Consider the following 115,343-nt stretch of genomic DNA (forward strand, 5'->3'; position numbering starts at 1 on the left):
CAGAATTTAATGAATCAGCAACTTTTGATAAATTTGTTGAAAATGGTTTTGTTGATATTAAAGAAAAAAGGCAAGAAACGGATTACATTTCTTTTGTTAAATTAGTCTATACAGTTGATGGGGGAAATTATCTACATGATATAAAATTACCAATGAACATGAAAAGCGTGGAAATACTTTTCGATTTTCATAAAAAAACCACACTCATTTATGATCCTAAAAACCCTGAAAATTGTATTATAGATTTAGGATTTGCAACCTAACCTTTTAAAGCCAAAATCTCATCTCTCAATTTCGCAGCTGTAATAAAATCTAAATTTTTAGCCGCAGCTTCCATTGCTTTTTGTTTTTCAGCAATCATCTTTTCAATATCAACACTTCCATAAGCTGCTTTTTCTTCGGCAACTTGTCTTACAATTTCTTTTTGAGTATAAGCAGAATCTGGGAAATCTTTGGCTCTGCCCACCAAATTTTCAGAAATTTTCTTATTAAGCGGAGTAGGAACTTTGTTATGTTCCTCGTTATATTTCATTTGTTTTTCTCGTCGATAATTGGTCTCATCAATGGTTTTTTGCATCGAATTGGTCATTTTATCAGCATACAAAATTGCTTTTCCGTTCACATTTCTTGCAGCTCTTCCTACGGTTTGCACCAAAGATCTGCGAGACCTTAGCATCCCTTCTTTATCTGCATCAAGAATCGCTACCAAAGAAACTTCTGGCAAATCTAAACCTTCTCTCAAAAGATTTACACCTACCAAAACATCAAACAATCCCGTTCTTAAGTCTTGCATAATTTGTATTCGCTCCAAAGTTTCTACATCAGAGTGAATATATCGCGTTCTAATTCCAAATTTTGTGAAATATTTTGTGAGTTCTTCCGCCATTTTTTTGGTTAAAGTCGTTACCAAAACACGCTCGTCCTCTTCTACTCTTTTTTGAATTTCCTCAATTAAATCATCAATTTGATTCATCGTTGGTCTCACTTCAATAATTGGGTCTAGAAGTCCAGTAGGACGAATAATTTGTTCGGTATAAATTCCGCCAGATTTCTCCAATTCGTAATCTGCCGGTGTTGCGGAAACATAAATTACCTGATTTTGCATTTCCTCGAATTCTGGAAATTTCAACGGACGGTTATCCATTGCTGCAGGAAGTCTAAAACCATATTCTACCAAAGCTTCTTTTCTGCTTCTATCGCCACCGTACATTGCGTGAACTTGCGGAAGCGTAGCGTGAGACTCATCAATCACCATCAAATAATCTTTCGGAAAATAATCTAGCAAACAGAAAGGTCTAGAACCAGGCTCTCTTCCATCCATATAACGAGAATAATTTTCGATGCCAGAACAATATCCGAGCTCTTTTATCATTTCTAAATCTAATTCGGTACGTTCTTGCAAACGTTTGGCTTCCAAAGGCTTTTCAATAGAATTAAAAAAATCAACTTGCTTTACCATATCATCCTGAATTTCTCTAATTGCTTCATTCATCGTTTCTTTTGAAGTAACAAATAAATTAGCAGGATAGATATTAATTTGGTCAAAATTTGAAATTACATTACCTGAAATCACATCAAAACTTTGAATTTTTTCAATTTCGTCTCCAAAAAACTGAACTCTAATTCCGTTATCAGCGTAAGCAGGATAAACGTCTATAACGTCTCCTTTCACCCGAAAAGTACCTCTTACAAATTCATTTATACTTCTAGAATATAGCGCATTAACCAATTTATGAAGAAAAGCTGTTCTAGAAACTTTAGAGTTTACTTCTATTTCTATTAAAGATTTATTGAATTCCGTAGGATTTCCAATACCATAAATACAAGAAACTGAAGCAACTATCAAAACATCTCTTCTCCCAGAAAGCAAACTTGCAGTAGCAGAAAGTCTGAGTTTTTCTACTTCTTCATTAATAGACAAATCTTTTTCTATGTAAGTTCCTGTGGTAGCAATGTAAGCTTCTGGCTGATAGTAATCGTAATAAGAAACGAAATATTCTACGGCATTTTCTGGAAAAAATTCTTTGAATTCCATAAAAAGTTGAGCCGCCAAAGTTTTATTATGCGCAAGAACTAGAGTTGGTTTTTGCACTTTTTCTACCACATTTGCAATGGTGAATGTTTTACCAGAACCTGTAACACCAAGTAACGTTTGATATTTCTCTCCGCTTTCTATTCCTTCGGAAAGTTTTTCTATCGCATGAGGTTGGTCGCCAGTTGGCGCAAATTCTGAATTGAGTTTGAAATTCATATTCCAAAAATACAAAAGAAAAACAAATAAAAAAAGAGCAGAAATTTCTGCTCTTTTAAGAATTTATTCAAAACTCATGGTCATTGGCATTTTAAAAGAAGAAGCTACAGGCTTACCGTTAAGCGTTGCTGGTTTCCAAACAACACCTTCTAAACTTTTTTCAATTGAATTCTTGGCCGCTTTTTTAAATGATTCATTATCAAAATCATAACTATCATTGTATCGTTTGCCATCATCAGAAATAATTAAAACTATTGTTCCTTTAATGATTCCTTTAGTATTTTCTAATTTACTTGGGTCAAAATTTTCAGAAAATTTATTTCTTAAAGCAGTTAAACCTCCCGGGAATTCTGCTTCTGTATGTGATTCTATTTTATCTACAGGCGGAGGTGGTAAAATTGGCTCAGCAGACTTAGACTGACTTGCTTTAGCTACTTCATTTTTAATTTCTGTTTTAATTGCAGCTTCTGTTTTCTTAACTTTTGGTTTAATGGTGTCATTTTCGGATTTCGTTAAGATTTTACTTTCTAAATTTTGAGGTAATGGAATTTTTTCCTTGAAAATTTTCTCAGAATTTGAGAAGTTATTTTCTACAATTTCAGAAGGTTTCTTGTTTGCAAATGCCACAAAGAAAATGGCAAATAATGGTAAAATTAGAAACTTCTTAAGGTTAGCTAATTTGGATTTGGATTTTGTCATCATGATAAATCGTTTTTTGGTGTTATTAAAATTGAATTGGTGTGTTAATTGGTAATTTTGATGATAAATAATCTCGTCTAAAATCAAATGCTGATAAGATTTTATTCCATAATTGTTGTTCACTACATTTTCGTCTGCCAAAAATTCGTGATTGTTGATCATGGCTTTTTTGTAAAAATGCAACACAGGATTAAACCAAGAGATAATTTTTAAAATTTCGAGCAATAGAATATCCAAACTATGTTTCTGGAGTACATGAAGCTTTTCGTGTAAGAAAATTCTTTGGTCTATATTGTTGTCAATCCAGTAATTTTTACCAAAATAAATTTTATTTAAAAAACTAAACGGAGCAATTTCCTTTTCTAGAATTTTAATTTTTTGATGCTGATACATCAAATTTTGTCCTTTTAAATTCAAAATTTTGTAAACAGAAATAATGGCTTTAATCAAAAAAAACAAAGCAACTGAAGCGTAAATTATTGGAATTAAAATCATCCAATTCACATTATTTTGCTCAACACTTGAAACAAAAACAGCTTGTTGTTGAACCACGTTTCCTATTATTAAATTTGGTTTTGATTTTTCAAAATTTGGAATCGTAAGAGAAATAAAAGGAATTGTGTAAGCAAAAACCAGCGAAAACAAAAGATAAAACCTATTGAATTTCAATACTTTTTCTTTTTCAAAAAAAATATAGTAAACTGCCAATAATAGAGCAGAAACTAAAATTATTTTTAAAACGATGGCAAACATTAGTCTTTAATTTTTTGGTCTATTAAGTCTCTTAGTTCTTTTAATTCGGTTTGAGACAATTTTGTATTTGAAGTGAAAAATGAAGCAAATTGCGAAGCAGAACTGTTGAAAAATTTGTCAATCATAGAAGTCATTTCTTCTTTAAAATAAACTTCTTTACTCACTTTCGGGAAATATTCTCTAGAATTTCCATACGTTTTGTATCCTATCAAATCTTTATTTTGCATTCTTTTCAAAAGCGTTGCAATAGTAGTAGTTGCTGGCTTTGGTTCGGGAAATTCTTCCATAATATCCTTCATAAAAGCCGCTTTTTTTTGCCAGATAATTTCCATTAAATCTTTTTCAGCATCGGTAAGTTTTTGATCTTTCATTCTACAAAATTAAAATTAACTCTACAAATGTAGAATAAAAATTTGAATACGCAAACATTTTCTTTAAAAAATAAAAAAACCGAGAAAAATCTCGGTTGATATTAAATTTCTTCTAACTGAACGGTAAAATGTCTAAGAATTTCGCTTTCCCAAGTAATGTGATAGCCTTTCTTAATTTCTGCTCGCCTATCGAAAACATTTTTTAGCGCCACCGCAATATAATTAATGTGATTATCGGTGTAAGTTCTCCTCGGAATTGCAAGTCTCAACAATTCTAGCTTGGGATAGCGGTTTTCTCTGGTTTCTGGGTCTCTATCTGCTAAAATAGTTCCAATTTCCACCCCTCTAATTCCTGCTTCTTTGTATAATTCAATTGCTAAAGTCTGCGCAGGGAATTCTTCTCGTTTTATATTGGGTAAAAACTTCAAAGCATCTACAAAAATTGCGTGCCCGCCAATTGGTTTTTGAATAGGAATCCCGAATTCTATTAATTGATTTCCGAGTAATTCTATTTGAGTAATTCTACTTTTCAAATAATCGAATTCCGTAGCTTCGTCTAAACCTTGAGCCAAAGCCGCCATATCTCTACCAGCCATTCCGCCATACGTAATGAAACCTTCATAAATAATGGTAAAATTAGAAGCAGCTCTGTAAATTTCTTCGTCATTTAAAGCGATAAAACCACCGATATTTACCAAACCGTCTTTCTTAGAACTCATCGTCATTCCCATTCCGTAGGAAAACATTTCTCGGCAAATTTCTTTGATGCTTCTTTCAGATTGCCCTTCTTCTCTTGTTTTGATGAAATAAGCATTTTCTGCAAATCTTGCAGAATCAAAAATTACAGGAATTCCGTATTGGTCTGACAGTTTTTTTACTGCTTTTATATTTTCTAAAGAAACTGGCTGTCCGCCAGAAGTATTACACGTAATTGTAATTAAACAAAACGGAATATTTTCTTTAGAATGAGAAAGATACACGCTTTCTAATTTGTGCAAATCTATATTTCCTTTGAAAGCGTGAAGATTGTCTATATCAAAAGCTTCATCAATAGTACAATCTACAGCATGCGCTTTTCTGAATTCTATATGACCTTTTGTAGTATCAAAATGCGAATTACCTGGAACAACATCTCCTTCTTTTACCATTGCAGAAAACAGTACATTTTCTGCAGCTCTACCTTGATGCGTTGGCAAAAGATATTGAAAACCAGTAACTTCAGTAACTCTGTTTTGTAATTTTTCGAAAGAACGAGAGCCAGCGTAGCTTTCGTCTCCCGTCATTATTTCTGCCCATTGTTTGTCGCTCATTGCTCCGGTTCCAGAGTCAGTAAGCAAATCGATAAAAACTTGAGAAAATTTTAAGTTAAATAAATTATAGTGCGCTTCTTTAAGCCACTCTTTGCGTTGTTCGCGAGTTGATGGATATATTTCTTCAACCATTTTTATTCTAAATGGTTCTGCGTAAGGAAGTTTCATGAAATGAATAATTTAAAATTAAATAATTAAATTTTTAAAAACTTGAAAAAATTAAAGCAATACTTAATTCTTTCATTTTTCAATTATTTAATTTGAATCATTCCGGAGCTTTAAAAACGTTTTTATCACTGTGGAAACCGGCAACTCCGCCACTTACGGCAAATTTCATGGCTTCGGCAGCGCTCATGCCTTCAACTGCTTTAATATTTTCTTTTGAAGTGATAATTACCCAACCCGAAATGGCGTAAGAATGTGGCAAATAAACTGCAACTTGATTGGGCATTCCTACATCTGTCATATTATTTTGAGTAAGAAAACCTATTCTCCAGATTTCCGGATTTTCGTTGGTTTTTACCCAAACAGGAACGTTAAATTTCTTTTTATCTCCCACAAAAGAGCTCATTACGTCTTTAGTTGGAGAATAAATATGTTTTACGCCTGGCGTTTTTTCTAAAAAATGGTCTAAACTTTCGAAAATAAATTTCCCAAAAACAAATTTATTAAAGAAGTATCCTACGGTTGTGATAAAAGCAATCAAAGTAATGAAACCAAGACCTGTTCTATTCCACTCATCAGGAAGAAAAAACCCGAAAGGAACAATATTATCTAAAGTGTCAAAAACCACGAAAATAATGTATAATGTTGCAGCTATTGGCCCAACAATAATTAATCCTTTCAAAAAAGATTTGAGAAAAAGATTTATATAACCTTCTGTTTTCGGTCTTTTCACTTTTTATTTTTACAAATCAAAGGTAAAACTTTATTCTAAAAAATTCATAAGTTAAAATTCAAAAAAAATATTAACCGTGAATTGTTTCTTTATTTCCGTAAGATTTTATGATTTCGCCTTCATATTGTAACCATTCTTCCCAACGTTTGTTAACTTTTTCCGGGTCTCCCAATTGTCTTGCAAAGCCGATAAAAGTAGTGTAATGATTGGCTTCAGAAATCATGAGTTCTTTGTAAAATTCTCTCAGTTCATCATCTTTAATATTTTCGGTAAGCACTTTGAAACGTTCGCAACTTCTGGCTTCAATCATTGCTGCGAAAAGCATTTTGTCTATAATTAAATCTTCTCTACTGCCTTGAATAATAAATTTAAAAAGTTGATTTACATAATCATCTTTTCTTGTTCTACCTAAAATATATCCTCTTTTTTTGATGATTTCATGAACTTGGTTGAAATGGTCTAATTCTTCTTGAGCAATTGCCAATAATTCTGTCACAATCTCTGTATGCTCCGGAATCATTGTAATTAAACCCACTGCATTAGTTGCTGCTTTTTGCTCGCACCAAGCGTGGTCTGTAAGGATTTCTTCTAAATTTCCTTCTGCTATATTTGCCCAACGTGGGTCTGTTGGTAATTTTAATTTGAACATTTTCTAAAATTTTCACAAATTTACATTAATTTTCGGCTGTTTTCTTTCTCAAAAATTCTAAAATTTTCCAGCCATAAGAGTCTATTTTCTTCAAAATTTCGGCAAAAACGATTGCCAAACCTACATTCAAAGCATAAATCAAAACCATTAAGACCCAAGTATTAACATTTTCTTTAAGAGCCGCTACCACAAAATAAACCACAGAAGAACTCATTCCTTGTGCAAAATAATAGAAAATAGCGTTTTTGCCAATATAATTTATGAAATTGTCTTTGGTGATTTTCAAGCGGTTATATAAAACAAAAATTGTTACTAATGAAAGCAAACTCCAAACAATATAAGGAATTTTGGGCGGAAATTTTTGTTTGTTGAATTTATAGAAAACTTCATCTCCAAAATACCAGAAAACCAAAATCAAACTCAAAGCTACAAAACCATACAAAACAGGCACAAAAACGTTTTTAATTTTCTTTCCTTTCAATTGAATTGCAAATAAGAAAATTGCTAAATAAAAAGCAACATAACCAACCTGTCCACTTGGATAATAAGGCGCATAATTTCTCATCACATCATTATCAATATTAAAATAAATGGTAAGTGCCAAACAAACACCAATTAACCATTTAATATGCTTTGGAAAGAATTTTAAAATCAAAACTCCAAAAACCGTAACAATATAATAGACTTTAAGATACCAAAAACTTCCCATTACTACAGGAAAACTATCACAATTGCTATAACTATGCAGAAACCAATTCCCAAGAATATCCCAATTAAAAGCAGAATCTACATTAGGAACGCCATATTTAGTCCCAAAAACGGTATAGTACGATTGCATCCCTTCTGTTCCGAAAATTCCAAAAATTCCCCATTTCATTATTCCATCCAAGAAAAATAGAAAAGTTACAAAAATCATATAAGTAACTTGCAGTTTCAGCAATCTGTACAAGGTTTTTTCTACATTATTGCCAGAAGTTAATCCACTCAGCGCAAAAAAAACAGGTACATCTATTAATAAACTTAAAGTTCTTACTTCCGACGGGAGATAAAGTTGTCCGCTCCAGAAAGCAGTATGAATAAAAACGATAGAAAGTGTAGCCAAGCCTTTGGCAAAATCGATGTAAAGATCTCGTTTCATAGAATTTATAAAGTGTTTTCAAATGTACAATTTTCGTTTTTAACTAAAAAATTTTAGCATTAATGTGGATAACTCATTTTTTTTTCTTACTTTTGCACCTCGAATTAACTAAAAATATATAAACAATGTTTGCAATCGTAGAGATAGCAGGGCTTCAATACAAAGTTGAGCAAAACCAAAAGTTGTTTGTAAACCGTTTAAAAGGTGAAAAAGGAGACAAAGTATCTTTCGAAAAAGTTCTTCTTACTGTAAACGGAACAGTAACTGTAGGTGCCCCGGCTGTAAGTGGTATCGCTGTAGAAGCGGAAATTCTTGATCATGTTCAAGCTGATAAAGTAATCGTTTTCAAAAAGAAAAGAAGAAAAGGTTACAAAGTAAAAAATGGACACAGACAACAATTAACACAAATCCAGATTGTTTCTATCGCAGGTGCTGAAGCTCCAAAAGCTAAAAAAGCTGCTAAAAAAGAAACAACTGAAGAAGGAGCAGAACCAGCTAAAAAACCAGCTGCTAAAAAAACTGCTAAAAAAGAAACTGAAGAATAGTATTAATTTACGATAAAAATTTTTAAACAAAATGGCACACAAGAAAGGAGTTGGTAGTTCCAAAAACGGTAGAGAATCTCACTCTAAAAGATTAGGTGTAAAGATTTTCGGTGGTCAAGAAGCTATTGCTGGTAATATTATCGTAAGACAAAGAGGTACACAACACCACCCAGGTGATAACGTGGGAATTGGTAAAGACCATACTTTGTTTGCATTAGTAGACGGTAAAGTAGTTTTCAGAAAGAAAGCAAATAACAGATCTTTCGTATCTGTAGAACCAAACGCATAATTAAGCGTTATATACAACACAAGAACCTCGGCATTTGCTGAGGTTTTTTTATTTTTTAGGAGGTTATCTTCGGTTTTTTTATTTATTTTTGATGAAATTTGAAAAAATGAAAGTGAATTTTCCTACTATTATTTTAGCAAGCATCACTCTTGCTTCTTGTTCATCTCAAAACATGAAAAGTACTTATCAATATCCCGAAACTAAAAAAATTGCTCACTCAGACGAATATTTTGGCGCTAAAGTAGAAGACCCTTATCGTTGGTTAGAAGACGATAGAGCAACCGAAACCAAAGATTGGGTAAAACGTGAAGTAACATTCACCCAAGATTATTTATCAAAAATTCCTTTTCGCGAAGAAATCCGTTCTCAATTAAAAGACATTTGGAACTACGAAAAAATCTCTGCCCCATTTGAAGAAGGAGATTATACCTACTTCTACAAAAATGACGGTTTGCAAGCACAATCTGTCTTATACAGAACCGACAAAACAGGGAAAACAAAAGTCTTTTTAGACCCCAACAAATTTTCAGAAAAAGGAACGACCTCTCTTTCCGGACTTTCTTTCAACAAAAAAGGAAATTTAGTTTCATATTCTATCTCTGAAGGAGGTAGCGATTGGAACAAAATCATCATTATGAATGTGGCTACTAAGAAAATTCTAGACGAACCAATTGTATGTAAGTTTAGCAGCACTTCTTGGTACAAAGACGAAGGTTTTTACTATTCTAAATACGACCAACCAAAAGAAGGAAGCATTCTTTCTGGTATGACGGACACTCATAAAGTATATTTTCACAAGTTGGGAACCAAACAATCTGAAGACCAATTGATTATTGGAGGAGATAACTTCAAAAGAAGATATTTATCTGCTTATGTTTCGGAAGACGAAAGATTTCTTATTCTTTCCGCAGCTGTAAACACAAGTGGAAACGAACTGTATATTAAAGACTTAACCAAAAATTTAGATTTTACTCCAATTCAAAAAGGATACGATTACAATACAAATATCATCGACACTAAAGGAGACGAAATTTATATTTTCACAGATAAAAATGCTCCGAATATGAAATTGCAAAAATTTAACATCAATAATCCTGATGTTTGGACAGATGTAATTCCAGAAACTGATAATGTTTTGAGCGTTTCTACTGGAGGAGGAAATATTTTCGCAAAATATATGAAAGACGCCGTTTCTTTTGTAAAACAATTCGACTATAACGGAAATTTAATTCGAGAAATTGCTCTTCCCGGAAAAGGAACGGCAAACGGTTTTGGCGGCAAAGAAAATGACAAAGAAATCTATTATTCTTTTACAAATTACATTACACCAGGAACTACCTATAAACTGAATATTGAAAATGGAAAATCTGAAATATATGAAAAACCAAAAGTAAAATTCAATCCAGAAAATTACGTTTCAGAACAAGTTTTTTATACTTCTAAAGATGGAACTAAAGTTCCAATGATGATTTCTTATAAGAAAGGATTAAAATTAGATGGTAAAAATCCTACAATTCTCTACAGTTATGGCGGTTTTAATATTTCTTTAACTCCAAGTTTTTCTGTTGTTAATGCCATTTGGATGGAAAATGGTGGAATTTACGCCGTTCCTAACATTAGAGGCGGTGGCGAATATGGAAAAAAATGGCACGATGCGGGCACAAAAATGCAAAAGAAAAACGTTTTTGAAGATTTTATCGCTGCAGGCGAATATTTACAAAAAAATGGTTATACTTCTCCAGAATTCATGGCACTTTCGGGCCGTTCAAACGGCGGTTTATTAGTAGGAGCTACCATGACAATGAGACCAGATTTAGCAAAAGTAGCTTTCCCTGGAGTTGGCGTTTTGGATATGTTGAGATATAATAAATTTACAGCTGGCGCAGGTTGGGCTTACGATTATGGAACAGCAGAAGACAACAAAGAAATGTTTGAATATTTAAAATCTTACTCTCCAGTTCATAATGTTAAAAAAGGAACTTGCTATCCTTCTACCATGGTAATTACCAGTGACCATGACGACAGAGTTGTACCAGCACATTCGTTTAAATTTGGTGCAGAATTACAAGAAAAACAATCTTGTAACCAACCTATTTTAATAAGAATTGAAACCAATGCAGGACATGGCGCAGGAAGAAGCACAGACCAAGTAATTGGCGAAAACACAGATATTCTGAGCTTTGCCCTTTACGAAATGGGACTTGAAAATTTGAAAAAATAAATAAACAAAACCGCAGAAATTTCTGCGGTTTTACTTTTTAAATCTATCATTCATTTTCTTTTTGAAGGAAGCCTTGTCCTCATCTACTTTCTTTTTAATTTCTTTAACTTTCTCTACCGTTTTTTTAATTTTTTCTTCTTTTTGTTCTATTTTTTTAGAAATAAGAGTTTTCTTTAGACCTCCTTCAATTCCTCGCCAAAAAAGATTAAAAAAAGATTTTGTTTTGTCTCGTTCTGCATCTACTTCAACGCTTTCTGGGAATTTCTTAGAATTAGATTTTACAAACAAATTCACCAAAGCACTTAAAAACTTTTTCTTTTGTTTCGTTTCTTTATCTAAAATACTAACTTTTAAATCTTTATGCGTCATATTCATATCGCCAAAAATATGAGTATTATTTCCGTTATAATTAAAATTTAATTGTCTTATTTCGCCTTGAACCGTAATATTGAGATAAGGCTGAACAAAAAGATTAATATTTTCTGCCGGAAGATTTGAAATATTACCAGAAATTTTAAAAAAATCGTCTTTTCTAGCGGTATCAAAACTCCAATTTACGTTCATTGGAGAAGTTTTCATAAACTTACATTGAATTGAAATAGGAACTAAAGTTTTCTGGAAACCTTTATTAGAATTGAGATTTTGCGCTTTCAAATTAAAGTCGGAGAAAATCAATTTTCCTGCCGGATTTTCATTTGTATTGTCTTCTTCGTACTGCAAATAAGAATTCTTAACACTCAGATGATGAACCAACAAAGAAAATTTTATACTTCGAAGTAACTCTGAATACATTTTTTTTCTGCTCAAATCATCTTTTGGAAATTTACTCCTAAAAATAATCGCTTCAACTCCATTAAAATCAATTTTATTAACATTTATATTGGGTTGATTATTTGTAAAATTGAAATCAATTCCTGAAATTTTTGTTTTGGCAATTTTTATATTGTACCAATCTTTTTCTGTTTTAATTTTTCTACTAAATTCTTGCCTAGAAAGCAAAGGCAACATTGAAAAATTATTAAACTGCCAACCTTTATTATTAGCCAATAACTCATTCATTTTCAATTGATAGAACTCATTTGCTTTAAATAAAATTCTTCCTGTTTTAACACTGTAATTTTTGCAAGAAAAAGGAATTTTACCTTTTATAGTTTCTTCATTTACCAAAAAATTATTTACCGAAGCGTTGATATTTTTAACAGACAATTTTTCTTTTCCATCAAAATCTTTTAAATCAAACTGAGCATTTTGGAAGATTAAATTTTTCAAATCCAATTCATAAGGAAGAGTTTTTTCATATCTCTTTCTCTTCATTTTACTTTCAAAAAGTGTAATTTTTGGATGAGAAAAAAGAATTTCATTAAAACTTACTTTATTGTTTATCAATTCAATATCACTAAAATTTAATTCAGAAGCTTCAAAATGAACAAGATTTTTGTTTGGAAATTTTTGTTGAAAATTTTTTAACTTCACCTGAGGCAAAATCTTAAAATATTTTACAGAAAGTTTTCCATTTTCAGTATCAATATTTTTAGCAGTAACTTTATAAACTTCATCGGGAAACACTTCAAAATCATTGCCTTTAAGTGAATAATCATCAAAAACGAAAGGCAATTTACGCAACTCATCTTCTTCTGTAAAATCAAGATTATCAACACTCAAACTCAATTCTTTAACCTTCAAAAGAGGAAATCCGTTTCGTCTGTTTATAACAAAATTCCCATTTCTAATCATCATATTTTTGAAGACGACAGAATTCTTCTTTTTCTTTATTTTTGGAGTAGAAGGCTTTGCTAAAGTAATTTTCAAATTGGGTTTACTTAATTTTATTTCATCTGAATTAATGGTTTTATTTACCAAAGCATCATACATCCCAAGATTGCTGATGTAAATAGTATCAATATTTCCATCTAAGCCAATAATTTCCTGATTTTCAGGATTTTTATTTGAAACTTTAATATTCGAAGCAGTAATATCGCCCTGTAAAAATCTGATTTTTAAATCTTTGTAAGTGATATTGTATGGCGTTTTCTCTTGAATATATTGAGGAAGATTATTTTTTAACCAATATCTAAATCCTAAAATCGTTGCTACAGATAATGCAGCAACACTGAATATGAAAAACAAAAAAAATTTTAGAAATCTCTTCATACGGTAAATTTAGAGATTGATTAGCCGTAATTTTTATAGAATTTTGAGCGATTATTATAAATCATCCATTCTAAGAAATATCCAATTCAATTACATAACCTTCGTGGCTTCTTACATTGATGAAATCTCCGTCGTTAAAACACAAATATTGTCCTTTAATTCCTTTTAAGACACCTTCAAACTCTGGCTTAGAATCTAGTGTAAAAGAAGTAATTTTTGAAGGGGCTTCATAAGGAAAATCTAGTTTCCAAACCTCATTTTCATCAATTACAAATTGCTTACTTTCTTTCGGAAAGAAATCTTCAATTTTATTACGAAAATCTATTAAATCTACATCGCTTTCTCTTTCATCTTGAAGCATTTTTCTCCAATTAGTTTTATCGGCAAGATGTTTTTTCATTTCAACTTCTATCACTCCAGCTTCGTATCTATTGGTAGTTCTTGCAATTGGAATGGCAAAAGTAGCGCCTTGGTCTATCCAACGAGTTGGCACTTGAGATTCTCTGGTTACGCCCACTTTTACATCGCCAGTATAAGCCAAATACACGATATGAGGTTGCAACTGAATTTCTTTTTCTACTTCCAAATCTCGTTCTTCTATGCCAAGATGCGCCGTAGAAAGTTCTGGTCTCAAAATCGTTTCGCTAGCATAAGGACTTTCGAAAAAACATTCTTTACAAAATCCCATTCTGTATATTTTTTTGTCTTTACCACAATTTACACACTGATATCCAACGTGTTTTAGGTGTAATTTTTTACCAAAAAGTTGATTCATCGAGATTAGATCTCCTGAAAGATTAAGGTAATAATTGATGGGATTTCCGAAAACGGAAGACATTTTGAGAATTTGTCCTTTAAAGTGCATTATGAATAAAATTTTACGTAAAAATAGCAAAACATTTTATTACATTTGTCTTTAGTAAGAAAAACATTGTTTAGCAATACAAATGAATTATTTAGTAACAGGCGGTTCGGGATTTATTGGCTCTCACTTAGTTGAAAGATTACTAAAAGAAGGACATTTTGTCATAAACATTGACAATTTCGATGATTTTTATGATTATAAAATAAAAATTAAAAATACTTTAGAAAGTGTAAGTTTATCAACAGATTTTAATTTCTCTGAAAAAGAATCTGACATTCTGAAACTTATAGAAAAAACATCATCAGAAAACTACAAATTATATTACACAGACATTAGAGATAAAGAATCTTTGGCTCAAATTTTCAAAAATCATAAAATTGATTGTCTCATCCATCTTGCTGCGTTAGCTGGCGTAAGACCTTCTATTGAAAGACCTCTAGATTACGAAGAAGTAAACATAAAAGGAACGATGAATCTTTGGGAATTATGCCGAGAATTCAATGTAAAAAACAATGTAATTGCATCTTCATCAAGCGTTTACGGCAACAACGAAAAAATTCCTTTCTCGGAAACTGATAATGTAGACAAGCCCATTTCGCCATACGCTGCCACTAAAAAATGTACAGAAATTCTCGGTCATGTTTACCATCATTTATACGAAATGAACATGATATTTTTGAGATTTTTTACCGTTTTCGGACCGAGACAAAGACCAGATTTGGCAATTCATAAATTCACAAAACTTATTTCGGAAAACAAAGAAATTCCGTTTTATGGAGATGGCTCTACCGCTAGAGATTACACCTTTATTGATGATATTGTAGATGGCATTATAAAATCTATAGAATATGTAGAAAAGAACAGCAATGTGTACGAAACCATCAATCTTGGTGAAAGCCAAGTAATTACACTTAACGAAATGCTTAGTGGCATTGAAAAAGAATTAGAAAAAGTTGCCAACAAAAAAAATCTGCCAATACAACCGGGAGATGTGCAAAAAACGAACGCAGATATAGAAAAAGCCAAAAACCTCATCAATTATCTGCCAAAAACCAACTACCAAAATGGCATAAAAATCTTTGTGGAATGGTTTTTGAGAAATAACAACTAAATTAATTGAAAATCAACGATAAAAAAGTTTAATTTTTTTTATAATTTTTTACTTTTGCAAAAAATTTAGAATTATATGTACTGGACATTAGAATTAGCTTCATATTTAAGCGACGCACCTTGGCCGATGACTAAAGCAGAATTAATCGACTACGCTATTAGAACAGGTGCTCCAATGGAAGTAGTAGAAAATCTTCAAGCTATTGAAGACGAAGGAGAAATATACGAAAGTATAGAAGAAGTATGGAGTGACTATCCTACTGACGAAGATTTCCTTTGGAACGAAGACGAATACTAAAAAACAACTAGCTTCCGGCTCTCAGCTGTCAGCTTTTTATTTAAATTATATAAATCCCAAATTTTTGGGAGGAAACATTATTCACTTTATTTGCCGCAAACCATCTAGGTAAACGCCAAATGTAAAATTACTATTTATGGGATTTTTAGATACAGTTCTCAAAAGTTTTCTTGGTGACAAAAACGCCAAAGACTTAAAAGAAATTAAAAAAGTAGTTGACAAAGTAAAAAAAGCAGAACCTGCTATTGAACAACTTTCTGATGATGAATTAAGAGGGAAAACTCAAGAATTCAAAGAAAAAATTGCAGCAGCTACTGAAGACATCACCAAAGAAATAGCTGAAGTTAAAGAACAGATTAAAACAACTACAAATGTAGATGAAAAAGAACAGCTTTTTGTAAAAATTGAAGAACTTAAAAAAGATTCTTATCAAATAGAAGAAAAAGTTTTGGCAGAAATTCTTCCCGAAGCCTTCGCTGTGGTAAAAGAAACAGCAAAAAGATTGGCAAAAAACGGAGGACTTACCGTAAAAGCGAATGCTCATGATATGGTAATGGCAACTACGAAAGATTTTGTAGAAATTAAAGATGGTAATGCTTTCTGGAAAAACAAATGGGATGCTGCGGGTAAAGAAGTTGTTTGGGACATGGTTCACTACGACACTCAATTTATTGGAGGGGTAGCTCTTCACAGTGGTAAAATTGCTGAAATGGCAACTGGTGAGGGTAAGACTTTAGTAGGAACATTACCAATCTATCTTAACGCACTTCCTGGTCGTGGTGTACACGTAGTTACCGTTAACGATTATTTGGCAAAAAGAGACTCCGCTTGGATGGGACCAATCTATCAATTCCACGGGTTAACAATAGATTGTATCGATTTACATCAGCCAAACTCAGATGCCAGAAGACAAGCATATCAAGCAGACATCACTTACGGTACCAACAACGAATTTGGTTTTGACTACCTAAGAGACAACATGGTAACTTCTCCTAATGAATTGGTACAAGGCGAATTAAATTTTGCTATTGTGGATGAAGTTGACTCTGTTTTAATTGATGATGCTAGAACACCGTTAATTATTTCTGGTCCAGTTCCTCAAGGTGATAGACACGAATTTGACGTTCTAAAACCATCTGTAGATAGAATTGTTGCAGTTCAAAAACAAATAATTTCTAATATTCTTGCTGAAGCTAAAAAACTAATTGCTGCTGGCAATAAAACAGATGGAGGTTTCAAACTTTTACAAGCTTACAGAGGTTTACCCAAAAATAGACACTTAATAAAATTTCTTTCTGAAGAAGGTATAAAAGTACTTTTACAAAAAACAGAAGGCGAATATATGCAAGACAATAACCGAAAAATGCATATTGTTGATGAAGACCTTTACTTTGTAATCGATGAAAAAAACAATCAAATTGATTTAACAGACAAAGGTGTAGAATACATGTCTCAAGGGAATCAAGATTCTAATTTCTTTGTATTAGAAGATCTTGGAACAATGATTGCCGAACTAGAAAATCAAAATCTTCCAAAAGAAGAAGAATTTGCAAAAAAAGAAGAACTTTTCAGAGATTATGCCGTAAAATCTGAGAGAATTCACACTTTAAGTCAATTATTAAAAGCATATACACTTTTCGAAAAAGATGATGAATATGTAGTAATAGACGGCGAAGTAAAAATTGTAGATGAGCAAACAGGTCGTATTATGGAAGGAAGACGTTATTCTGACGGTCTTCACCAAGCCATTGAAGCCAAAGAAAATGTAAAAATTGAAGCAGCTACTCAAACTTTTGCTACTATTACCTTACAAAATTACTTCAGAATGTACAACAAATTGGCTGGTATGACGGGTACCGCTGAGACTGAAGCTGGAGAATTTTGGCAAATTTATAAATTGGATGTAGTGGTAATCCCTACCAACAGACCAATTCAAAGAGACGACAAACAAGACTTAGTTTATAAAACAAACAGAGAAAAATTCAATGCTGTAATAGAAGAAATAGAAAAACTTACTGCAGCAGGAAGACCTATATTGGTAGGAACAACTTCGGTAGAAATTTCTCAATTATTATCAAAAGCTTTACAATTAAGAAAAATTCAGCACAATGTATTGAATGCTAAACTTCACAAAAAAGAAGCAGACATTGTAGCAGAAGCTGGTAGAGCTGGCGTAGTAACCATTGCTACTAACATGGCAGGTAGAGGTACCGATATTAAACTACAAGGAGATGTAAAAGCAAACGGCGGTCTTGCCATTATTGGCACAGAAAGACACGACTCTAGACGTGTTGACAGACAGCTAAGAGGTAGAGCTGGAAGACAAGGAGACCCTGGTAGCTCACAATTCTACGTTTCTCTAGAAGACAATTTGATGAGACTTTTCGGTTCTGAAAGAATTGCCAGAATGATGGACAAAATGGGACACAAAGAAGGAGAAGTAATTCAGCATTCTATGATTACCAAATCTATCGAAAGAGCTCAGAAAAAAGTAGAAGAAAACAACTTCGGCATCAGAAAAAGATTGCTTGAATACGACGACGTAATGAACAAACAACGTGACGTAATCTACAAACGTAGAAAAAACGCATTGTTTGGAGACCACTTAAGATACGACATTACCAACTCTATTTATGATGTAGCAGCAAGCATCGTTTCGGCAACTAAAGCAGGAAATCAGTTTAAAGAATTTGAATACGAAGTCATTAAATTCTTCACGATGGAATCTCCTGTTACCGAAGAAGATTTCAAAGTTAAATCTGTAAAAGAATTAACAGACATTTTATTCAATAAAGCGGAAGAAGATTACAAAAACAGACTCAATTTGTTAAAAGACAATTCTTTCCCAATTATAGAAAATGTGTACAAACAACAAGGGCATATGTTCAAAAATGTACAAGTTCCTTTCTCTGATGGCAACAAAACGATAACAATTGTTACAGATTTGAAAGAAGCTTTCGATACTCATTGCGAATCTATGGTTAATGATTTTGAGAAAAACATCTGTCTTTCTATTATTGATGAAAACTGGAAAAATCACCTTAAAGAAATGGACGATTTAAGAAAATCTTCTCAAGGTGCAGTTTACGAACAAAAAGACCCTTTAATTATCTATAAACAAGAATCTTTCCACCTATTCAGCGAAATGATGGATAAAGTGAACAAAGAAATTATCTCTTTCTTATTCAAAGGTGAAATTCCTACAGGATAAAAGATTCTCACTATATTTAAAATAAAAATTAAAACTTCTTCGTTATACAAATTATGAAGAAGTTTTTTTTATTTTTGATGAGTTTTTTACTGCTTTCTTGCAACGGACAAGAAACAAAAACTCTACCTATTAAATCTAAGAAAATGGAAAATAAAAATCTAGAATATGCTACATTTGGTGGCGGATGTTTTTGGTGCGTAGAAGCATGTTTTGATATGCTAAAAGGAGTAGAATCTGTAACTTCTGGATATTCTGGTGGACATAAAGAAAACCCAACCTACGAGGAAGTTTGCACCGGAGAAACTGGGCATGCAGAAGTGGTTCAAATCGCTTTTGACCCAAAAGTAATTTCTTTTTCTCAACTTCTAGAAACATTTTGGTTTCTACACGACCCTACTACACTCAACAGACAAGGAAATGACATTGGCACACAATATCGTTCTGTAATTTTTTATCATTCGGAAAAGCAAAAAGAAGAAGCTCAAATTTCTTTAGAAAATTCAGAAAAATCTGGAAAATGGAACGGAAAATACGTTACTCAAATTGTTCCTTTTGAAAAATTCTGGAGTGCAGAAACGTATCATCAAAATTATTATGACATTAATCCCAACCAGCCATATTGCAGCGCTGTAGTAGGTCCAAAAGTAGCCAAATTTAAAAAACACTTCGGCGAACTTGGTTTGTTGAAATAAAACGGAAACCTCAGCGAAAGTTGAGGTTATTTTTTTGCATATTTCTCAAGAATTGTTTCCGATACATCCTTTAATGCCTTTCCGTTTTCTGGATGAATTCCGTAATGTGTGAAAAACTCAACTTTATTGTTAGATTTATCATACCAAACCTTACCTAATGCATTCTCTACAGTTAAAGTATCTGGTCTTGTAATTTTTTTTAATAATTTTTTTTCTTCATTAAGTGCGATAATTTCCTTGCCTTCAATTAATTCATCACAAAAAATTTCAACATAAAATTCTCCATTCCAATACATACATTGTTTTTTTTCTTCAGTAGAAATATTATTTTTAGAAATTTCTTTAATTTCTTGAGGAATATAAACTATTTGCTGAGGTATAACTATTGGCGAATTTTCATTTTTTTTGACCAAAAAACCAGTATCTGATTGATCAGAAACATTTGCCTTTTCATTGCCTTTAAAAAAATTAAATTTATTTAGAATCAAACCCAAAACAAATACCAGTCCTACAATACCAAAACCACTTTTCTTCAAAGAAAAATTATGAACAACCAAAGAAATACTATCTTTAATTATAACTAAATTATGAAGAATCTCTTCTAAAACGGTAGTACCATTTACTGAAATTAAAGTTTGTTTAAATTCTTTCTCGTAAAAATCATCAAAATTTTTATATCCAATTAATTTACTCAAAAAGTCCCAAGCAAGATTGTCTTTAAATTTATAATTTATTTTTTTTCCCAAATGTAGATTATCATAACATCTTACTAAAGTTTTTGCGCTAACTTCATAATTGTAATTTACATCAAGCTCTAATTCAAAATGCTCAGCAATATTATTTTTAGCCTCAGTATTTAGTGTATTTTTTCCTTTTTCAAAAACTTTCTCTATCAAAAGTCTTCTGGCTTGGTAAATCTTTGACATTTTAATAATTAATTATTACAAATTAGACAATTTTCAGACAGAAAAAATTACGGAAAACCATAAAACCTGAATTTTCAGTGTCTTTTTGTGTCTTTTATCTGTCTAACAACTACACCTGTTACCACTGTATCTTTGACTTGTAAATCAGTGACAGACAAAACATTAAAAAACAAAGTTACAAAACTGATTTCAAAAAAACTAGATAAAAACGGAGGACTAATCTCTGGACTTGGGAAGCAGTTATTCTCTTCCGTTTTTTGATGGTTCACTTCCCAAAAATTTAAGAAGCGCTTCTTTTTCAAAATGTGTAACACTACTCGCAATCTGTTTTGCGGAGAAGAACACCAATGCAAATTTTAAATTTTTACAATCATGTTAGAAATAATTCTTATGCTTTTGGGATTAGCATTTCCTAATAGTGAATCAAATAATACAGAAAATAGCACTCAAAGTCAGATTACAATAGAAAATGTACAATCTACTGATGACACTGCAAATGATGATTCTGGCCCTGGTAACGGAGGGACAAGTGGTAATGGAGGGCAAATTCCTCCAAACGCACCATAATTTTTTAAGAGCAGACAATAATAGTCTGCTCTTTTTTTGTAACTTAGAGCTAAAATTTTTTCTTTTGAAAAAACTAACTCCATTCTTACTAACTTTTGTTCTGCTTTATTGTAGTAAAAATACAATTGATAGCTCTAAATCAGCTGAAAATAAAATTTATTTAAAAGCCATTGATTTTAGAAATTCAGAAAAAAAAGACTCTGCTTATATATATTTTGCAAGAGCAAAAGAAGATTATCTTAAATCTAACGACTCTCTCTTTGTTGCAAAATCTCTTGTAAACATGGCTATTATACAAACAGATAAAGGAGATCATTTTGGCGGCATAGAAACTTCTTTAGAAGCAGAAAATTATCTCAAACGTAAAGACAGCACCATTTTAAAAATAAAATCTTCTAATTATAACAATCTTGCTTTAGCAAATGCAAAACTTAAGAATTATGAAAATGCTGAAAAATATTATTTTTTGGCACTTACATCGACAAATAATTATAATTCTAAATTAATCATCTATAATAATATTGGTAATAATTTTTTAGATCTAAAAAATTATCAAAAAGCTAAAGAATATTACCTAAAGGCTCTTAAAACAAAAGATAGTGTTTCTTATGCTCGAGCACTTAATAATTTGGGAAGGTGTTTGTTCGAGGAAAACAGAAGAACAAATGTCTTGCCCTACTTTTTTAAAGCTTTAAATATAAGAACCAAAACTAATGATTTTTTTGGACTCAATTCTAGCTATGGCACATTGGCCGACTATTATGTAAAAATATCACTAAAAAAATCAAAATACTATGCAGAGAAAATGTATAACGCTGCAAAAGAAATAAAAAATCCTGATGACCAATTAGAAGCATTACAAAAACTAATCGCATTAGAACCTTCTGAAAAATCTAAATTCTATTTTTCTAAATATCAAAAAATTAATGATAGCCTACAAACTGCAAGATCAAAAGCAAAAAATCAATTCGCTTTAATTAGATATGAAACTGAAAAAGAAAAAACTGAAAATGCTCAAAATAAAATTAAAATTTTAAATAGAAATATTGCTCTCTTATTATTATTTTCAACAATAATTATAAGCATTTTTTGGTATAGAAAAAGAAAAAAACAAACAGAACGAGAAAAAGAACTTCTAAAACAAGAAAAAGAAATTGAAGTAAAAAATACGCAGTTAAAATATTCTAAAAAAGTACATGATGTAGTTGCTAATGACTTATATCAAATAATGGTAGAGATAGAAAATAATCCCGAGCTCAAAAAGGATAAAATATTAAATGATATTGAAAAACTCTATGATGAATCTCGAGACATTACTCAAGACGATTCAGAGAAAAATTTCAATAAAGATTTTACAACTAAATTATCTCAGATGATTTCTTCATATAATTCCGATAGTCAAAAAATTTACTTAGTAGGAAACGAAAAATTAATTTGGGAAAATATTTCGTCCAAAATTCAATCAGAAATCTATTACGTGATAAGAGAATTTTTAGTGAACATGAAAAAACACAGTCATGCAAAATTAATTTCCATAAAATTTGAAAAAAATCAAAAAAAAATAAATATAAAATATGTTGATAATGGTGTAGGTTTTAATCATTTACAAATAAAAAGAGGTTCTGGATTGAAAAATACGGAAAACCGTATTGCCACAATTATGGGAGAAATTAATTTTGAAAAAAATCCAAAGGGAGGATTAATTATTAATATTTCAATACCAATTTAAAAAATGTTTAAAAAAATAATTATCGCCGAAGACCACGAAGTAAGAAATCTTGGTGTTATTAATACTCTAAAAGAATTAAAAATTCCTACATTCGAATTTGTAAATTACTGTGATGACGCTGTACATAAAATAAAAAACTCCATCTCAGATAATAATCCTTATGATCTATTGATTACTGATTTATCTTTTGATGAAGATTATAAAAATCAAGAAATAAAAAATGGACAAGAGCTAATAAAAGAAGTAAGAAAAATGCTCCCAAATCTAAAAATAATTGTTTTTTCAATAGAAAAAAAACCTAAAATAATTGATGACCTTTTCAAAATATATCAAATTGACGGTTTTGTAAGCAAAGGGCGAAATGATGGAAAAGAACTAAAAAACACCTTGAAGAAGGTTTTTGCCAATAAAAAAGTGCTTCCTCAGGAAATTATCAATTCTATTCGGAATCATGCTACAGAATTCAATTCATATGATGTTTTACTATTAGAATCCTTAGCAAAAGGCTTAAGGCAACAAGAAATAGAAGAATATTTCAAAGAAAAAAATATAAAACCCAATAGTCAAAGCTCAATAGAAAAACGTTTAAACGAATTAAGAGAATCTTTAAATGCTAAAACAAATGTAGAAATGGTTGTTTTATGCAAAGATTTAGGAATTATCTAGTTCCTTTGCTCTCAAATTTTAAGCCCCATTTGAAATAAATTTCAAATGGGGCTTAATTTTTTACATATTTTTTTCATTTTACGGTTTTCCGTAAGGAAACCTCTGATTGTCAATTTACTTTTGACATGTTTAATCAATTAAAAATTTTTATTATGAAAAAATATGGAAATACAAATGGGGATTCTGGTGTTTCAGGATACCAAATTGGAAGTAATTATATCTGGGTTGAATTTTCAACTGGTAGTGTTTATGAATATACATATTCAAGTGCAGGAGTGAGCAATGTAGAAACTATGAAGCAGTTAGCAGAATCTGGAAGTGGATTAAATGGATTTATTAATAGTCATGTGAAATTTAAATACTCAAGAAAAATTAGATAAATATCATGGGAAAATTTATCATCAGAAAACAAAAAAACGACGAGTATATGTTCAACCTGAAAGCAGGAAACGGAGAAATAATACTCACAAGTGAAGGTTACAAAGCGAAAGACAGTTGCAAAAAAGGAATTGAATCTGTAAGAATAAATTCTCAAATAGACTCTCGATACGAAAGAAAAGAAACAGTAAGCAATAAATATTATTTCGTTTTAAAGGCCGGTAACGGAGAACCAATCGGAAAAAGTCAGTTTTATCTTACAAAACAATCTATGGAAATAGGCATCGCTTCTGTAAAGGGAAATGCTCCCGATGCAGAAATTGTAGATGAAACCATTTAAGCCAAAATCTTATGGAACTCAAAATAAAACTAGAGCAACTCAACCAACGTGTAAATGGTTTAAAAGAACAAATACAAACTGAAGAAGCTACAAAAAATGCTTTTGTAATGCCATTTATTCAGATTTTGGGATATGATGTTTTTAATCCTACTGAAGTAATTCCGGAATATATTGCCGACATCGGAACTAAAAAAGGAGAAAAGGTAGATTACCTCATCAAAAAAGATGAAGAACCAATCTTAATTATAGAATGTAAAAACTGGAAAGAAAAAGCAGACGCTCACAATTCTCAACTTCATCGTTATTATCATGTTACCAAAGCTAGATTTGGCGTATTAACCAACGGAATTATCTATAATTTCTATGCAGATTTAGCACAACCTAATATTATGGACGACAAACCATTTCTTACCATTAATTTGGAAGATTTGAAGGATAGTTCTATAAAGGTTTTGCAGAATTTCACAAAGTCCGAATACAATTTAGCAAATATTTTAGATTCTGCCGAAGCAATGAAATATATCAAAGCCATCCGAAACGAATTTGAAAAAGAGATAGAAAATCCTTCTGACGAAATGGTAAGGTTGCTGGTAAACAAATTTTTTGAAAAACCACTCACTGCAAACCGAATGGTTGCTTTCAAAGAATATACAAAAAGAGCTTTGAGCATTTCTATTTCAGAATCTATAAGTTCTAGATTGAAATCTGCTTTAGTAATTAATGAAAATATTGAAACTGGGAAAACTAATACCTTGGGAATTAACGAGAACATCGAAATCCCAAAATTTATAACAACAGACGAAGAGCTAGAAGCTTTTCAAATTGTAAAAGCGATTCTTCGCGAAATTATTCATTCTGAAAGAATTGCTTACAGAGATACACAATCATATTTCGGAATTCTTTTAGACGACAACAACAGGAAACCAATTTGCAGATTTCATTTCGGGACAGCAAAAAAGCAAATAGAATTTTTCCACAACGGAAAAGATTCTGGCGAAAAAGTAACGCTTAGTTCTTTAGACGAAATCTACAACTACCGAAGCGAACTTCATAAAACCATTGAAAATTATAACTAAATTTTGGAAATATGGAAACTCCAACACAAAACGAAACAACATTTTATCAAGATGCAACTGTAACAGTTACACAATCAAGATTTGTAACACACTCAAAAACATATGCAATGAGAAATATCTCTTCTGTACATATTTTTGAAATTGTGAAAAGTAAAGTAATACCTATTATTCTGATAATTTTAGGTTTACCAATGCTCTTAAGTAAAGAAGCCATTTTTTATGGAATTGTAACAATATTAATTGGAGTTCTTTGGCTAATATTTAATAAAAATGAATATGCAGTAAGAATAAGCACTAATGCGGGTGAAGCAAACAGTATCGTTTCTAAAAATAAAGCCTATATCCAAAAAATTGTAAATGCTCTTAATGAAGCTATAATTCACAGAGGATAATTATGAAAACCTTTCTATCCATATTAATCATAGGTTTCGGAATGTTATTTTCCGATTCCTTTTCCTACTCCAAATCAAAAAACCTTCATGGAGGAAGATGTACCGGTTCTGCTAATTGTACCGCTTGCTCTAGTTGTTCTAGATGTGGACATTGTAATTCTGGAGGAACTTGCGAAGTTTGCAGCGGAGCATATAGTGAAAAAAGTTATTATTCTACCCAAGAAAAAAACGCAAAACAACACGGCTTTCAAGTTCCACGAGTTTATATTCATCAACTAAGAAGATGAAAACAGATTTAGCACCTTCTCCAACAGTAAAATATTATGATGCAAATAACGAAACTATTGTTAAGACTATAAAAGAAGATACAAATATTAGAGAATTACCATCAACAAAATCCAAAATCATAGAAAAAGTAGAAAAAAACGCTTCTCTAATTCTTTTACAAAATTCTGGAAAATGGCTGAAAGTAAGAGTAAAAAAGAGTGGGAAAACAGGTTATGTGTATTATAAAAATTTATACTAGATGAAACTCCTCTTCATTTTCTGTGCACTTAGTTGCTTTCTCGGGATTTTAAAATTACCGATTGAGTACTACACTTTCTTGCGGATTGTTGTTTCATTAGGAGCAATTTTGGCAATATATAATTTCATTAAAATTAGAAATTATTTTTGGCTGGGAATTTTTGCAGGAATTTTATTGCTCTTCAATCCTATTTTTCCGATTTATTTATACCAAAAATCAATTTGGCTTCCTATTGATGTTGTAGTCGGAATATTGTTTTTACTCCTCACTTTTTTTCAGAAAAAAGACGAGAAAAATGAAACCGTTTCCGATGTTTCTACTCCCCCAAAAATTAAGCCTTTAGAAAAAATCATTACCCCTAAAAACAAAAATTAAACTATGGAAATCACCATTTCAACCCAATTAAAAAGTCATTTTTTAAGACTATATCAAATTGCTTGTTCCGACGAAAATTTTGATGTTTTAGAGATGAGGCAACTTTACAAATTTGCCGAAGAAAGAGGCATTGATTCTGCACAACTTAACGATATTTTAACAAATCCTGTTCAAAGACTGGGAATTCCAGATTCATTAGAAGAAAGGATAGAATATTTGTACGATTTAGCGATGATGATTTGGGCAGACCAACATATTAGCGATGATGAAATTAACACACTAAAAAAATATTGCAAAAAGTTTGAGTTCGTGGAAGAAAACGTTACAGAAATCTGCAATTTTTTGATAGAATGTGCAAAAAAGGAAACCCCTAAAGATGAAGTTCTTAACCTAATAAAAAATTAAACTATGGTAAATCTCAATCAACTTTTTACTCTAAAAAAGATAATTCCACTCCCAAACTCTGAAGACTCAAATTCTGAAGAAAAAGAAACTCAAGTAAGGGTTACCTATTATCAAAGTGGTTTTGGAGCAGCCCAGAAAGCCATGGGCAATCCTATTAATTTTAAAGCTTGCCTACAAAACGTTTATACAAGTTTCGAAGAACAGTGCAGAAAACAAAAAGAAGAACAGGAAAACTTGAAAAAGCCTTATGAAGAAGAAAAGGTAAGAAATCAAAGTGAGCTTAAAAATTTAGAAACAGCAATTTCTATTTTCGAAGAGAAAAAAATAGAAACTGTAAATAAAATTAACGAGGCAAAAAAAGATATAGAAGAAGTGAAAAATAAGCCTGAAAAATTTGGATTAGACATTTCTAAAAAACCGAAAGCACAATTTTACATCGGACTTTTTCTTCTGCTTCCAATTACTATCTACTTATTTGTTTTCTACATTTCGGCTACATATTCAGCATTTTTTAAAGAATTTTCTAATGACAGTCTCACTGCAGCAATTTTTGATGCGCAAGCATTTAATAATGCAATGAAAGCAGGATGGCTAGAAGGAATTCTGGTTATAACTATTCCTTCGGTTTTCTTAGGATTAGGTTTTATCATTCACATGATACAAAAAGGAAAAGGAATCAAAAATACAATTAGGCTTGTTGTACTATTCATCACTACTTTTTTGTTTGACGGGCTCTTAGCTTATCAGATTGAAAAAAAGATTTATGAATTTAATAAAACAACAGAATCTGCTCCTTACAACTTAAAAATTGCATTAAGCGAAGCAGAATTTTGGATGATTATTTTTGCGGGATTTGTAGTATATATTATTTGGGGATTAGTATTTGATATTACAATGAAAGAATATGAAAATATTGATAAAATAAATGGATTTATTACTTCTAAACAAGAAGAACTAAAAAATTTAGAACACGAAAAAACAGAAATCACCGAGAAAATAAACGATTACCTCCAGAAAACATCAGAGATAAAAGGAAAAATAATTGAAATTCAAAATAAGATAGATGGTTTTATATTGCCTGTAAAAAAATATCTCCATTATCACAATCAGTATAAAGAAGGTTGGTTTCAAGCAATTGTCTCAGAAATTGCATTACCACATGAAAGACAAAAAGAGATTTTAGAAAACTGTGAAAACATTTCCATTGAACATTTAAAATCTTTAGACTTATTAGACCCAAGCTTTCAACATCTTATTTACTCTAAAATTTCTTAACATGAAAACAAAATATTTTAAAATAATTTTTGTGTTCTTACTATCTATTTTGGTGATAAACTGCTCTGATGATAAAAAAGAAACAGAAAATAAAGATGGCAGAAAAACAACAGAAACAAAAAACTCTAAAAAAGAAAATCTCAACATTAGTATTCTATTAGACTTATCAGACAGAATTAATCCAAAAAAATATCCGAATCCCACAATGGAATATTATCAGCGAGATTTGGGCTATATAGAAACCATCAGCAAAAATTTTGAGAATCATCTGAAAGGAAAACCAATCCGTCAAACAGATGATCAAATTCAAGTTTTCTTTGAACCAGAACCGTTGAATCTGGCAATCAATTCTTTATCAAAAAATTTAAAATTGTCTTTTGACAAAAATAACACAAGCAAAGAAAACATTTCAAAAATATCTTCAGTCTACAGGACGAACTCTACAAAAATATACAAACTTGCAATTGCAGATAAAAATTTTGATGGAGCAAATATTTGGAAATTTTTTAAAAATAAAGTGAAGGATTATTGCATAAAAAACAATCACAGAAATATTCTCATTATTCTTACAGACGGATACATATATCACAAAGACAGTAAATTTACTGAAGGGAACAAAAGTTCATTCATAACTCCAGAATTCATTCGCGAAAAAAAACTGAATACTTCTAATTATAAAGAAATTTTTGTTAAAAATAATTTAGGGTTTATTCCTGCCACTCAAAATTTAGACAATTTGGAAGTTATAGTTATAGGTATTAATCCATCCAAAAAAAATCCTTACGAAGAAGAAGTGATTAATCTATATTGGGAAAACTGGTTTAAAAATATGGGAATCAAAAAAACATATATAAAAGAAGCCGATTTACCTACAAATATAGGAGATGTATTAGAAAATATTATTCTAAACAAATAATGATTACGGTTTTCCGTAAGGTCAGAATTTTCATTGATTTTATCTTTGAAGAAGTAATTTAACTTCATATAGTCTTTTTTACTTAGCCATTGTATTTCTAAATAGAGCAGGATAATTTTTAGATACAAACAGCTAAAGTAAGTTTTCAAAAAAGGTGAGGAATTTACTTTCTCACCTTTGTTTTTAAAATTGATATTGATTTTAAACTAAAACCAACTATTATATATCTTCTGTTCTTTTATAATGACGCTAAGTAGAAGAACTAAAGTGGTGAGATTTTATTTTCTCACCATTTCTGTATGTGGCATATCGTCTTCCAGATATTTTTTTCCTGTATCTTCAAAACTAAAACTTTTATAAAATTCTAGCAAATAATCTTGTGCCGAAATTCTACATTCAGATGTTTTAAAATGAGTTCCTATTGCTTGTAAAGCGATATTGATTAAGGTTTTCCCTAATTTCAAATTTCTATATTTTGTATTGGTAAGAACTCTACCGATAGAAGTTTCTGGATATTTTATTCCTTGAGAAAAAATTCTGCAATAAGCAGCTATTTCTCCATTTGTCTCCGCCCAAATATGCAAAGCTTTATCGTCATATCCGTCTGCATCTAGATAATAACAAGTTTGTTCTACTATAAAAACCTCTTGCCTTACCTTTAGAATTTTGTACAATTCTTTGATAGATAAATCCTCAAAATTTTTAATTTTCCAAGTAACGTTATTCATTTCACAAATTTAAATTTACTGAAACTTCACCCTGTTTTTCACTAAATAATCGTTGGTTTTTTCTACAAATTTCAGAATTTCATCACCACCAATTTTCTTTTCTGCAGAAGTAATATAAACATCTGGCAGTTCTTCCCAAGTTTCTAGAAGTTTTGTTTTGTAAATATCTACATTTCTCTCTGCCGCTCCTGGTTTTAATTTATCTAACTTGGTAAAAACAATAGAAAAAGGCACTCCATTTTCTCCGCACCACTCCATAAATTCTAAATCTATTTTTTGCGGCGTATGTCTTACATCTATTAATACAAAAAGATTAACTAAATTTTTTCTATTGATAATATAATTGGTGATAAGTTTTTCAAAATCTTTTCTCAAACTTTTAGAAACTTTTGCATATCCATAACCTGGCAAATCTGTAAGATACCAATTTTCATTTACCAAAAAATGATTAATTAACTGCGTTTTGCCCGGTGTTTGAGAGGTTTTTGCTAAATCTTTATGATTCATCATTGCATTGATAAGCGAAGATTTACCAACATTACTTCTTCCAATAAAAGCATATTCTGGAAGCGTAGCTTCTGGACATTCTTGCCACTTGCCACTACTTTTTACAAAAATTACATTCTTTATTTGCATACTATTATTTATAAAAAATCTCGCAGATTTAACAAAAAAAGCCGACTAAGAGAATCTGCCAAATTGCCAAATCTGCGAGAAAATATAATACTTTATCCTATATTTTTTCTTTTAACCAGTTATATAGAATTTCGTTAAATTCATCTGGCTTTTCCATCATTGCAGCATGCCCGCATTCGTCTATCCAAAACAAGTCTGAATTAGGAATCTGTCTGTCCATTTCTTCTGCTACATCTGGCGGAGTTACATTATCTTGTTTACCCCAAATAATACAAGTGGGTTGTTTTATTTTCGGCAAATCTTGTAACATATTATGTTTTATGGCACTTTTTGCTAGTAAAACAGTTTTTATACCTTTCATTCTGTCATTCACCACACCAAAAACCTCATCTACCAATTCTTCTGTAGCAACATCTGCATTATAAAAAACTTCTTCTGTTTTTTTCTTTATATAATTTCTATCTCCTCTTCTAGGAAAAGTTTCTCCAAAACTTCTTTCATAAAGACCAGAGCTCCCTGTAAGAACAAGAGAGTGAACCAATTCTGGGTGAGCCAACGTTAAAATAAGCCCAATATGACCTCCCATAGAATTTCCTACCAATGTAACTTTTTGCCCAACTTTATCATTAATAAATTTTGCTACATATTTTGCAATACTTGCAAGATTGGTATTAAGAACTGGCAAATCATATATAGGAAGCTGAGGAACATAAACTTTAAATCCCTTTTCCGAGAAATAAGTAACCATTTTATCAAAATTACTTAATCCTCCCATCAAACCGTGTAGTAAAACCAAAGGATGGCCTTCTCCACTTTCAACGTACGTGTATTTTTTCTCCTTTTTAGTACTAAATATCATAAAATGACGTGTATCTCGCAAAAATACGAAATTTAACATTAATTGAATGTTTATTTAATGCTAAACTTTTCTTTTTTTCTTCATCCATTTTATTTTTTGAAAATCAGACATTTAAAGAATCCTCTCAGTCATTAAGCATTTATCATTCAATTAATTACAGAAACTCTATAGTCAAAATTGAAAAGTTATCAACATTAACTATAAAAGTGGGAAAAAGTGGGAAATTTTAGAAAATAATATATAAATTTGCTCCAAATGATTAATTTTTACGAAACATACGAATGTAAAATTGATGACAAAGGCAGATTAAAACTCCCTTCGTCATTAATAAAATTACTGCAAGATTCTGATGATAAGAACTTTGTAGTAAAGCGTTCTGTGTTTCAAAATTGTCTAGAAGCCTACCCAATGAAACCATGGGAAAAACTCATGAAAAAGATAAACGGACTGAATAGATTTGTGAAAAAAAATGCAGATTTTATCAGGATGTTTACTGCCGGCGTTAAAAACATTGAGTTAGATGCTTCCGAAAGAATATTAATCCCAAAAGACCTAAAACAGTTTGCCAATCTAAGCAAAGAAGTTGTGATTTCTGGTGCTGGCGAACTTTTTGAAATTTGGGACAAAGACACTTACGAAAAAGTTATTGCAACCAATGAAGCAGATTTCGGAGCACTTACTGAAGAAGTAATGGGAGGCATTGATTTCAATCTCGAGACCTAATCTTGAGTTTTGAACATTGAATTTTTAAATTTTAGAATTTTTTGAAATGTACCATAATCCTGTTTTATTACACGAAAGCATTGATGCTCTTATCACCAATCCTGACGGAATTTACGTAGATGTAACTTTCGGAGGAGGCGGGCACTCTAGAGAAATCTTGAAAAGACTTTCTGAAAAAGGAAAATTATACAGTTTCGACCAAGATTTGGACGCACTCAATAATAATATAGAAGACGAAAGATTTACATTAATCAATCAGAATTTCAGATTTTTAGAAAACTCTCTTCTAATGTACGGAGTCTCAAAAGTAGATGGAGTTTTAGGAGATTTAGGCGTTTCGTCTCATCAATTTGACGCTGCAGAACGTGGCTTCTCTACAAGAAGTGACGCACCTCTTGACATGAGAATGAACACCATGCAAGGTTTAGACGCCAAAAAAGTAATTAACGATTACGAAGAAGAACAATTGGCAGACCTTTTCTACTATTATGGAGAACTAAGAGATGCGAGAAAATTGGCAAGAGAAATTGTTCATCACAGAAAAGCAAAAAAAATAAATACAACCGAAGACCTTAAAAAAATCTTCAGTTATATTCCTCCTCATAAACAAAATAAATTTTTCGCTCAGGTTTTTCAAGCGATTAGAATTGAGGTAAATCAGGAATTAGATGTTTTGAAGGAAATGCTACAACAATCTTTCAATGTTTTGAAAAAAGACGGCAGATTAGTGGTTATTTCTTATCATTCATTGGAAGACAGATTGGTGAAAAGATTTTTAAAAAACGGAATGTTCGAAGGAGAGCCAGAAAGAGACATCTATGGAAATTACACCAAAGCTTTCGAACTTTTGAAGAGCAAAGCAATTATTCCAACCGTGGAAGAAATAGAACAAAACTCCAGAGCGAGAAGTGCAAAAATGAGAGTAGGAATTAAAGTATAAGTGATAAATGATGATTGATTCATAATTAATTTTTAAGTACAATGATTTAATCAAACATCAATTATCTATCATCAAACATAAAAAGTCTGTGGCAAAAAGAGTAACATATAACAAACCAAAAAAGAAACTTACTTTTCTAGATATTGTAAAAGGAAATTTCTTAAACCGTGATGAAGTAAAAGTTCATTACAAATATTTCTTACTCATTTTCGCCTTAATGATGATTATGATTTACAGTAATCACTTGGTAAGTAAAAAAATAGAAAGAGTTAATCAATTAAAAGAACAAGCAGAAGAGTTCAAATCTAGAAATGCTTATGCACAAAGCAGACTCATTAAAGTAAAAATGGAATCTGAACTAAGCAAAGAAATGGAAGGAGATTCTTTGGTTTCGCTAGACAATCATCCGCACAAACTTTTAATAAAATTAGACAGCATAGAAGATGGCAACGAAAATAAATGAGTACGACACCAAACGCTCTAAAGCGCTAAAATGGGGCTACCTTTTTGCAGGGGTGGCTTTCATCGTATTTGTTGTTTTTTTGGGAAGAATTTTCTTTCTACAGCACAATAATGTAGATACTATTGAGAAAAATTTCATTAGTAATAATTATAGAGAAGCAACGCTAAAAGCCGCCAGAGGAAACCTTTTTGCTGCAGACGGTTCTATTTTGGCAACTACAGTAATGCGATATGACGCTTACATCGATTTTAAAACCATCAAAGACACTGTTTACACCAATCACATTGGCGAACTTACCGATTCTCTAAGCAAAATGTTCGACAAGCCTCGTTCTGCTTTTAGAAAAATATTTGATGAACAAAAGAAAAAAGAAAATCAATATTTCTCTTTGATAAGAGGTTTGGATTTCGACCAATACGACAGAATTAAAAAATTCCCAATTTTTAGTAAAATGGACAAAAAAACAGGGAAATTTAAGAAAAACAGATGCTTAATAATCGAAAGAAATTTCAAAAGAGAATTAGCAACGGCTCAAATTGGCGCCGGAACTATTGGAATGGATAACGAAATAGGAAAATCTGGTCTGGAAGGAGCTTTCAGTAAATTTCTAAAAGGAACAGACGGAACAAGATACGAACAAAGAGTTAATTCATCTCAATGGAAACCAATTGATTACTGGAAAGTAAAAGAACCAATTGACGGAAAAGATGTTTACACAACCATAGATTTAAGAATTCAGGATATTGCTCATTCTGCTTTAGAAAAACAACTCATTCATTTTGAAGCAGACCACGGCTCTGTATTGGTAATGGAAACTGAAACCGGCAAAATTAGAGCAATGGTAAACCTTAGAAAAGAAGGAAAAGATGAAGATGTAAAATATGTAGATGCATACAATTACGCTATAAAAGATGCCACAGAACCTGGTTCTACGTTTAAAACTGTTTCGTTGCTTGCAGCGATGGACGATGGCTTTATAGACGAAAGCACAACCGTGGATGTAGGAAACGGAAGATGGAAATATTTCGACCAACCTATGTCTGATTCTCACGTAAAAGGAAACGGAATTTACGACATAAGTGATGTTTTGGCAGAATCTAGCAACGTTGGAGCTTCCAAATTAATTACAAAATATTACGGAAAAGATCCTCAAGTATTTTTTAATCATTTAAAAAAATGGAAACTTTTTGATAAAATGCAAATTGAGCTTCCAGGGATTGTAAAACCATACATTTTAACTCCAGAAAATACAAAATGGAGCAAGGGAGGTTTGGCATCTTTATCTTACGGATATTCTTCTAGATTTAGCATTCTCCAATTAACAACTTTTTACAACGGAATTGCCAACAAAGGAAAAATGGTAAAACCTCTTTTCATAGAAAAAATTGTAAAAGACGGAAAAATAGAATATCAAGCAGAACCTGAAGTTTTGGTAGATAAAATGGCTTCTACAGAAGCAATACAATTAATGACTGAAATGCTTACCAAAACCGTAGAAAAAGGAACGGCAAAAAGTATCTTCACGCCAAACATAAAATTGGCAGGAAAAACAGGAACCGCAAAATTCGAATATTGGAAAAGTTCTGGAAAATATCAAGCTGCTTTTGCGGGATTTTTCCCAGCAGACAATCCGAAATACACGTGCTATGTAATGATAAACCAACCCAATACAGCCATTGGTTATTCTGGAGCAACTGTTGCTGCGCCTATTTTTAAAGAAATCGCAGGAAAAGTTTTCTTAAAAACTCCACTTAATGTAGAAAAAGAAATGTTGGTAAACAAAAAAGTGGATTTAAGAAAAATGATGCAGCCCAACGTAAAAGTTACTGTAAAAAGTGGTGTTTTACCAAATATGAAAGGATTGATGGGGAAAAACGTAATTCCTCAGTTAGAAAATCAAGGATATAGAGTAGATTATAAAGGTGTGGGAAAAATTAAAAATCAGTTTCCAGATGCGGGAGCTGTAATCCACAAAAAACAAAGAATTTATTTAGAATTGCAAAATTAAAATTGATTTGAACTTACAATCTCAAACATTGACTTTCAAATCTCAAATTATAAAAATGATTTTATCAAAATTATTACATAAAATTCCAGTTCTAGAAACTTTTGGAAATTTAGATTCAGAAGTATCAGAAATTGTATTCGATAGCAGAAAAGCTACCGAAAACGCTCTGTATGTTGCGATAAAAGGAACAGTTTCAGACGGACATTCTTATATCAATTCTGCGATAGAAAAAGGTGTAAAAACTATTGTTTGCGAAGTTTTACCAGAAAATTTACCAGAAGAAATTAATTTTATTCAAGTTAAAAACTCTTCTAAAACTTTAGGAAAATTGGCTTCAAATTTCTACGGAAATCCTTCAGAAAATTTGAAATTGATTGGCGTAACTGGAACCAATGGAAAAACTACCGTTACAACTCTACTTTTTGACATTTTCAAAAATTTAGGTTATCAAAGTGCATTAATTTCTACCGTTGAATACAGAATTGGTGACGAAATAATTCCTTCTACACATACAACTCCAGATGTTATTCGTTTGAATCAAATGTTGGCAAAAGCGGTAGAAATTGGCTGCGAATATGCTTTTATGGAAGTTTCTTCGCACGGAATTCATCAAGACAGAATTGAAGGATTACATTTTGCAATCGCTGGCTTTACCAATCTTACACACGACCATCTCGATTATCATAAAACTTTTGAAGAATATTTAAAAACCAAAAAAAGATTTTTTGATGAACTGCCCGAAACTGCCATTGCAATTACCAATGCTGATGACAAAAATGGCAACGTAATGCTTCAAAATACTAAAGCAAAAAAGAAAACTTATGCTTTGAAAACGTTGGCAGATTATCACGGAAAAATTCTGGAAGTAGATTTCAACGGAATGCTTCTAAACTTCAATGGAAAAGAATTTTGGAGCACTTTAACTGGGAAATTCAATGTCTATAACTTGCTTTTGGCTTTTGCAATTTCAGAAGAATTAGGATTCGAGCAAAATGAAATTTTACAAGCAATTTCTACTTTAAAACGAGTGAAAGGAAGGTTTGAAACGTTGAAATCTGATGGCGGAATTTTCTTTGTTGTAGATTATGCGCACACGCCAGATGCATTGGAAAATGTTTTAGATTCTATCAACGAAATTAGAACAAAAAACGAAAGATTAATTACCGTTTTCGGTTGCGGAGGAGACAGAGACCACGCAAAAAGACCAGAAATGGGAAAAATTGCGACGAGAAAATCTACGCTAGCAATTATTACCACAGATAATCCTAGAACGGAAAATCCTACGGAAATTATCAAAGAAATTGAAGCAGGTGTAGAACCGCAGAATTTCAGCAAATACACTTCAATTCCTGATAGAAAGGAAGCGATAAAAATGGCGATAAAATTTGCCGAACCAAAAGATATTGTTCTCGTAGCGGGAAAAGGTCACGAAACGTATCAGGAAATAAATGGTGTAAGACATCATTTTGATGACAAAGAAACAATTGTAGAATTATATAAATTAATGTCAAAGTAATTTGATAATGAAAAAATCTAAAATCATATTACTTTCAATTTTTACCATTGTTTTCGGTGGTTTGATTTATATTGTTTTAAATCATTCATTTGAAAGGAAAATCAAAGTTTTAGATTGTGAAGGAGTTTATCACCAAAAATTATTTGAAAAACCAAAACCAGGATATTTAGATTTTTCGCAAAGTAATGCTAAAGTAGATGTTGCAAATTGCCTTTGTGAAAAATACATGAAAAATAAAGATACTACGTACAAAAAAGAAATATTAAGATTCTATAAAGAACATTTTGGAGGGATGAGATTAATAATAAAAAATCCTGAAAAAAATATAGATTCTATCTGTAAATATAGAAATCAGATTTTCATAAAAATGTATGATCTATAAAACAACAACCATCAACTAACAACTAATTATGTTATACTATCTATACGAATACCTTACATCTCACGGAATAGACATTCCAGGATTGCAATTACTAAAATACATCTCTTTTAGAGCTGCAATGGCGGTTTTGTTATCGTTGTTTATTGCTCTTCTTTATGGCAAAAGAATCATCAATTTCCTTAGGAACAAACAAATGGGAGAATTGGTAAGAGACTTAGGATTAGAAGGACAAAAACAAAAAGAAGGAACTCCTACAATGGGCGGTCTCATCATTATTTTTGCTACTGTTATTCCGGTTTTACTATTTACCAGAATTACCAATATCTATATTGTTTTGCTTTTGGTTTCTATGATTTGGATGGGCGCAATAGGTTTTATAGACGATTATTTAAAGAAAATAAAAAAGAACAAAGATGGTTTAAGTGGAATTTTCAAAGTAATTGGTCAAATTGGTTTAGGATTAATTGTTGGCGTTACCATGTATTATCATCCAGATATTACCATCAAAAGAAAATATGCAGACGCACAAGTTGTTAACAGAAATAATGTGGCTCAAAACTTTGCTCCTGCAAAAAAAGAAACTATTTCAACCGTTCCATTTATGAAAAATAACGAGTTCGATTATAGTAAAATTCTTTTTTGGATGGACGAAAAACAACAAGACGAATGGGCTTGGCTGGTTTTTATTCCTTTAGTTATTTTTATTGTAACCGCAGTTTCTAATGGTGCAAATATAACAGACGGAATAGATGGTTTGGCATCGGGAACCAGCGTCGTCATACTCGGAACATTGGCGTTTTTCGCGTACATATCTGGTAACATCATTTTTTCTGACTACCTCAATATTATGTTCTTACCGAACATGGGAGAAACTACCATTTTTGCCGTCGCTTTAATTGGAGCAACAATTGGCTTCTTTTGGTACAATACATATCCAGCACAAGTTTTTATGGGAGATACTGGTAGTTTAATGCTTGGAGGCGTAATTGCTGTATTGGCAATTATCTTAAGAAAAGAACTTTTAATACCTGTTCTATGTGGAATTTTCTTAATCGAAAATCTATCAGTAATGCTACAAGTATTGGTATTTAAATATAGAAAAAGAAAATATGGCTTAGAATACGCTCAGAATAACAGACTTTTTAAAATGTCACCTCTTCATCATCATTATCAATTAAATGGTTTCCACGAGAGTAAAATTGTAAACAGAATGATTATTCTAGGTGTAATGTTAGCAATTATCTGTTTAATCACACTAAAAATCAGATAATTATAAAAAAATCAAAATCAATCACAACAATATTAAAATGGGAAATAATGCGAAAGCATTAAAAATGTAAAATGAGCACAGAAAATTTAAAAGTTGTAATTCTTGGAGGCGGCGAAAGTGGCGTGGGAGCTGCAATTTTAGCCAAAACCAAAGGCTTGGAAGTTTTCCTTTCAGATTTAGGAGAAATAAAAGAGCATTACAAAAAGATTTTAGAAGAAAACAAAATAGAATTCGAGGAAAAAAACCACGATGAAGAAAGAATTTTGGCTGCAGATTGGGTAATTAAATCGCCTGGCGTTCCCAAAAAAGCCGAAATGGTACAAAAAATTAAAGCTAAAGGAATTAGAATTTCATCAGAAATAGAATTTGGAGCAGAATTTACTGATGCTAAAATTATTGCCATCACTGGAAGCAATGGTAAAACTACTACTACTTCTCTCATCTATCATATTCTTAAAAATTACAATATGAATGTGGGCTTAGGAGGAAACATTGGTAAAAGTTTTGCTTTGCAAGTTGCCAAAGAAAACTTCGAATATTATGTATTAGAAGTAAGCAGCTTTCAATTAGATGATATTCAGAATTTTAGACCCTATATTTCTTTATTGTTGAATTTGAGTCCAGACCATTTAGACCAATACAACTACAATTATGAAGAATATGCTTTGGCAAAATTCAGAATTGCAGAAAACCAAGAAAACGACAATTATTTCATCTACAACAAAGATGATGAAATGAGCCAAAAATTGCTTCAACAATTAGATTTTAAAGTGAAGCAAATTCCTTTCTCAATGAAGGAAAAACTAAATGAAGGTGCTTATACCGAAGGAGAAAAATTATATGTAAAACTACAAGACGAGTTTTCGATGAGAATTGATGAACTTTCTCTAATGGGAACTCACAACGTTGCAAACAGCTTAGCGGCTTCAATAGCTGGTAAATTATTGAATATCAGCAACGAAAGCATTAGACATTCTTTAATGACTTTTCAGGCAGTAGAGCACAGATTAGAAACTTTTGCAGAAATTGATGGCGTAAAATACATCAACGATAGCAAAGCAACCAACGTTAATGCAACTTATTACGCTTTGGAAAGCATGAAACAACCAACAGTTTGGATTGTTGGCGGAAAAGACAAAGGAAACGATTATTCTGAAATTGAAGAATTGGTAAAAAAGAAAGTAAAAGCCATTATTTGTATGGGACTAGACAATGCTAAAATTATAGATTTCTTCAAAGACAAAAAAGATATTATTGTAGATACAGCAAGTATAGAAGATGCTGTGAAAGCTGCAAAATCTATCGCAGAAAAAGGAGACGCAGTATTGCTTTCTCCGTGTTGTGCTAGTTTTGATTTATTCAACAGTTACGAACATAGAGGCAAATTATTTAAAGAAGAAGTATTAAAAAGCTAAAAACCTATGGCAATTAGCAAATAACAAAAGAATGGAAGAACAAGAAAGCAAATTTGAACTACTAAAAGGCGATAAAGTACTTTGGATGGTGATTATTTTAATCTCCCTATTCTCGGTATTTCCCGTTTATTCGGCTAGTTCTAATCTAGAATACATTGTTCACAATGGCACCACCACTGGTCACGTTGTGAAACACATGATTTTTGTATTTCTTGGCTTAGGAATTATGAGATTTATTGCTGGTGCTTTCAAATACGAATATATTGGTAAGTTGAGTAGCATTTTATTAGCAATTATGGTTATTTTGCTGGTTATCACCATGTTTGCAGGTCAGCAGATTGATGGAGCTTCCGCTTCAAGATGGTTAAAAATTCCGGGAACGCCCATTTCTTTCCAACCATCAAGTTTTGCTTATTTAATGTTAATCATTTACTTGTGCAGATATTTAACCAAAAGAATTACCAGAGAAAGACTTCCAATAGAAAACATTATTTACATTTTCGGACCAGTTTTATTGGTTTTCGGATTGGTAGCAAAAGACAACGGTTCTACAGCTTTAATGATTTTGATGGTTTCTTTAATTGTGATGATAATTGGGCAATTGTCTTCAAAATATATTTTAGGATTTTTAGGAATTTCGAGCATTTTTATAGGAATTTTTCTATTTCTAGCGCTGAAAACAGATGTAATAGGCAGTTCTCGTGTACACACTTGGGTAAGTAGAATAGAAACTTTTACCAATTCTAAGAAAAATACAGAAGTAGAAGACGAAAGCGTAAAAGCAAAAAACTATCAGGTAAACCAAGCAAAAGCAGCCATCGTTCACGGCGGAATTACCGGACAAGGCCCTGGGAAATCTGCTCTTAAACAGATGCTTCCACAATCTGCGTCAGATTTTATTTTTGCAATTATTGTAGAAGAATATGGCTTTATAGGTGCATTTTTCCTCATTACCGCTTATCTCATTATGATGATTAGAATTGTAATGATTGCCAGTAAAATGCCAGCTTTTTTCGGGAGTTTATTGGTATTGAGTTTAGGAATAATGATTTTTATACAATTAGCAGTAAATATTGCTGTGGCGGTAAATTTAATTCCGGTAACTGGGCAACCACTACCATTGATAAGTTACGGGGGAACATCTATGTTAGTAACCTATCTACAATTAGGGATTATCTTAAATGTAAGTTCCAGAATTCAGGTTTTTGATGAAGAAGGAATGAGCAAAAAACAAAATATTGAAGAAATTAATGATATAGCGTAAAAATAATTAATAATTCATGAATGATAAATGATTAGAGCACAACGTAAAAATTAATCATCACTTATCATTCACCAATCATAAAAAAATATGAGCAAAAAATTGAAAGTTTTAATGAGTGGTGGTGGAACTGGCGGACACATTTTCCCTGCTGTTGCAATTGCACAGGAGATAAAAAAACGTTTCCCAGATGCAGAATTTTTGTTCATTGGCGCGAATGGAAAAATGGAGATGGAAAAAGTGCCACAAGCAGGCTTCAGAATTGAAGGATTAAACATTGTGGGCTTCGATAGAGGTAATTTATTGAAAAATATTGGTTTGCCATTCAAATTAATTTCAAGTTTAATTAAAGCTAAAAAAATCATTAAAGAATTCAAACCAGATTTTGCCGTAGGAACTGGCGGTTTTGCAAGCGGACCAGCTTTATTCATTGCAGCAAGAATGGGGATTCCAACTTTTATACAAGAACAGAATTCTTTACCTGGAAAAACCAATATTTTCAATGGTAAAAAAGCAAAAGCGGTTTTTACAGCTTATCCAGAAATGGAAAAATTTTTCCCGAATTCTAAAGTGTATTTTCTTGGAAATCCAATCCGTGAAAATATTATAACAGATTTAATTGAAACCAATTTAGCAAAGGAAAAATTAGGTTTAGAAAAAGATAAATTAACAATACTTTCAGTTGGTGGTTCTTTAGGTTCTAGAACTTTGAACAACGGCTGGAAAGAAAATTTAGAAAACATAAAACAAAAAGGTTATCAACTAATTTGGCAAACTGGGAAAACTGACTATCAGCAAATTATAAGCAATGTCACGCTGAGCGGAGTCGAAGCGTCCAGAATCCAAATCAAAGAATTCATCAGCGATATGGCAACCGCTTATTCCGCAGCAGACATCATTGTTTCCAGAGCTGGCGCAATTGCAATTTCAGAATTAGCGGTAACTAAAAAACCTGTTTTATTGGTTCCTTTTCCGTTTGCAGCAGAAGACCATCAAACGAAAAATGCGATGACTTTGGTTGAAAAAAATGCAGCTAAAATGGTAAAAGACACCGAAATGAAAGAAAAATTTTGGAATACGCTTTCAGAAATTTGTGAAAATGAAAATCTAAGAAAAGAAATGTCTCAGAATCTTGAATTTTTTGCAAAGCCAAAAGCTTCAGAAGACATTGTAAATGAGATTTTTAAAGTATTAAATAGATAAAAATTAGAAAAAATGCAAAACCTAAACACATACAAAAACTTCTACTTCGTAGGAATTGGTGGTATTGGCATGTCTGCTTTGGCAAGATATTTCCACGCTGCTGGTAAAAATGTTTTGGGTTATGATAAAACCGAAACCAAACTGACGGCTGAACTTCAAAAAGAAGGAATTTACATCAGTTTTGAAGATGTGGTAAATGAAAAATTTTCTGAGCTAAACAAAGAAAATACGTTGATTATTTACACTCCTGCAATTAAGGTTTTGAAAATTTTAGATTATTTCAACGAAAATAATTTTGAAGTTTTAAAACGAGCTAAAGTTCTGGGTTTAATTACAGAAAATACAGAATGCATTGCTGTGGCGGGAACTCATGGCAAAACAACAACTTCTAGTTTGGTAGCACATCTTTGTAAAGTTGCCAACTTGCCTTTTTCGGGATTTTTGGGAGGAATTTCAGAGAATTATAAATCGAATTTTATCTACAACGGGACAGAAATGTCTGTTTTAGAAGCCGATGAATACGACAGAAGTTTCCTTAATCTTTCACCAGATTGGGCAATTGTAACTTCTATTGATGCAGACCATCTCGATATTTATGGCGACACCGAAACCATAGAACAAAGTTTTAGAGATTTTGCAGATTTAGTGCCAGAAAACAATCAACTTTTTGTGAGAAAAGGTGTAAAAATTGGCAGACCTTGTAAAACTTATGCAGTAAACGAAGAGGCAGATTTCTACTCTGATAATTTAAAAATTGAAGGAGAAAAAATGTTCTTCGATTTTAATTTTGACGGAAAAACTGAAGAATTTTCATGGGAAATTCCGGGAATTCATAATGTTGAAAATGCTACGGCAGCAATTTCTATATTATACAGCTTAAATGTTGATTTTGAAACTATTAAGAAAGGAATTTCTACCTTCAAAGGCATTAAAAGAAGATATACAAAACATTCTTTTGCTAACGGAAAAATCTATGTGGATGATTATGCACATCATCCTACCGAATTGAATGCTGTAATTGGTTCTATCAGAACATTCAATCCTGGGAAAAAATTATTAGTGGCTTTTCAGCCGCATTTGTTTAGCCGAACCAGAGATTTTGCTGATGGATTTGCAGAAAGTTTGGCTCAGGCAGATGAATTGTTGCTTCTAGACATCTATCCTGCCAGAGAATTACAAAAAGATTTTGAAGGCATTACTTCAGATTGGCTTTTAGAAAAAGTGAATTTAGATAAAAAAGAAGTTTGTAGTTTAAGCCAAGCTTTTGATAAAATTAAAGAAAAAGATTTTGATGTTTTATTAACAGTAGGCGCTGGAAATATTGATACGTTGTACGATCCAATAATGAATTGGTTAGAAAATATTTAAAAAATAAAAATCATCATACATTTTTAAAGAAAAGATGAAAAACAAGTGGAGAATTCTTAAAATATTAGTAACTGTAGCAGTCTTCGGATTTCTATTGAGTTTCTCTTTGAAGAGATTCAACGAAAAACCTTTGGACAATATTTCAGTGAAAATGTCTGATAAATCTCCAGTCTATTTTGTAGATGAAAAAGACATCAAAACCATTGTAGAAAAATATAATTCTACCAAAAAAGTTGGCGACATAGACATTCCAAATTTAGAGAAAAAACTCAATCAACTCCCAGCTGTTGATAGCGCAAATGTATATCTTACTTTAGATGGAAAATTGCATGTTGATATCTTACAAAGAGTTCCTGTTTTCAGACTAAACAATGGCGGAAAAGGATTCTATGTAGACAAAAAAGGCATTGAATTTCCTATTTCCAAAAATTATTCGCATCCATGTATGTTGGTTTCGGGTGATGTAAAGAAAAAAGATTACTTAAAATTAGTAGAATTAATAGAGAAAATAGATAAAGACAGCTTCTGCAAAAACTTCTTTGTTGGGATTAGCAAAGAAAAAGACAATTATAATCTCGTTACTAATGAAGGTTATTACAAAGTAGAAATTGGTGATCTAGACAATATAGAATTTAAAATTAAAGGTTTTAAAGCCTTCGTAGAGAAATATTTAATTGACCAAAATCCAGAAAAATATTCTAAAATTTCTGTGAAATATGACAATCAAATTGTAACTACACTCAAGGATGGCTACAAACCAGAAAAAGACACAATAAGTGAAGAAAAGCCAAAAGAAATTTTGGAAAAACCTCTAAAAAAAGAGGAAAAGAAAAAGTTAGCAGAAAAAGAAAAGAAAAAACAGTAAAAAGTAGAACAGCAATATATGGAAACACAAGATTATTCAGTAGGTCTAGACATAGGAACTACCAAAATAGTAGCCATTGTTGGTAGAAAAAATTCGCATGGCAAAATTGAAGTTTTAGGCGTTGGAAAAAGTAAAAGTTTGGGCGTTCACAAAGGTATTGTGAATAATATTTCACAGACTATTAGCTCAATTACAGCTGCCGTTTCAGAAGCAGAAAAATCTGCTGGCGTACCCATTAAAAAAGTTACCGTAGGTATCGCTGGGAAACACATCAGAAGTCTGCAACATTCAGATTACATTATGCGAGAAAATCCTGAAGCTTACATTACAGAAGATGATATAGAAGCTCTGAAAGATCAGGTGAAAAAATTAGTCATGCTTCCAGGTGAAGAAATTATACACGTTCTTCCTCAAGAATACAAAGTAGATTCTGAAGGAGAAATTCAAGAACCTATTGGAATGCACGGCAAACGTTTGGAAGCAAATTTCCACGTTGTTGTAGGGCAAATGGGAAGTATTAGAAACATTGCAAGATGTGTAAGAGAAGCTGGTTTAGAAATGGAAGCTCTTACTCTAGAACCTTTGGCTTCTTCTGAAGCTGTTCTTACCAAAGAAGAAAAAGAAGCAGGTGTTGCCATTGTTGATATTGGTGGTGGAACTACTGATATTGCAATTTTTAAAGACAACATCATCCGTCATACTTGTGTAATTCCTTATGGTGGAGGCATTATTACAGATGACATTAAAGAAGGTTGCTCTATTATAGAAAAACATGCAGAACAATTGAAGGTTAAGTTTGGTTCTGCAGTTCCAGATTTAGAAAAAGATTCTACATTTGTTACCATCCCAGGTTTACACGGAAGACCAGACAAAGAAATCTCTTTAAAATCTCTTGCAAGCATTATTAATGCAAGAGTAGAAGAAATTCTAGAAATGGTAAATACAGAATTGAAAGCTTACGGAGCTTACGAACAAAAACGTAAATTAATTGCTGGAATTGTACTTACTGGAGGTGGTTCTAATCTAAAAAACCTTCGTCAACTAGCTAATTTTATTACAGGTTTTGATGCAAGAATCGGTTTTGCTAATGAATATATTGCTAATGATAAAAACCAATATCTTAAGTCTCCAGAATTTGCAACTTCTATCGGTTTGCTAATGGAAAGTTTGAAAATTAGAGATAAAAAACAAGCAGAAGAAGCTTTAATTGAGGAAATTCCTGCACCAAAACCAGTGCAAGAAACTCCAAAAGCTGAAATTAAAATAGAAGAAGAAACGATTGTTCAAGTAAAAGAAGAACCAAAAGTTCAGCCTCAAAAAGTTAAAAGTAGCAAACTAACTTTCGGACAAACCATTTTAGAAAAAGTAAAAAAATTCTTCGAAGAAGTAGAGTAAAATATAAATGATAAAAGATGAATCTTTAATTTGAATCATCAATTATCTACTATCAATTATAAAAAAATATATATGGAAAATACATTAAATACAGGTTTTTCATTTGACTTACCAAAGGGAACCTCATCTATCATCAAAGTTATTGGAGTTGGTGGCGGTGGTAACAACGCACTAAAACACATGTACGAAAAAGGAATTCACGGCGTAGATTTCATTATTTGTAATACTGATGCCCAAACGCTAGATAACAACCCTATTTCTACAAAAGTTCAATTGGGAGCTACCATTACCGAAGGTTTGGGAGCTGGTGCAGACCCAGAAGTGGGAGAAAAATCTGCTCTAGAAAGTATAGACGAGATAAAAGCCGTACTTTCTCACAGTACAAAAATGGTTTTCATTACCGCAGGAATGGGCGGTGGTACGGGTACTGGTGCTGCTCCTGTTATTGCAAAAATTGCCAAAGAAATGGGCATCCTTACCATTGGTATTGTAACCGTTCCTTTTAGTTTTGAAGGAAAAAGGAGATTAGAACAAGCTGAACTTGGTCTCGAAAAACTTCGTAATAATGTAGATTCCCTTATTGTAATTAATAACGACAAACTTCGTCAACAGTTTGGAAACTTAGGATTCAAATCTGGTTTCTCCAAAGCAGATGAAGTTTTAGCCAATGCCGCAAAAGGAATGGCAGAAGTAATTACTGGTTATTTTGATGTAAATATAGACTTTAGAGATGCTCGTTCTGTTCTTCAAAATTCTGGTACTGCTTTAATGTCAACCGGTACTGCTTCTGGAGAAAACAAAGCGGAAGAAGCTGTGAAAAAAGCACTAGATTCTCCTCTATTGAATGACAATAAAATCACAGGTGCTAAAAACGTTCTTCTCCTTATTAGAAGTGGCAACGAAGAAGCTACAATGGACGAAATTGGTACAATTAACGACCATATCCAACGTGAAGCTGGGAACACCGCAGATATTATTTTCGGGGTGGGAACAGACGAAGAATTAGGTGATGCAATCAGTGTTTTGGTTATTGCTACAGGTTTTGCTGCGGACGATCAAAAATATGCAGGTCCTACAGAAAAAATTAAATATACGTTAGAAGATACTCCATCAGAAAAACCAAGAAGAGAATCTCCATTTGGTAAAAGCAATACTAATACAGAAGCTTCTCAAAACAATACCAATAAAGAAGCTAAAAATCATTTTATTCTTGATGATGATAATGATGCTGTAAAACCAGATTTCCCTACCAATCATTTTTCTCAAAATTTTGAAACGGAAGAAGTAGCGGTTCAAGAAAAAATAGAAGAAATTCAATATTTTGAAGACGAAAATCCTGCTATTGAAAGGTTTAATGAAACTTTTGAAATTGAAGAAACAGAAACTGGCGTTTTAGAATTATTTTCATTTGAAGATGAGGAAGTTATAGAATCTCAATCCTTTTCATTCGAAACTGAAGAAAAAAAAATAGCTACTCCAATTGTTGAAGAAAAAACGTTTTTTGTTGAAGAAAAGAAAGAAGAAATTAAATTTCAGGTTGAAGAAAAATTACCAGAAGTAAAAGGAAATATTGCCGAAACGAAAACATTCGTTGAAGAAAGACCAGTAGAATTTACTTTTTCTTTTACTAAAGAAGCAGAAGAAATAAAACCAAGTTTTAAAACTACAATTGAAGAAGAAAAAATCTTAGAAACGCCTAAAAATGAGTCTAAAATAAATACTTCAGAAGATTTTAAATTTATTGAAAAAGCTCCTTCTAATGACAAAGTTCAAGAAAGAAGAAATAAATTAAAAGAGTTCAATTCTCGTTATCAAGTAATCGAAAACGAAAATGAATTTGAATCTATTCCTGCTTTCAAAAGAAAAAACATTAATATAGGACACGAAAATCCTTCTCAGCAACAAATTTCTAGTTTTCTATCAGACAACAACGGAAGAGTAAGCCTTAGAGAAAATAAATTTTTAAACAAAGATGTAGATTAATTTAGTTGGCAATTGTTGGTTGATAAAAATGCAAATAGCATTAAAAACTATTAATCAGCAACTAAAAACCAGCAACTAAAATATTAAATTATGAGTTTAGAACTTACAATCAACGAAGCGATTAAAACTGCTATGAGAGAAAAAGACAAAGTTGCGCTTGACTCTCTAAGAGCTGTAAAATCTCAAATTTTGCTTGCAAAAACAGAAAGCAAAGGAGCAGAGGTTTCTGCCGAACAAGAAATTGCAATCTTGCAAAGAATGATAAAACAGCGCAAAGATTCTCATCAACAATTTGTTGCTCAAAACAGAGCAGACTTGGCAGAAGTAGAAGAAGCACAAATGAAGGTAATAGAAAAATTTCTCCCTGCACAGCTTTCTTCAGAAGAATTAGAAGCAGAAATTAAAAAAATAATTGCCGAAGTAGGAGCAGAATCTCTAAAAGATTTGGGCAAAGTAATGGGTACAGCATCCAAAGCTTTAGCTGGAAAATCTGATGGAAAATCTATCTCCGAAATGGTAAAAAAACTATTATCATAGTTAATTTTTTTCAGTACATTTTTACCCAAAACAGCCAAAGACGTCTTTGGCTGTTTTTATTACAAAAGAGAGTCAAAATGTCTTAATAGATATTTGGCATATTTTTGATAAAATATTTAGATAAAATTTTCAAAATTTTAGTAGTAAATTTGCAATGCATTTTGAATAAAACTCGAAACGTTAAACCTTAAACTTTATATATTATGTATCCAGCAGAACTAGTAATGCCCATGAAGGCAGAACTTACAGATAAAGGTTTCCAAGACCTTACAACTCCAGAGCAAGTAAATGACGCTCTAAAACAATCAGGAACTACTCTAGTAATGGTAAATTCGGTATGTGGTTGCGCAGCAGGAGCAGCAAGACCAGGTGTAATTTTCTCTTTAACAGGAGACAAAAAACCAGACCATTTAACAACAGTTTTTGCAGGTTTTGACACTGAAGCTGTAGCAGAAGCAAGAAAACATTTTGCACCATTTCCTCCAAGTTCTCCTTGCGTAGCTCTTTTTAAAGACGGAGAATTGGTACACATGCTAGAAAGACACCACATCGAAGGAAATCCTGCAGGTGCTATTGCAGCTAATTTACAAGCTGCTTACGAAGAATTTTGTTAAAATCTTTCAACTTTATACTTCAATCCGTTTTGAATTTTTTCAGAACGGATTTTTATTTTCTCTAAAATTAATTTTTAAATTAGTTTTTTATTAAATTTGGGCTATGGCAACAATGGCACTTTTCAATATGGCTGTTAATTGGTTTATTCGACAGAGAATAGACCAAATTCAAAATTTTATGAATCATCCTATTGAAACACAAAAAGGCGTACTTTTTTCTCAACTTTTTCATGCTGACGAAACAGAATATGGCAGAAAATACGGTTTCAAAGACATTTCTTCTTACAGAGATTTTCAGCAACAAGTTCCCATCGTAAATTACGAAGACTTCGAACCTTATATAGAAAAGGCAAGACAAGGACAAAAAGATATTATTTGGCCGGGCTATATCCGTCAATTTGCAAAATCGTCAGGAACTACTAATGCCAAAAGCAAGTACATCCCAATTTCTGATGAAAGTTTAGAAGATTGTCATTACAAAGCTGGCAAAGACCTTATTTCAATTTACGCCAATAACCATCCTGAAAATCAACTATTTTTAAATAAAAATTTAAGATTGGGAGGAAGTGCAGAGTTGTATGAAACCTTCAATACAAAATTTGGAGATTTGTCTGCAATTTTAATAGAAAATTTACCTTTTTGGATAGAAATAACTACTGTACCAAGCAAAAAAACCTCTCTCTTATCCGAATGGGAAACCAAACTGAAAGCCATCGTTTCTGAAGTTAAAAACCAAGATGTAGGAAGCTTAACCGGAGTGCCAAGTTGGATGTTGATTTTGCTCCAAAGAATTTTAACCGAAACAGGAAAAGGAAGCATCTCAGATGTTTTTCCTAATTTGGAAGTGTTTTTTCATGGTGGAATTAGTTTTAAGCCTTACAAAGAACAATACCGAAAAATTATTGGCAAAGACATCAATTATTATGAAATTTACAACGCTTCGGAAGGCTTTTTCGGAATTCAAGACAGAAGCGGAAGCGACGAAATGCTGCTAATGCTAGATTACGGAATTTTCTACGAATTTATTCCAATGGATAAATTTGACAGAAATAATCTCCAAGCAATTCCTTTAGAAGAAGTAGAATTGGGAAAAAATTATGCCATGGTAATTTCTACAAATGGCGGACTTTGGCGTTATTTAATTGGCGATACCGTAAGATTTACATCTCTTTCTCCTCATAGAATTCAAATTTCTGGCAGAACGAAACATTACATTAATGCTTTTGGTGAAGAATTGATGATTGACAATGTGGAAACAGCTCTAAAAAAGGCTTGCGATGCTACTGAAGCTCAAATTTCAGATTACACTGGTGCTCCTGTTTTTATGTGCGAAGGAAAATCTGGCGCCCACGAATGGTTGTTAGAATTTGCAAAATATCCAACCAATTTTGATGAATTTTCTAAAATTTTTGACGAAACTCTAAAATCTTTAAATTCAGATTACGAAGCTAAACGTTATCAAAATATCACCTTGAATCCTCCAATTATTCATACTGCAAAACCTCAACTTTTCTACAAATGGATGGAATCTAGAGGAAAATTGGGCGGACAGAACAAAGTGCCACGTCTTTGCAACGATAGACAATACATAGAACCGCTTTTGGACTTAAATAGATAAAATTAAACCGTTCAGTTTTTGAACGGTTCTTTTTTTCTATCACTTTCTTAACATAAATCAATGACAAAGCATTGTTTTACACATTAATTTTGTCTCAAATAAAAAAACAATGGAATTAATAAATAAATTAAAATGGAGATACGCCACAAAAGCAATGAACGGCGAAAAAATAAGTGAAGAAAAAGTTGATAAAATTTTAGAAGCAGCTCGTTTAGCTCCTACTTCTAGTGGTTTACAGCCTTTTGAAATTTTTGTGGTAAGCAATCAGGAAGTTAAAAATCAACTAAAAGAAGCAGCTTTTGGTCAACCACAAATTGGAGACGCTTCTCACGTTTTAGTTTTTGCAGCTTGGGACACTTATACAGAAGAAAGAATTAATTATATGTTTGATTTAACCAACGAAAAAAGAGGTTTCACTAATGAAGGTTGGGAAAATTACAGAAAACAATTATTAAGTACTTATGTACCAAAATCTGCTGAAGAAAATTTTGTTCACACCTCAAAACAAGCATATATAGCATTTGGAGCAGCAATAATTGCCGCAGCTTTCGAAGGAGTAGATGCAACACCGATGGAAGGTTTCAGCCCAGAAAAAGTAGATGAAATTTTAGGATTACAAGAAAAAGGGTTAAAAAGTGTTTTACTTTTACCTCTTGGCTATAGAGATTCTGAAAAAGATTGGCTAGAAAAATTAGAAAAAGTAAGAAAACCGAAAGAAAAATTCATTACAGAAGTGAATTAACAAAAATTCCTCAGAGATTTATGAGGAATTTTTTTATTTTTTATTTACAATTTTTCTCATAATAATCTATGAAAACAAAGACATCTTTTTTAAATTTAATTTCATCATTTTCAAATGCAGTTACAAGTTTTGGACATTTATTAGAAAAGAATTCTTTAATCCCTTTTTTAGTAATACTTTTCCCCCCTACCATTATTCCTGGACCACCAAAATTCATTGAAATAAGTGTTGCTTTTTTTTCGTCCTTATATCTAAAGAAATAAGAAGATTCACTTGATGTAACTGGAATATTATTATACATGGTTCTATCATAAAAACTTTGCGTTTGAGCATAAACAGACACATCACCTTTGTAAATAAGATATAAAAAAGCTTCAGAAGACATTTTTCCTTGTGTAGCCATTAATCTTTCTACTTCAGAAGTTTTACCTGTCTTTTCATCTACATAATTCACCTTTTGTAGATTTTTCAATTCTAATTTTTCTTTTTTACCATCCAAAGTTGGCTTGAAATTAATGTTTGATTTCTCAGTATTAACAGGTTCAGCGTAACCAGATTTCACAGTTCCATTACTAAATGTTACATCTGCTTTATAATACTGAGCAAACGAAATTTGTGCAATAAATAGCACAACTAAAGGCATTAGTTTTTTCATTTTTTAAATATATTTATTTGTTGAATTCAAATTCTACCACGGCTTTTACAAAAGCTTCGGCATTTTCCACAGGAATATTAGGCAAAATACCATGTCCTAAATTTACAATATATTGGTCTTTACCAAATCTTTTAATCATTTCGTGAACCATTTTTCTAATCACTTCTAGCGAAGAATGTAATCTAGCAGGATCAAAATTTCCTTGTAACGTTATAGAATTATTGGTGAATTGACGTGCCAATTCTGGTGTAATTGTCCAATCTACTCCCAAAGCAGAAGCCTTAGATTTAGCCATTTCTTCTAAAGCAAACCAACAACCTTTGCCAAAAACCACAACATGAGTTTCTGGAGCTAAAGCTTCTATAATTTGATTGATGTATTTCCAAGAAAACTCCTGATAATCTTCCGGAGAAAGCATTCCTCCCCAAGAATCAAAAATTTGAACCGCAGAAACACCACTTTGTACTTTTCTTTTAAGATAAGCGATGGTAACATCTGTAATTTTTTGCAAAAGCAAATGTGCTGCTTCTGGTTGAGTAAAACAAAAAGATTTTGCAATATCGAAAGATTTAGAACCTTTTCCTTCTACGCAGTAGCAAAGCAAAGTCCATGGTGAACCCGCAAAACCTATTAAAGGAATATTGTTTTCTAATTTTTGTAAAGTAATGTCTATCGCATCATAAACGTATTTTAGATTTTCTTCTGCTCCTTCAACTTGAAGATTTTCAACTTGTTCTAAACTTCTGATAGGTGTATCTAGCCAAGGCCCAACAGACTCTTTCATTTTGAAATCAATCCCCATTGCCTGAGGAACTACCAAAATATCCGAAAACAAAATCGCTGCATCCAACGGAAATCTTCTAATCGGCTGTACTGTAATTTCTGCTGCCAATTCTGGAGTTTGACAACGCGTAAAAAAATCGTATTGATCACGAAGTGCGATAAATTCTGGTAAATATCTACCTGCTTGTCTCATCATCCAAACTGGCGGTCTTTCTACAGTTTCGCCACGTAATGCTCTTAAATATAAGTCGTTTTTAATCATATTTTTTGGTTGTTGGTTGTTGGTTGTTGGCTTTTGGTTGATTGTGTAAGAAAAATTATTCTGACAACTGACAACGAATAACCGACAACAAATCATCTAAATTGCTTTCTTTGCTGGTGAAAATTCTATTTTGAGTAAATTTTTTCAGCTCTTTTTCTGTAGTTTGTCCAATAGAAAAAATCTTTATTTTTTCCAAAGAATTAAACTTCGCAAAACTACGAACTCCGCTTGGACTAAAAAAGACCACAGCATCATAATTTTCTGAAATTTCTGGATAAAGTAAATTGGTTTTATAAACAATTACTTTTTTGTATGAAATATTTTGAAGTGGAAGCTTTTGGTCTAAAATATCTAAAGCTAAATTTCCACAAAAGTGAAGAAAACGTTCTTTGTGACTGTTTTCAATGATAAAATCCGCCAAATCACTAGAATGCTTTGTTACTTTAAAAGTGCCAAAACCTTGTTTTCTAAGCGCTAACTTCGTCTTAAGACCTACTGCATAAACTTTATTAAATTGACTAGGATTGAGGAAATTTTCGTTGATCTTAAAACCATTGTTAAAAAACGATTTTACCGCATTTACACTGCTAAAAATAAGCGAATAATTTTTAAGAAAAAATGGTTTTATCTTAGATTGTTCAACTGTTATAAAATCTTGAAAATCACAAACAGCATCAGTTCCCAATTTTTGAGAAACTTCATTTTCTATGCCTGTCTTCGTGAAAAGGATTTTCATTAACTTTTTTACTATTTAACTTTTAATTTGACTCTTTATTTCTTCCATCATTTCTTTGCCTCCTTTTTCTAAAATTATTTTTGCAAATTTCTCTCCGAAATTTTCAGAATCGTTATAGTCAAATTCTTCAACTAAATTTATCGTTTTTCTACCATCTAGAGAATTTAATTTCCCTTCAAATGTAATTTTATCTTCATTAAATTTTGCTATTGCGCCAATTGGCGCAGTACAACCTCCTTCTAAAGTTCTAAGAAAATTGCGTTCTATTTCTACACAAATTTGTGTTTCTTTATGATTAATTTGTTGTAAAACCTCTTTGGCTTCTAAATCATCTACTCTACTTGCTATGGCTACAACTCCTTGACTAGGCGCAGAAATCATAAAATCTAAATACTCAAAATCGAGTTCCATTTCCATTCTTTTAATTCCTGCCAAAGAAAAAAGTGTAGCATCAAAATCTCCTTCTTCTAGTTTTTTAAGACGGGTTTGCACATTTCCTCTAATATCCGAAAATTCAGTTTCTGGAAATTGCTCGAGCCAAAAAGCACGTCTTCTCAAACTGCTCGTCGCGATTTTTAATTCAGCTAAATTTTTATTTTTAGACGATGATTTTCTTACCAAAACATCTTGAGGGAAATCTCTTTCCAAAACCGCCGAAATTTCTATATTTTGAGGCAAAATAGTAGGAACATCTTTTAAAGAATGTACTGCAATATCAATTTCATTATTGAGTAATGCAATGTCTAAATCTTTAGTAAAAACTCCAGTAATACCGAGAGAATAAAGCGGTTGATTAAGATTTTTATCTCCAGAAGAAAGCACAGAAACCAACGAAGTTTCGTAACCTATATTTTGTAATTTTTGTTCTACTTCTTTCGCTTGCCACATTGCTAAAGGCGAATTTCTGGTGCCAATTCTAATCATTATAAAACTATTTCTTAAAAATTCGTAAATTCTAAATTGTAAATCTAAAATTTACTGGTGTTTTTTATTAAACTCCTCTTTAGGTTGTTCTACCAAAATATCGTTCATTAATTTGGTAATTTCTTCGGCTCTTAAAGGGTTTTCAATAATATATTTTGCAAATCTATTGGTGATTTTTTGAATCATTTTTTCGCTCAACTTCATATCGTCCACTTCAATATATTTATGTTTTCGGTAGAAATTGTGCATTTCGTGGTCTTCAATATTTTTTAAAGCAGATTTAAACTGATGAATATTGGGAGCAAATTTTCTCTTTTTTTCCCAAACAAGAAATTCTTTTGTCATTTCTTTAATAATTTCTTCAGCTTTCGGAATTTCTTTTTTACGTTGCTCAATTGTTTCTTGGATGTGATTTGAAAGTTCATCAATATCTACCAATTTTACGGCTTTATTCTCCGTTACATTTTTATCAACATTGTTCGGGATAGACAAATCTATCACCAAAGTCTCTTTTCCATTAGGGAAATGTTTCGGCAAAATAATTGGAGTTTGTGCGCCTGTAGCAACAATTAAAATATCTGTAGATTTTAATTCTTCTTCAAAATTATCAAAAGCAATTTGCGGAATATTGTACTTTTCGGCAATTTTTTCTGCCTTTTCGAAAGAGCGATTTGCAATCTTAACCTTTGGTTTATAAACGTGTTTTACAAGATTTTCCACTGTGTTTTGCCCGATTTCTCCTACACCCAACAAAAGAATATTTTTATCAGAAATTTGAGCTTGAGTTTTTAAAATATAATGAACCGCCGCATAAGAAACAGATGCTGCTCCGTTTGAAATACCCGTTTCATTTTTAATTCTTTTAGAAATTTGAATTGCCAAATTAATAGCTCTTTCTAAATAAGGATTGCTAAATTTTCTGTATTTTTTGAAACGATGATAAGCATTTTTAATCTGCCCAATAATCTCAAAATCTCCTAAAATCTGACTTTCTAAACCCGCAGAAACTCTAAAAAGATGATTGAGTGCTTCTTCGCTTTTGATAACATTTACAAACTGCATAAAATCCATCAAACTCACATCTACCGACTTGCAATACATCTCAGCAATAGACATATAATTGCTTGCTGTAGTATAAATTTCGGTACGATTACAAGTAGAAACAACAAAAGCATCACCAAGCTTTTTATCGTGAATTTCGTTCACAAAATTCTTAACGTGCTCATCAAAGAAAGCAAATTTACTTCTTACCTCAGCATTAGCTTTCTCGTAGCTAATACTTAAAACCGTGAAATTCTGCGTGTTATATGTCTTTACCTGAGGATTCATTATCAATTTGCAAATTTAATCATTATTCTGATAATTTTCTTCTAATTTTAAATATGCTTGCGTTTTATATTATCAATCAAAATATTTCGTCATTAAATAGTGAAAACCAATTGGCTTTATTATAAAAATTTCGCCTTCAATTTTATAACCACATTTTTCGTAAAAAGGAACAGCTTTTTCCCTGGCATTCAACCAAATTTTAGTGGTTTTTTCGGCTTCTAAAATATCTTCTGCAAATGCAATTAGTTTTTTGCCAACTCCCAATCCTTGCAATCTTTCCGAAACGGCCATTCCTCTAAACTGTGCAATTTCACCGTTTTTCATTACAGACAAAACACCTTCTATTTTGTTTTCATAAAAATAGCCCAAATGGAAAGTTCCTTGGTCTAAATCTCCTTTAAACTGATGTGGTTCATCTGGAAATTCTTTTCTTAGAACCTCTTTTCTTATCGAATATGTTTCTTGGGCTGAAATTAATTTAATCATTTGATTTACTGATGTTTAAAATAAAAACTATTGTAACTTTATTAATTTTTCAAAAAAATAAAAATAAAACAGAAAGTTTAAAGTTTAAAAATACGACAAGCATTTAGAATTTAATAAAATTTTAACTAAATTTTTTAGTTTCCTTTATTTAGAATGCGTTTAAATTTATATCTTTGTAAACTAAAATTTATAGTAGAAAATGGGGTTATTTGATATGTTTACGCAAGAAATTGCGATCGACTTAGGTACAGCTAATACACTTATCATTCACAATAATAAAATCGTGATTGACCAGCCGTCAATCGTAGCTATAGAACGTTCTACAGGAAAACCAATTGCGGTAGGAGAACAAGCAAAACACATGCAAGGGAAAACTCACGAAGACATCAAAACCGTTCGTCCATTAAAAGACGGAGTAATTGCAGATTTTGCTGCTTCTGAGCACATGATGAAAGAATTTATAAAATTAGTACCTGGTATTAAAGGAAAACTTTTTCAGCCTTCTCTTAGAATTGTAATTTGTATCCCTTCTGGAATTACAGAAGTAGAAAAAAGAGCCGTAAGAGATTCTGCACAAAAAGTTAATGCTAAAGAAGTAAGATTAATTTATGAACCAATGGCTGCAGCAATAGGAGTTGGAATTGATGTACAAAAGCCTGAAGGTAACATGATTATTGATATAGGTGGTGGTACTACAGAAATTGCAGTGGTAGCTCTTGGAGGTATTGTTTGTGATAAATCTGTAAAAATTGCAGGAGACGTTTTCACGAATGACATTGCATATTATTTAAGAACGCATCATAACTTATACATTGGCGAAAGAACTGCGGAAAGAGTAAAAATAGAAGTAGGTTCTGCTGTAGAAGAATTAGATGTAGATGTAGAAGATATCCCGGTACAAGGTAGAGACCTTATCACAGGGAAACCAAAAGAAATAATGGTAGGTTATAAAGAAATTGCAAGAGCTCTAGACAAATCTATCATCAGAATAGAAGATGCAGTAATGGAAACTCTTTCTCTTACACCTCCAGAATTGGCAGCCGATATTTATAAAACAGGTATTTATCTTGCTGGTGGTGGTGCTTTGTTAAGAGGATTAGCAGACAGGCTTCACAAAAAAACAGGTTTACCTGTTTTCGTAGCAGAAGATCCATTAAGAGCGGTAGTTCGAGGAACAGGAATTGCGCTTAAAAATATGGACAAATTTAATTTCCTAATAAAATAATGACAAGAAACCACTGTAAGAATGGGTTTTTTAATTAGATTGTTTAGTAAGAACGGATTATTTCTGTTCTTTCTTTTCTTACAGTTAACTGCCGTTACATTGATTTTCAGTAGAAATTCGATGCAACAGTCTTTTTTAGCTGCTCAGACAACCGCTTTCAACGCTTGGGTCTCTGGTTACATAGACCAAGGAACTAGCTATTTGAGATTAAAACAAATTAATGAAGATTTAGTTGCGCAGAACAAAGCATTAATGGCAGAAATTTATGGAAAAGACAGAGCTGGAAATCCTCAGTTCAGAAGAGTAACAGATACAATTGGTGGCGGACAAATCTACACTTTTGTAGATGCTGATATTGTAAACAACAGCATTACCAGAAACGATAATTACTTTACCATTGACCGAGGAAAAAGACACGGTGTTTTCCCTAAAATGGGAGTTATTGCTCCAAACGGCATTGCAGGAATTGTGGTAAATACCACCAACAATTATGCTTTGGTTCAATCTGTTTTAAGTGTTAATAAAATAAAAATTAATGCTGCTCTAAAAAACACAGGCTATTTCGGAACTCTAACTTGGAAAGGAGACAACTCCAGAACAATGCACCTTGCTGACATACCAAAATATGTACCTTTGAAAGTAGGAGATACTGTTCTTACAGACGGAAAATCTTCTATTTTCCCACAAGGAATTATGATTGGTAAAGTTGCCGGCTACGAAGTAGATTCTAAAACCGGTTATTGGGACATTTCTGTAGAATTAAACCAAAAAATGGGAAATCTTCAAAAAGTTTTTGTGGTGAGAAATTTAAAAAAACTAGAACTTAAACAAATTCAAGATACGCTAGACGCAACTTTAAAAAATGATTAGTAGAAACATTTTTACCGACCTTGTAACGATGATGGTGCTAGTTGCGCTACAAATTTTCATATTTAACAGAATAGATATTGCTGGTAAATACACTCCCGTTATATATACCATTTTTGTACTGTTCTACCCTTTTTATAGAAACAAATATGTTTTTCTTTCTGCAAGTTTTCTATTAGGATTATCAATAGATGCTTTCCTTGGGACTTGGGGAATCAATGCATTTTCTACCACTTTAATCGCTTATTTCAGAACCTTAATTTTTAAAACTTCCACAGAAATTTCTTCGGATATTTTTTCTTTCCAAAATCTTCAGTGGTCACAGTTTTTATTCTATATTTTTTCAAGTATTTTTGTGCATCAGTTTTTAGTTCAAAGCATAGAATTTTTTAAATTCGATAGATTTTTAGAAGTATTATTGAATATTTTAATCACAAGTATTATTTCTATTACCTTTGTATTAATCTACACTTTAGCATTTAAAATCAAGGAAAAAGTTTGAAACCAGCATATTACAAAATCACCATCGCGATATTCATTATTGCTACAGCTTTTGTAGCAAGATTGTCTTATTTACAATTAATTACAGATAGATACGCACTCAATGCTGCCAACACTTCTATTAAAACAGAATACATTATTCCACAAAGAGGGATTATTTTTGACAGAAACGGAAAAATTTTGGTAGGAAATCAGCCTTCTTATGAAATTTCCTTCACTCAAAATCTAATGAAACCAGATTTTGACACTTTAGGGTTTTGTAATCTTTTAAGAATCAACAAAAAAGAATTTATTAATAAAATAAATCTCCTCAAAAAAGACAAATACTATTCTAAACTCACACCCATGACTTTTATGAGTGATATGAGCAGAGAAGAAATTGCAAGAATTCAAGAAATTATCTTTAAATATCCTGCTTTTAGCATTGTAGAACGTCCGCAAAGAAAATACGAAGTATCTACTTCTGGTAATCTTTTAGGATACACCAATCAAGTAAGCGAAAATTACATAAAAAGAGATTCTCTTTATTATCTTCCGGGAGACATTGCAGGAATTACAGGTGTTGAAAGGTCTTACGAAAAAGAATTGAGAGGAGAAAAAGGAATAAAATACATTCAAAAAGACATCAAATTAAGAAATGTAGGTCCTTATAAAAACGGAATTCTAGACAAAGAAGTAATTTCTGGGAAAGATCTTACTCTTACCATAGACTACGATTTGCAAAAAATGGCCGAAGAAATGTTGGTAAACAAACATGGTGCAATAGTAGCTTTAGACCCTAATAATGGTGAAATTCTAGTACTTGCAACAGGTCCTGATGTTGACCCAAATTTGTTTACCGGCTCAGAAAAAAAGAAAAACATTTACAAACTTTCTAAAGATACACTTTACGATAACAAACCAACTTTCGATAGAGCTCTGCAAGCTGCTTATCCTCCAGGTTCTACGTTCAAATTGCTTACTGCTCTTGCTGCAATGCAAATGGGCGTAATAGACGAAAACACCATTTTCCCTTGCGGAAGAGGTTTTTATTATAGAGGTTTAAGCGTAAAAGGACACGGCGGCGCAGAACCTTTAATTCCTTCAATTCAAGTTTCTAGTAACTGTTATTTTTCTTATGCTTTCATTAACATCATGAATAAATATCCGGGCAATCCTACAAAAGGTGTAAATGAATGGAAAGAAATAATGGAAAGCTTCGGTCTTAATAAATTTATGAATAATGATTTAGCGGTTGGCGCGAAAGGAAGAATCCCAAGCGGAGAATTCTACGAAAAAAGAAGTCATTTAAAATCAAAAGATTGGAATCCTCTTTACACTCAAAATGGCTCTATTTTTAACGGGATGGGACAAGGCGATGTCTTAGTAACACCTTTACAATTAGCTAATTATACTGCTGCTATTGCCAATAAAGGTTGGTATTATACCCCTCATATTGTAAAATCTATCGATGGAAAACCAAATCCTGACCCAAGATTTAAGGATAAACATCTTACCAAAGTTCAGAATAAAAAATATTATAATTTGGTAATGCAAGGCATGGAAGCTGTAATGCTAAGAGGTACAGGAGCAAGTTTGAAATCTAACGATTTTACCCAATTGGCAAAAACTGGTACAGCACAAGTTCCACAAGGGAAAGATAATTCAATTTTTACCCTAATTGCTCCAGCAGACAAACCAAAAATTGTGGTAGTTGCCGTAATGGAACATGCTGGTTTTGGAGCAACTTGGGCAGGTCCTGCTTGTACTGTAATTGCAGAAAAATATATCACTGGCACTTTAAAAAGAGAACATCTTTACAAGAAAATGATTAATGCCAGTTTTATGGGTGAGTACAAAAGACAGTGGTACAAAGAACATGGCAAACCAAAAGAAGATTTGGATTCTATAAGACTAAAAAAACTTCAAGATAGCTTGAAACAACTCAATAAAAAGATTAACACAAAAGAAAAAACACAAAAAAAATTACCTTAATATGAAATGGGCAGAAGGATTAGATAAGCTTGGCATTTTTTTATATCTCGCCATTTCTGTGTTTGCCGTGGTAAACATATATAGCGTTGACAAAGGTTTAGGAGAAAAACAATTGATATTTTTCTTCATCTCTTTATTTGTAGGATTCATTATCTTTATGATGAGGAGTAAATTTTTCGAAAACTTTGCGGTAGTTTTCTTTGTTTTGGGTATTATTTCTTTACTAGGATTACACGTTTTAGGCTCGGAAATTAAAGGGCAAAAAAACTGGTATAAAATAGGCGGATTTACCATGCAACCTGTAGAATTTGCGAAAATTGGTGTTTCACTAATGCTTGCAAGCTACGTTTCTGGACCAGATTTTAATTTGAATAATAGAAAATCCTTACTCACTACTCTTGCCATTATAGGCATTCCTGCAATTGCAGTTCTCAGTATTCCTGATGTTGGCTCTTTATTAGTTTTTACAGCATTTGTAATTGCTTTATACAGAGAAGGATTAAGTGGATGGTTATTTGGGATAGGTTTTATCCTTGCAACTGTATTTTTATTGTCCATCGCAATTAATCCCATTTATATTGTACTAGGACTTTTAGCAATCTATTTAATTTATATTTTCTTGAATTTTGGAAGAATAATTTGGACAGTTCCTACCATAGTAACTTTTCTAGGAACATTTCTAATTTTAGCTGGAATAAGTTTCGGAACACCCAAAATTTTAGAAAAATTACCAGCTCACCAAAGAGAAAGAATTGAAGTTTTGTATAAAGGTGAAAAAGCTTTCAGAGATACTTCTGGTTACAATTTATTATATTCAAAAACAGCTATTGGCTCTGGTGGATTCTGGGGAAAAGGATATAAAGAAGGTTCAGTAACACAAGGTAAATTTGTACCAGAACAAGAAACAGACTACATTTTTTGTACCGTAGGAGAAGAATGGGGATTTCTTGGAAGTACCCTTTTGGTAATTTTTTATGCTGTGTATATTGGCAGAATCTATTATTTAGCAGAAAACCAAAAGACCACATTTAACAGAGTTTTCGGTTATTGTTTTGCTGGAGTTCTCCTGATGCACTTTGCCATTAATTTAGGTATGGTTATGGGACTTTTCCCAACTGTTGGTATTCCTTTGCCTTATTTCAGTTACGGAGGAAGTTCTTTTTTAGCATTTTCGATAATGACAGCAATCTTCTTTAAACTGAATTATACCGATAAAAATTCATTGGTTTAAAATAAATTCCACATTTCATCACATAAAAAAAGCTTCCAAAATTATTGGAAGCTTTTCTATAAAAATCAATTATTTATTTTATTGTTGTGGTTGTTGTTTAATAATTCTTTTAGCAAATCTAAATTTTCTTCCCCAATAAGAATCGTTAAGAGAAGAAATCATTACACCACGTGATGTTGCAGCATGGATAAATTTAATTTCTCCATCTGGAGTTACTTCTTGTACAATTCCAACGTGAGAAACTCTTCCGCCTTGTGAGAAAAATACCAAATCTCCTTTTTGAAGTTCTTGTTTTTCTACTTTATCTCCTAACTCTGCTTGTTCTGCAGCAACTCTTGGTAGTTCAATACCTGTAGATTCGCCAAAAACATTTAATACAAATGCAGAACAATCTATGCCACTTCTATTAGTTCCACCAAATCTATAAGGAGTGCCAATGTAAGTACTTGCTTCGTTCAAAACATCATCAATCGTTTTATCTAATGAAATAGCACTTGTAATAGCTGCTGCAAGTTCAGATTTTTGCACATTTGCAAAATTTACATTGTAACTATTATAAGTGCTTTTATTAGCTGCGTTGAGATTTTTGGTATTTAATTTCTCTAAATTGGCATCGGATTTGTACTTAGTAGGTGTAGAAACTACATAGTTTGTAACACATGATTGCAAAGAGAAAACAGACATCACTGCAATTGTGTAAAGCAAAACTCTTTTCTTCATAATATTACTTAGTTTATTTCTTTATTTAGACAGGACAAATGTAAATGATATAGATTTTTTCGCTATTGATATTTGTCAGTCTTAAAAAAGATTTAACACTTTTTAACATTTATAAATAATATGTTAAAAGAAATATATTGCTAACTACCTATTTATGGTGATTAGCGATTTCTGTTTTTTAAGAAATTTTAACAAAAATAGACCATATCTACAAATTATATAAAACCTATCTATTATTGTATAATTAGTTTTGAATTTAAAGTCTTATTTTAAACGTTTATAAATAGCAAAAATTCAAACAGTTATACATTAAAAAAAGTATAATTCTGAATCAAAATTGAATGAAAAATTTACTAATTTCAAATAAAAAATCCTTCTCGAAAATGAGAAGGATTCGTTTTATGCAGTATAATGTTTTATTATCTAGTAAATAACATTTCTCTGTATTTGGTAAGTGGCCAAAGCTCATCATCTACCATCATTTCTAAAGCATCAGCAGAAACTCTAATAGAATCGAACAATGTTTTCACATTATTACAATATGCTTCAGCTTGTTTTTGGCTTCCAGAAGTAGATTTTGCTTTTTCTTTCGCATCTAACAATTCATCAACACCAACTTTAATTTTAGAAACGTGCTCAGAGATTTGAGTAATTAAGCTAATTTGCTCTTTTGCAACCGCTTTGAATTCTTTTTCACTGAAGATTTCTTTTAAACCTTTTACGTTTTCAATTAATCTATTTTGATAGTTTAAAGAAGCAGGGATAATGTGATTTCTTGCAATATCTGCAATTACTCTAGCTTCAATATCAATAGTTGTAGAATACTTTTCTAGTTTAATTTCGTTTCTTGCTTCAACTTCTCTGTGAGAATAAATTCCCAATTCTTCATATAAAGAAACAAATTTTTTGTCCATTTCTTTTTTAAGAGCTTCAGGAGTTGTTTTTAGGTTGCTCAAACCTCTTTTCTTAGCTTCTTTTGCCCAATCATCAGAATATCCATCACCCTCAAACATAATGTTTTTAGATTGTTTGATGTATTCTCTTAGTACATTGAAGATTGCTTCGTCTTTTTTAAGACCTTTTTCAATTAGAGCATCAACTTCTACTTTGAAATCTTTAAGTTGTTTTGCCATAATAGCATTCATCACAGTCATTGGTTCTGCGCAGTTTGCAGAAGAACCTACTGCTCTAATTTCAAATTTATTACCTGTAAATGCGAAAGGAGAAGTTCTGTTTCTGTCTGTATTATCTAATAAAATTTCAGGAATTTTACCTACAACATTTAATTTAAGGTCTGTTTTTTCTTCAGGAGAAAGTTTTCCATCAGTAACTTTTTCTAGTTCATTAAGAACGTTATAAAGTTGAGAACCAATAAACACAGAAATAATTGCTGGTGGAGCTTCGTTAGCACCTAATCTATGGTCGTTATTTGCAGATGCAATACTTGCTCTTAATAAATCTGCATATTCATTAACTGCTTTAATTGTATTGATAAAGAAAGTTAAGAATTGTAAATTTTTCTTAGGATTTTTACCTGGGCTTAATAAGTTTTCTCCTGTACTAGTAGCTAAAGACCAGTTATTGTGTTTACCGCTACCATTGATACCAGCGAATGGTTTTTCGTGCAATAATACTTTGAAGTGATGCTTATTTGCAACTCTTCCCATTACATCCATTAGAAGTGAATTATGGTCGATAGCAACATTTACTTCTTCGAACATTGGAGCCAATTCAAACTGATTTGGAGCAACTTCGTTGTGACGAGTTGTAACAGGAATTCCCAATTTCATACATTCAATTTCTAATTCCTTCATGAAATTCATTGTTCTTGTAGGAATAGAACCGAAATAGTGGTCGTCTAACTGTTGTCCTTTTGCAGGAGCATGTCCTAATAAAGTTTTTCCTGTTAATACTAAATCTGGTCTAGATTGATGTAAAGCAGAATCTACCAAGAAATATTCTTGCTCCCAACCTAAAGTAGGAGTTACTTTTTCTACACTTTTATCAAAATAACTCATTACAGCAGTAGCTGCTTCATCTACAGAATTTAAAGCTCTAAGCAAAGGTGCTTTATAATCTAAAGTTTCTCCTGTATAAGAAATAAAAATAGAAGGAATACAAAGTGTAGTTCCCATAATGAAAGCAGGTGAAGTAGGATCCCAAGCGGTATAACCTCTTGCTTCAAAAGTATTTCTAATTCCACCATTAGGAAAAGAAGAAGCATCTGGTTCTTGTTGAATTAACATACCACCACTAAATCTTTCAATAGCTCTACCTCCTTCAATTGGTGTAAAAAATGAATCATGTTTTTCTGCAGTAGCTCCTGTTAAAGGCTGAAACCAGTGAGTATAGTGTGTAACACCTTTAGACATAGCCCAATCTTTCATAGCTACAGCAACCTGATCTGCGATATGTCTTTGAATTTTTGTTCCTTTTTTAATTGCATCTATTATCGACGAGAACGCTTCTTTAGTAAGATACTCTCTCATCGTTTGCTCAGAAAATACGTTCTGACAGAACAATTCTGATAATTTAGCAGGAACTTCCACATTATTGTCCTTTCTAAAGTTTTTGAACGGTAGCGTTTCTAACGCTTTGAATCTCAATGTTGACATCGGCAATATATTTTTCACAAAATTAATAATTTTTTAAATACAAATTAAAATTACCCTAATCTTTTTGGGGGTATATTTGTAAAATTAACTAAATTTAATATTAATTATTACTTTTCAAAAAGGGACACCTGTGAAAAATTTTAACATAAATGAACCTTCAACCAAACATTTCGTTCATCTAAAATTAAAATTCTAGGCTAAATCCTTTACTTTTTGAAAAAATTTTCGCATCTTTGCAGACTTTTATCTAAAAAACAACAATATGGCAAATTCCAGAGCAAGAGAAACAACAGAAGCAATTGAAAGGCTATACGTGTCTATGAGACACCTATTTTATAGAGGTTTTTTCAAACCTTCGGGAGTCTCAGGAGAAAGCCTAAGAAGCCTTTTAAAAATAATAAACCCAGAAATTTATGGAACCATGAACGTTCCTAATAAAATTGAACTAGATGGTTTATTATACGTTTTAGACAGATTACCAGAAGGCATAGAAGAATGCTCTTACGTACACTTAACTTCTGACGAAGGCTTCGACAAAGGAAGCTTTGAACCAATAGTACCTAAAAAACGTAGGAGAAACTGTTACAGAATAGACGAGCACCAAATGAATATTGAAGTTCTGCTTGGACGTTCTGAAATTTATGACATTCTTACTCACCTTACTTTTTTATATATAGAAGCAGACAAAATTAGAAGTTTAGCTTTTTTACAAGACGAAACGGGAGAACCAAAACGTTCTTGGAAAATTATTGAAGAAGTTGCAAAAGGAGAAAAAAAATTAAGTAGAAAAGAAAAAGAAGTTGCCTTAATACACCTTTCTTCTCTTCTTGGCAGAACTTTCGAAGAAACACTTACTGCTTATAATAATTTCGGAGACGACAAAAATCCGGATAGATTATTCAAAATTATTTATCATTTAGGAAAAGTTAGCAACGAAGACTACAAACAAGTAAGAGAAAGAGAAGTTCACTTTAGTGCAATTCTTAAAGAAAGAGTTGGACACCACTATTTTGGAGAAAAATGGGCTACTAATGTGAAAAAAATTCTTGGCGAGAACGATTTACTCGGAAGATCTATTCACATTATTTCAGCGAATATGCATAGCGTTAAAAATATGCTTTTTGCCAATGCCGCTTTGAAACAAAAGCCTAAAAAAGAAGTAGATTATTCTCTTTACGAAGAAATTTCTGGCAACAAAGAACTCAGAGACAAAGTACTAGATTACGCCATAGACAAAGGCATGATTTATATTGACGACAATAGCGGTAGCAATATAGATGTACAATTAATAGACTTGTCTAAAGTAGACCTTGTTAACTCGCCTTTTTCTGGCATTTCATATAAAGTGAACGATGTTTTAATGGTTTTTGACTATGCTTTCGGAGAACAAGCTTTCGAAATTATGGACGAATTACTTAGACCATTTGAATTCAACAACAGTACGTTCACCATGAATGTAAAATCTGTTTCAATAATGGGAAAAGCAGGCATTTTAACTGGAGAAAAAGGAGATATTATGATTCCAACTTCTCATATTTTTGAAGGAACCGCAGACAATTATCCATTCGAAAACGCCCTGAAATTAGAAGATTTTCAAGATGAAGAACTAAAAGCTTTCGAAGGAAGTATGCTTACTGTATTGGGAACATCGCTTCAAAACAAAGACATTCTTTCTTATTTTATGAACAGCTCTTGGAAAACAGTTGGACTAGAAATGGAAGGCGCACATTACCAAAAAGCAATTCAAATTGCATCTAAAATTAGAAAACACATTGAAGGAGAATTGTTTGTTTGCTACGCTTACTACGCATCTGATAATCCTTTAGAAACTGGAAGTACACTTTCTTCCGGCGGACTTGGACTTACCGGTGTAAAACCAACTTATCTTATTACACTAAGAATTTTAGAGAAAATCTTTAACTCTTGCAAAGAGACTAAAGCTAAAAAATAACTTTTAAATAACTTAAAAACCTTTCAAATCTATTTTGAGAGGTTTTTTTGTGGGCAAATCTTTAATAGAAAACATTTTTATACGTTTTTTGCTCTTTTTTTAAGGGTTAAAAAAAATAAATAACATTATCTTTGAAAAAAATTCATCTATGACTCAAAAATTTTTAGCAATTTTTATTTTTGCTTTCGGATTATTTTCTGCACAACAAGACGCCTATTATCAGCAATATGCAAGATATAAAATGAATATAGACGTAGATGCTGCCAATTTTTCTTACCACGGAAAACAAGAAATTCAATATACTAATAATTCCCCAGACGAACTTTCTGTAGTTTATTTCAACTTGTATTGGGATGCTTTTAAACCAGGTTCTATAATGGATCAACGCGTCCAAAACCAAGGCAAAAATGCAGACGGAAGACTTGCAGAAAACGGAGTTTCTAGACTTTCTACCATCCCAGCTGGAGAAGAAGGAAGTCAAAAAATTAATTGGCTAAAACAAAATGGAAAAGAAGTAAAATTCGAAGTACAAGGAACCATAATGAAGGTTTACCTCAACGAAAAAATAAAACCAAATTCTTCTACTTCTTTTACAATGGACTGGGACTCTGTAATCCCTAAGCAAATCCGTAGAAGTGGAAGAAATAACAGAGAAGGAATTGATATGACCATGACGCAGTGGTATCCTAAAATTGCTGAATATGATTATGACGGCTGGGCTACTTTCGATTATGCAGGAAGAGAATTTCATGCTCCTTTTGCAGATTTTGATGTAACGATTAAAATTGACAAAGATTATGTAGTAGGAGCTGGAGGAATTTTAGAAAATCCCACAGAAGTAAAAGGTTACACCGAAAATCCAGACATTAAAACAGATAAAGACAATAAAGCAACTTGGAAGTTTAGCGCAAAAAACATGTTAGATTTCGCATGGGCTGCAGACAGAGATTATAGCGTGGATAGTTTTGTAGTTCCAGACGGACCAAAAGTGTTTTTTGTATATCAAAAATCCGAAAAAACTCAATATTGGGAAGAAGCAAAACCTTACATCACCAAATATTACCAAATAATGAATAACACTTTTGGAAGATATGTTTACCCAACTTATAGCTTCATTCAAGGTGGAGACGGAGGTATGGAATACGGAATGTGTACAATGATTTTGGGCGAAGCAAGAAGTTTAGAAGGTTTATTAGGATTGATGATTCACGAAGGAAGTCATTCTTGGTTTCAGCAAATGCTTGCCACCAACGAAAGCACAAAACCATGGTTAGACGAGGGCTTTACAAGTTATGCAGAAAGTTATGTGATGTATCAACTTTTCCCGAAAGAAAACGAACCAAATCCTTTTATCGGAAGCTTAAAAGGGTATTCTTATTTTGCTAAATCTGGTAGAGAAGAACCTGCGTCTTGGTTAGCAGACCATCACGATAGTGGTTCCGCTTATTCTGTAGCATCTTACACTAAAGGTGAATTATTTTTAGTAGAATTAGGATATATTGTTGGGGAAGAAACTTTATCTAAAATCATGAAAAAATACTATCAAGATTGGCATTTGAAACATCCTTCTGATAGAGATTTCATGCACATTGCACAGTTGGTATCTGGCATGGATTTAAAATGGTTTTATCATTATTGGATTAACACTACCAAAACAATTGATTACGGAATAAAAGATGTAAAATACGGAGATACTTATACCACAATCACTTTGGCAAACAATGGAGAAGTTCCTATGCCTATAGATTTCAGTATTGTAACCAGCGACAAGAAAACAATTAACTATCACATTCCGTTGAATATGATGAGAAGCCCTAAAAAATCTGATTTCTTTGGCAATTTTCAAACTTTAGACTATTGGAATTGGACGGCAAAAGAATACACGTTTTCAATCCCTTACAAAAAAGAAGAACTAAAAATTTTAGGAATTGATTTCAGCCAAAGATTAGCAGACGTTAATTTAGAAAATAATACCTTAGAAGTAAAGTAAGATTGACTTATTAATTATTAAATTTGCAGTCTAATTATAAAGAAGCTATCAAATGAAAAGCATCGTTATAAACGTAGGAAATTCAAACATAAGATTCGGGCTTTTTGAAGATGACCAATGTACCACTACTTGGATTATCAATACAAAACCATATAGAACCAGAGACGAATTTTTCGTTCAGTTTAAAATTTTATATCAAACATACAATGTAGATATAGAAAATATTGATAAAATTATTATTGGCTCTGTTGTTCCTCAGCTTACTCATATTATCAGCAGTGCATTGTACAAGCTTCACCATTTAGAAGCAGTAATTGTAGATAGAAAAACCCAAGCTCCTATTAGACACAAATCTAATCAGATGGGAACAGATATCTATGCAAATTTAGTTGCCGCACATTTTCTTTATCCAGACAAGAAAAAAATAATTTTAGATTTTGGCACAGCACTTACAGCAAGTTGTATAGACGCAACGGGCGAAGTTTTGGGAGTAATTATCGCTCCAGGAATTATTACTTCTCTTAATTCTTTAGTAAAACAAACCGCTCAATTACCAGAAATAGAACTCACTAAACCTAAAAAAGTTCTTGGTCACGACACCGTTTCCTGCATGACTTCCGGAATGGTTTACGGATTTCTTGGCATGGTAGAAGGTTTTATTGATAGGATAAATGAGGAAGTAAATGACAAATGTTTTGTAATAGCAACCGGAGGAGTTTCTCATGTTTACCAGCCTCTTACCAATAAAATAGATGCAGCCGACAAACTTCACACTTTAAAAGGATTATACTTCTTAGGAAAAGATAAAAATTAAAGATGACCAATTGGTCATCTTTTTATGATAAAAAACTCTTTAACCAAAGCGGAACATTCATTTTCTAAAACACCTGTAATCAATTCTGTTTTAGGATGAAGTTGAAGATTTTTATTAATAAAACCTCTTTTCTCGTCTCTAGCGCCAATTACTACTTTAGAAATTTGAGACCAAGTAAGTGCTCCGGCGCACATCACACAAGGCTCTAAAGTAACATACAATGTACAATTTATTAAATATTTTCCGCCAAGAAAATTTGCCGCAGAAGTAATGGCTTGCATTTCGGCATGTGCTGTTACATCATTCAATTGTTCGGTAAGATTGTGTCCTCTTGCAATTACTCTATCATTCATTACAATTACACAGCCAATAGGAACTTCGTTTAAATCTTTAGCAGCTTCAGCTTCTTGAAGCGCCATTTTCATAAAATATTCGTGAGAAAAATTCATAAATTCTACAAAAAATTACCATCTCATTCTGATGGGAAGTTTAAACATATATCTTACCGCATTACCGTTCATTGTACCGGGTTTAAATTTATCTGGTAAAAGATACAATGCAATTTCGGCTTGTTTGTTAAACGCTGGTATTTCTCCATCAGCGCTAATTTCCGAAAGGCTACCATCTTTTTCTACCACAAATTTTACTAATGTATTGAGTTCTTTTCCTCCTGTAATCATTCCATCCGAATAAAAAAGTTCTGCTACTTTTTCTCTTAAAGAATTAATTCCGTTCGGAAATTCTGGCGTTTCTACATTTTGAAATTCAATTTCGTCATTTTTAGCATTGATGTTTCTAAGACCTTCGTTATTCTTAACTCTAATTAAAGCACCAAGATAAGCTACATTTCGAACGCTGTCTATTTTTTGAATAAAATAATTATAATCTTTTTTCAAATTTTCTTTAACAAAAAGATTGGTTTCAGAATTATATTTTTTTTGAAATTCTGTATCTATAAGTTGTTTCTGAGAGTCAAAATAAATTTTAACTCTTTTAAATTCATCATTTTGCTGCGAAAAGCCAAAACTAAAAAACAGTAAAAAAATGGTGACAGAAATTGTTTTCATTTGCTAAAATTGAGTAATGGTAAAGTTAATGATTTTAAATAAATAGAAAAATTTTCTTCAAAAAAACCATTAAAACATTGCAAAAAGCACTTAAAACAAAGCTTCTATAACAAAATACCAAAAACCTACTGTTGCAAAACCTACAATAATGCTAATCCCAATAATAAGATTAGTCAATTTTGTATTGAGTCTAAACTGTTCTGCAATAATACTAGAAGTAATAAGTGTTGGCATTGCTGCTTCAAAAACACTTATTTTGGCGACATTTCCTTTAACTCCTAACGCTAAAGCCACTAAAAGAACAATAAGTGGTGCCAAAAGTAATTTGTACAACATAGACATAGAAATCTGAGGAATAAGTTTTCTCCAACCGCTAAATTTCAATTGTAAACCAACGGAAAATAATGCCAAAGGAGCTACAGTTCCTGCCAATTTATCAAACAAAGGTTCTGCAAAGTCCAAATTTATAAACTGAGAAATTACCAAAGCACTAATACATCCTATAAACGGAGGAAAAGTGAATAATCTTCTCAAAATGAATTTTGTACTAACGCTACCACTTTTACTTCCTCCTTTTAAAGCTGATATTATTCCTAATGTAGATAAAGTAAGAAACATGGTTTGGTCTGAAATAATAGCAATACTTAATAACTTTTCGTTATAAAAAGCAGCAATAAGAGGAAACCCAATGAAAGAAGTATTGCTGTATCCACTTGCGATTTCTAATGTACTTCTAGACCTTCTGGAGTAATTTTTTGCTTGAGAATAGTATTTCATAAAAAATAAACTTCCCACTGCAATTAAAACCGTAGAAAAAATAGGAAAAAGCATTTCTAAAGACCATTCTACTTTTGGTAAATACTTAAAAGAAACAGCTGGAAGTGCCAAATAAAGAATCCAAGTATTTATCCCTTTGTGAGCATCTGGATGAATAGATTTGGTAGATTTAAATATCATTCCCGCCAATACACACAATCCAATCAACACAAAATTTACCATAATCGAAATTTTAAAATGCAAATTTATGAAATTCAATTAAGAAAAATCTTACCGTATGTTATCATTTATAAACAAAAAAATCTCACATTTCTGTGAGATTTTCTTTCTGTGGGTCCTAAGGGACATATACAATTTAAAAAAAAGTCCTGTCCATCAGCTTTATGCTGTTTTCTTGTTTAGCGAGTCACCATATAGGTCACTTTTATAAACAGAATAAAGAGTGTTTATTTTTTAACTGTTGCAAAGATATAGATTTTTTTATTTTTTGCAAATAATATTATATATTTTTCAACACTTATAATTGTAAACATCGGATTATCAAATAAAAAAATGATGGATAAGAAGGTTTTCATACTGATATTTATTACGTACGCTTAAAAGAGTAACTTTCCCCTATTAATCTTGAATCTTCTATTGTTTAAAGGTGAAAAACTGAATATAAAAGATACTGAACAAATAAAGTTTCTTGTTCGAATAACAATTGATGACGCAAAAAATGAAGATATCAAAAAACTTGAAGTTTCAATTTTAAACGAATTAACAAAAACTATGACTAAAAATATTATTAATTTGTTAAGCCATTTCAATAATATTCAAGTTCTAACTAATAAAGACATAGGAGCTTCTAAGTATTTATGAAACTCTAATTAATTGAAAAGAACTGTGTACAACAACATCGTATTAACAAAAATAACATTGTAAAATATTTATTTTCAACCAATTAAATTACTTTTTTAAAAACAAGTACAACATAAGTACAACTTTTTAAACATCGTAGATAACCAGAAAAATAAAACTGAAAAGAGAGCATTTTTTGTAATCAAAATACTTTTCTTTATTGCCTGATCTTTAGATCTTCTTCGATTCTACCCTTCTGATTGCTTACTTACTTTCAGAAAATATCTGTAGGCGTGAGGAAAATGTACTATAATGTATGACAGTTGCAAACAGCGGCAATGCCCTAGAAGACAGAACTTGTGCGGTTGGGCCATTTTTTCTGTGCGAGGGCAGAGCGTGGGGAATTGTTATAAAGAGTTACTATCCAATTTTCCTTTTACTTGCCTTTCATATAAATCTTGAATCTCTCGGTTAGGCTTACCACTCTTTTCCAATGAAATATTATTTTCAACCATGATTCTAATTGCTTGAATAATCTCATACCAAACAATACTTTTATCTGAAAAATCGCTCACAGGCTTTCCTTTAAAAGGCATTGCAGAAAAACGTTGGAGATTTATAGGATTTCGTCTTGTCCAATCACAATACTCTAGAATAATAGGAACAATCTTTACTGAAGATTTATCACGATCATATCTTTCAATAGCAGGTTTTACTTCGTTATCCATTACGTACTTGGTACTTAAAAGGTTAGTGCTTATCATGAAAAATATAATATCTGCATTATCAAACCTGGATTGTATCTCTTGATCCCATTCAACTCCTGTAATAAGATGTTCACAGCACCATGGTTCTTCAATCAAATCCCAATCAACTAGTGATTGCAAATGTCTAATAAATAAATTCACCTGATCAAGATCAAATTTAGAATAGGATATTACCACTTTTTTCTTTCTAACAGGAGTATCAATAAATTCCATATAATCTTTCAGTTTAAAAAGTTTTTGATGTTGTTTTGATTTTAAAGGTTCTGACAATTTCTTTTCAGAAAATATATGCTTACCTATTTTGGCATTTTCTTCAAGCAATTCTTTTGAAATATATTCTTCACCATCTAATGTAACCATTTCTTCCAATTCGTAATCTTGATTGACCTCTCTAATGTAATTAATAACCTCATCTCTGAATTCTGATTCTTTATGATTAGTTAGATCATAAATATCAATACAAGCATTACCATTTGCATTTCCAAGATGAAACTTTATCATAATTATCTCTTCTGTAGTTGGATTTTTAATCACTAATCCATTTTTCCAATAATAATAGAGGTCATTATTTTTATCTAAAGGATATTGTGTCCCGAATTTTTGAAATATATCAAGAATTACACTTTTATGAATGAACCCATTATATTCGAATCTTCTAAAAGGAATTTGCTTTTTATTGAGAAACAAATTGACTTTCCCATCAGGCATGAGAGGTAAATAAAGCGGGGCAATAAATGTATCTGAATAAGGATGCTTAAATATCATTCTAAATTCCTGCATCATTGTTAGTATATCATCAACCATTTCCTCTTTAGCTCCTAGAATATTTACTGCATAACTTTTATCAAACTTTCCTTTTTTGTCAGTAAGTTTTTCTAAAATTTTATGCATATTATCAATCAACCATTTTTTGTTGATGTAAACTTTCTCTTCAGAAGTTTTATCACTATAAAGTAACATTCCCACTTGATTTAGATATTTTACCAATCTGCAAATTTCAGTGATATTGACCACCTCATTTCAATTTAAAGTGACCACCCGGTTTCGGTTTAAAGTGATCACCTTATTTCGGAGCAAATTGACCACCCCTTTTTCTTGTTTAAAAACTACTTTTTTTCATGCGTTTTTTTGTTGTTAAACTTGTTGATTCAAATGTAATAAAAATTAGTAATTTTTGCTGTTTCTTTTTTTTCTCATCGATTCTCCTTGAAGTTCAATACGGTGAGATTGATGGATAAGTCGGTCTAAAATAGCATCTGCAATGGTTTTTTCACCAATAATATCATACCAACCTTGAACTGGGATTTGTGAGGTTACAATGATAGAACCGTTGTTGTGACGGTCTTCTATGATTTCTAAAAGGGTAATTCGGTTCTGGCTGTCCAACGCTTGGAGCCCAAAATCATCCAAAATAAGTACATCCTGCCGCTGTATTTTGGTGAGTTCTCGTAGATAAGAACCGTCTGCTTTTGCCATTTTTAATTTTGCAAACAGCTTCGAGGTGTTGAAGTAATTTACCTTATAACCCTCTATACAAGCCTGATAGCCCAATGCTGTTCCTAGATAACTTTTGCCAACACCCGTGCTTCCTGTGATCAGGATGTTTTCGTTTTTTTCTACAAATTCGCATTCCGAGAGTCTCAATATAAGATTGCGATCCAAATTTCTGGACGCATCATAATTTAGGGTTTCAATGCTGGATTGGTAATGGAATTTGGCGTTCTTGATGCTTCTTTCAATACGCCTGTTATGCCTTTAGTCCCATTCTGCATCAATGAGTATTGATATAAATTGATCCAACGTGTAATGGTCGATTTTACCGCTTTCTATGGCGGTTTTAAAGGCGTTGTGCATGCCGTGAAGCGTCATTTGCTTCATTTTGGTAAGAGTGGTTTCATTCATAATTTTAATAATTGATGATTGATAATTGATAATTTTTGCTAAACTTCTAGCTTCTAACTTCTAACTTCTAGTTGTAATACTGCTTTCCACGAATATTGCTATGTTCGGGAAGTTCTTGCTGGCTTTGGTCTTCTGTGTCATAATCCATGTGATCTAAATTGTTTTCTAAAATTTTCTGTATGGATTTGTAACTGTAAATTTCATACTCCAAACCTCGTTTGCAAGCTTTGATGAGGCGTGCTTTTCCTACTTTTTTTTCTAAATTCAAAATCCCTAAGCAGCTTTTGTAAGCTTGTTCTGGGTGGTTTCTACTCTCGATGATATGCAGAATGTATTCCCCAACTGCTGTGTCAATGCTTTTCGCCCAATCCATGAAGCGTTCTGCACTCCATTCTGCTACAAAACGGTGCGTGCTTGCCAAATGTTCCGAAGTGGTGGTATATACATAAGGCTTGTAATTGCGCTTGTGGAGGGCTATTCTGTTGTATTTGTAATAAATTTCTACCGTAGAACTGGTGTACAATAGTTTCACCTTTTTCTTGATATAGGGATATGGAACACTGTAATAGTTCTTATCACGGCTTAAATGAACGTGTCCGTTCTGCATTACCGTGGCAAAGGATTGGTATTTGATTTCAAAAAAAGTAGTAGGAAGCGGTCGTAAGGTAGGCTGTTCGTCTTCCAAAAACAGTTCCCTGCGAGAATAAGGACGAGCGGTGAGTTTTCGGTTGTTATGAGCGTCTAATAAATCCCAGATTTCTTGGTTGAGTTCTTCTAAATTGAAAAACTGTTGGTCTTTTATGTTGGCATAAATTCTTCGATACAAAATCTTCACGGCTCCTTCTACCAAGGATTTGTCTCGTGGTTTATAGGCTCTGGTTGGTAAAATCGTGGTTTCATAGTGTTCGGCTAAATCTGATAAAGTTTCATTCAAAGTAGGCTCAAAACGATTGCTTTTAACCACTGCAGATTTTAAATTATCGGGAACTATTGCAGCGGGAACGCCCTGAAAATAACGCATTGCTCGTTCTACTGAATGTACAAAATCTTCCTTTTGTTGGCTCAACGTGGCTTCCGCATACGTGTATTGGCTTCCACCTAATAGGGCTACAAAAAATTGTACTTCTCGTAATTCTCCATTCGTTTTGTCAATGATATAAAGGGGTTTTCCTGCGTAATCTACGTACATCTTGTCCCCGCATTTGTGGTGCATGTGCATCACGGGATTTACCCTGTTGCTCCATATTCGGTAATGATGACGGAACTGTGAGCTCTTGAAACCATCGGAATGCTGCGCAATGTACGCTTCCCATAGATGATGAATGGTAATGCCTACTTTCTTCAGTTCTCTTTCCATTTTTGGAAAATAATCATACAACTCCTGTAGTTTGGGGCTTACGACATCTTCTTTGCCTCCAGAAAAAAGCAATTCTAACTCCGAATCGCTCTTTGATAAAATTTCTTCTTTTGTTTTTCCTGAAGCTTCAAATATTGAGATATACTTCTTTACGGTGTTTCTAGATAGGGATAAATAGGTGCTTATAAACAACTTACTGTTCCCTTTGCTGTACAATTTAAGGACTTTTCTTATTTTACTCATGTCTGTTAGGGTGTTTGCCATAATTCGATTTTTTTATCGAATTTAAGCTTCTAACGTCATGAAAAAATGGGCAGTTTTTGTTGCAATTTTTCTCCTCTAATTGAGGTGGTCAATTTGCTCCGAAATGGGGTGGTCAGTTTAAACCGAAACTGATGGTCAATTTACTCCGAAATAACATGGTCAATTTGACCGTTTTTTCCACTCTAAATACCCCCGATTAAAAAAGTAAGTAGGATAATTATATTCTTAGAATATTTTAGCAAAAGTGTTTTTACTAATTAGTGATATTATATTTGCGGTATGAATGAATCCATTCTATTTCTGGGGATGCTTTTTCTGGTCATTTTAGCGATGATAAGCTTTATTATCGTTTCCAAGAATACCGAAAAGTAAAAAAGTGACAGCGTGAACAATAGTAGCGCCATCACTTTGGTAATTTTAATTATGGATAGTCCGCTCTGACCAGCGGACTATTTTCCTTTACAAAGATATATTTTTTTTCTTATTGATTTTTTTTTGTGGTTCTGGTGGTTTTGTTGTCGCTGTTGTCGCTGATGTCGCTGATGTTAAAATGTGGATAAAACAGCGACGGTAAAAGCTTCGGCTTTATCCACATTTTAATATCCATGTTACTTTTTTTTAAAAAATCTGTAAAGATAACACTGAAAAAAACCAAACGCATTTTTCCTTATTTTGGATGGTTGATGATGCTGGCAAAAAGTATTTTTCCGCAGTGGGATTCATCTTTAAGGAGATATGGAAAGTGTCCGCAGCAAAAGGGCTACGCCTATTGCTAAAGGAAGCATTTATCTTATTACTTTCATATTACACCTACTAAAAAGGAAAGCAGGACAAGCAAATTTCAATAAAAATGCTCATCCTGCTATTTGAAGTTTTTAAAATTGAATATATTTCCCAACTATTTTACCAAGTAAAAGAGAGAAAGCCAGATTATTTCTTTGAGAAAGCCGGATTGTAATTCTTCTGAAGAAATTTTTCAACATCTGAAAGTTTGTAGTAAATTTTATTGCCGACTTGTGAAAAAGAAATTCGCCCCTCATCACGCCACGTTTGAGCAGTGCGTTTGGAAATTTTCATCAGTAATAGAAATTCCTGATTGTCCACGAAAGTATCTTTCTTAGGTTCGTTTTTGGTGTTAAGGCGGTTTACTATTTCGTCTAAACGTGATATCAAATCAGTGTATTGTTCTTTGGATAAAATAATGGCTTCCATTTGTAATTTTTTTTAAGATTATACCTGTAAAGTTGGAACATCAAAACCTTGAAAACAATAGTAACAAATGGACTTAGGTTAAATAAAAACAATCTGGATCAAGCAGAAATTGATAAAGATTAGAAAAGAATAAATTGGAATAGTCTGAAAAATTAAATCCGATTTGTTAAGAAATGAAAAACAAGTTCCGCAGTTTTTTCCCCTTTTTGAAAAAAAAGCAAGAGAGTCTTTGGAAATAAAACTTGAAAAGTTTGTATATACAAAGACACATCTTGCCGTTACTTTGTGATAATTAAATAGAAATATTTGAGAGCTCTGAAATAATTTCGTAAAACATTGATTATGAATAAATTTTGTAATTTATTGCTTTGAAAACAAAAAATATGAAAAGGGCATTTTTTTAACCTGCAACTTTTTTGCTCATGTTTTTGGCTTTCCTGTGTCATTTTTACGCAGGTTTTCAAACAGCTTGTAACTATTTTGCGCAGGTTAATGGTTTACCTGTATCTTTTTTACACAGGTTTGGAATTAGGCTGTATCATTTTTACGTAGGTAAAATATTTACCTGTAACTTTTTTACGCAGGAAGCTTATGGCTTGCAAGCTGTAAAAATTTATTTTTTTCCATATTTTAAAAAATATTTTTGTTTAAGAGTTTTGTTAATTCCCTGCTTGTATTCGCCGTTAGAGGAAGTCCGGATGTAATTTTGAATAATATCTGAAATTCAAAAAAAGCAAATGCCTAAAACCTACACCTCCTACCACACCAACGTAAAGCTATGCTATTCTCTTGGAATAGAACAGCAGATTTTTCCTTCAGCATTTTTGGAAAGCATACCAAAACGAGTAAACAATATTGGAAAACATTGTCTGTAGAACATTTTAAAGGTTCTGAATATGAATCTTTAAGTGCTTGTAGTTTGGAAGAACTTAAATTGATTGCCGATCATAGAACTAAAGAATTACGGAAAATTTACATTTCTTTTCTGAAGTTGTATTTTATGTTACTCGGTCTGATGGGCGAGCATAAATGGAAACAACTCATTAAAACTCATTACAGAAAGTTAGTTCCTTTTATTGAGGATATTGTAGCGGTAACGGGACAACAGAATTTTGTTTTGAAGCTTCTGAAAATAAAAGCTTCCCAATACAGAGAATGGCAGAAAATGAAAAAATATGAGTGCAAAGAATCTTTAATTTGGTTGTGCTACAAAAGAGTGAGCCGACAAATCAGTATGCAGGAGATTATAATAATGAAACAACTTTTAAAAGACAAAAACTATCTGCATTGGAGTAGTGGTTCTGTTTGGGGAAAGGCAGTTAAAGACGGAAAAATATCTATGTCTATGCAGTCTTGGTACAGATATGCAAAATTGTTGGGTTTAAATGCTAAAAGAAAAAAGTTTTATAAAAAACGTAAAAAAATATCGGTAAGAGCAACTAAACCTAATGAAATTTGGCATATGGATGTTACCCGATTTAAAACTTCGGATGGGGCTTGGGTGTATATTTACACTTTAATGGATAACTTTTCCCGAAAAATATTGGCTTGGAACGTGAGTAAAGAGCTATCGGGAAAAACAAGAATGCAAAGTCTGAAAAGAGCAATTACAGAACAGTTTATTGAAAAAGAAAATCTTGATTTAAATAAAAGCGTGGATTTAATTGTAGATGGTGGTTCTGAAAACAACAACATTAATATCCACGAGTTTATACAAAATTGCAAAGTTGGCATACACAAGAAAATTGCCTTGAAAGACGTGGTATTTTCTAATAGTTTGATAGAGGGAAACAACCGAATTTTAAAACAATCTTATCTGAATGGGAAAACCTTGAATTTTGAGGAATTGGAAGTTTGTTTGTGGTCTTCTATAAACGAATACAACCAAGAAAAACCACATTATATCCACCAAATTTATACGCCTGATGAAATCTTTACTAAGCCGGAACTAAAAAATACCAAAGTCTTTTTTGAAAATCTAAACAAAGAACGTATTGCCAACCACAAAACTTATTCTTGTGGGAAAGTATGCCCATAATGCAAGGTTTTGGGAAGAATTAATGCCAAAAACTATAATTTTATGGGAATTATTTTGCTAAATCTTACTATTGTTTTTTTTCTAAGCAAAAAATAAGATAATATTTCTATATTTGGATAACAAAAACCAGGGGTACGAAAATTCGTACCCCTGGTTTGAGAAATTTCTTATTACTGTAACACCCATTAATACTACATCTTATGAGATTTAGAAAACGTAGATTAAAATTTAGAGCCATTAGAAGGAGCGATTTTACACGCTAAAAGCGGGGAAGATAAAATTAAAAACATCTAATCTTTTATAACAAAAAAACGCTAACCTTTTTACAGTTAGCGTTTTGCTTTATTTATCTCCTACGAAGTCGGGAGACTTCGCAGAGCGGGGTTTAGTAGAGCGGGTTATTTACTAATTTTATTTGATATCAATTTAATTATAATAGTTGCAATAAGCACTATAAGAAAAGGGATATACATCATGGATAAATCTTTTATACTAATTCCTTTTGTTCCCGATATTTTTGAAAACAAAAATAAAAATAAAACTAACGATGAAAAACTAATGAGTACTATCCTTAACATTTTATAAATCACTAATAATAAATTTTTCATTTTTTGCTTTCTTTTTCTTGATTTAAATATTTTTGAATTTGTACAAGAACCTGCGTCCATTGATTTTTATCCATACCACTACTATTTACATATAATCCCGAACTATTTATAGCACTCCAATTTTCAGTCATAAGATTGTATACGCTAACTGCACTTTTAGTAATATTCTGTGCTTCAGTTGTATCACCAAATCTATCGTTTTTAGCACTGTGATCATCCATAGTTACACCATTATGAGCATAAGCATCTTGTAGTGCATGGATACCTTGTCCAAAAGATTGTATTTCTTTACTATTCTTTTCTAATCCATCTAATTTTTTTCCTGATTTAGCAGATTCAAAAATTTTTCCCCATCCAAAATGCATACCTCTTAATACAGCATCCGAAGCAGAAAAACCATTATCCTTTTCCCATTCGGATCGCATAGAGTGCCAAATATTATGATTCGTTCCTTTCCCATAATAATCTGTTACTTGACTTTCTTTAGTATATGAATAATCTATATCATTCCTATAACGCATTTTATTATTATGAACAGCATTATTCAAAAGAACATAAAATCCTGGATTGTCTGCATAAACAGAAGCGTAATGAGAAATCAAATCGGCTTGTTTTTTTCCAATTCCTGCTTTTGATAAAGCATTGTAAGTCATGTTATAATGAATCGTTACTGTCCATTCTCCCTTTATATCAATATTAACAACAGGATTATTTAATACATATTGATATTGTGAATAATTATAGTAAGCTTCGCTTTTCTTATCTTGAACTCCCCATCGTCCAATATCCGGCATATAAAATCTAGCACCATAGTCGTACATTCCCGTTTCTTGAAGTTCCTTGCCGTTGTACTTGTATTTGTAGGCAGGATTTCCTGCTAAATTATTATATCCTTCATGCTTTAATCCAAACGGATAGTAGTTATTTTCTTCAATGATCTCTGTGCTTGGGTCTATAATACCATTTTTATTGCTGTCTGCATAGCTCAATCTTACATTCCCTAAATGGTCTAAGTAGTTGTAAATATACAAATTTTTTGTAAAATCATAATAACCTTCTACGGTAGGTACAAATTGTAATTCAGTCGCTCCTGTATTTACTGTTTCGTATTGGAAACCATCTAGATAATCTGTGGTTTTTGTAACGATACTTCCAGAAAGATTAGGAAATTCGTGTGCTTTTTTTATTTTAACACCATCTGCTCTATAATTATTTACGGTATTAATATTTGTAGTGGTTCTTCCTATTACTCCCGTAAAAGTTATTTTATTTGGTAGATTTAGAAAATTATAGGATATGGTCTTTATTTCTTTATCCAGTAATGATGTCATATTTCCGTTGACATCATACGTAATGGTATTTCCGGATGTATCAGGATAACCATCATAGTTGGAGGACCCATCAATTACTTGACTTAATTGGTTGCCTGTGTAGTAGTATTCTAAATCATCTATTTGGGTTCCTGCTACACCATCTGTAGTTCCATTTCTTTGTAAGGTTAGGATGTTGCCATTTAAATCGTAGTAAATACTCTCATCATAAGAATGGGTTTCGGGTACACTTGCATCTGGTTTTTGATAGGTTGCAACATTTAATCTATTCAGATTGTCATAGATGTATCCATATCTTCTTAGGCTATTGTCTGTATTTGTTATCCAATCTATTTCAGATATGTTACCATTGTATTTGGCTGGTGCTACAGTAGCGTTAGCTGGGTCATTATATTTAACTTTATACCCAAACAAATCTGTACCTAAGTTTGAAGGATCATTGATTTGAGTCATCCAACCTCTTACGTTGTATCTGTAATCTACCGTTTGCAGTGATGTGGTAGCAGTTCCTCCAACTTTCTTATTCTTTAGTTGCCCTAATTCATTGTATTCATTAAAGGTAAGCAACTCATCATTGGCTGCATTGTTTATATTATGCCAATGTTTTACCAATCTATTCTGATTATCATACTCAAATCTTTCTTTGATTACGATTTCGGTATCGGTATATAGACGTTTGTGATAGGTATAAGTTTCTGTAGGTACACCTGAAAAGTCTAACTTACTTTCCGTTTTGGTGTAGCCTCCTAAATAATTATAACTGTGCGTTCCGATGGCTCTTGCCTTTAAATCATAAAACGTATAGCTCTTTGTCCAGCTATCGGCGTCTATGTTCTTTATAAATTTCGCCAAAGGCAATGATAGGGTATTTAGCAATTCTGTAGTTTGGGAGGTTAAAATAGTTTCTCCCTGTATATCGGTTGGGACAGTCACTAAATCTGAAGGATATTGATCATAATAATTTACACTCAATATGGTCATGCTTCCAGTTGGGAAAGCTGTCTTGGTATAGTAAACTGTTAGTCCATTCTGGGTAAATCCTGTACCGCTTCTTGTTTCATTATTACCAGGATTGGCAGCCATGGAGTTTAGTGATGTCTGCATAGTTTCTCTACTAGCTGTATTGGAAAAGAATCCAGTATAAACTATTCTGCCAAACTTATCATATTTAGTAAAAAGCCAGCCTTTCTTTGCAAAGTTGTTAGTAGTGCCTCTCAGCATTGCATCCTGAGTAAGCACCAAACGGTCTTGCTTATCATATACCATATACTCCCAGCCTTTACCAGGAAGCTTCTTCTCTACCAAACGGTTTTTGCCATCATATTTATATTGATAACAAAGTTCATCCAAAGGAATGGAAGAAGAAACCGAAGCTAATGGAGGAATTACAAATGCCAACTGATTATATTCATTATAAATATAGTAAGTGTCAGCATTTTCCGTAGAACTGAGCACTTTTCTTACCAGAATAGTTTGCCCTTGTACGTTTTTAAACTCTATAGATGTATTGCCATCTTCATCTGTTACGGTATTTTTATACAGTTGGTTAGGTAAATAACTTCCATTTTGGACTATTGTTGAACTAGTTGCTCCACTAACCCATGAAGTTGTTGTTACATATTTCTTTACTGTATCACTTGCTGTATTCGCATCAAAACTAAAAAATATTGGTTTACTATTCCAATCATTGCCAACCTGTTTCTGCCCAATAACTCTGTCTAAGGGAGAACTTTCTAGAATTTTTTCAGCATAAATTTTCTCTGCTCCATAGACATTGGTAGCATTAGATAGAGGATTTGAATAAATATTCCCAGTTTGGGATCCTGTCTGAGGAACTGAGAGGTAATCCTTAATCTGTCTTCCAAATTTGTCATATTCTATATGGGTAACAACATCTTTTTGGGCAGGAGAAGCTTTAATGTTAATTATCTGCTTGGGTCTGTTTAATCCATCAAAATATTGAACCGTTTCTAACGATTTCTGAGGATTATCATCTTGTTTTGACAAATGTGTTTTGGAGTAAATATAATTTTCAGAAGATGTAAGCTGTCCGTGTGAAAATCCTGTACCCAATAATAACACTATGATGCCGTTGAATATATGGTATAATTTCATAATAAAATATTCAGTAATAGTTAAACGGAATTTATTTGTTGTATTCAATATTTAGTACAATAGGGTAAGATAATGTTCCACTATTTAATTGGGCTACAATGGTTCCGACAGGAGTAATTATAAAAGTCCATGATCTGTTACTATTTTTCTCATTATACTTTATTATTTGGTTTTTAGAAGAAATACAGTCACTACCTATCATACCTAACACTACTGTTTGATTCCAATATATAGTATTAGTTGCTGAAAGTTCAATATAAAGTGTAACATGATTATTATTATCCTTTCCAGCAGATGTTGTTAAAGAGGATGTAATAATAGAGGGTGATAAAGTAAATGGGCAGGAACTTAAACAATGTCCTTTATCATTTGCAATATTTTGTCCATTAGAATTGAGATCATTTTGAGCTAATTGATTCGCATCTGAAACGCTTGTAAATGAAATGTATTTTCCGGGCTGAATAGTATAAACATATGAGCCTCCAATATTTCCTGTTGTGCAATCATTTTTAAAAAAAACACGAGATTGTTCTTCATTAAAATAAATTGTATTAGGAACGATTTTATCAGAGTAATTATAAGCATACTCTTTAACTAGATTTTGATTTGTATCTAGTACTCCTTTCAGTCTGCCGGAAAAATCATATTTGTAAAATGTTTTGATCCCGTTAGGATCAGTAATATTTTTAAGCCCTATTTGCGGATCGTAAACATATGTAGTAATTAAGTAATTTGGAAGGCTAATTCTAAAAGAATCAAGAACACTTTCAAAGGCGTCTTCTGAACTGGTATCAATATCATTGTTAGAAGCAGTAACAATGTCATTGATAAGATTCTGAGGAATATCAGCATAAGTAGCTCCTTCTATTTTTGCAATTGGCATTGAGTTATTGTACCCCCAGATAATTGTTACAGGACTTCCCTGATTAAAGCTATATTGTAAAACATTTCCATCAGTATCATACTTATCAAATGTAAGTTTTCTATTTTCATTAACACTAGAATTTATCCCCCAATCATAAATTTCTTTTGGAAGTAAATTGTTTCCTGTTGTTTCATCATTTATATACTTAGTTTCTTTATTGAATATTTTTATATTGTCTACATATTTTTCTTGCTGAACAGGAAAGTCAATTTGATTGAGTGTAATAAGACTTTCCATCTCAGATGATCGAGAACTATTTTTTAAATCTTCAGGAAAATATGTTTTATTTTCAATAACCTTTCCATCATTGCTCTCTATTTTTTCATTTATTAACTGATGTTTAGAATTATATTCATATTTGATTTGATTTTCAATTGTACCTGTCAGAACATTACTGTTATTATAAAAGTATTCTTTTACCGTTTTTTCTTTTAAAAATGTTTTTGCTACCTGGATTGGAATAAAATTCATAAAAGTATCTAAAAAGCCTCTTTCAGAATTTGTAGGCTGATCATAAGGGATAACTATTTTAGGTTTATTATCTGGAATAAAATCCCAATAAACTTTTAAATCATTTACCTTAAAATCATTTTTTTCATTTTTAAGATCAATGTATGAATCAGTTCCTATTGCCTTTTGCCAAATTTTTTCTTTTAACAAACCATTTTTTAGTTTATCCGTAGGAGTTATTCCTGTAATCGCTGAAGTATAAAAAATTCCGGGATAATCATTGTAATATCTGTTAATTTCCCTTCCTGCTTCATTTGCTAAATCATTAGATACAACAACTTCATCATATCCTACATAGCTGCCTAATGCATTATTACTTAATCCAATAATAGGATTAGAATAGATAGTTCTATATTCTGCGATTGGAAGTACTTCTACAACACCAAAATTTTTGCAATTTAAATATGATTCATCAGTTCTTGAAGCAGAGAATTGTGAAGCTCTACTCCCATCATTAAATAAATAAGTGAAAATAGGCTTATTCATTAATTTGCCACCATTATATGTGTAATTCTTTTCTTTCGATATTTTATTATTAGTATCATAATCCTTGATGCTCTTAATCCTTAAACCTGCTCCTTTACTACTATTCGAACTTGTTGAGCTATAATATTTATAAATTACACTCAAAAAAGCCCAAGGTCCACCTAGTATTCCTGTTCTATTATCTGGATAATTTGCAGTAATTCTATACTCTCCTTTTGAAAGAAATAGCTGCTTTTGAATAGCGCAAGACGTGTTATTTTGCATTTGACTATTAAATCTGTCATACGCATCATCTGCTAATACCCAAACTCCATTACTGTTTTTCTTTTCAATAATTGCATATAACCTGTTATCATAGTTTATATTAGCTTCACCCTGATGAATATAGCTTGGACAAGTGTCATTTATGTCTGTACATTTTTTCCCCGGAGAAGAACAACTGATTTGAGCATTAATTGTTACATATCCGTCCACAGCCATTTCAAATGTTTTTTGGGATTTACCTGCTGCCAAATCCTGAACTGATATTTCTTTATCAGTAATTGCTGTTGTTGTACCATAATTCGTAAATTCATTCATCTCGTATTCTATCAAGGAAATGCCTTTTGTCGGCTGACTAATGGACTTTAACATTCCCCATTTCATGTAATCTTCATTTGATTTTCTATCATGAGAACCTGTTACAGGAACGGGATTTCCAAAAAAATACTGAGGAATGGAGTAATCATAATATCCAAGCTTATTCACATCTGGAATTAGCGAAAGATTATTGACACCATTGAAATATCCCCACATATCTCGTGCTCGCGAAGTTTTATAGGGCAAAGAATTTGTGGTATAGTTAAAAGTATAATTTTCGACACTTTGCAATTCAGAATCCTTAAAAATTATTGATTTTAATTTTAGCCTTTTTGAACGTGTATCCAATGTGGTATTGTCATTTATAAAACTACAGCCAAATCTTGGCTGGGTAATAAAATCTCCAAAAGAGGAATCCCCTTGAAAGTAATCAAAAGATAAATCTATTGTCTTTATAGGTTTTGAAAGGTTGGTAACGCTATAAATTTCAATTTTATTTATTTTTTTTCCGTTCAAAATATCTTCTCTTGCTGAATTATAAAATTTAATTTTTATATGGTCTGTGTTTATCTCTTTTAATATCTTCTCCTTTATATCACTTGTTATTGCGTTGACACGGTGTGGTGCACTTGTAAGTTGATTAAACGTTGTATACCATTCTGATATTTGTGGTAGCGTTTTTATAAAATTGGTTTCATAAACAAAGTTTATTTTTTGACCTGTTTTAGTGATTATTTTAGTTAAATAGTAAGCATTCTGTGTTTCAGTGATAGAATTACTTATTGGCTGACAGGGCATGGAAGATGTATTTCTTACAGTTGAAGTATTCCCTATGTCCTGAAATAAGTAAACTGTTCCATCACTGGAGGTTACTTTAAAACCATTTTCTGTACTTTCAAACTTAATATTACTTTTATTTGTAGAAATGAAATTACCTTCTGTATCTTTTATGATTTTACCAGTATATCCTGCAAAATTATAAATGTAATAAGTGTGTTTATATCCATTAAATTTTAGTGTTTGATTATCCGCAATAGTAATAGGAGTACCACTTAAATCAGGATAACTACAGCCTGATTCAAATCTGTTTTCTATCTGATTAGTTTCATAATAGGATTCGTCATCGGGACTCACGTTAGGATTTGTACCATGGGGTATAATTTTGACAGAGGCATTTTGATGATCTAGATCGTGAAATTCATTGATTACTCCACCTGCTAAAAGTGACCATCCCAAACCAATAGAAGATGATTCTTCATCAACTTTCAATCCATTGCTATAATAGCTAATACTTATTGGTAGATTTAAATCACCCTCTTTCAAATTCCATAAGTTAATTGAAAAATTTGCTGTTCCATTATAATCTGTTACAGGGATATCAGAATATTTCAATAGTGCAGAAACATCAGGACTCGAAGGAGTAATCTTTGGAGGTTTGAATTCCGAAACGGTAGAGCTTTGAGCATTAAATAATAAAGGAAAAGCATATAATAAAAGGAATATCTTTCTCATCATTTCTTCACAATTTTATTGGTTATAGATTTTGTTTCTGTGGTAGCGGTTACTATGTACATGCCTTGTGGTAGTTTTGCGGTGTTGAGTTTGGTAACGCTGTTCTTCGTTTTCGTCTGATAGGCTAACTTGCCGGTCATATCGTATATGCTTATCGTGGCTTCCCAACCTGTGCTTGACGAAGGAAAGTCCATGCCTATTTCCACATAGCAATAATCCTCAACAGGATTCGGGTAGATTCTCATGTCCTGTTTTTCTATAAGCTTTTCCAGTTGTTTGTCACCCAGCTTTACTACTTTCCAGTTTTCTTTGCCTAATTCTTCTGCACTTGTCCCTGCTAATATGTATGTGCCATCATTGTTAAGCTTGGCATCTACCAATCGCTCTTCCTGTTTCTTCTCTTTGCCTTCAATATGTTTTCTCCAAACTTCTTCGCCTTTATTATCAATGTACAGCATCCAAAATGTTTCGTCCTCTTTCTGAACCTTGCCTTCTGCCTGAGTGTAACCACCTAACAAAAAGCCTTTGGTTTTCCAGCTTCCGCCTTCTTGTTTTCCATTTATTGTATTTAAACTCATCAATACATCTCTGTTTTTAAAGTTGTATCCTTTCTGCCATAATTCATTGCCATTCTCATCTAAGGAGATTACCCATAAATCTGTTCCTTCTTTGATGTTGGATTTTTTGTTCCCTGAATTTCCACTTCTGCTTTCCCCTGCTATAATATAACCTGTGTCTGTATTGGCTAAAGTTCTGATATGGTCATCACTACTGCCTCCGTAGTTCTTTTGCCATTCTATTTTTCCTTCTTTGCTTAGCTTTACGACCCAAAAATCTCCTTCTCCATAGTTTTCTGTGGTTTTAGGTTGATACGTAGTAGGAATTTGATTCGAGGAATTTGATTCTTTGGCTGTTAGTTGTTGGTTATTAGTTGATGATTGGTTATTGGTGTGATTAGTTTCTTCTTTTAGTTCTTCATCTGGACTTGTCTTATTTTCAATTTTCAACTCTCCATTTTCAATTGAAGTGCTTCTGGAATAAATTCCTACCAACGCTCCGCCATCTTTCGTTGGAATAATCTTCTCTACTTCATCTAAACCTTTTCCACCTAAATAGAGTTGATTTACAACTTTCCCTGTTTTATCGAGTTTAATTAACCATACATCTTTTGAACCAAATCCTTCTGAATTTTGAGTTTGTTTAATCTGTACATTTCCTGCGATAAAATACCCTAAATCATTAGTTTGAATTACAGATTTGGCTTCTTCATCTACAGTAGTTCCCAATGTCTTTTGCCATTCTTCTTCTCCGCTTTCATTTACTTTAATGACCCAAATATCAGAACCTCCTTTTTGTTTACCTTTTTTCTGTAAGCCTGATGTAGAATAGCTCGTGCCTGCCAATAAAAAACCTCCTTCTTGGGTGGAAGTTGTTGCTGTTAAAAAGTCGTGGTTATTGCCTCCGAAGTATTTATCCCAAACAATTTGTCCTTGTTGGTTCAGCTTTACAATATGATAATCATAGCCATTGTTTTGAACATTGGTTGATGACTGACCGTTGCTGGAGGTTGATTTTGGAGTTTGAATGGTACTACCAGATAGAAGGTGTTGTCCGTCTATTGTAGTAGTGAGCTGGCTTAGAAAATCCTGCGATGCTGACTTGATGTCTTTTTGCCAACGTACTTCTACTTCTTGGGCACATGCAAGGATTCCTACCAAACCGAGTAGGCTCATGTAGAGTTTCTTCATAGATATTGTTTATATAGGTAACTTGAGAATTACAAAGTAACGGATGTTACTTTAGGTCTCCTCATGTTTAATTATTACATTAATTTATAATGTTGTTTTGCGTTTTATGGTTAAAAAATATAGTTATTCAAATGTATCATTTTTTTTAACTCCTGCAAAATTAATTGTTTGTGAATTCTGTCATAAAGTTTGTTTTGATTACTTTGCTCATCATATTAATCCTAAATATCATTATAGAATGCAATAGAAAGAGGCTATTACTCATTTATTCAGATTTAAAGAAATAAATGAATGGTGGGTAAATTTTAAACAGATAGAAGAAAAACTCGGTAGTCGGTTAGTGCAAAAAGTACCCAAAGTTTACAATAAGCGTAGCCGCTAATTGCAAAATTGGGATTTTTGATTTCTTCCTATCGTCAGAAATGTCTTGAAAAACCTTTTTAAAAACGAACTGAAATTCAATTAAAAACTAAATGCACACCAATATGGAAAAGACTTTTTAGACGAATTTGTCAAGAAAGCCGTCGAAGAAAATGAAAAGAAAGAGGATGGTGAAAAGAGAAAAAAACACTTTCAGGAAATCGGCAGAAAAGGAGGTTTGGAAAAAGAAGAACAAGCCTCAACATATCACCTGTAGCTTCAGTGGAAAGTTAGAACCATAAGCTTCATTTGCTTTGAAAATGTAAGGGTGGAATTTTTATTCCACCCTATTTTTTTAATTTTTATCTTGGATTCTGAGACATCCCTGTTTGTTTGATAATATCTTCAGGAATGGCAATGGCATATCTTGGGTCATTGGGAGGCAAGGTATAAGCTTCTCCGCCAATCGTTCTTGTGAGGGTAATGGCATCACCATCACGGTTATAGCGTTTAATGTCTGCCCATCGAAGCCCTCTGAATAAAAGTTCTTTTCGTCTTTCCTCTTTGATGATTTGTAAAGCTTCTTCTTTTGTACTTGCTGAAAAAGGAACGAAAGTTCCTGCTTTCCATCTCTTCACTAAAAGCTCATTCAATTTCAACATCGCATTGTTGATATCATTGAGTTGGGCATAACTTTCTGCTGCAATTAAATACAACTCATCTTTAGCCAGTACGGATGAACGCTGTGATGTACCCGAATAGTTTCCTTTAAACAATATTTGTCCACTGGTGTTGCTCCTGAAGAATGCAGTTTTCCTCAGATCATTATTGTCATAAGACTGATATAAAGTGGGTGGAATTTTTGCCATATTACTCGACAAAATTGGAGAATAAGCAATTGTAGTAGGCAATAGCACTTCTATATTCATTTCTTTTATCGGATAAGAACTTGTAACAGCCAGCGTATTAAAATCCAACAGTTGTCCATTAATTCCTAATGCTTCATTGGCATACTTCAAAGCATTAGAATAATCTCCCATATACAAATACGTTCTAGCCAATAGTCCTAAAGCTGTGGCTTTTGAAGCTCTGGTTACCGCTATCTGCTTTTCGGGTAAAAGGGAAACTGCGGTATGTAAATCTTCTAGTATTTGGTTGTAGGTTTGTTCTAGAGTTGCTCTTACAGACTTTTGGTTAACATCAGGATTCAAACGAAGGGGTAATCCTAAATCGGTATTAGCGGTATCTTTGTTGAATGCTACGCACCAAATTTGTGCGGCTTCCAGATAGATAGAAGCTCTAATGGCCAAAGCCTGACCTTTTACATTCTCCGCATTGTTAATTTCATATTGTTCAAGATTGTTGAGAACAGTATTGCAAATATTGATTCTAAAATAGCAACTTCCCCAATCGTTACCTGTGGCTCTTGCTACTAAATTAGGCTGCCAAATATAGAGGCGTTTATCTGCTTCGTAGCTTATACCGTTATAATCGCTGTCGGTAATATAAATTTCGTCCGATGAGATTTGCCCACTGATGCTATTGCTTCCCAATACATTGGCAATTCGGTCTAATAGAGCTTGGTTATCCTGTAGCGTTTCCGGAACTACCAACTTTGTATCTGATTTTTCATCCAAAAAATCTGAACATCCCACATTTAAAAACAAAAATGCGAGTCCAACTAATAGTATTATTTTATTATTCATAATTCAAGGTATATTTTAAAATTGAGCGCGAAGCCCTAGTGAATACGTAGTGACAGGTTTTAAGGAATAAGTTCCCCAGTTATAATCGGGGTCTATTCCCGCTTTATTGGCTTTCCAGAGGATTCCAAGATTGCTTACAGAGCAGTATAGGTGCAAGCTTTTCATACCAATACCTTTCAGTTGGGTATTATTCAATTGATAGCCTACATTGATATATTGCAAGCGAATATGGTCTCCTTTTTCCACCAATACGGATGAACCATTGTAGAATGCATCTCTTGCTGAGTTAGTGGTATAAGGATTAGAAGGGACATTGGTCATAAGTTCATCCCCTGGCTTCTGCCATCTGTTTTCATAATCGCTATGCCCGTCTCTACTGCTGATAAGGTTGGTATAATTAATGGAACTTCTTCTAAACCAATACCCAAATTTATAGGTGACGCCTACATCTAAGTTCATTTGCTTATAGCTAAATGAATTGATAAATGAACCAAAGCTGGTTGGGATGGCTGAACCAAAGTATTCTAAATCTTCTATTCCTCTATCTGAAGAGGTGATTTCTGAATAATTTTTGCTGATCTCTCCATTCAGGTAACCTCTCGGAGCTCCTGTTTCGGGGTCAAGTCCTGCCCATTTATAGGCAAAAACGGAATAAACAGGTAACCCGATAATTCCTGATATTGGGGCGGTATTACCTGATTGAGCAACAAAATCACTGGCAAAAGTAGTTGGGAGATAATAATCGGTTACTTTATCTTTATAGGTACTGAAATTAACAATGCTGTTCCATTTGAAAGCTTTGTCAATATTCTTCGTATTCAGCACCACATCTATTCCGTTGCCTTTCATCCCAGCCACATTCCAGAGCATGGTGGTAACTCCGGTAGTATAGTCGATAGGTGCCTGCCCAAACAGGTTGCTTCCTTTTTTATTGTAAAATTCAACAGAGCCTGAAATACGGTTGTTCTTCGTAGCAAAATCAATGCCTACATTAATCATCCTCATCATTTCCCATCGCAATTGGGGATTAAAATACTGGTCTATTCTAGCCACGGGTTCTCCTGTATATACAGAAACTTCGGGGTCATACGCAATGGTAGTTACTGCAACCATCGAAGGGTCTATATTCCCATTGAAGCCATAAGAACCTCTCAGCTTAATATTAGGAAGCCATCTTATGTGATAGAATTTTTCATTAGAAAGATTCCACGCCAGACCTGTTGACCAAAAAGGATTCCATTGGTCATTGGTGGTAAGTCCGAAAAGATTACTGGCATCCCTTCTCATGCTCCCAGAAACTACATACTTCTTATCAAAGGTATAGGCAGCATTGGCAAAAAAGGATAAGAAATTAAGCTGGGTTTTTCGCATCGAAATATTTTTATCGATAAAGCTATTTTCACCAGTCACGAAATTGGGATATTGGTGGGTATAATCTACAGCACCTACCGACCTATCATAAGAATTATAACCATAATAGCGGTTATTCTCATATTCTGTTACTGTTTTTCTTATTTCTCCTCCTGCTAACGCAGAGATACTGTGTCTCCCAAAGACTTTATTGTAATTGAGCTGTCCTCTTAGGTTGTTTATAGAGGTTTGGGTATTTCCTTTGGTCAGAATGCCTCCTTTGGGAATAATGAATTTGATGCTTCCATCTTGATTTCGCTGTGCAAAGCTGTTGATTAGATTCCTGCCATTATAGCTTTCTTCGTCATACAAGGTAGAACTCTGTCCGTTAAGTCTTTGATACTGATATTTTACATCTGCTTCCAATCCTTTAAACAGTTTGTAATTAATCCCAGTATTGATGATGATTTCATTGGTGTCATTCTTAGATACATTGTGTTGCCAATCGGTAAGCGGATAATAATTCCAATCTAAAAGTCCACTCCCTTGCAGGCTATTTTTATAATTCTGGTTAAAATTTGAATTTACTACCAAAGGATTGCCTTGTTCATCTGCAAATTCCAGATAAGGAATTTTCCAGTTCCCTTTCATGGTTACAGAATTGTATGCACTACGTCCACTTTTAGAATGGGTATTGGTAAAGAAAACTCCTGTGGTTATGGTTAGCTTTTCAAATGGACTCCAAGTAGTTTGAAATCGGGTATTTAGTCTTTGGTATTTTTCTTCAAGGTTTCCGATATTATCATCATACCCAATAAACGAAGTCCATGCGAGTTGAGGCGAACCTCCCGATAAATTGAGTGCATATTGCTTATTTTCTAATGGGCGGTACATATATTTCTTGTATTGGTCTCGCACATCTATAGTACGCAGACGGTCTATCTGCCTCATGGCATCATCATGAGAGATAGCTCCTTGCTTTTCTTTATTCAATAAATCTACTACTGGGGTAAGCACTGGATGATTGGGCGAATTGATATCACTGTCATAATATCCTTTCTTAAAAAGCTCCATTTCTACATCTATAAAATCTGTGCTTCTCATTTGTCGGCTATAACCTAGGTCGGGTTTTGAACTTAGGGTGGTATTTGCGGTAAATTCTAATGAAAAGGGCTGATTGAATTTTGAGTTTTTGGTGGTAATCACTATTACTCCATTGGCGGCTCTTGCTCCCCAAATGCTGGATGCGGCAGCATCTTTCAGTACGGTAATACTTTCTACCATATTGGGATTGATGCGGCTTAGATCTCCTTCATAAGGGAAATTATCCAAAATAATCAAAGGATTTTTAGGACCTTGCAAAGTGCTCAGTCCTCTTACCATCAGCTGTCCGCTATCACTCAATCCTGTGCTATACGTTAATCCACTCATAATGGCGGTAAGCCTGTCCATGATGTTGGTAGTTACTTGCTGCTGCAAAAGTTTGTCATCTGCTGAGGAGAAAGAACCTGTGGCTCTTTCTTTCGGAATTTTTTGGTAGCCATTAGAGAGTACAATTTCTTGTATTTCTTTTACTTTTGAAGACATTACTATATTCAAAGGACTTTTCAGGGGTAAAGTCACTTCAACAATCTTGGTGTCATAGTCTTTATAAGAAACACTAAGCGTTACATATTTTTCTTTCGTTTGGAAATTAAAGAAGCCTTTTTCATCGGTCAAGACAACCGTTTTTGAAGGTTGAATGGTGACTATAGCTCCTTTTAGGGGAATGGAATTTCCTTCTGTTATTACATATCCCGAAAGGCTTTGTTGTGCCATCAAAGGAACTGCACAACACAGCAATACAGGTAAATAGAGTTTTTTCATAGCAAATATTTAGATTTTAATTTTTAATTTTTTAATTTTAAGATAGCTGAGCACAGACATAAGGTCACGAAATGGTGGCTGAGCACAGACCGAAGGTCTGCGAACGAAGTTCACGAAGCCAACTTTTTACTTCTCACTTCTCACTTCGTACTTTTTACTTATCTTTTATCAACAGCATAAGAAGAATACGTTCTGTTTGCTCTAGTGCGAGGTCATATTGAGCTAATTCTTTTTGTAGTGTTTTAAGGTCTTTCACGTTGGAAAAGCGTAAATTCACTTTTCCTTTATATCCCGTTTCATCAATGATGGGAAGAGAAGTAGTATTGTTATTGGCATTGAGGGCTGAAATCATATAAGCCAAAGTAGCATTTTGCATTACTGAAGGTGTTTTGAGAAAACCATCAATCAAGATTCCTCCTTTTGTTGCAATTTTATCTTTTCCTGAAGTGCGTTTCAAGACAAGACAGGGGGTAACTCTCTTTTCTAAACTTACGGTATAAGGCGTGTTTTCATTAATAAAACTGAGCATTTTGCTGTACAAAGAATCAGATTGAGCTTTGGGAACAATAAAATCAAGACTATGCAATTTGGCATCGGTTTCTTTGTTGGCGATGTTGGTATTGAAATCTATGTCACTCGGGTTTTTAACCATATTTATAAAACGTTTTACACTCAAAACATCTCCTTTCTGCTCAAAAAGTTCATAGCCTATTGCACTATAGATTTCCATTAGAGATTTATTTGTGAATTGTCTGCCATAGGTTTTGCCTTTATCTCTATGAAACCAAGTCCCATAATCTAAAGCCCTTATTCTGCCTTTAGAAAAAAATATGTAAGATTGCAGTTCGGTATTCTTTTCAAAATCATAGTTTTCAGAAAGCATCAGTGGTCGGGTTTTATCGATTTGGACAACTGTCTGTAATGAAGATTGTTTGTTTTCGATAATTTCAGAAATCGCAGTTGAGGTTACCTGGTCCGAATCTGTAGTATTGAGTAGTTTTCCGTCTTTTATCCACACGATATAAGGAACTCCTTTGTGTGGAAAGAGCTGATGAAACATTTTGTCATCTGCTACCGAAATGGTTTTATCGTAACGTTTCCCGTTGGTAGTGGCAAAGAACTTTTCTAGCACTACACGACTTTGGTCGGTTACGGCTAGTATTTTTATTTTATCGCCAAATTGATTTTGGAGTTCTTCCATTTTAGGAAAGTTGAGCAAACAACTGCTGCACCAAGTCGCCCAAAAGTCTAATAAAATCAATTTGTCTTTGTCTTGATTCAGGGTGATGGTTTTCTGGGGATGGTTCACCAATTGCAAAGGAGTTGTCCAGACATTTTCGGGGAGATTTTCTCCTATTTTTAGGGGTTTGGTCTGGGCAAAGCTGGTAGCAGCTGCCACAAGGGTAAAGGCTAGGGACATAAATCCCCTGCAAAAAATATTTTTCATATTTTTGAATACGTTTTTAATTAAAGTTAATTACGGTCTTTGCTCTTTCTGTGCGGTCGCCAAACTTTTGCAGAAAGGGCTTTTTTTTTAACTTCTCACCTTAGGTTGGGAGACATGATATTACATCTCCCTTTCCTAAAGGTCAATAATAAAATTTGATATGAATGTTGAATGTATTTTTCCCGTGTAAGCCCGAAAGCCGCAATGGTGCGCTGCCATTGTATCCGTCTATTTGATACTATATTTTGAAAAGCAGCTTAGAAAAATGTAGAATTTGCGGGCAGCATAAAAAGAAAACGGCGTGGGACTCTACAATATCCGACTTGAGGTACTGGTATACCATACACACAGATAAGAGAGGCCACGCCTAGGTCGTGAGCCTTCTGCTTATACTCTCGTGTGTTAAAAATTACCAGTTTTCAAGTCGAGACTCTAAGCAATAGCTTCTAATATTTCGTTGAAGTATCGCAAAGTTACATCTATTGTAACTTATTTAGCAAATATAATAAATAATTTTCAATTTAGGGATATATCCCCAAAGGAAATTTTAGAAAAGTCTGCACTTTAGCCTTAAATCATAAAAAATGAATATTACGGAAGATTTTCTGATTGAGATTGGTAAAAGAATTTTTCAAATAAGAGATAAGAATAAACAGACATTGGATGATATTGAATTCTTAACAGGTATAGATTCTAGTGATATTAACAAGTATGAGTTAGGTAAAATAAATTTAACTATAAAGACATTATTAAAGTTGTCAGTTGCCTTAAAAGTTAATCCTAAAGATTTACTTGATGTTAATTTTGATTTCGAAAAATATAATACTGATAAATCCTAACTTTTGTTAGGATTTATTTTTATATACTAATCTCTTGATAAAAATAATCAGAATATTGTTGGAAACTAGATAACTATTGAAAAGTTGTTACGCTAAGTTTTTCATCTCGGATCCTTCGGACAAGACGAAACTTTGGTTATTAGCGGTAGTTTTATTCTTCATCAAGAGGATATATGTCCAATAATTGTTCAAAGCGTCTTTGGATATAAATATTGCTTATTCTATACTTAATTCTCTTGCTCTTGTCACGCATTTGTTCTAAATGAGGAATAATTTTTTTGCCTTCGTCTTGTAATAGCCTGAAAACTATTGGAGCTGCACTATTGCTGTAAAATACCTTTCTTGTATTTCTGTAATAGCCATAACTCTCTTCTCCTATATAGATTAAAGCAAGTTCTTTCATAATGTCATAATAAAGCTCGTCTGGACAATATCTCAAGCCACCTATGTCTTCAAATTTTACCATGACTTTTGTTTGCTCTGACCAATCACTTGATGCAGCTTTTATCTCACTTAATAATTGATTGTAGAAATCTTTAAGCTTTACTTTCTTAAAATATCCGGAAGCACTTGTAGCATGACCTAATTTGGCAGTGATTAAGTCAATTGGATTACGTCCTAATCTATCTTCAAGAATTTTCGCTGTGTCTATGATGACTTGCGTATTCGTTATTTCGCCAACATGTCTCATCATTTCCACGCAATTCTCCCTAACAATGTCGGGTTGTTTTGGGTCGTATGCTACAGCAATTAGGTATTGGGCTATTTCCTTTTGTCTAAGTATCGGAGCCCCTTTATAGTCTTCTAAGAACTCTTCCGAGATTGTAAGTTCTGTCGGATTTTCAACTATCTGTTTAACATCAGTGATTTTTAGAAGTTTAATTGGGTCTTTTGAGAGAACAGTGTCAATTGTTGATTTAAAAATGTAAAAACAATCTTCAAGAACTGCTTCATATTCGTTGTCCTCATGTTCCAAATCTCTTCGGATTTCATAACAGCGATGCATTCTTCGCCATTCAGCTCTACTTAACAGACCAATTCTATACGACAAGTCGATAGTCTTAGATACGTTGTAATTAAGAATATCATCATCATTATTAACGGCTGGCAGTTTATAGTTGGATGCGACTTCTTTTGCTAAGTCTGCACCCATTACAATAATTTTCTCTTTTAAGTCGTGTATTGAAGCATTGAAAAGTCTCTGACATGCACTGCTTGGATCAACTGGTAATAGTACTTCTACTCTTTGAATTAACTTTCTTCCTTTCCAAATTGGTCGGATAGAGTTTAATAGCTCAGAAACACTTAGTTTGGTAATTTCTGGTTTGGTTATATGTGATAGTTCAAATTTTTCTTCGTCCATTTTTTTGATGTTTAATTGTAGTATGGGTTGTCTTAAAAATTGCCACTAACCACTCGGCGGATTTGCAAAGTTTTATTCCATGGGAAAATTTTGCAAAAATGCTTTTTGAGTTAGCACAGCGTTCGTTTTGTTTTGTAAAGTTAATAAAAAATGAATCTGCTTCACAAAAAAAGAGACCTTTCTAGAAGTCTCTTCAATATCTTTAAAGACTTTTTACGATAAACCCATAAGGCTTAAAAGAGCTCCCGAAGCAACCCCGCCTAAGAAGAGAACCTAGAAGGGCAACAAGAATTTCATTGTTAGCTTTGCAAGCCCAACGAAACTCTGGTTATTATTATGTGCAGTTATTCTTCTTTCCATTTGTTATAAAGTTTATTCATATTTCTACACTTCGTCCCAATTTTCTCAGCTCTTCTTTCTTTTGCAGAACATTTCTCAAAGCTGACATATCCTCACTTACTTTCTTATCCAATATTTTTGCATAGTGTTGCGTAGTTTTAATATTGGTATGACCAAGCATTTTACTTACACTTTCTATAGGAACTCCATTAGACAAGGTAATTGTAGTGGCGAAGGTATGTCTTGCAATATGATAGGTAAGCTCTTTATTGATATCACACATGTCTGCAATCTCTTTCAGATAGGCATTCATTTTCTGATTGCTCAATACAGGAAGTAGTCTTCCACTATTTAAGCAGATAGGATGGTCTTTATATCTCTCAATAATTCGCTCAGCTTGAGGGAGTAGGGGGATATTGGAAGTTGTTTTGGTTTTTTGGCGTTTTGTATAAATCCATTTATTCCCGTCTAAGCCTATGATTATATTATCATTGGTTAATTTCTGAGTATCTATATAAGCTAAACCTGTAAAACAGCTGAATAGAAATATATATCTAACTTGGGAAAGGCGTTCATTTTTAAAGTCTTTATTGAAAAGACGTTCAATCTCTTGTTCGTTCAGAAAGGTTCTTGTAACTTCATTAAAAGTAGATTTATAATTAAGAAAGGGATCTCTGCTTAACCAACCATTAGCAATACAAATTCTAATAATTTTCCCGAGATTCTTCTTAATATATTTTACCGCAGAGTTATTGCTACAAGATTTTTCCGTTCTTAGATACAGTTCAAAATCATTAAGAAAGGCAAGATCTATCTTTAGAATATCAATGTCAGAAATTTTATATTTCCATTTCAGAAATTCTTTGGTGTGTTTCAACGTTATATTATATCGTTCCAGTGTTCCTTGTGCAAATTCCTTACCTATTAGCTTCTCCATTCTATTGTTATGATCTTCAAAAATGGGAATGAGTGTTCTTATGTGTTCACCTTTTCCCAATAACTTATTTTTCAAGCTTTCACAGGTCACATATTCTTTATCTCTTATTAATTCATGATAGGTATCGTAAACTTTTTGTTCAAATGCTTTGAGATAGAAGTTAAAGGATTTGCTTTCTTCTGAAGAACCACTAACCTTTTGCGCTTTAGCATTCCATCTTGAAGGTAATATAGTTCGTTTTACACTGATTTCGGAGATTTTACCGTCAATAGTAATTCTTAAATAAATAGGGGATTCTCCTAAAAAATTGATCTTTGATTTTTTTACATAGAATAGTAAATTAAATGTCTTGTTCATTTGTTGTGGCTTTTAAGATTTAAAATTAATCCTGACAAAACCCTGTTACAAGATATTCAGTTTCTGAACTGCCTGTCAAAAAGGGTTTCCTGAATTTCCAGTGACCCTTTAAAACCTGTTTCAACAGGTCACTGAATAGGTCACTTTCAGATTGTCATTTTTTAACTCTTTTTGAACCGGCATAAAAACAAAAAATGCTGTAAAACATACATTTTACAGCATTTTGTACTATTTTATTTTAATAGTTGTGGGTCCTGAGGGATTCGAACCCCCGACCCTTCTGGGTGTAAACCAGATGCTCTGAACCAACTGAGCTAAGAACCCGAATTTTTGAAAAGGTTTCGTTTCCTTTTTTGTGGGTCCTGAGGGATTCGAACCCCCGACCCTTCTGGGTGTAAACCAGATGCTCTGAACCAACTGAGCTAAGAACCCTCTTCTACGATTTCTCGTTTTGAGTGGTGCAAATATACAACTTATTGCGGTTCTGACAAATTTTTTTCTAAAAATTCTCCAACTACAAAGTTACTTCCACCTACAAAAATCATTTCAGAGTCTAAACATCGGGCTTTTGCTGCAGAAAATCCGACATTTACGCTTTCGAAAATTTCATAATCAATTTTTGCTGAAATTAATAAATCTTCATATTCTTTAGGATTTCTACCTCTATTTATTGCAGGTTTTACAAAATAATATCTAGCTCTTTCGGGTAAAATTTTTAAAACCTCATCAATTTTCTTATCATTCACAAAACCAAGAACAATATGCTTGAACTTGTCAATTTCATTCAACTGAGCAAAAACCAACTCCAAACCAGCCTGATTGTGTGCTGTATCACAAACAATAAGCGGATTTTTTGAAAACTGAAACCAACGCCCAATAAATTTGGTGTTTTTCTGCACATTTTTAAGTCCAATTTCTAATGATTTTTCAGAAATTTCAATTTTTTGCTTTCTTAATTCATCTACAAGAGTCAAAACCACTCTTATATTTTTCTTTTGATAATTTCCTTGCAAATCTGTATCTAAATTGGTCGAAAGTTTAGTAGCATCAATAAATTCTGAATGATTTTCGAGAGCTTTTTGTTCAATAATATTTTTTACAGAATCTCTCTCATCACCAGAAATAATTGGAATATGAGGCTTTACAATCCCAGCTTTTTCCAAAGCTATTTCTTCAATCGTGTTTCCTAAAATATTTTGATGGTCTAAATCTATATTGGTAATGGCCGCAACCAAAGGTTTTATAATATTGGTAGAATCTAATCTTCCGCCCAAGCCAACTTCAATAATGGCAAAATCTACATTTTTCTTGTGAAAATATTCGAATGCCATAACTGTGGTAAATTCAAAAAAAGAAGGCTTTATTTCTTCTGGCATTTTTTTTAGTTTTTGTATAAAATCAAAGACAAATTCTTTTTCACAATTATTACCATTTACTTTAATTCTTTCGGCAAAATCTATCAAATGAGGAGAATTATACAAGCCAACTTTATAGCCTTGTTCTTGTAAAACCGATGCAAGCATATTACTTGTTGAACCTTTTCCGTTGGTTCCGCCAATATGAATCGTTTTCAGTTTTCCTTGAGGATTTCCAAAAAAAGCACACAGTTTTGTAATGTTTTCCAAACCGGGTTTATACGCTTTTTGTCCGTCAATTTGATAATTTGGCATCTGCACAAAAAGCCATTCTACAGCTTCTCGATAAGTTTTTGGAGAAAAAATATTGTTTGAATTTTCTAACACGAAATTTTTTCTTCAAAGATATGGAAACCTATTTTCATTATAAAATTTAACCTCAAATAGTCATTCTTTTTTACTAAATTTGAAAAACTTCAAAAATAAATTTAATGGAAATTCAACAAGAAGATAATGGTAAAAAAGGCGTTTTTTTTATTGAGGAAAACGGAGAAGTAGTTGCAGAAATGACTTACGTTTGGTCTGGCGAAGACAAAATTATTATAGACCATACTGGGGTTTCTGAAAAATTAGGAGGAAAAGGCATTGGTAAACAATTGGTGCATAAAGCCGTAGAAATGGCGAGAGAAAAACATATTAAAATTCTTCCTCTTTGTCCTTTTGCTAAAAAGGTTTTTGATAAAACTGAAGATTATAAAGATGTGCTTTTTTAATTTTTTAAAACAATAATTATGAGCGAAAACCCAATAAAAGAATATACAAACGGAGAAGTAACGGTACTTTGGGAAGCTTCCAAATGCATCCACTCGGCTAATTGTGTAAAAAATTTACCCGAAGTTTTCAAACCAAAAGAAAAACCGTGGGTTCATGTAGAAAATTCCACATCGGAAAAGATTGTTTCTACGGTAGCAAAATGTCCTTCTGGAGCTTTGTCTATTAAAAAGTAATCTTGTAAACTCCAGTAGAAGACGATGTAGATTTCTCTGCTTTTACATATTTTTTCACCCAAATTACAGCGGCTGTTACAATACAAGGGTCGGAAACACCGCTTGCTCTTCTTGCAGAAGTTACATTTCCGGCTTTATCTACTATATAAGCAATGTTCACGGTTCCTTCTGCAGCACAATTATGCGGAGGCTGTTCTCCGCCTTTTCCCATCGTTCCTGGGATAAAAGAAATAAGTTTTCTATCGACTCCTATTTTGCTATCTCCATTACCATTTCCACCCAAAGGGTCGCCAGAATTTCCTGTTGTTCCTAAGTTTCCTTGAGAGCCAGTTTTTGTACCTCTGCCTTTAATTAAATTTCCTATAGCAGCAGTTCCTTGTCCGTCTCCTTGAGCTTTTTTATTAGAAGTATTGGCTACTGATGAATTTTTAGAAGTACTTGTTTTAGAAGCAGTAGTTGTTTTATCTGCTACTTTTTCTTTTTTATCAGATTTTGCAATGGTTGCTTTTTCAGATTTCCCAGTAACAATTTTCTCTGCTGGCTTTTCAATTGTTTTGGGAGTTTCTGTTACGGATTCAACTGGAGGTTCTGGAGTTTTCAATTCTTCTGGAATATAAATATCAGATGACGCCAAACTTCCATCTTGATTGGCTGGTTCTTCAGCTTGGTTTCCATTTCTATTGTCTCCAAAATTAATGAGCATAGTGGTTACTTTTTCTTCTTTTGGAATTTCTCTTACAAACTGATAATAAAAAATAACAAGAAACAACAATGCAGAAATAAGTGCTGTGAGAATGGCACTTTTCAGTTGGTCTTTTCTTTCTTCTCTTGTATGTTGAATTGTATTTTCCAAAATATGGTAAAATGATTAACCGTTGACTTTAATTATTCTTGAGTAGTTGCAATTGCTAAGCCATACTTATGTTTTTCAGCTATTTCCATGGCAAAAACTACATCTTTATGCTTGGTATTTTCGTCTGCTCTTATGGTAAAAGTAGAGTTAGATGTTCCTTCAACCAATTTCACAATATTTTCTTCGAGTTGTTCTTTTGGAACTTCTAAATCGTTTACAAAATATTTTCCATCGGCATTTATAGTAACTGTGGTAGGATCTGTTACACTAGGATCTTGCGCTGCGGCTTTTGGTAAATTAACATCTATTGCACTTTGGCTAATAGCAGAACTCGTAATCATAAAAAATATCAACAACAGAAAAATAATATCCGTCATTGAAGCCATGCTAAATTCGGCACTTACTCTATTTTTTCTTCTTAATTCCATTTAATTTAAGGTTAAGGTAGAGAGAATTAGGTTAAACTAAAGAGGTTTGTTCAAGGTGTCTAAAAATTCATTAACATGAGTTTGAATTTTCAACACCAATCTATCTACTTTGGTTACCAAAATATTGTAGAAAAAGTACGCCGGAATGCCCACGAAAAGCCCAACTGCGGTAGTTGCCATTGCGGTATAAATTCCTGATGCTAAAAGTTTAGGAGAAACAGCTCCCGTAACATTAGAAATCTCGAAAAATGCCATAATCATTCCCACTACTGTTCCTAGGAAGCCCAACATTGGTGCTGCACCAGAAGCGGAAGCCAAAATGTTTAGATTTTTTTCTAATTTGGAAACTTCTAACTGACCTTGATTTTGCATCGCATTTGAAATATCAGAAATAGGTCTTCCAATTCTGGTAAGTCCTTTTTCTATCATTCTAGATTCTGGCGAATCTGTTCTGCGACAAAGGTCTATTGCAGATTCTATTCTACCATCGTGGATGCAATCTTTTATGTTTTCTAAAAAATTAGGATTTTCTTGAGACGATCTTTTGATGAAAAAATATCTTTCGAAAAAAACGTATAACGCTAAAATCCCAAGAAGAAAAATAGCAATCATAATGGTGTTTCCAATGATTCCTCCACTAAAAAGAACGTCCCAAAGCGAAAAAACTTGTTTTTGTGTAGCTGCATTTGGAACTATTGTATTGGCTTGTAAAAACATTTTGTGAAATTTTAATTTAGACCTTTTATTAACGATAAAATTAAGGAAAAATTATTGATTTTTCCTTAAAAGAATAATGTTTCGAAAGAATAATCTTTCAAAATACAAAAAGAAAATGCTGTTTTCTTAATCCGAAATTATTGAGAATATCTAAAAAACAGAGCTTTAATCTTCAATTTCTATATCATCTTGTTTAAAATGACATTTCATTCTGAAGAGCAAAGGTTCGTCTGAACCAGTGTAAAAATCATCTATTTTACCTTGCCACATCAATTGAAGATTATCGTCTTCGTCTTTAGAAAAAGAGAGTTCATTCTCGTAGAGAAAAGCTTCTTCGTCATCATAAAGATCTACTTCGGTATAAGAATCTTCGTCTGTATCTTCAACTTTGAAGGTTTTTCCTTCTAATTCATTAGTATCTATCGGAAAATCGAAAACATCGAAAGAAAGCTGCGGAAAATTGTATTGTAGAGAGTCATCATCAACATGGTCTAGAGAGTCATCTGTAATGACTTCTACTTCTAACAAATTTTTAGAGTTGCTATACACTGCTTTGCAGTATGTGCTTTGGATGTTGTACTTAAGGGTTTCTTCTGGATGATAGATTTTTAAAATCCCTTTCATAATGGTAATAAAAGACGTTTTTTAAGGTTGATAATTCTATTTTTTTGCAATGTTTATAACAAAGATAAAAAAATTATAAAACGATTTATTTTTTTTGGAAAAATATCATAAAAAAACGCAATAAATTAATACTGCGTTTTGTGTAGTTTTCTAAGTTTTTTATTTAAAATTAAATTTCACGGTTAATAAAACTTGTCTAGGTCTAATATTTATATTGCTTACTACAGTTTGATTTAAATTAGAATCAAAACCAATTGTTTGGAAACTGTTGGTATTAGCAATATTTACTACTTTTAGTTCTATATCCATTTTTTCTTTTGTTAAAGAATATTGGTAAGAAACATCATAGAAAGAATTACGTCTTGTAACATTGTTGATATTAGACTGAAGATCGTCCCAAGTAAATCCAATAGTGTGGTCTTTTATAGGATAGATATACGCCGAAAGATTATGATTGAATAATTTTGTTTTATTTTTAAACGTTTTATTGTTAGTGAGTGTCCATCCAGCGTTGTAATCTACACTAAGCCAAGAAAAATAATTGTTATTAAATTTAATGCTATAAGTATTAGAAGCTGATTTAATGTCTTGAAGTTGGTCCTGAATTTTTTGTAGATATTTACTTTCACTTAACCCATATCTTACAGAAGCATTGGTTTTAAATTTAGGAAAATATTTTCCTAATTCTACTCTTCCTGAATTACTAGAAGACGTATTGTCTAAATTCTCTCCAACTACTGTAGTTTGCAATCCGTTATAAGAAGTATTAAAAATAATATTACTTGTTCTGGTATTATAACCATAATTAATATTAAAGAATATATTGTTAAGTGGATTTCTGTATTCTAAAGTAGAACTTACAAACTTAGAATTACTTTGTTGTATATCTGTTTCTTTCTTGGTAACGTTTCTAGGATTTAATAAAATATAACCTCCGTAAATATCATTAACACTACCAAAAGCATTGCTAAGACCACCAAATCCTGAAATTTTCCAAAAAGAAGTTAAATCATATTTTGCATATAATCTCGGTTCATAAGTAGTTTTGTTCAATGATTTATCTACATTATTAGTTGCATCTTCTGCTGTAATTTTATTAAAATTGATAGGAAATGTAAGGTTTGCTTCAAAACCACCTTTTTTGAAATTAAAAGTAGTTTGTACATAAGGATTTATTTTTTGGAATTTTAAATCGTTTGTGTAACCATTCATTCCGCTAGAAACACCTCCATTTATAGCATAAGTATCTGTTAATAAATTATTTGAAGTATAATTAATCCCAACTTCTGGCGTAATGGTAAAACCGCTTTTAGAAAATGCTAATGAAGCAGAATTAGTAGTTTCAAAAGTCTTAAGATTAAGATTTTGATTAAATTCGTCAGCGGTTGGCGATATATTGGTTACATACGCTCCCGGCGAAACGCTTAAACTTTGATTGTCGTCTCTATAACTTACAAAAGACATCACATTTACCAATTTTTCTTTCCAAGGGATAATGGCACTTAATGAGTTTTGAAAACTATTAGACGGAGAAGTATTTCTTTGCTTTGCATTTTGAGCCGAATTAATTTGGTCAAAAGCAGTGGCTACATCTGTATTCCAAAGTCCGTTGTAAGTAGTGGTATTTTTAAAGAAACTTTTGTTAGCATTTTTAGAGAAAATAAATTCTCCTTTTGCTTGGTTGGTATAAAATGTATTCGATTTGTAACTGTAATTATAAAAACTACCATCTGCATTATATCTGGTTTCGTTGCTCTCTCTTTCTACTTCGTTATTGGTATAATTGGTATTCGCTTTAAACTCCCAATCTTTTGATAAATTCGTTAACAAATTCGCCGAAAAATAATGAACTTTGTTAAATAAATATCTGTTAACAGGCACATTAGATGGCGTTGCAGCTCCTTCTACATTAAGCCAAGAATTACCCGAAAAATTTCTTCTAACGCCTTCAAATCTACTTCCGAAAGCCAACATTTGTCCTTCTTTTTCTACTTGGTCTCCTACGTTATTGGTTTTATAATTAAGAACCCATTGTACTTTTGGTGTAAATAACATTGGCGAAAGTTTCAGATTCCAAAGACCCGGTTCAACACCAAGAGAAGCCTCTCCTCTACCAGTCATAGTAACAGAGTTTTTTAACTTAACATTAATGGCAGCATTTTCTGAAGCTACTTTATCTTGAAGAATTTTCACCGGTTGGTGATTTTCCATAATTTCCACTTTTTGAACAGCGTCTTTTGGCAAAGAATTGTTAATAGTTCCGTAGCCACCTTCCATAAGGTCTTTCCCGTTTACGTAGAACTTATTTATCGCTTCACCTTGATAAAGAATAGTTCCATCTTTATTTACTTCTACACCTGGCATTTTCTTTAGTACATCTGCCAAAGTACGGTCTGCTTTGCTTTCAAAAGATTTTAAATCATAAGAAATGGTATCTCCACGTTTGGTAACCAATTTTGTTTTAAGTTTCACCTCTTTTATCTCAGTAGCTTGTTCTTCTAATGTAAAATTAAGCGTCTGAGTAGCATTTTCGTATTGATTGATGATGGTTTTGTGGTTAAAGGCTTTCACTTTTACATTAATTTTGGCATCACCAGAAGTAAAAGTTACTTTGTAATTCCCATTAGAATCTGTAATGGCATAAGAAAGAATAGCATTTTTCCCAACTTCTTCCACCGTTACACTTGCGCTTGGCAATGGCTTTTTATCGTCACCATACACTTTTCCTGAAATGGTTTTTTGTGCAAAAATTAGAGTTGTAAAAAATAATAAGAATGCTAAAGACGCAATTTTTTTCATAAGTTAAGTTTTTATCACTAAGAAGTTAGTATTAGTTTTTTACTAAATGTTACATGAGGTTAGATAACAATTATAGACAAAGGTTAAAATCAAAAAAGTGAATGTTACGCAAATATTAATTATTTTTGCAAAACAGTCTTAAATTATAGAAAATGGCATTGATTCTTAAACCGATAGATGTAGTAGAAAATATTACGAAAGAAGAATTTGAAGAAAAATATTTAAAACCAAGAATTCCTGTTGTTATCCGCGGAATGGCAAAAAACTGGCCAGCCTACGAAAAATGGAATTTAGATTACATGAAAGAAGCCGTTGGAGATGTAGAAGTTCCTCTTTATGATTCTTCTAAAGCAGACCCTTCTGCACCAATTAATGCTTCTGCTGCTAAGATGAAATTTGCAGATTATGTAGAACTCATCCGCAATACCCCTACAGATTTAAGAATTTTCTTATTCGACCCAATAAAACACGCTCCAAAATTATTGAAAGACTACCTTTCTCCAAAAGAACTGATGGGCGGTTTTTTAGACAAATATCCCAATATGTTTTTCGGAGGAAAAGGTTCTGTAACTTTTTTGCATTTTGATATTGATATGGCGCACATTTTCCACACGCATTTCAACGGAAGAAAACATATTTTGCTTTTTGATTATAAATGGAAGGAAAGATTATACCAAATTCCTTATGCCACTTATGCGCTAGAAGATTATGATATCTCTAACCCTGATTTCGAAAAATTTCCTGCATTAGACGGCGTTGAAGGGATAGAATGTTTCTTAGAACACGGCGATACTCTTTTTATGCCGACAGGTTGGTGGCATTGGATGAAATATTTAGACGGAAGTTTCTCTATTTCTCTTAGAGCTTGGGACAAATCTTGGGCGGTAAAAGCTCATTCTCTTTGGAATCTTACCTTTCAAAGAAAATTTGACGACATTATGAAATCAAAATTCAAGAAAAAATACATGGATTGGAAAGAAGGTCTTGCCATAAAACGTGCAGAAAGTGCCAAAAAAGCTGGACTTCCTAGATAAAACAAATCCTCAGAAATTTCTGAGGATTTACTTTTTATAAAATTCTGTAAATAGGATATTTATTTACCGTTCCTTCGTAATATTCGGAGTTTTTATAAACCCATTCTAACTGAGCAGCCCCGTTTTCGGCGAAATCTTTTTCTACGGCTTTTTTCATCTCAAAAGCGGCTTTCAAAGCGGTATTTTTCTTTAATAATTCTGCTGCGGTTTCTTCAAAAACATAATCGGAAAAATATTCTTTTTGGCTCAAAATTCCATCAAATTCATTCCAATTAAAATAAGAATCTATTGCTTCTGGCTCTAGCGTTTCCAAAAGAAATTTAACGCCAGGTTGTTTTGTTGAAACCAAATAATCTCCTTTTTTAAATTGACGCGTTTCTATTTTTTTAGAAACATTGGTGTCAAAATGTAAATAATGACCTTCGTAAGGGTTTTTTACGCTTTTAAAATCTATAATTTTATAAGATTCTACAGAGATTAAAGTGTCTTTTGACAAAGGTTTCATTTCTATTTTATTTCTTTCTAAATTTTCGATGATTTTTCCTTCAGATTTTGGAATTACGTAATAAGTTGGGATTACAATTTCTTTATCAGATTTATAAGTATCAAAGAATTTTACTTTTCTGGTAAAAGGCTTATTTCTATCGTAAAAAAGTCTTGGTTTCCCAGAAATTTCACTTGGCTTTTTCCCTGCTTCATAACCTTTGAAATCTATAAAACTGTATTTGGTGCTGTCTAATTTCCACTTAACCGTATATTTCTTTTTCGGTAAATAATTGGTAAATTCTTCCATCGTTTTTTCTGCAATTTTCATGTAGTTTTCATCTACAAAATTGATGGAATGTCTCATGTATTCGTAAGTAGCTTTTACACGGTCTTTGTAAGGTTTTAGCATGTGTGTTTCTGCTACAGTTCCTGCCACATTAAAAAGCGTGGTATAACCCGTTGCATATCTCGGAGAATCCATAAACGCTGGAAAACCTTCGTCTGGTGTATCTCCGTGAATATTAACGTAAGGAACACACAATATTTTTTCTTTCTCTAAATTCGCTATCAATTTCGGTTGCATTTCTTTGTGAAAATACGTTCCGAGAGAACTTCCTAATCTTTCTTTATTGGTAGAAATATAGGTAAAAGTGTACTGATAATCTGCACCATTACTTACGTGATTATCAATAAAATAAACTGGCTCTAACCAATGAAAAACCTCTTGAAAAGCCTTGGCATTTTCTGTATCATTTTTAATGAAATCTCTATTCAAATCAAAATTTCTGGCATTCCCACGAAAACCGTATTCTTCTGGTCCGTTTTGGTTGGCTCTGGAGAACTTTCCTCTTCTCATCATTCCCGAAATATTATACGCTTCTATTGCAGCAACTTTGGTGTTTTGAGGAATTTTTATTTTTCCTAAAGCCAAATCTCGCATCAGCATCATTGTAGCATCTATTCCGTCTGGTTCGCCAGGATGAATACCATTATCGATGAGAATTACAGGATTTAAAACTGTAAATTTTTTAGTCTTAGAAACATTGAAAATCACTACTCTAATTGGTTCTCCGTTGTCATCTTTTCCTTTTTGTACTACAGAAATGCTTTCGAAATTTTTGTCTAAATCGTCATAGAATTTCACCATTTCTTCGTAAGTGGTGGTTTGATTTCCGTTGCCTTTTTCGTAAGGAGTTTTGAAATCTTGAGCAAAAGAAAATACAGTCTGAACGAGAAAAAGTAGCGTGATTTTTTTCATTGAATAGAAATTTTAAACGAAGGTATTAATTTTATATCTTTGATAAAACTAAACAATGAAAACATTCTATCTTCTTTTCGTTACATTATTGATTATCAGTTGCCAAGAAAAAACTTTTGCAGATAATATTACTTTGGAGTTCCCCAAAAATACCAAAATGAAAATTCAGGAGTTTAATGAAGATTTAAATGAATTTGGAACAGAAATAATCTATTTTGGAAAACATAATAAAAAAATTGAGGTAAAATATTATGAAAATTGTTGCGCTCCTCCTATTGAAATAAATGAAACTGAGAAAAATTACACAAATCTATTTCCATATTTTAGAAAACAAAATTTACAACAAGGAGAAACCCATTATAAAGAAATGTCTCAAGAACTAAACTCGAGAAATCTTGAAATTATAGTAAAAGAAAAAGATACTATCCCTCTTTATAAAAATAATGGCCTTGAAAACAAATTAAAAAAGTATAAAGCTTTTCCAGTTTTTATAAAAAATATTTCTTCTAAAACTTTAAAAATTCCTGTTACTACGATATTCTCATTTCTTTTTTTTAAAAACGAAAATAATAAATGGCAATCGGTAAGAAATAGCAAATATATGATTGAAGGGTCTGGAAACGAAAATCATCCATTCTTTGAACTCAAACCCAACGAAATTTTAATTTACGCTTATCCTTATTTCAAAAAGGGAAAAATACATAAAGCTAAAGTAAAATTTTATGACGCTTCATCAAAAGAATTTAATATTTCTATTGATGATAAAATTATAAAAAATCAATATGAAGCATATATAGAACAATAATAGAATGAAAGCATACAATCTTCTTTTCGTTTCACTACTGATTATCAGTTGTCAAGAAAAAACTTTTGCAGATGATATTACTTTGGTTTATCCAAAAAACACCAAAATGAAAATTCAGGAGTTTAACGAAGATGGTAATTTAGGAGGTAATAATTTAATCTATGTTGGAAAAATTATTCCAAAAATAGATGTGAGATATTATGAAAGTATTCTTCCAGCGCCACCTCCTCCACCAAATGAAATCAATAAGAAATATTACAATGAAAAAAATAATAAAGAAATAGACTCTATTTATTTAAGTAAAAAACCATATTTTAAACGAAATTTATTGAAAATTAATTTTTCTAAAGAAAATGAACCTTATGATTCTTTAACAAATAAAAACCTTGAAATCATTGTAAAACAAAAAGATACCATCCCTATTTATAAGCAAGATTATATAACTCATCAATTTAAAACGTTCAAAGCTTTTCCTGTTTTCATCAAGAATATTTCTAACAAAACTTTAAAAATCCCAACTGAATATAAAGGTGTAGCTTTTTATGCTTTTGATAATGACCTAAAAAATTTCTATTATCTTCGAAACAGTAATTATATGATTTGCGGAACTAGAGTAAATTTTTACACCTATTTCGAACTCAAACCCAATGAAATTTTAATTTATGCATATCCTTATTTCAAAAAAGGAAAAATACATAAAGCTAAAGTAAAATTTTATGACGCTTCATCAAAAGAATTCAACATTTCTATTGATGATAAAATTATTGAAGATCAAAGAAATAGATATATTATGGATTTTTAGAAATAAAAAAATCCACAGAAAATTTTCTGTGGATTGGTATTTAAAATAATGACAAGTCGCGACTTGTCCCTCTTTTCTTTTAATCATTCAATTTCAAAACTGCCATAAATGCAGATTGCGGAACCTCAACTCTACCAATTTGTTTCATCTTTTTCTTTCCTTCTTTCTGCTTTTCCAAAAGTTTACGTTTTCTGGAAATATCACCTCCATAACATTTTGCGGTAACGTCTTTTCTCAATGCTTTAATAGTTTCTCTGGCGATAACTTTCGTTCCTAAAGCAGCCTGAACTGCAATATCAAATTGTTGTCTAGGAATTAATTCTCTAAGTTTTTCACACATTTTTTTACCGATGTAATAAGCATTGCTATCGTGAATTAAAGAAGAAAGTGCATCTACCATATCTCCGTTAATCAAAATGTCCATTTTTACTAATTTAGAAGCTCTAAATCCAATTGGATGATAATCAAACGAAGCATAACCTTTAGAAATTGATTTTAATCTGTCATAAAAATCAAAAACCACTTCAGATAATGGCATGTTGAACACCAATTCTACACGCTCTGACGTTAAATAAGATTGATTAACAATTTCGCCACGTTTTTCGATACAAAGTGTCATTACAGCTCCTACAAAATCAGATTTTGTAATAATAGAAGCTTTAATATAGGGTTCTTCCACTCTGTCCATTACAGAAGGATCCATCATTTCTGAAGGATTGTTAATTAAAATAGGAACATCTGGTTCTTTTTTAGAATATCCGTAATAAGAAACGTTTGGCACCGTGGTAATTACGTTCATATTAAACTCTCTGTCAAGACGTTCTTGTACAATTTCCATGTGAAGCATTCCCAAGAAACCGCAACGGAAACCAAAACCAAGAGCAGCAGAACTTTCTGCTTCAAAAACCAAAGAAGCGTCATTCAACCTTAGTTTTTCTAGAGAAGTTCTCAATTCTTCAAAATCTTCAGATTCTATAGGATAAATCCCTGCAAAAACCATAGGCTTTACCTCTTCGAAACCTTCAATTGCAGCAGTTGCTGGATTATCGGTAGAAGTAATGGTATCTCCTACTTTTACTTCTCTTGCGTCTTTAATCCCAGAAATAATATAACCTACGTCTCCACATTTAATTTCTGTTTTGGGAGCTTGTTTCAGTTTTAAAGTTCCTACTTCGTCTGCTTCGTAGATTTTGTCCGTAGCCATAAATTTTACTTTCTGACCTTTCTTTATGCTTCCGTTCACTACTTTGAAATAAGCTTCAATTCCACGAAAAGGATTATATACCGAATCAAAAATTAATGCTTGAAGAGGAGCGTCTTCATCTCCAACAGGAGCAGGAATTCTTTCTACAATTTGTTCTAAAAGTTCGTGTACACCTTCGCCAGTTTTACCAGAAACACGCAAAACGTCTTCTGGTTTACAGCCCAAAAGATTTACAATTTCGTCTGTTACTTCTTCCGGATTGGCTGAAGGCAAATCTATTTTATTAAGGATTGGAATAATTTCCAAATCATTTTCTAAAGCTAAATATAAATTGCTTATCGTCTGTGCCTGAATACTTTGTGCAGCATCTACAATAAGAAGCGCACCTTCGCAAGCAGCGATAGAACGAGACACTTCGTAAGAAAAATCTACGTGTCCTGGTGTGTCGATAAGGTTGAGGATATATTTTTCTCCTTTGTATTCATAATCCATTTGGATGGCGTGAGATTTTATGGTAATTCCACGTTCTTTTTCCAAATCCATATCGTCTAAAGTCTGAGCTTGCAATTCTCTTTGAGAAACGGTGTTGGTATATTCTAAAAGTCTATCTGCAAGAGTAGATTTTCCGTGATCAATATGCGCGATTATGCAAAAATTTCTAATGTTCTTCATTCTTAATTTTAAATGATTTGCAAAGATATTGATTTTAACGGAATTTATAGAAAATAAAAAAACTTCGGAGGATTTCCGAAGTTTCT

98 protein-coding genes, 2 tRNA genes and 1 pseudogene (1 of these 101 running past the window's edge) are annotated in these 115,343 nt (G+C 32.4%); 54 read left to right on the forward strand and 47 right to left on the reverse strand.

Annotation, left to right across the window (positions count from 1 at the left end; genetic code table 11):
• A protein-coding gene (locus tag QM746_RS01580) for a hypothetical protein (RefSeq protein ID WP_414982608.1) crosses the window boundary here: on the forward strand, window positions 1-263 show its 3' portion. 229 nt of this gene lie to the left of the window's left edge; 263 of the gene's 492 nt are visible here — the last part of the coding sequence; its start codon lies beyond the left edge, outside the window; it ends in the stop codon at window positions 261-263.
• Here QM746_RS01580 and uvrB read toward each other — a convergent pair.
• The 7 genes from uvrB to QM746_RS01615 all read right to left on the reverse strand — a co-directional run bounded on the left by uvrB (window position 260) and on the right by QM746_RS01615 (window position 8,069).
• Window positions 260-2,251, reverse strand: coding sequence for an excinuclease ABC subunit UvrB (gene uvrB, locus QM746_RS01585; RefSeq protein ID WP_414982609.1), 1,992 nt, complete (start codon window positions 2,249-2,251; stop codon window positions 260-262). The two genes, QM746_RS01580 and uvrB, sit on opposite strands and share 4 nt — an antisense overlap.
• Window positions 2,252-2,314: 63 nt before the next feature.
• A complete protein-coding gene (locus QM746_RS01590) occupies window positions 2,315-3,703 on the reverse strand; it encodes a M56 family metallopeptidase (protein ID WP_414982610.1) in 1,389 nt (462 codons plus the stop codon).
• On the reverse strand, window positions 3,703-4,074 hold the full coding sequence (locus tag QM746_RS01595) for a BlaI/MecI/CopY family transcriptional regulator (protein WP_414982611.1): 372 nt from the start codon (window positions 4,072-4,074) through the stop codon (window positions 3,703-3,705). The genes QM746_RS01590 and QM746_RS01595 overlap by 1 nt, the downstream gene beginning before the upstream one ends.
• Before the next feature lie 101 nt (window positions 4,075-4,175).
• On the reverse strand, window positions 4,176-5,552 hold the full coding sequence (locus QM746_RS01600) for a tryptophanase (protein WP_414982612.1): 1,377 nt from the start codon (window positions 5,550-5,552) through the stop codon (window positions 4,176-4,178).
• Between the two features lie 97 nt (window positions 5,553-5,649).
• Window positions 5,650-6,282, reverse strand: coding sequence for a DUF502 domain-containing protein (locus QM746_RS01605; protein ID WP_414982613.1), 633 nt, complete (start codon window positions 6,280-6,282; stop codon window positions 5,650-5,652).
• Window positions 6,283-6,352: 70 nt separating this feature from the next.
• Window positions 6,353-6,931, reverse strand: a complete 579-nt coding sequence (locus QM746_RS01610) for a tRNA-(ms[2]io[6]A)-hydroxylase (RefSeq protein WP_414982614.1) — start codon at window positions 6,929-6,931, stop codon at window positions 6,353-6,355.
• A 25-nt stretch (window positions 6,932-6,956) separates the two neighbouring features.
• Entirely contained in the window at window positions 6,957-8,069 is a 1,113-nt protein-coding gene (locus tag QM746_RS01615; protein WP_414982615.1) for an acyltransferase family protein, read from the reverse strand.
• A 125-nt stretch (window positions 8,070-8,194) separates the two neighbouring features.
• Between QM746_RS01615 and rplU the strand changes: the two genes are divergently transcribed.
• The 3 genes from rplU (at window position 8,195) to QM746_RS01630 (ending at window position 11,124) form a co-directional block, all read left to right on the forward strand.
• The gene (rplU, locus tag QM746_RS01620; RefSeq protein WP_374364090.1) at window positions 8,195-8,614 is read left to right on the forward strand and encodes a 50S ribosomal protein L21; all 420 of its coding nucleotides are present in this window, start codon (window positions 8,195-8,197) and stop codon (window positions 8,612-8,614) included.
• A 31-nt stretch (window positions 8,615-8,645) separates the two neighbouring features.
• Window positions 8,646-8,903 (forward strand): 50S ribosomal protein L27, encoded by a 258-nt coding sequence (gene rpmA, locus QM746_RS01625; RefSeq protein ID WP_002984034.1) that lies wholly within the window; start codon window positions 8,646-8,648, stop codon window positions 8,901-8,903.
• Window positions 8,904-9,009: 106 nt separating this feature from the next.
• Window positions 9,010-11,124, forward strand: a complete 2,115-nt coding sequence (locus QM746_RS01630; RefSeq protein ID WP_414982616.1) for a prolyl oligopeptidase family serine peptidase — start codon at window positions 9,010-9,012, stop codon at window positions 11,122-11,124.
• A 30-nt stretch (window positions 11,125-11,154) separates the two neighbouring features.
• Here the strand turns inward: QM746_RS01630 and QM746_RS01635 are convergent, their stop codons facing one another.
• Both QM746_RS01635 and QM746_RS01640 read right to left on the reverse strand, forming a co-directional pair.
• Window positions 11,155-13,275 (reverse strand): hypothetical protein, encoded by a 2,121-nt coding sequence (locus QM746_RS01635; RefSeq protein WP_414982617.1) that lies wholly within the window; start codon window positions 13,273-13,275, stop codon window positions 11,155-11,157.
• A 70-nt stretch (window positions 13,276-13,345) separates the two neighbouring features.
• Complete coding sequence (locus QM746_RS01640; RefSeq protein ID WP_414982618.1) at window positions 13,346-14,140, reverse strand: DUF2797 domain-containing protein; 795 nt, start codon at window positions 14,138-14,140, stop codon at window positions 13,346-13,348.
• 82 nt (window positions 14,141-14,222) lie between these two features.
• On the opposite strand from QM746_RS01640, the gene QM746_RS01645 reads away from it, so the two are divergent.
• The 4 genes from QM746_RS01645 to msrA all read left to right on the forward strand — a co-directional run bounded on the left by QM746_RS01645 (window position 14,223) and on the right by msrA (window position 19,451).
• Window positions 14,223-15,251, forward strand: coding sequence for a GDP-mannose 4,6-dehydratase (locus tag QM746_RS01645; protein WP_414982619.1), 1,029 nt, complete (start codon window positions 14,223-14,225; stop codon window positions 15,249-15,251).
• 75 nt (window positions 15,252-15,326) lie between these two features.
• Window positions 15,327-15,548 carry a DUF2795 domain-containing protein gene (locus QM746_RS01650; protein WP_002662059.1) on the forward strand — a complete coding sequence of 74 codons (222 nt, stop codon included), beginning with the start codon at window positions 15,327-15,329 and terminating at the stop codon, window positions 15,546-15,548.
• Between the two features lie 136 nt (window positions 15,549-15,684).
• Window positions 15,685-18,759 (forward strand): preprotein translocase subunit SecA, encoded by a 3,075-nt coding sequence (secA, locus tag QM746_RS01655; RefSeq protein ID WP_414982620.1) that lies wholly within the window; start codon window positions 15,685-15,687, stop codon window positions 18,757-18,759.
• 53 nt (window positions 18,760-18,812) lie between these two features.
• Entirely contained in the window at window positions 18,813-19,451 is a 639-nt protein-coding gene (gene msrA, locus QM746_RS01660) for a peptide-methionine (S)-S-oxide reductase MsrA (RefSeq protein WP_414982621.1), read from the forward strand.
• A gap of 26 nt (window positions 19,452-19,477) precedes the next feature.
• On the opposite strand, the gene QM746_RS01665 is transcribed toward msrA, so the two are convergent.
• Window positions 19,478-20,377 (reverse strand): hypothetical protein, encoded by a 900-nt coding sequence (locus tag QM746_RS01665; protein ID WP_414982622.1) that lies wholly within the window; start codon window positions 20,375-20,377, stop codon window positions 19,478-19,480.
• Between the two features lie 372 nt (window positions 20,378-20,749).
• On the opposite strand from QM746_RS01665, the gene QM746_RS01670 reads away from it, so the two are divergent.
• From QM746_RS01670 to QM746_RS01730, 13 genes are all read left to right on the forward strand, one after another.
• Complete coding sequence (locus QM746_RS01670) at window positions 20,750-20,944, forward strand: hypothetical protein (protein ID WP_414982623.1); 195 nt, start codon at window positions 20,750-20,752, stop codon at window positions 20,942-20,944.
• A 64-nt stretch (window positions 20,945-21,008) separates the two neighbouring features.
• Window positions 21,009-22,673: a tetratricopeptide repeat protein gene (locus tag QM746_RS01675; protein ID WP_414982624.1), complete on the forward strand. Its 1,665-nt coding sequence runs from the start codon at window positions 21,009-21,011 to the stop codon at window positions 22,671-22,673.
• Window positions 22,674-22,676: 3 nt separating this feature from the next.
• The gene (locus QM746_RS01680) at window positions 22,677-23,339 is read left to right on the forward strand and encodes a DNA-binding response regulator (protein WP_414982625.1); all 663 of its coding nucleotides are present in this window, start codon (window positions 22,677-22,679) and stop codon (window positions 23,337-23,339) included.
• A 152-nt stretch (window positions 23,340-23,491) separates the two neighbouring features.
• A complete protein-coding gene (locus QM746_RS01685; RefSeq protein ID WP_414982626.1) occupies window positions 23,492-23,719 on the forward strand; it encodes a hypothetical protein in 228 nt (75 codons plus the stop codon).
• Window positions 23,720-23,724: 5 nt separating this feature from the next.
• The gene (locus tag QM746_RS01690; protein ID WP_414982627.1) at window positions 23,725-24,057 is read left to right on the forward strand and encodes a YegP family protein; all 333 of its coding nucleotides are present in this window, start codon (window positions 23,725-23,727) and stop codon (window positions 24,055-24,057) included.
• Between the two features lie 11 nt (window positions 24,058-24,068).
• On the forward strand, window positions 24,069-25,133 hold the full coding sequence (locus QM746_RS01695) for a type I restriction endonuclease (protein ID WP_414982628.1): 1,065 nt from the start codon (window positions 24,069-24,071) through the stop codon (window positions 25,131-25,133).
• A gap of 11 nt (window positions 25,134-25,144) precedes the next feature.
• Entirely contained in the window at window positions 25,145-25,525 is a 381-nt protein-coding gene (locus QM746_RS01700; protein ID WP_414982629.1) for a DUF6232 family protein, read from the forward strand.
• A 2-nt stretch (window positions 25,526-25,527) separates the two neighbouring features.
• Window positions 25,528-25,812 carry a hypothetical protein gene (locus QM746_RS01705; RefSeq protein ID WP_414982630.1) on the forward strand — a complete coding sequence of 95 codons (285 nt, stop codon included), beginning with the start codon at window positions 25,528-25,530 and terminating at the stop codon, window positions 25,810-25,812.
• On the forward strand, window positions 25,809-26,051 hold the full coding sequence (locus QM746_RS01710) for an SH3 domain-containing protein (RefSeq protein WP_414982631.1): 243 nt from the start codon (window positions 25,809-25,811) through the stop codon (window positions 26,049-26,051). Before QM746_RS01705 ends, QM746_RS01710 begins: the two co-directional genes overlap by 4 nt.
• On the forward strand, window positions 26,052-26,426 hold the full coding sequence (locus QM746_RS01715) for a DUF6804 family protein (protein ID WP_414982632.1): 375 nt from the start codon (window positions 26,052-26,054) through the stop codon (window positions 26,424-26,426).
• Between the two features lie 3 nt (window positions 26,427-26,429).
• Complete coding sequence (locus QM746_RS01720; RefSeq protein WP_414982633.1) at window positions 26,430-26,831, forward strand: hypothetical protein; 402 nt, start codon at window positions 26,430-26,432, stop codon at window positions 26,829-26,831.
• Window positions 26,832-26,834: 3 nt separating this feature from the next.
• Entirely contained in the window at window positions 26,835-28,106 is a 1,272-nt protein-coding gene (locus QM746_RS01725; protein WP_414982634.1) for an ABC transporter permease, read from the forward strand.
• Window position 28,107: 1 nt separating this feature from the next.
• The gene (locus tag QM746_RS01730) at window positions 28,108-29,022 is read left to right on the forward strand and encodes a hypothetical protein (protein ID WP_414982635.1); all 915 of its coding nucleotides are present in this window, start codon (window positions 28,108-28,110) and stop codon (window positions 29,020-29,022) included.
• 278 nt (window positions 29,023-29,300) lie between these two features.
• On the opposite strand, the gene QM746_RS01735 is transcribed toward QM746_RS01730, so the two are convergent.
• The 3 genes from QM746_RS01735 to QM746_RS01745 form a co-directional block, all read right to left on the reverse strand.
• Window positions 29,301-29,750, reverse strand: a complete 450-nt coding sequence (locus tag QM746_RS01735; RefSeq protein ID WP_414982636.1) for a GNAT family N-acetyltransferase — start codon at window positions 29,748-29,750, stop codon at window positions 29,301-29,303.
• Window positions 29,751-29,765: 15 nt separating this feature from the next.
• On the reverse strand, window positions 29,766-30,386 hold the full coding sequence (yihA, locus tag QM746_RS01740) for a ribosome biogenesis GTP-binding protein YihA/YsxC (protein ID WP_414982637.1): 621 nt from the start codon (window positions 30,384-30,386) through the stop codon (window positions 29,766-29,768).
• 97 nt (window positions 30,387-30,483) lie between these two features.
• Window positions 30,484-31,245 carry an alpha/beta hydrolase gene (locus QM746_RS01745; protein WP_374364285.1) on the reverse strand — a complete coding sequence of 254 codons (762 nt, stop codon included), beginning with the start codon at window positions 31,243-31,245 and terminating at the stop codon, window positions 30,484-30,486.
• A 255-nt stretch (window positions 31,246-31,500) separates the two neighbouring features.
• Here QM746_RS01745 and mraZ point away from each other — a divergent pair, with 255 nt between their 5' ends.
• The 18 genes from mraZ to QM746_RS01835 all read left to right on the forward strand — a co-directional run bounded on the left by mraZ (window position 31,501) and on the right by QM746_RS01835 (window position 51,548).
• Complete coding sequence (mraZ, locus tag QM746_RS01750; RefSeq protein ID WP_374364282.1) at window positions 31,501-31,968, forward strand: division/cell wall cluster transcriptional repressor MraZ; 468 nt, start codon at window positions 31,501-31,503, stop codon at window positions 31,966-31,968.
• A 46-nt stretch (window positions 31,969-32,014) separates the two neighbouring features.
• Window positions 32,015-32,908: a 16S rRNA (cytosine(1402)-N(4))-methyltransferase RsmH gene (gene rsmH / locus QM746_RS01755; RefSeq protein ID WP_414982638.1), complete on the forward strand. Its 894-nt coding sequence runs from the start codon at window positions 32,015-32,017 to the stop codon at window positions 32,906-32,908.
• Between the two features lie 88 nt (window positions 32,909-32,996).
• A complete protein-coding gene (locus QM746_RS01760) occupies window positions 32,997-33,371 on the forward strand; it encodes an FtsL-like putative cell division protein (protein WP_374364278.1) in 375 nt (124 codons plus the stop codon).
• Window positions 33,352-35,379, forward strand: a complete 2,028-nt coding sequence (locus tag QM746_RS01765) for a penicillin-binding transpeptidase domain-containing protein (RefSeq protein ID WP_374364276.1) — start codon at window positions 33,352-33,354, stop codon at window positions 35,377-35,379. Before QM746_RS01760 ends, QM746_RS01765 begins: the two co-directional genes overlap by 20 nt.
• A 55-nt stretch (window positions 35,380-35,434) precedes the next feature.
• A complete protein-coding gene (locus tag QM746_RS01770; RefSeq protein WP_414982639.1) occupies window positions 35,435-36,895 on the forward strand; it encodes a UDP-N-acetylmuramoyl-L-alanyl-D-glutamate--2,6-diaminopimelate ligase in 1,461 nt (486 codons plus the stop codon).
• Between the two features lie 7 nt (window positions 36,896-36,902).
• Window positions 36,903-37,277, forward strand: a complete 375-nt coding sequence (locus QM746_RS01775) for a hypothetical protein (protein ID WP_414982640.1) — start codon at window positions 36,903-36,905, stop codon at window positions 37,275-37,277.
• Window positions 37,278-37,305: 28 nt separating this feature from the next.
• On the forward strand, window positions 37,306-38,547 hold the full coding sequence (gene mraY, locus QM746_RS01780) for a phospho-N-acetylmuramoyl-pentapeptide-transferase (protein WP_414982641.1): 1,242 nt from the start codon (window positions 37,306-37,308) through the stop codon (window positions 38,545-38,547).
• Between the two features lie 71 nt (window positions 38,548-38,618).
• On the forward strand, window positions 38,619-39,962 hold the full coding sequence (gene murD, locus QM746_RS01785; protein ID WP_414982642.1) for a UDP-N-acetylmuramoyl-L-alanine--D-glutamate ligase: 1,344 nt from the start codon (window positions 38,619-38,621) through the stop codon (window positions 39,960-39,962).
• A 31-nt stretch (window positions 39,963-39,993) separates the two neighbouring features.
• Complete coding sequence (locus QM746_RS01790) at window positions 39,994-41,226, forward strand: FtsW/RodA/SpoVE family cell cycle protein (protein WP_414982643.1); 1,233 nt, start codon at window positions 39,994-39,996, stop codon at window positions 41,224-41,226.
• Between the two features lie 87 nt (window positions 41,227-41,313).
• Window positions 41,314-42,426: an undecaprenyldiphospho-muramoylpentapeptide beta-N-acetylglucosaminyltransferase gene (murG, locus tag QM746_RS01795; protein WP_414982644.1), complete on the forward strand. Its 1,113-nt coding sequence runs from the start codon at window positions 41,314-41,316 to the stop codon at window positions 42,424-42,426.
• A 12-nt stretch (window positions 42,427-42,438) separates the two neighbouring features.
• Window positions 42,439-43,794, forward strand: a complete 1,356-nt coding sequence (gene murC, locus QM746_RS01800; protein WP_414982645.1) for a UDP-N-acetylmuramate--L-alanine ligase — start codon at window positions 42,439-42,441, stop codon at window positions 43,792-43,794.
• A gap of 34 nt (window positions 43,795-43,828) precedes the next feature.
• Entirely contained in the window at window positions 43,829-44,659 is an 831-nt protein-coding gene (locus QM746_RS01805; RefSeq protein WP_414982646.1) for a cell division protein FtsQ/DivIB, read from the forward strand.
• Between the two features lie 18 nt (window positions 44,660-44,677).
• Window positions 44,678-46,054, forward strand: coding sequence for a cell division protein FtsA (ftsA, locus tag QM746_RS01810; RefSeq protein ID WP_414982647.1), 1,377 nt, complete (start codon window positions 44,678-44,680; stop codon window positions 46,052-46,054).
• Window positions 46,055-46,126: 72 nt separating this feature from the next.
• The gene (ftsZ, locus tag QM746_RS01815; RefSeq protein ID WP_414982648.1) at window positions 46,127-48,037 is read left to right on the forward strand and encodes a cell division protein FtsZ; all 1,911 of its coding nucleotides are present in this window, start codon (window positions 46,127-46,129) and stop codon (window positions 48,035-48,037) included.
• Window positions 48,038-48,127: 90 nt separating this feature from the next.
• The gene (locus QM746_RS01820; RefSeq protein WP_414982649.1) at window positions 48,128-48,574 is read left to right on the forward strand and encodes a GatB/YqeY domain-containing protein; all 447 of its coding nucleotides are present in this window, start codon (window positions 48,128-48,130) and stop codon (window positions 48,572-48,574) included.
• Between the two features lie 203 nt (window positions 48,575-48,777).
• On the forward strand, window positions 48,778-49,188 hold the full coding sequence (locus QM746_RS01825) for a BrxA/BrxB family bacilliredoxin (RefSeq protein ID WP_374362491.1): 411 nt from the start codon (window positions 48,778-48,780) through the stop codon (window positions 49,186-49,188).
• Between the two features lie 103 nt (window positions 49,189-49,291).
• Window positions 49,292-50,806 (forward strand): GH3 auxin-responsive promoter family protein, encoded by a 1,515-nt coding sequence (locus QM746_RS01830; RefSeq protein ID WP_414982650.1) that lies wholly within the window; start codon window positions 49,292-49,294, stop codon window positions 50,804-50,806.
• A 109-nt stretch (window positions 50,807-50,915) separates the two neighbouring features.
• A complete protein-coding gene (locus tag QM746_RS01835) occupies window positions 50,916-51,548 on the forward strand; it encodes a nitroreductase family protein (protein ID WP_414982651.1) in 633 nt (210 codons plus the stop codon).
• A 40-nt stretch (window positions 51,549-51,588) separates the two neighbouring features.
• On the opposite strand, the gene QM746_RS01840 is transcribed toward QM746_RS01835, so the two are convergent.
• The 6 genes from QM746_RS01840 to QM746_RS01865 all read right to left on the reverse strand — a co-directional run bounded on the left by QM746_RS01840 (window position 51,589) and on the right by QM746_RS01865 (window position 56,723).
• The gene (locus QM746_RS01840; RefSeq protein ID WP_414982652.1) at window positions 51,589-52,203 is read right to left on the reverse strand and encodes a hypothetical protein; all 615 of its coding nucleotides are present in this window, start codon (window positions 52,201-52,203) and stop codon (window positions 51,589-51,591) included.
• A 13-nt stretch (window positions 52,204-52,216) separates the two neighbouring features.
• Window positions 52,217-53,248 carry a uroporphyrinogen decarboxylase gene (hemE, locus tag QM746_RS01845; protein WP_414982653.1) on the reverse strand — a complete coding sequence of 344 codons (1,032 nt, stop codon included), beginning with the start codon at window positions 53,246-53,248 and terminating at the stop codon, window positions 52,217-52,219.
• 55 nt (window positions 53,249-53,303) lie between these two features.
• Window positions 53,304-53,984 (reverse strand): uroporphyrinogen-III synthase, encoded by a 681-nt coding sequence (locus QM746_RS01850; RefSeq protein ID WP_414982654.1) that lies wholly within the window; start codon window positions 53,982-53,984, stop codon window positions 53,304-53,306.
• 15 nt (window positions 53,985-53,999) lie between these two features.
• Window positions 54,000-54,908, reverse strand: coding sequence for a hydroxymethylbilane synthase (gene hemC, locus QM746_RS01855; RefSeq protein ID WP_414982655.1), 909 nt, complete (start codon window positions 54,906-54,908; stop codon window positions 54,000-54,002).
• Between the two features lie 51 nt (window positions 54,909-54,959).
• The gene (hemA, locus tag QM746_RS01860) at window positions 54,960-56,237 is read right to left on the reverse strand and encodes a glutamyl-tRNA reductase (RefSeq protein WP_414982656.1); all 1,278 of its coding nucleotides are present in this window, start codon (window positions 56,235-56,237) and stop codon (window positions 54,960-54,962) included.
• Window positions 56,238-56,309: 72 nt separating this feature from the next.
• Window positions 56,310-56,723: a GNAT family N-acetyltransferase gene (locus QM746_RS01865; RefSeq protein WP_414982657.1), complete on the reverse strand. Its 414-nt coding sequence runs from the start codon at window positions 56,721-56,723 to the stop codon at window positions 56,310-56,312.
• A gap of 199 nt (window positions 56,724-56,922) precedes the next feature.
• On the opposite strand from QM746_RS01865, the gene QM746_RS01870 reads away from it, so the two are divergent.
• Genes QM746_RS01870 through rodA form a run of 5 tightly spaced genes read left to right on the forward strand, consistent with a single transcriptional unit; the run spans window position 56,923 to window position 62,521 of the window.
• Complete coding sequence (locus QM746_RS01870) at window positions 56,923-57,948, forward strand: rod shape-determining protein (protein ID WP_374363459.1); 1,026 nt, start codon at window positions 56,923-56,925, stop codon at window positions 57,946-57,948.
• Window positions 57,949-57,969: 21 nt separating this feature from the next.
• Entirely contained in the window at window positions 57,970-58,818 is an 849-nt protein-coding gene (mreC, locus tag QM746_RS01875; protein ID WP_414982658.1) for a rod shape-determining protein MreC, read from the forward strand.
• The gene (gene mreD, locus QM746_RS01880) at window positions 58,811-59,317 is read left to right on the forward strand and encodes a rod shape-determining protein MreD (protein WP_374363454.1); all 507 of its coding nucleotides are present in this window, start codon (window positions 58,811-58,813) and stop codon (window positions 59,315-59,317) included. Before mreC ends, mreD begins: the two co-directional genes overlap by 8 nt.
• A complete protein-coding gene (locus QM746_RS01885) occupies window positions 59,314-61,290 on the forward strand; it encodes a peptidoglycan D,D-transpeptidase FtsI family protein (RefSeq protein WP_414982659.1) in 1,977 nt (658 codons plus the stop codon). The genes mreD and QM746_RS01885 overlap by 4 nt, the downstream gene beginning before the upstream one ends.
• Window position 61,291: 1 nt before the next feature.
• Window positions 61,292-62,521, forward strand: a complete 1,230-nt coding sequence (gene rodA, locus QM746_RS01890) for a rod shape-determining protein RodA (protein ID WP_414982660.1) — start codon at window positions 61,292-61,294, stop codon at window positions 62,519-62,521.
• Between the two features lie 78 nt (window positions 62,522-62,599).
• Here rodA and QM746_RS01895 read toward each other — a convergent pair whose 3' ends face one another.
• Window positions 62,600-63,241: a C40 family peptidase gene (locus QM746_RS01895; RefSeq protein WP_414982661.1), complete on the reverse strand. Its 642-nt coding sequence runs from the start codon at window positions 63,239-63,241 to the stop codon at window positions 62,600-62,602.
• Between the two features lie 419 nt (window positions 63,242-63,660).
• Complete coding sequence (locus QM746_RS01900) at window positions 63,661-65,856, reverse strand: glutamine synthetase III (protein ID WP_414982662.1); 2,196 nt, start codon at window positions 65,854-65,856, stop codon at window positions 63,661-63,663.
• Between the two features lie 262 nt (window positions 65,857-66,118).
• Between QM746_RS01900 and QM746_RS01905 the strand changes: the two genes are divergently transcribed.
• The 3 genes from QM746_RS01905 to QM746_RS01915 all read left to right on the forward strand — a co-directional run bounded on the left by QM746_RS01905 (window position 66,119) and on the right by QM746_RS01915 (window position 70,611).
• Complete coding sequence (locus QM746_RS01905; protein WP_414982663.1) at window positions 66,119-67,807, forward strand: DUF6909 family protein; 1,689 nt, start codon at window positions 66,119-66,121, stop codon at window positions 67,805-67,807.
• A 148-nt stretch (window positions 67,808-67,955) separates the two neighbouring features.
• Window positions 67,956-69,797 (forward strand): M1 family metallopeptidase, encoded by a 1,842-nt coding sequence (locus QM746_RS01910; RefSeq protein ID WP_414982664.1) that lies wholly within the window; start codon window positions 67,956-67,958, stop codon window positions 69,795-69,797.
• Window positions 69,798-69,849: 52 nt separating this feature from the next.
• Complete coding sequence (locus QM746_RS01915; RefSeq protein ID WP_414982665.1) at window positions 69,850-70,611, forward strand: type III pantothenate kinase; 762 nt, start codon at window positions 69,850-69,852, stop codon at window positions 70,609-70,611.
• 14 nt (window positions 70,612-70,625) lie between these two features.
• Here QM746_RS01915 and QM746_RS01920 read toward each other — a convergent pair whose 3' ends face one another.
• The 8 genes and pseudogenes from QM746_RS01920 to QM746_RS01955 all read right to left on the reverse strand — a co-directional run bounded on the left by QM746_RS01920 (window position 70,626) and on the right by QM746_RS01955 (window position 78,797).
• A complete protein-coding gene (locus tag QM746_RS01920; protein WP_414982666.1) occupies window positions 70,626-71,060 on the reverse strand; it encodes a nucleoside deaminase in 435 nt (144 codons plus the stop codon).
• 15 nt (window positions 71,061-71,075) lie between these two features.
• Entirely contained in the window at window positions 71,076-71,678 is a 603-nt protein-coding gene (locus tag QM746_RS01925; RefSeq protein ID WP_414982667.1) for an energy transducer TonB, read from the reverse strand.
• A gap of 90 nt (window positions 71,679-71,768) precedes the next feature.
• Window positions 71,769-72,677: an AEC family transporter gene (locus QM746_RS01930; protein ID WP_414982668.1), complete on the reverse strand. Its 909-nt coding sequence runs from the start codon at window positions 72,675-72,677 to the stop codon at window positions 71,769-71,771.
• A gap of 1,025 nt (window positions 72,678-73,702) precedes the next feature.
• Window positions 73,703-75,076: a COR domain-containing protein gene (locus tag QM746_RS01935; protein WP_414982669.1), complete on the reverse strand. Its 1,374-nt coding sequence runs from the start codon at window positions 75,074-75,076 to the stop codon at window positions 73,703-73,705.
• 150 nt (window positions 75,077-75,226) lie between these two features.
• A pseudogene (istB, locus tag QM746_RS01940) lies at window positions 75,227-75,805 on the reverse strand (IS21-like element helper ATPase IstB); the annotation flags it as partial.
• A 12-nt stretch (window positions 75,806-75,817) separates the two neighbouring features.
• Window positions 75,818-75,964: a hypothetical protein gene (locus QM746_RS01945; protein WP_414982670.1), complete on the reverse strand. Its 147-nt coding sequence runs from the start codon at window positions 75,962-75,964 to the stop codon at window positions 75,818-75,820.
• A gap of 67 nt (window positions 75,965-76,031) precedes the next feature.
• Entirely contained in the window at window positions 76,032-77,585 is a 1,554-nt protein-coding gene (gene istA / locus QM746_RS01950) for an IS21 family transposase (RefSeq protein WP_414982671.1), read from the reverse strand.
• A gap of 930 nt (window positions 77,586-78,515) precedes the next feature.
• A complete protein-coding gene (locus tag QM746_RS01955; protein ID WP_414982672.1) occupies window positions 78,516-78,797 on the reverse strand; it encodes a helix-turn-helix domain-containing protein in 282 nt (93 codons plus the stop codon).
• A gap of 778 nt (window positions 78,798-79,575) precedes the next feature.
• On the opposite strand from QM746_RS01955, the gene QM746_RS01960 reads away from it, so the two are divergent.
• Window positions 79,576-80,835: a DDE-type integrase/transposase/recombinase gene (locus tag QM746_RS01960; RefSeq protein ID WP_414982673.1), complete on the forward strand. Its 1,260-nt coding sequence runs from the start codon at window positions 79,576-79,578 to the stop codon at window positions 80,833-80,835.
• Window positions 80,836-81,439: 604 nt separating this feature from the next.
• Here QM746_RS01960 and QM746_RS01965 read toward each other — a convergent pair.
• The 6 genes from QM746_RS01965 to QM746_RS01990 all read right to left on the reverse strand — a co-directional run bounded on the left by QM746_RS01965 (window position 81,440) and on the right by QM746_RS01990 (window position 97,378).
• Entirely contained in the window at window positions 81,440-84,889 is a 3,450-nt protein-coding gene (locus QM746_RS01965) for a DUF6443 domain-containing protein (RefSeq protein ID WP_414982674.1), read from the reverse strand.
• A 31-nt stretch (window positions 84,890-84,920) separates the two neighbouring features.
• Entirely contained in the window at window positions 84,921-88,904 is a 3,984-nt protein-coding gene (locus QM746_RS01970; RefSeq protein ID WP_414982675.1) for a DUF5977 domain-containing protein, read from the reverse strand.
• Complete coding sequence (locus tag QM746_RS01975; RefSeq protein ID WP_414982676.1) at window positions 88,901-90,649, reverse strand: T9SS type A sorting domain-containing protein; 1,749 nt, start codon at window positions 90,647-90,649, stop codon at window positions 88,901-88,903. The genes QM746_RS01970 and QM746_RS01975 overlap by 4 nt, the downstream gene beginning before the upstream one ends.
• Window positions 90,650-91,371: 722 nt before the next feature.
• Window positions 91,372-92,715: a RagB/SusD family nutrient uptake outer membrane protein gene (locus tag QM746_RS01980; protein WP_414982677.1), complete on the reverse strand. Its 1,344-nt coding sequence runs from the start codon at window positions 92,713-92,715 to the stop codon at window positions 91,372-91,374.
• Between the two features lie 15 nt (window positions 92,716-92,730).
• Window positions 92,731-95,931, reverse strand: a complete 3,201-nt coding sequence (locus QM746_RS01985) for a SusC/RagA family TonB-linked outer membrane protein (RefSeq protein WP_414982678.1) — start codon at window positions 95,929-95,931, stop codon at window positions 92,731-92,733.
• A gap of 154 nt (window positions 95,932-96,085) precedes the next feature.
• Window positions 96,086-97,378, reverse strand: coding sequence for a TlpA family protein disulfide reductase (locus QM746_RS01990; protein ID WP_414982679.1), 1,293 nt, complete (start codon window positions 97,376-97,378; stop codon window positions 96,086-96,088).
• A gap of 584 nt (window positions 97,379-97,962) precedes the next feature.
• Between QM746_RS01990 and QM746_RS01995 the strand changes: the two genes are divergently transcribed.
• A complete protein-coding gene (locus tag QM746_RS01995; RefSeq protein ID WP_414982680.1) occupies window positions 97,963-98,217 on the forward strand; it encodes a helix-turn-helix domain-containing protein in 255 nt (84 codons plus the stop codon).
• 151 nt (window positions 98,218-98,368) lie between these two features.
• Here the strand turns inward: QM746_RS01995 and QM746_RS02000 are convergent, their stop codons facing one another.
• The 5 genes from QM746_RS02000 to QM746_RS02020 form a co-directional block, all read right to left on the reverse strand.
• Window positions 98,369-99,580, reverse strand: coding sequence for a hypothetical protein (locus QM746_RS02000; protein WP_414982681.1), 1,212 nt, complete (start codon window positions 99,578-99,580; stop codon window positions 98,369-98,371).
• A 376-nt stretch (window positions 99,581-99,956) separates the two neighbouring features.
• Entirely contained in the window at window positions 99,957-101,213 is a 1,257-nt protein-coding gene (locus QM746_RS02005; RefSeq protein WP_414982682.1) for a site-specific integrase, read from the reverse strand.
• Window positions 101,214-101,461: 248 nt separating this feature from the next.
• A tRNA-Val gene (locus QM746_RS02010) sits at window positions 101,462-101,537 on the reverse strand.
• Between the two features lie 32 nt (window positions 101,538-101,569).
• Window positions 101,570-101,645: transfer RNA gene (locus tag QM746_RS02015), tRNA-Val, on the reverse strand.
• 41 nt (window positions 101,646-101,686) lie between these two features.
• Entirely contained in the window at window positions 101,687-102,883 is a 1,197-nt protein-coding gene (locus QM746_RS02020) for a bifunctional folylpolyglutamate synthase/dihydrofolate synthase (RefSeq protein ID WP_414985111.1), read from the reverse strand.
• Window positions 102,884-103,059: 176 nt separating this feature from the next.
• Between QM746_RS02020 and QM746_RS02025 the strand changes: the two genes are divergently transcribed.
• Entirely contained in the window at window positions 103,060-103,341 is a 282-nt protein-coding gene (locus tag QM746_RS02025) for a GNAT family N-acetyltransferase (protein WP_414982683.1), read from the forward strand.
• Between the two features lie 18 nt (window positions 103,342-103,359).
• A complete protein-coding gene (locus tag QM746_RS02030; RefSeq protein WP_414982684.1) occupies window positions 103,360-103,575 on the forward strand; it encodes a (4Fe-4S)-binding protein in 216 nt (71 codons plus the stop codon).
• Here QM746_RS02030 and QM746_RS02035 read toward each other — a convergent pair.
• From QM746_RS02035 to QM746_RS02055, 5 genes are all read right to left on the reverse strand, one after another.
• The gene (locus tag QM746_RS02035) at window positions 103,565-104,428 is read right to left on the reverse strand and encodes a ferric siderophore ABC transporter substrate-binding protein (RefSeq protein ID WP_414982685.1); all 864 of its coding nucleotides are present in this window, start codon (window positions 104,426-104,428) and stop codon (window positions 103,565-103,567) included. The genes QM746_RS02030 and QM746_RS02035 overlap by 11 nt on opposite strands.
• Window positions 104,429-104,460: 32 nt before the next feature.
• The gene (locus QM746_RS02040) at window positions 104,461-104,856 is read right to left on the reverse strand and encodes an ExbD/TolR family protein (RefSeq protein ID WP_414982686.1); all 396 of its coding nucleotides are present in this window, start codon (window positions 104,854-104,856) and stop codon (window positions 104,461-104,463) included.
• Window positions 104,857-104,892: 36 nt separating this feature from the next.
• Entirely contained in the window at window positions 104,893-105,573 is a 681-nt protein-coding gene (locus QM746_RS02045; RefSeq protein WP_414982687.1) for a MotA/TolQ/ExbB proton channel family protein, read from the reverse strand.
• Window positions 105,574-105,738: 165 nt separating this feature from the next.
• Complete coding sequence (locus QM746_RS02050; protein ID WP_414982688.1) at window positions 105,739-106,197, reverse strand: hypothetical protein; 459 nt, start codon at window positions 106,195-106,197, stop codon at window positions 105,739-105,741.
• Window positions 106,198-106,356: 159 nt separating this feature from the next.
• Window positions 106,357-108,996: a carboxypeptidase regulatory-like domain-containing protein gene (locus QM746_RS02055; RefSeq protein ID WP_414982689.1), complete on the reverse strand. Its 2,640-nt coding sequence runs from the start codon at window positions 108,994-108,996 to the stop codon at window positions 106,357-106,359.
• Between the two features lie 152 nt (window positions 108,997-109,148).
• On the opposite strand from QM746_RS02055, the gene QM746_RS02060 reads away from it, so the two are divergent.
• Window positions 109,149-110,030 (forward strand): cupin-like domain-containing protein, encoded by an 882-nt coding sequence (locus tag QM746_RS02060; protein WP_414982690.1) that lies wholly within the window; start codon window positions 109,149-109,151, stop codon window positions 110,028-110,030.
• 34 nt (window positions 110,031-110,064) lie between these two features.
• On the opposite strand, the gene QM746_RS02065 is transcribed toward QM746_RS02060, so the two are convergent.
• Window positions 110,065-111,774, reverse strand: a complete 1,710-nt coding sequence (locus tag QM746_RS02065; RefSeq protein ID WP_414982691.1) for a M14 family zinc carboxypeptidase — start codon at window positions 111,772-111,774, stop codon at window positions 110,065-110,067.
• Between the two features lie 55 nt (window positions 111,775-111,829).
• On the opposite strand from QM746_RS02065, the gene QM746_RS02070 reads away from it, so the two are divergent.
• Together QM746_RS02070 and QM746_RS02075 are read left to right on the forward strand one after the other, a co-directional pair.
• Entirely contained in the window at window positions 111,830-112,579 is a 750-nt protein-coding gene (locus tag QM746_RS02070; protein WP_414982692.1) for a hypothetical protein, read from the forward strand.
• Window positions 112,580-112,583: 4 nt separating this feature from the next.
• Window positions 112,584-113,381, forward strand: coding sequence for a hypothetical protein (locus QM746_RS02075; RefSeq protein ID WP_414982693.1), 798 nt, complete (start codon window positions 112,584-112,586; stop codon window positions 113,379-113,381).
• Between the two features lie 79 nt (window positions 113,382-113,460).
• Here QM746_RS02075 and lepA read toward each other — a convergent pair whose 3' ends face one another.
• The gene (gene lepA / locus QM746_RS02080; RefSeq protein WP_414982694.1) at window positions 113,461-115,257 is read right to left on the reverse strand and encodes a translation elongation factor 4; all 1,797 of its coding nucleotides are present in this window, start codon (window positions 115,255-115,257) and stop codon (window positions 113,461-113,463) included.
• Between the last annotated feature and the right edge of the window lie 86 nt (window positions 115,258-115,343).

Origin of the sequence: Cloacibacterium sp., assembly GCF_047601505.1 — a bacterium.
In the GTDB taxonomy this organism is placed as follows: Bacteria; Bacteroidota; Bacteroidia; order Flavobacteriales; family Weeksellaceae; genus Cloacibacterium.

Coding starts and splice junctions, on each gene's coding strand:
- uvrB (WP_414982609.1), bottom strand. CDS start 2,251: ATGAATTTCAAACTCAATTCAGAATTTGCGCCAACTGGCGACCAACCT.
- QM746_RS01590 (WP_414982610.1), bottom strand. CDS start 3,703: ATGTTTGCCATCGTTTTAAAAATAATTTTAGTTTCTGCTCTATTATTG.
- QM746_RS01595 (WP_414982611.1), bottom strand. CDS start 4,074: ATGAAAGATCAAAAACTTACCGATGCTGAAAAAGATTTAATGGAAATT.
- QM746_RS01600 (WP_414982612.1), bottom strand. CDS start 5,552: ATGAAACTTCCTTACGCAGAACCATTTAGAATAAAAATGGTTGAAGAA.
- QM746_RS01610 (WP_414982614.1), bottom strand. CDS start 6,931: ATGTTCAAATTAAAATTACCAACAGACCCACGTTGGGCAAATATAGCA.
- QM746_RS01615 (WP_414982615.1), bottom strand. CDS start 8,069: ATGAAACGAGATCTTTACATCGATTTTGCCAAAGGCTTGGCTACACTT.
- rplU (WP_374364090.1), top strand. CDS start 8,195: ATGTTTGCAATCGTAGAGATAGCAGGGCTTCAATACAAAGTTGAGCAA.
- rpmA (WP_002984034.1), top strand. CDS start 8,646: ATGGCACACAAGAAAGGAGTTGGTAGTTCCAAAAACGGTAGAGAATCT.
- QM746_RS01630 (WP_414982616.1), top strand. CDS start 9,010: ATGAAAGTGAATTTTCCTACTATTATTTTAGCAAGCATCACTCTTGCT.
- QM746_RS01635 (WP_414982617.1), bottom strand. CDS start 13,275: ATGAAGAGATTTCTAAAATTTTTTTTGTTTTTCATATTCAGTGTTGCT.
- QM746_RS01640 (WP_414982618.1), bottom strand. CDS start 14,140: ATGCACTTTAAAGGACAAATTCTCAAAATGTCTTCCGTTTTCGGAAAT.
- QM746_RS01645 (WP_414982619.1), top strand. CDS start 14,223: ATGAATTATTTAGTAACAGGCGGTTCGGGATTTATTGGCTCTCACTTA.
- QM746_RS01650 (WP_002662059.1), top strand. CDS start 15,327: ATGTACTGGACATTAGAATTAGCTTCATATTTAAGCGACGCACCTTGG.
- secA (WP_414982620.1), top strand. CDS start 15,685: ATGGGATTTTTAGATACAGTTCTCAAAAGTTTTCTTGGTGACAAAAAC.
- msrA (WP_414982621.1), top strand. CDS start 18,813: ATGAAGAAGTTTTTTTTATTTTTGATGAGTTTTTTACTGCTTTCTTGC.
- QM746_RS01665 (WP_414982622.1), bottom strand. CDS start 20,377: ATGTCAAAGATTTACCAAGCCAGAAGACTTTTGATAGAGAAAGTTTTT.
- QM746_RS01670 (WP_414982623.1), top strand. CDS start 20,750: ATGTTAGAAATAATTCTTATGCTTTTGGGATTAGCATTTCCTAATAGT.
- QM746_RS01680 (WP_414982625.1), top strand. CDS start 22,677: ATGTTTAAAAAAATAATTATCGCCGAAGACCACGAAGTAAGAAATCTT.
- QM746_RS01685 (WP_414982626.1), top strand. CDS start 23,492: ATGAAAAAATATGGAAATACAAATGGGGATTCTGGTGTTTCAGGATAC.
- QM746_RS01690 (WP_414982627.1), top strand. CDS start 23,725: ATGGGAAAATTTATCATCAGAAAACAAAAAAACGACGAGTATATGTTC.
- QM746_RS01695 (WP_414982628.1), top strand. CDS start 24,069: ATGGAACTCAAAATAAAACTAGAGCAACTCAACCAACGTGTAAATGGT.
- QM746_RS01700 (WP_414982629.1), top strand. CDS start 25,145: ATGGAAACTCCAACACAAAACGAAACAACATTTTATCAAGATGCAACT.
- QM746_RS01705 (WP_414982630.1), top strand. CDS start 25,528: ATGAAAACCTTTCTATCCATATTAATCATAGGTTTCGGAATGTTATTT.
- QM746_RS01710 (WP_414982631.1), top strand. CDS start 25,809: ATGAAAACAGATTTAGCACCTTCTCCAACAGTAAAATATTATGATGCA.
- QM746_RS01715 (WP_414982632.1), top strand. CDS start 26,052: ATGAAACTCCTCTTCATTTTCTGTGCACTTAGTTGCTTTCTCGGGATT.
- QM746_RS01720 (WP_414982633.1), top strand. CDS start 26,430: ATGGAAATCACCATTTCAACCCAATTAAAAAGTCATTTTTTAAGACTA.
- QM746_RS01725 (WP_414982634.1), top strand. CDS start 26,835: ATGGTAAATCTCAATCAACTTTTTACTCTAAAAAAGATAATTCCACTC.
- QM746_RS01730 (WP_414982635.1), top strand. CDS start 28,108: ATGAAAACAAAATATTTTAAAATAATTTTTGTGTTCTTACTATCTATT.
- QM746_RS01735 (WP_414982636.1), bottom strand. CDS start 29,750: ATGAATAACGTTACTTGGAAAATTAAAAATTTTGAGGATTTATCTATC.
- yihA (WP_414982637.1), bottom strand. CDS start 30,386: ATGCAAATAAAGAATGTAATTTTTGTAAAAAGTAGTGGCAAGTGGCAA.
- QM746_RS01745 (WP_374364285.1), bottom strand. CDS start 31,245: ATGATATTTAGTACTAAAAAGGAGAAAAAATACACGTACGTTGAAAGT.
- mraZ (WP_374364282.1), top strand. CDS start 31,501: ATGATTAATTTTTACGAAACATACGAATGTAAAATTGATGACAAAGGC.
- rsmH (WP_414982638.1), top strand. CDS start 32,015: ATGTACCATAATCCTGTTTTATTACACGAAAGCATTGATGCTCTTATC.
- QM746_RS01765 (WP_374364276.1), top strand. CDS start 33,352: ATGGCAACGAAAATAAATGAGTACGACACCAAACGCTCTAAAGCGCTA.
- QM746_RS01770 (WP_414982639.1), top strand. CDS start 35,435: ATGATTTTATCAAAATTATTACATAAAATTCCAGTTCTAGAAACTTTT.
- QM746_RS01775 (WP_414982640.1), top strand. CDS start 36,903: ATGAAAAAATCTAAAATCATATTACTTTCAATTTTTACCATTGTTTTC.
- mraY (WP_414982641.1), top strand. CDS start 37,306: ATGTTATACTATCTATACGAATACCTTACATCTCACGGAATAGACATT.
- murD (WP_414982642.1), top strand. CDS start 38,619: ATGAGCACAGAAAATTTAAAAGTTGTAATTCTTGGAGGCGGCGAAAGT.
- QM746_RS01790 (WP_414982643.1), top strand. CDS start 39,994: ATGGAAGAACAAGAAAGCAAATTTGAACTACTAAAAGGCGATAAAGTA.
- murG (WP_414982644.1), top strand. CDS start 41,314: ATGAGCAAAAAATTGAAAGTTTTAATGAGTGGTGGTGGAACTGGCGGA.
- murC (WP_414982645.1), top strand. CDS start 42,439: ATGCAAAACCTAAACACATACAAAAACTTCTACTTCGTAGGAATTGGT.
- QM746_RS01805 (WP_414982646.1), top strand. CDS start 43,829: ATGAAAAACAAGTGGAGAATTCTTAAAATATTAGTAACTGTAGCAGTC.
- ftsA (WP_414982647.1), top strand. CDS start 44,678: ATGGAAACACAAGATTATTCAGTAGGTCTAGACATAGGAACTACCAAA.
- ftsZ (WP_414982648.1), top strand. CDS start 46,127: ATGGAAAATACATTAAATACAGGTTTTTCATTTGACTTACCAAAGGGA.
- QM746_RS01820 (WP_414982649.1), top strand. CDS start 48,128: ATGAGTTTAGAACTTACAATCAACGAAGCGATTAAAACTGCTATGAGA.
- QM746_RS01825 (WP_374362491.1), top strand. CDS start 48,778: ATGTATCCAGCAGAACTAGTAATGCCCATGAAGGCAGAACTTACAGAT.
- QM746_RS01830 (WP_414982650.1), top strand. CDS start 49,292: ATGGCAACAATGGCACTTTTCAATATGGCTGTTAATTGGTTTATTCGA.
- QM746_RS01835 (WP_414982651.1), top strand. CDS start 50,916: ATGGAATTAATAAATAAATTAAAATGGAGATACGCCACAAAAGCAATG.
- QM746_RS01840 (WP_414982652.1), bottom strand. CDS start 52,203: ATGAAAAAACTAATGCCTTTAGTTGTGCTATTTATTGCACAAATTTCG.
- hemE (WP_414982653.1), bottom strand. CDS start 53,248: ATGATTAAAAACGACTTATATTTAAGAGCATTACGTGGCGAAACTGTA.
- QM746_RS01850 (WP_414982654.1), bottom strand. CDS start 53,984: ATGAAAATCCTTTTCACGAAGACAGGCATAGAAAATGAAGTTTCTCAA.
- hemC (WP_414982655.1), bottom strand. CDS start 54,908: ATGATTAGAATTGGCACCAGAAATTCGCCTTTAGCAATGTGGCAAGCG.
- hemA (WP_414982656.1), bottom strand. CDS start 56,237: ATGAATCCTCAGGTAAAGACATATAACACGCAGAATTTCACGGTTTTA.
- QM746_RS01865 (WP_414982657.1), bottom strand. CDS start 56,723: ATGATTAAATTAATTTCAGCCCAAGAAACATATTCGATAAGAAAAGAG.
- QM746_RS01870 (WP_374363459.1), top strand. CDS start 56,923: ATGGGGTTATTTGATATGTTTACGCAAGAAATTGCGATCGACTTAGGT.
- mreC (WP_414982658.1), top strand. CDS start 57,970: ATGGGTTTTTTAATTAGATTGTTTAGTAAGAACGGATTATTTCTGTTC.
- mreD (WP_374363454.1), top strand. CDS start 58,811: ATGATTAGTAGAAACATTTTTACCGACCTTGTAACGATGATGGTGCTA.
- rodA (WP_414982660.1), top strand. CDS start 61,292: ATGAAATGGGCAGAAGGATTAGATAAGCTTGGCATTTTTTTATATCTC.
- QM746_RS01895 (WP_414982661.1), bottom strand. CDS start 63,241: ATGAAGAAAAGAGTTTTGCTTTACACAATTGCAGTGATGTCTGTTTTC.
- QM746_RS01900 (WP_414982662.1), bottom strand. CDS start 65,856: ATGTCAACATTGAGATTCAAAGCGTTAGAAACGCTACCGTTCAAAAAC.
- QM746_RS01905 (WP_414982663.1), top strand. CDS start 66,119: ATGGCAAATTCCAGAGCAAGAGAAACAACAGAAGCAATTGAAAGGCTA.
- QM746_RS01910 (WP_414982664.1), top strand. CDS start 67,956: ATGACTCAAAAATTTTTAGCAATTTTTATTTTTGCTTTCGGATTATTT.
- QM746_RS01915 (WP_414982665.1), top strand. CDS start 69,850: ATGAAAAGCATCGTTATAAACGTAGGAAATTCAAACATAAGATTCGGG.
- QM746_RS01920 (WP_414982666.1), bottom strand. CDS start 71,060: ATGAATTTTTCTCACGAATATTTTATGAAAATGGCGCTTCAAGAAGCT.
- QM746_RS01925 (WP_414982667.1), bottom strand. CDS start 71,678: ATGAAAACAATTTCTGTCACCATTTTTTTACTGTTTTTTAGTTTTGGC.
- QM746_RS01930 (WP_414982668.1), bottom strand. CDS start 72,677: ATGGTAAATTTTGTGTTGATTGGATTGTGTGTATTGGCGGGAATGATA.
- QM746_RS01945 (WP_414982670.1), bottom strand. CDS start 75,964: ATGAATGAAACCACTCTTACCAAAATGAAGCAAATGACGCTTCACGGC.
- istA (WP_414982671.1), bottom strand. CDS start 77,585: ATGGCAAACACCCTAACAGACATGAGTAAAATAAGAAAAGTCCTTAAA.
- QM746_RS01955 (WP_414982672.1), bottom strand. CDS start 78,797: ATGGAAGCCATTATTTTATCCAAAGAACAATACACTGATTTGATATCA.
- QM746_RS01960 (WP_414982673.1), top strand. CDS start 79,576: ATGCTATTCTCTTGGAATAGAACAGCAGATTTTTCCTTCAGCATTTTT.
- QM746_RS01965 (WP_414982674.1), bottom strand. CDS start 84,889: ATGAAATTATACCATATATTCAACGGCATCATAGTGTTATTATTGGGT.
- QM746_RS01970 (WP_414982675.1), bottom strand. CDS start 88,904: ATGATGAGAAAGATATTCCTTTTATTATATGCTTTTCCTTTATTATTT.
- QM746_RS01975 (WP_414982676.1), bottom strand. CDS start 90,649: ATGAAGAAACTCTACATGAGCCTACTCGGTTTGGTAGGAATCCTTGCA.
- QM746_RS01980 (WP_414982677.1), bottom strand. CDS start 92,715: ATGAATAATAAAATAATACTATTAGTTGGACTCGCATTTTTGTTTTTA.
- QM746_RS01985 (WP_414982678.1), bottom strand. CDS start 95,931: ATGAAAAAACTCTATTTACCTGTATTGCTGTGTTGTGCAGTTCCTTTG.
- QM746_RS01990 (WP_414982679.1), bottom strand. CDS start 97,378: ATGAAAAATATTTTTTGCAGGGGATTTATGTCCCTAGCCTTTACCCTT.
- QM746_RS01995 (WP_414982680.1), top strand. CDS start 97,963: ATGAATATTACGGAAGATTTTCTGATTGAGATTGGTAAAAGAATTTTT.
- QM746_RS02000 (WP_414982681.1), bottom strand. CDS start 99,580: ATGGACGAAGAAAAATTTGAACTATCACATATAACCAAACCAGAAATT.
- QM746_RS02005 (WP_414982682.1), bottom strand. CDS start 101,213: ATGAACAAGACATTTAATTTACTATTCTATGTAAAAAAATCAAAGATC.
- QM746_RS02020 (WP_414985111.1), bottom strand. CDS start 102,883: ATGCCAAATTATCAAATTGACGGACAAAAAGCGTATAAACCCGGTTTG.
- QM746_RS02025 (WP_414982683.1), top strand. CDS start 103,060: ATGGAAATTCAACAAGAAGATAATGGTAAAAAAGGCGTTTTTTTTATT.
- QM746_RS02030 (WP_414982684.1), top strand. CDS start 103,360: ATGAGCGAAAACCCAATAAAAGAATATACAAACGGAGAAGTAACGGTA.
- QM746_RS02040 (WP_414982686.1), bottom strand. CDS start 104,856: ATGGAATTAAGAAGAAAAAATAGAGTAAGTGCCGAATTTAGCATGGCT.
- QM746_RS02045 (WP_414982687.1), bottom strand. CDS start 105,573: ATGTTTTTACAAGCCAATACAATAGTTCCAAATGCAGCTACACAAAAA.
- QM746_RS02050 (WP_414982688.1), bottom strand. CDS start 106,197: ATGAAAGGGATTTTAAAAATCTATCATCCAGAAGAAACCCTTAAGTAC.
- QM746_RS02055 (WP_414982689.1), bottom strand. CDS start 108,996: ATGAAAAAAATTGCGTCTTTAGCATTCTTATTATTTTTTACAACTCTA.
- QM746_RS02060 (WP_414982690.1), top strand. CDS start 109,149: ATGGCATTGATTCTTAAACCGATAGATGTAGTAGAAAATATTACGAAA.
- QM746_RS02065 (WP_414982691.1), bottom strand. CDS start 111,774: ATGAAAAAAATCACGCTACTTTTTCTCGTTCAGACTGTATTTTCTTTT.
- QM746_RS02070 (WP_414982692.1), top strand. CDS start 111,830: ATGAAAACATTCTATCTTCTTTTCGTTACATTATTGATTATCAGTTGC.
- QM746_RS02075 (WP_414982693.1), top strand. CDS start 112,584: ATGAAAGCATACAATCTTCTTTTCGTTTCACTACTGATTATCAGTTGT.
- lepA (WP_414982694.1), bottom strand. CDS start 115,257: ATGAAGAACATTAGAAATTTTTGCATAATCGCGCATATTGATCACGGA.